Below are 114,800 nucleotides of genomic sequence, written 5' to 3'. Positions count from 1 at the left end.
GACCGAGGTTGCCCGAGCCGACGACGACCACGTCCGGCACGTCCCCGTGGGCGGCCGGGGCCCGGCCGTGCTCGCGGCCGCGGGGGCCGCCGTCCTCGCGGCGCCCCCCCCCGCGCCGCCCGGCCACCGCGCGCGCGAGCGCCGCGGGGGCCGCGCGCAGCGGCACGTCGCGCGGCAGCCCCAGCGGGACGGCCACGGCCGCGACGGTGAGCACCCACGCCCAGTAGTCCAGGCCGAGGAACGCCCAGATGCTCCCGTGCATCGCCAGCACGGCGAGCGCGAACGGGATCCGGGTGACGCGCAGCGCGAGCAGCACGGGCGCGCCGAGCTCGAGGCAGATGGCCCCGCCGGCGAGCAGCTGCGGCAGCAACGGCTGGTCGGCGACCAGGTGGGTGAACCCGTCGCCGAACGGGGACGTGCCCCAGCGCAGCACCCACGCCATGTTGTCGCCGAGGACCCAGTCGATGCCGCTGTGCCGCATCTTCTGCGCGCCGGTGAGGAAGTACACGGTGGCGACGACGGCCAGGGCGGCGCGCGGCGGCCAGCCCCACGCGACCCGCTCGTCCCGCGCGTCCACGTCCCTGCCGGGCACCCGGGCGAGCAGCAGGACGGCGCCCACCGTGACTGTCAGGACGTCGTTGTGCATGACCTTGCCCGAGCTGCCCCACAGCCCCGCCAGGACCGTGTAGGCCACCCACGCGAGCGCGAAGCCGGCGCGCGGGCTGCGACGGGCCACGACGAGCGTCACGCCGGCCAGGCCCGCGACCTGCAGCGCCACGAGCAGCCACGGCGGCACCGGCGCGGGGAACCAGCCGACCAGGCTGGCACGGAACGTCAGGACCTCGGGCCGTTCGGCCACGAGCGTCCAGTCGCGGGTCGCGAGCCGCAGCCCGATGACGAGCGCGACGAGGGTGTGCACCTCCAGGAGGCGGAACGCCGGGCCCGGGGCGACCAGCCGGTCGTCGACGCGCGCGAGCAGCCCCCGACGGCGCGTGACCGCGGGCGCCGCCGCGCTCACGGGTCCACCTCGACGAGCAGCGTGCGGGACGTCTCGCGTCGTTCACCGGTGTCCGGGTCCAGCTCGAGCACGACCCGCTCGAACCGCGCGTCCGCGACGCCTCCGGGGTCGATGCCCGCGGCCTGCAGCCAGGCCCGGACCATCGCCCGCTGCTCGCCCGGTGCGGCGTCGCGCACGCGCGGGTACTGCCGCCCGGTCGTGACGACCACCGGGTTGCGCGGGTCCAGGCGCACGGGCGTCCGTGTGCCGTCGGGTGCGACCGCGACCAGCTCGACCGACGCCGCGGTACCCGTGCGCACGTCGCTGAACAGCCGGTACGCGGTCAGCGGCCACAGCTCGAGCTGGACGGCCGCGACGAGCAGCAGGAGGCCGACGGCGGACCAGGTCACGCGCCGCGCCCGGCGGCGCTCGCGCGTCTCGTCGTCCGCGGGTTCCCCCGTCGACCGCAGGCCCGCCTGACCACCGTCGTCGACCACACGTCCCTCGACCTTCTCGCGCCCCGGATGTCCAGGTCGTCAGGTTACGGGCGGGCACCGCGCCCGGGGGCGGGTTCGCGTCCTGGACCCGCGCGACGCGAGAATGACGCCCATGGACGTCGTCGTCGTCGGTTCCGGCCCCAACGGTCTCGCTGCTGCGGTCACGATGGCGCGCGCCGGGCTGTCCGTCACCGTGCTGGAGGCGCAGCCCACCGTCGGCGGCGGCGCACGCACGCTGGACCTCGGCCTGGCCGACGGCGTGGTGCACGACGTCTGCTCGGCGGTCCACCCGATGGCGTGGGCCTCGCCGTTCTTCCAGGCGTTCGGGCTCGAGCGCCGCGTCGAGCTGCTGGTCCCCGAGGTCTCGTTCGCCCAGCCGCTGCCGGACGGCCGCGCCGGGATCGCGTGGCACGACCTGGACCGGACGGTCGAGGGGCTCGACGAGGACGGGCCCGCGTGGCGCTCGCTCGTCGGTGCGCTGTCGCGGCACACCGACGACGTCGTGCGCGTGGCCCTCGGCGACAAGCGCAGCATCCCGGCGGGCCTGCTGCCCGGCGGCCTCGTCGGGGCGGCCCGGTTCGGCCTGGGCGTCGCCGAGCAGGGCACGCCCGCGTGGGGCGCGCGGTTCCGCGGCGACGTGGCCCCCGCGCTGCTGACCGGGGTCGCGGCGCACGCCATCTCGCGCCTGCCGAGCCTCGCCGGGGCGGGCACGGCCCTGCTCCTGGCGTCGCTGGCGCACGCGGGCCAGGGCTGGCCGATCCCCCGCGGCGGCTCGGGTGCGATCGTCGCGGCCCTGGTCGCGGACCTGCGCGCGCACGGCGGGACGGTCGTCACCGACCACCCCGTGCGCTCGCGCGCCGACCTCCCGGCCGCGCGGTGCTACCTGTTCGACACCACGCCCCGCGGCCTCGTGGACGTGCTGGGCGACGAGCTGCCCGCCCGCCGGCGCGCGGCGCTCGAGCGGTACCGGCACGGCGACGCCGCGTCGAAGGTCGACTTCGTCCTGTCGGCGCCCGTGCCGTGGGAGCACCCCGACGTCGCACGCGCCGGCACCGTGCACGTGGGCGGGACGCGCGCCGAGATGGCGCGCGCCGAGGCGGACGTCCACGCGGGCCGGCACGCCGAGCTGCCGATGTGCCTGGTCAGCGACCCGTCGGTCGTCGACGACGGCCGCCGCAGCGGTGACCTGCGTCCCCTGTGGTCCTACGCCCACGTCCCGGCGGGCTCGGACGTCGACACGACCGAGGCCGTCACGCGGCACATCGAGCGGTACGCCCCGGGGTTCCGGGACGTCGTCGTGGCGTCCCGGTGCGTGCCCGCGTCGCAGATGTCGCACCACAACGCCAACTACGTCGGGGGCGACATCTCCGCCGGCGCCGTGGACCTGCCGCAGATGTTCGCGCGGCCCACGCCGACGCTCGACCCGTACGCCGCCGGCGTCGACGGCGTGTACCTGTGCTCGGCCGCGACGCCGCCGGGGCCCGGCGTGCACGGGCTCGGCGGGTGGTTCGCCGCGAGCCGCGCGCTGCGCCGCGAGTTCGGGATCCGCGTCCGGTCGGTGTTCGCCGCCTGACTGGCCCGCGACGCCTCAGACGTCGTCGCCGGTCCCGTCCGTCTGGGTGTCGTCGAGGTCGCGCGTCAGCTCGTCGACCACCAGCAGGTCGTTGCGGACCTTGCCGGTGCGGAAGCCCGCGCGCCCGACCATGTGCGCGGCCACCGGTGCCGTGAGCATCTGGAAGATCGCCACGAGCACGAGCGCCCACACCGCACCGCCCTCGCGCAGGCGCAGCGCGAGCCCGACCAGCACGAGGATCAGGCCCAGCACCTGCGGCTTGGTGCCGGCGTGCATGCGGGCCAGCAGGTCGGGGAAGCGCAGGGCGCCGACGCCCGCGGCGAACGCGAAGAACGCACCGCCCAGCAGGCAGATGATCGACACGGCGTCCGCGGCCGTCTCCCACATCGTGGCGGTCATCGTGCCTCCTCGTCGGCGGGGCCGCCGTGGTGCTCGTCGTCCGGCTCGTCCTCGACGGTGTCGCGCGAGCTCGACGGGACGTCGCGCTCCGCGTCGGCGACGGCCTGCTCCTCGGCCTCGACCACGCGGCGACGACGGCGGCGCGTCTCCTCCTCCTCCTGCTCGAGGCGACGCTTCTCGGCCTCCTCGGCGGCGACCTCCTCACGCGTGCGGACGCGCCCCTCGCCCTCGGGCTCGACGGCCGCGAACCGCGCGACCGTCACCGACCCCACGAAGCCGACGAGCGACAGCACGACGAGCAGGGGCACGACGTCGGCACGCCGGAAGTACGCCGCGTACAGGGCGACCGCGGCGATCATCGTCGTGACGACGATGTCGAGCGCGACGGTCCGGTCGAGGATCGACGGGCCCTTCTCGGCCCGCACGATCGCGAAGGCCGCACCGAGGGTCAGCAGCACCCCGCCGACCACGACGACGACGTCGAACGGGCTCATCGCGACGCCACCTCCCGGTCACGGCGGCTGCGGGGCAGGCCCGCGTCCGCCAGCTCCTCGTCGGACGCGAGCGCCCGCAGGATCCGCGCCTCCTGGTCGAGCACGCTCTGGCGCGCCTTCTCGACGCCGCCGCTGGTCTCGACGTCCAGGACGTGCACGTACAGGCGTCCGGTGAGCCGGTGCGCCTCGACGATGATCGACCCGGGCACGAGGGACACGAGCTCGGCCGTCATCGTCAGGTACAGGTCGGAGTGGCTGCGCAGCTGCACGCAGATCACCGCGCCCCGCGGCGTGTACCGGGGCCGCAGCGCCACCAGGCTGACCTCGAACGACGCGCGCACGAGGTCGACCGCGAACCGCCCGAGCAGCACGAGCAGGCCCACCGGGTGGACGCGGCCGTGGAAGTCGACGGGCGTCATGCGCAGGCCGACCGTCACGAGCATGCCCAGCAGGGCGCCGTTGACGATGTTGCCCCACGTGACGTCGCCCCACAGCAGCACCCACACGACGGTGAGCCAGGCGATCGTCGCCCACTGGAAGCGCCAGCCGGTGCGGCGCGGGTGCAGGCTCATCCCCCCACCTCCGCGTCGTCGGCCGCACGCTGCGACTCGCCCTCGCCGCGCATGCCGTCGGGCAGCACGGCCTCGATGTACGGCCAGCGCTCCTGCAGCGTCTGCGCGGCGCGTCCCGTGTAGGCGTACAGCGGGCCGGCGAAGACGGTGAGCGCGAGGCTCACGACGACGAGCGCGGCGGTGGGCGCGACCATCCCCATCGGCACCCGGTTGGCGGGCAGCTCCTCCGGCGGGCTCTGCCAGAACGCCTTGTTCCACGCCTTGATCAGCGCGTACAGCGTCAGCAGCGACGTCACGACGGACCCGACGACCAGCGCGTACCCGGTCGGCGTGCCCAGCTGGACGCCCGCCTCCAGCAGCCCGACCTTGCCGAGGAACCCGGAGAACGGCGGGATGCCGCCGAGGTTCATCGCGGGCACGAAGAACAGGACCGCCAGCACGGGCGTCATCTTCGCCAGCCCGCCGAGGCGGTCCAGGGACGTCGTGCCCCCGAAGCGTTCGACGAGGCCGACGACGAGGAACAGCGCGGTCTGCACCGTGATGTGGTGCGCGACGTAGTAGATCGCGGCGCTCCAGCCGTGCACGCTGCCCAGCGCGATGCCGAACATCATGTAGCCGATGTGGCTGACGAGCGTGAACGACAGCAGACGCTTGACGTCGTCCTGCGCGACCGCGCCGAGGATGCCCACGACCATGGTCGCCAGCGCGACCCACATGAGGACGTCGTCGAGCCGCCCGCCCGGGAACAGCAGCGACTGCGTCCGGATGATCGCGTAGACGCCGACCTTGGTGAGCAGGCCCGCGAACACCGCCGTGACGGGCGCGGGCGCCGTCGGGTAGGAGTCCGGCAGCCACGACGACAGCGGGAACACGGCCGCCTTGATGCCGAACGCGAGCAGCAGCATGCACTGCAGCACCAGCCGGACCCCGGGGTCCACCTCCGGCAGCCGGATCGCGAGCTGCGCGAGGTTGACGGTGCCCACGGCCGCGTAGATCGCGGCGATCGCGACGAGGAACAGCACCGAGGACAGGATCGCGACGACGACGTAGATCGTCCCGGCTCGGATCCGCTCGCGCGTCCCCGACAGCGTGATGAGCACGTACGACGCTGCGAGCAGGATCTCGAAGCCCACGTAGATGTTGAACAGGTCGCCCGAGAGGAACGCGTTGGCGACGCCCGCCGACAGCACGAGGTACGTGGGGTGGAAGATCGAGATGGGCGCGAACCGCTCACCGTCCTCGCGGCCCTGCGCCAGCGAGTAGATCAGGACGCACAGGATCACGACCGACGACACCGTGAGCATGAGGGCCGACAGGCGGTCCGCCACCAGGCTGATGCCGACGGGCGCCGCCCAGTCGCCGACCTCGACGACCACGGGTCCGGAGTCCGCGATGACGAGCAGCGCGGCCGACACGACGGCCACGATCGTCAGGGTCGCGAGCGAGACGATGCGCTGCAGGCGCGGGCGGCGGTACAGCGCGAGCGCCAGGCCGGCGGCCGACAGCGGCAGCACCACGGGCAGGGGGACGAGCCAGCCCCAGTCGGTCATCGTCCCTCCTCCCGGGTGGTGTGGTCGGTGCGCGGCGGCGGGCGTTCGGACGGCGCCCCGTCGAACGCCTCGCCCTCGTCGGTCTCGTCGCGCGCGCTGGCGGCCTCCTCGTCGAGCGTCTCGCCGTCGGACTCGGTGTCGGCGTCCTCGAACGCGCGCTCGTCGCGGGCCGCGAGGCGCACGATGCGGCGGTCCTCGACGTCGTCCTGCACCTCGTCGTGGCGGTGCAGCTGCCACGAGCGGTAGGCCATGGCCAGCAGGAACGCCGTCAGCCCGAGCGTGATGACGATGGCCGTGAGGATGAGCGCCTGCGGCAGCGGGTCGCTCATCGGGCGGTCGGACGCGACCCCGATCAGCGGCGGCGCACCGGCCGCGCCGCCGGCGACGAGGATCAGCAGGTTGGTGCCGTTGCTGAGCAGCACGATGCCCAGCAGGATGCGCGTCAGGCTGCGCTCGAGGACCAGGTAGACCCCGACGGTGAACAGCACGCCGATGGTCACGACGAACACGAGGTTGGGGCTCATCACGACGTCCGTCACGGGGTCACCCCCCGACCGGAGCCGCCCAGGTCCGGCGGCACTGCCGCCGGGTCCACGGCACCCGACCGCGTGCGCGCGACCACGACGTGGTCGTACCCGCTGACGGCGTGCTCGGCGACGTCGTCCTCACCGGTCTCGGCACGACGGTCGATCTCGGCCCCCACGCTGCGCAGGATGTCCAGGACGAGCCCGACGACGACGAGGTACACCCCCACGTCGAAGAACAGGCTGGTCACGAGCTTGACGTCCCCCCAGATCGGGAGGTGGAACTCGAAGATCCAGGACTCCAGGACGTTGCCGCCGACGAACAGCGCCACGAGCCCGACACCCGCCGACAGGAACAGCCCGGTGCCCAGGAGCACGCCCGGCTGCACGGGCGCAGCCTCACCCAGCTCGTAGCGGCCGCCGGCGAGGTACCGCACCGCGAGCGCGATGCCCGTCACGAGGCCCGCGGCGAACCCGCCGCCGGGCTGGTTGTGCCCGCTGAACAGCAGGAACGCGGAGTACACGATCATCGTGTGGAAGAGCAGGCGCACGACGACCTCGAACACCACCGACCGGCGCTGCGGCGCGACCGTGCGCCCGGCGCGCAGCCACTCGCGCGCACGCGACCCGACGGCGCGCGGCGTGCCCGCCGACGGCGTCGGGGGCGCCTCGACGTCCGGCTCGGCCCCGCCGGGTGCCGTGCTCGGGCGCCGCAGCGTCGCCATGGGGTCCGGCGTGCCGCCCCACACCGCGCGGTCGGCGGGCGCCTCGCGCTCACGGAAGATCCGGCCGCCGCGCGCCGAGAGGAACACGAGCGACGCGACGCCCGTGGCAGCCACGAGCAGCACCGAGATCTCGCCCATCGTGTCCCACGCGCGGATGTCGACGAGGGTCACGTTGACGATGTTCTTGCCGCCCCCGAACTCGTAGGCCTCGGTCGCGAAGTCGGCCGAGACCGGCGGGTGCACGCGCGCCGACGGTGCGACCAGCGCGACACCCGCCACGACGAGCCCGACGGCGAGCCCCAGCCCGAGCCGCAGCCAGCGCGACCCGGCGAGCGGCCGGTCGGAGAAGTACGGGGGGAGGCGGCGCAGCACGAGCACGAAGACGACGAGCGTGATGGTCTCGACGAGCACCTGCGTGACCGCGAGGTCCGGCGCGCCGTAGAGCAGGAACATGCCGGCGATCGAGTAGCCGCAGATGCCGGCGAGGATGACGGCCTTGAGACGCCGGCGGGCCCGCGCCACGAGGATCGCCGCGACGATCGCCGCGCCCGCGAAGACGGTCTGGGCCGCGTAGTCCCACGGCCGGGTCTCGGTGGGCAGCGACGTGCCGGTGACCAGCGCCGTCCCGACCGCCACGACCCAGGTGAAGAGGATGACGCCGAGGTACAGGGGCAGCGAACCACGCTGCGTGACGGCCGTGACGTCGGCCGCGAGGTCGTCGAGCTTGCGCATCGAGCGGCGGTAGGTGTGGTCGGCCTCGATGAGGTGCGGCACGCGCGCCTGCCACCGCTCGACCTTGTCGCGCACGAGGAACAGCAGGCCGCCGGCGCTCAGGATGCCGACCGTCAGCCACAGCACGAGTCCGAACCCGCCCCACAGCAGCAGGTGCCCGGGCTCCCCCACCGGGTACGTCCCGGCGTACGGCGCGAGCAGGTGCTCGCCGAGGTGCGGCAGCAGCGCGACCGCCAGACCGAGGAACGACAGGATCAGCGCGGGCGCGGTCAGCAGGAACGACGGGCGCATGACGGGGGCCGGCTCGACCGACTCGTCGCCGCCCGCGGCCAGCGACGTCGTCGTCGCGACGCCCTCGGAGTCCTGCGTCTTGGACTGCGGCACGAGCGCGTCCTTGGTCGCGAACGCGCCCCACCAGAACCGCAGCCCGTACGCGACGGTGAGCGCCGACCCGACGACGACCGCCGCGAGGACGATCCAGCCGATCGTGCCGTCCTCGAGGTGGGCGACGCCCTCGAGCCCCGCCTCCTTGGCGACGTACCCCGCGAAGGGCGGCAGCCCGATCATCGACGCGGTCGCGAGCCCGCCCGCGAGCGCGGTCCACGGCAGCGCCCTGCCCACGCCGGACAGGCGCCGCAGGTCGCGCGTGCCGCACGCGACGTCGACCGTGCCGACGACGAGGAACAGAGCCGCCTTGAACATCGCGTGCGCGCCCAGCATCGCGAGGCCGGCCAGCGCCGTGGCCTGCGTGCCGAGGCCCACGAGCAGGATGATGAGGCCGAGCTGGCTGACGGTGCCGAACGCGAGGACGAGCTTGAGGTCGTGCTGGCGCAGGGCCCGGTAGCCGCCGAGCAGCAGCGTCCCGCAGCCCAGGACCACGATCGTCCAGCGCCACACGGGCAGCTCGGAGTAGGCGGGCGCGAAGCGCGCGACCAGGTAGACGCCGGCCTTCACCATGGCCGCGGCGTGCAGGTACGCGCTGACGGGCGTCGGGGCCGCCATGGCCGCGGGCAGCCAGAAGTGGAAGGGGATGAGCGCGGACTTCGTCGCCGCGCCCGCGAGCAGGCACACGACGGCGGCGACGACCGCGGCCGACGCGGCCGGCGGGTCCGCCATGAGCGCGGACATCGAGTACGTGCCCGCGGCGTGCCCCAGGATGACGACGCCGACGAGCATCGCCAGCCCGCCCGCGGTCGTCACGATGATCGCCTGCATGGCGGCGCGGCGGCTCGCCTTGCGGTCCGCGTAGTGCCCGATGAGCAGGTACGACGTGACCGTCGTGAGCTCCCAGAACACGAACATCAGGAGCATGTCGTCGGCCGTGACGAGGCCGAGCATGGACCCCGCGAACGCGGTGAACACGCCGCCGAACCGGCCCAGCCCGGACGCCGTCGGCGAGAAGTACGCGGCGCAGTAGACGAGCACGAGCGCGCCGACACCGCCGACCACGACCGTCATGAGCCACGACAGGGTGTCGAGCCGGAAGCTCAGCTCCAGCCCGAGCGCCGGTACCCACTCGACGACCTCGGTCGGGCCTCGCCCGGCCTGCACCTCACCGGTCCAGGTCAGCGCCCACACGGCCGCCGACGCGGGCGCCGCCGCCAGCGCCCAGAACGCGCGGCGACCCCACCAGCGGAAGAGGACGGGCGCGACGAGGGCTGCTGCGAGGTGGATCGTCAGCAGCAGCAGCACGTCCGGCTCCGTCCGTGTCGGGGGCGGGTGGTCGGTCGGTCGGTGTGTCCGGACCGTCGGGGACGGTCCGCGGGCACGGCTCCGGCTCGCTCACGCGAGGTCAGGACCGCAGCCCGATGATGGGAAGGTGCGACCACGCACGGCGCCCGTCGACCCAGCAGATGGACCCTGGCCGGTGGACGGCGGTTCCGTGCTGGTCGGGAACGTCGTGGTGGGTGCGGGGAACACGTCGATATTACCAACGGTTGACCGTGCTCCCCCGTCTGCGTCCTCGCGCGACGCGGCGTGCGCGACAACGGGGACGACGTGGCGGCTAGGTTGGCGCCGTGAGCGGACTCCAGGTGGGCGCGGTCGTGCTGGCGGCGGTGGCGACGGTCGTCGGCGTGGCCGTGTTCGTGCGCGGCGTCGTCGTCATCGTGCGGACGGTGCGCACCGGACGGCCCCTGCCGGGGCGGTGGACGCCCGTCGGGCCGCGGCTCGCCACGCTCGTGCGCGAGGTGCTGGGCCACGGGCGCTTCCAGCAGCGCCCGGCCGTGCGCGCGGCGCACTGGGTGGTGATGGTCTCGTTCCCCGTGCTGGTCGTCACGCTGCTGACCGGGTACGGGCAGCTCGTCGACCCGCGGTACGGGCTGCCGCTCGTCGGCCACTGGGTGCCGCTGGAGTGGGCGGTCGAGGCGTTCGCGTGGCTCGGCCTGCTCGGCATCGCCTACCTGATCGTGCTGCGGCAGCGTGTGCGGCCGCGCGCGAGCGAGCCGGAGGCCACGCAGCGGCGGTCGCGGTTCTTCGGGTCGAACCAGGTGTGGGCGTACGTCGTCGAGGCGACGGTCCTGCTGGTGGTCGTCGCGGTGCTGGTGCTGCGGGGCCTGGAGTACGCGCTGGGGGTGCAGGACGGCGAGGCGTGGGCCACCGCGCTGCACTTCCCGCTCAGCGCGTGGTTCGGGGCGTCGTGGACGGCCGTGGACCCCGGGACGCTCGCGACGGCCGTGGTCGTCGTCGCGCTGGTGAAGATCCTGGTGTCGATGGCGTGGTTCGTGGTCGTCGGGCTGCTGCCGACGATGGGCGTCGCGTGGCACCGGTTCCTCGCGGTCGTCAACGTGTACGCGCGCCGCGAGCCGGACGGCGCGCCCGCGCTGGGCTCCCTCGTGCCGCTGCGGGACGCAACGGGCGAGCCGCTCGACCTCACGGCCGTCGACGACCTGCCCGAGGACCTGCGCCTGGGCGTCGGCGCGATCGAGGACCTGCCCTGGAAGGGGCTGCTCGACGTCGCGACGTGCACCGAGTGCGGGCGCTGCCAGGACCAGTGCCCCGCGTGGGCGACCGGCAAGCCGCTGAGCCCCAAGCTGCTGACGCTCGCGCTGCGCGACCACGCGGCCGCGACGGCCCCGTACGTGCAGGCGGCACGCGCCGCGGGGGCGTCGGCCGAGGCGCAGGCGGACCCCCACCTGGGCGTCGACCTGGTCGCGTCCGGCGTAATCGACCCCGACGTCCTGTGGGCGTGCACGATGTGCGGCGCGTGCGTGCAGCAGTGCCCGGTCGACATCGAGCACGTCGACACGATCGTCGACATCCGCCGCTACCAGACCCTCATGGAGTCGGCGTTCCCCGCCGAGCTGGGCGGCACGTTCACCAAGATGGAGCGGCGCGGCAACCCGTGGGGCCTGCCCGCGCGCCAGCGCCTCGACTGGGCCAAGGGCCTGGAGTTCGACGTGCCGGTCGTCGGCGTCGACGTCGAGTCCGCGACCGAGGTCGACTGGCTGTTCTGGGTCGGCTGCGCGGGGGCGTTCGAGGACCGCGCCAAGAAGACGACGCGCGCGGTGGCCGAGCTGCTGCACGCCGCGGGCGTCACGTTCGCGGTGCTCGGCGACGGCGAGACCTGCACGGGCGACCCGGCCCGGCGCGCGGGCAACGAGGCGCTGTACCAGATGCTCGCCGCGCAGAACGTCGAGACCCTCAACGAGGTCGGCGCGCAGCGGATCGTCGTCACCTGCGCCCACTGCTTCAACACGATCTCGCGCGAGTACCCCGCGATGGGCGGCCGGTACGAGGTGGTCCACCACACGCAGCTGCTCGACACGCTCGTCGGCGAGGGGCGGCTGCGGTTCGCGCCGGGGGTGGGCGAGGACGCCGACGGGGCCACCGTCACCTACCACGACCCCTGCTACCTGGGCCGCCACAACCAGGTCTACGAGCCCCCGCGCGAGCTGCTGGCCGCGGCCGGCGTCACGCTCGCCGAGATGCCCCGCAACCGCGAGACGTCGTTCTGCTGCGGCGCCGGCGGCGCGCGGGTGTGGATGGAGGAGACGATCGGCGAGCGCATCGGCACGGTCCGCGCGGCCGAGGCCGTCGCGACCGGTGCGAGCGCCATCGCCACCGCGTGCCCGTTCTGCACGGTGATGCTCAGCGACGGGGTCGCGGCGCACGCGCGGGCGTCGGCGGACGCGGCCCAGGCGACGGACGCGAGCGGCGCGGCGGACGGGACGACGCCGGACGACGCCGGCACGCACCCGACACCCGGTGCCGCCGCGACCGGCACGCACGAACCCGCCGCCCCCCACGAGCCCACCCGCCACGAGCCCACCCCCGCGGGCCCCCGCCCGCAGGTGGGCGTCCCGGAGGTGGCGGACATCGCCGTCCTCCTCCGCGACCGCCTGGCCCACCAGGACTGATCCCCCGCCCCCGCCCCCGCCCCCGTCCCGGAAGTGGTCGCACATCCGACCACTTCCGGCCCCTCACCCGGCAGATGTGACCACTTCCGGGCGGGAGGACGCCGTCGCTACCGTGGGGCATGGCTCTGGGGCGCGCTCTGGTCGACTGGCTGCTCGACTCCGACCCCGCGCTGCGGTGGCAGGTCGAGCGTGACCTCGTCGGTGCGCCCGAGGAGGTCTGGCAGGCGACCCGGGCGCGTGTCGCCACCGAGGGGTTCGGTGCGCGGCTGCTCGCGCTGCAGGACGACGACGGCCAGTGGGCGGGCGGCGCGTACTTCCCGCGCGGCTTCGACTTCGAGGGGCCCGAGGCGCAGCCCGGCGCGGGGCAGCCGTGGACGGCGACGACGTGGACCCTCAACACGCTGCGCGGCTGGGGGCTCGACGCAGCCGTGCTCGCGGGGACGGCCGACAAGCTCCAGGCCCACAGCCGCTGGGAGTACAACGACGAGCCCTACTGGGCCGGCGAGGTCGACTGCTGCATCAACGCCTTCACGCTCGCGAACGGCGCGTGGCTCGGCGCGGACGTCACCGCGCTCGCGGCCTGGTTCCCGGAGCACCGGCTGCCCGACGGCGGCTGGAACTGCGAGTGGGTCGAGGGCTCCACGCGCTCGTCGGTGCACTCGACGCTCAACACCGTCAAGGGCCTGCTGTCGTACGGGGCCACGACCGGCTCGGACGCGCTGCGTGCCGCCCGGCACGCCGGTGAGGAGTATCTGCTCGAGCGCCGGCTGCTGCGGCGTGTGACCACGGGCGAACCGCTCGGCCCCTGGGTCACCGTGTTCTCCTACCCGTTCCGCTGGCGGTTCAGCACGCTGAACGCGCTCGACCACTTCCGCGCGGCGGCGCTGCACGACGGCACCGCACCCGACCCGCGTCTCGCCGACGCGGTCGAGACCGTGCGCGCCGCCAAGCAGCCCGACGGCACGTGGCTGCAGCAGCACCGGCTGCCGGGGCGCGCGTGGTTCGAGGTCGACGTGCCGCCGGGCGAGCCGTCCCGGTGGCTGACGTTCCACGCCGCGCGCGTCCTGGCCTGGTGGGACGGCGAGGTCAGCGGAACTCGAACGTGAGAGCGACCGTCGGGTCGATGCTCGTGACGATGGCGGAGTAGAAGGCCCTGGCCTGGTCCTGGAGGATCTCCTCGTTCTCGTCGATGTACTGACCTTGAGCACCCTCGTCGAGGATGTCGTCGATCATCTCGACGGTGTCGATCTGCGGAGTCACCCAGCTCAGGACGCCGTTGTCCTCGACCACCGTCCTGAAGCTCTCGTCGTCGTGCCCGATGAAGATGAACTCGGGCACGGAGATGACGAGCTCGTCCTCGCCGGCCCGGGCGATCCGCACGTCGCCGCCCTCGATCCCCAGCTTGGCGTTGAAGCCGTACTTCACGAACGACGACCGCCCGGTGCCGGGGACGTCCACCCCCAGGAACGACCCCGTCGCGGACTGCTCGGCGATGCCCTCGATCCCCAGGCTCAGGAGCACGACCTGCTCCTCCCGGGTGATCGAGCTGACGATCTCGGCGTCCCGGTCCTGCGACCCGGCGCCGAACAGCGAGAGGTCCGGGAAGGCGCGCATCACCCCGTACGCCAGGAGCGCCCCGACGCAGGCGGCCCCCACGACCCACGCGGCCGTCCTGGGTGAACGCGATGTCTCCATGAGGCTCCCTGAACTCTCCGCGGTCCGAGCGGGGTGTGGCGCCGGGGCGCCCGACAGCGCCCCAGACTCCCGCACGAGCGCGCCGTCGGCACGTCGGAGATCCTCGCCGCGGCCGCGTGGGAGACGTCGAGAACACCGGCGGGGCGCGGTGATACCGCTGCTGATACCATCACTGCATGGCGATGACACTTCGACTCGACACGGCCGAGACCGAGGCCCTGAGGCGCCGCGCGGAGGTCGAGCACCGATCCATGCAGGACGTGGCGCGGCAAGCCGTGCGGGACTACATCGAGCGCACGTCACGGGAGGACCTCATCAACGCCGTCATGGACAGCGAGCTGCCGCGCTACGCCGAGGCACTCGAGCGTCTCGGTAGATGATCTACCTCACTGCCGAGGAGCTGCTGGTCGTCGCACGACGCGTCGTGGGCAACCTGGTGGTGCGTGACATCGGCCTCGTGGAGTCCGCCGCCGCCCGACCGCGCACGCAGATCGCCGGAGCCGACGCGTACCCCGACCTCCTCACCAAGGCGGCCGCACTGCTCCACTCGCTGACTCGCAACCACGCCCTGCTGGACGGGGACGAGCGACTCGCACTCGCGGGCACCATCGTGTTCCTGGGCGTCAACGGCACGCGCCTGGTAGCGACGAACGACGACGCCTACGACCTCATCATGGACGTCGCCGCCGGCCGGGTGGACGACGTCGAGAGCATCCGCGAACGCCTCGCACGCCTGACCGAAGCCTGGTGAGCACCGGCCGACCGCAACCGGAAGGCCAGCGTTAGCATGGACTTCCCTGGCAGACGGAGGAGACGACCATGAACCGTCGAGTCGTCGACAAGAGCGCGGTCAAGCGTTCCGCTGAGCGCTCCACGCGAGTGTCCGCCAAGCTCGAAGGCCGGGTCGTCCCGCGTGAGTTCGTGCGCTCACCCAAGGTCGAGAAGTTCGTCGCCGCGCGCACCCGCCGCGCTTCGTGACGCCGCTCGACCCCGGGTACGGCGAGACACCCCTCGACGGGGACGAGCTGGCCACCCTCCTTCCGCACGCCCGCGAGGTCCTGTCCGACCCGCCGACGAAGGCCGACGTCTATGACCTCGAGCAAGCGGTCCAGACGGCTGTCACCGAGGACCTCGTCGGCGCTGTCCTCGAGGGTGTACCGGTGGCAGCACACGTCGGACTGGACTGCCCACCAGCTGGGGATCGCCCTTCACGCTGAGACCGTCCGGATCCATCCGTTCGCTGACGGCAACGGCCGCTCCACGCGCCTGCTCGCCGATCTCACTCTGCTCGCTGCGCAGGGCGCCGACGAGCCGCCGGCGACCTACGACTGGGACGTCGACAAGCGGCAGTACATCGAGTCGCTACGCCGATACGACCAGCACCGCGACCCGACCGAGCTGGCCACCATCGTGATGAGCCGCCCCATCGGCGAGTAGTCGCCCAGTTCGCCTCACCGGCACGGGCAACGCCAAGCAGGTGGTGCCTTACCTCCTTGTTCCCGGAGACCCGCCTCCCGCGCGCTAGCGTCGAACCGTCGCCGCCGATCGAGGGAGGCCGTCGTGAGCCGCGTGGGTCGACGCCGGAGGTCGGCCGAGGCGGGCCGGCGCCCGGGCTGCGCGCTCCTCGCGGTGCTCGCCGTCGTCGCGCTCGTCGTCACACTGGTCACCGTGCTCCAGCGCGCCCTCGTCTACTTCCCGGACCGGACCGACGTCGGCACGGTCGCGGGCCGTGTGCCCGGCGCACGTGACCTCGTGCTGCGGACGGACGACGGTCTGGAGCTGGCGGCGTGGCTCGTGCCGCCGGCGGGCGAGGACCGGGAGGTCGCGGTCCTCTACCTGCCGGGCAATGGAGGCAACCGGCTGGGCAGGCTCGACGTCGTGCGGGAGATCGCCGCGCGGGGCTTCACGGTGCTGCTGCTGGAGTACCGCGGGTACGGCGGGAACCCCGGCCGGCCCAGCGAGCGAGGCCTGGCCCGTGACGCGCGGGCGGCGGCCGCGGCGCTGCGCGACGAGGGGTTCGACCGGGCCAGGACGCTGTACGTCGCCGAGTCGATCGGCACCGGCGTGGCCGCGCGGCTGGCCACGACGGACCCGCCCGCCGGTCTCCTGCTGCGCTCCCCGTTCACGTCGCTCGTCGACGTCGGGCGCGCTCACTACCCGCTCCTGCCCGTGGGGCTGATCCTGCGCGACCGCTTCGCCAGCGCCGAGCACCTGGACGGCAGCGACGTCCCGGTGCGCGTGCTGCACGGCACCGACGACGACGTCGTGCCGTCGCGGCTCTCGGCGGAGCTCGCGGCGCGCGTGGGCAATCTGCAGGGCGAGGTGGTCGTGCCCGGAGCGGGCCACAACGACGCGGTCTGGTTCGGTCCGCGCCTCGCCGACGAGGTGGTCGAGCTCGCGCAGGCGGTCGTCGGCTAGCGGCCGCGCCCGCCGCGAGCGCGGTACTCGACCGCCGAGCGCGGCACTCGTTCGTACCGCGCTCGACGGTCGAGTACCGCGCTCGGCGGGGGTGGGGTGGCGGTGGTGGGTGGCGGGGGTGGCGTGGGGTGGGCGGGTCAGGGGGACGGTGTGACGTCGTAGGACGTCAGGCGGGCGCGCTTGGTGGGGAGGTCGACCTCCTGGCCGAGGGTGAAACCCGCCCGCTCCAGGACGCGCAGCACGGCCGCGTTGCGGGCGTCGGGCTCGCCGACGATCCGCGTCGCGCCCGTGCGGTCCGCGAGCACCTGCGCCATCTCCCGCACGAAGCGCGGCGCGTAGCCCGCGACGGGCCGCGGGGGCCGGGCACCGATGAGCACGTGCGCGCCGAGGTCGCCGGGCTGGACGTCGTACACCTCCCCCACGGGGTCGAGCGCGGGCTCGTACGCCTGCACGAGGGCGACCGGCGTGCCGTCGATGCGCACGATCAGCGCGTGGTGGTGCGTCATGGCGTCGACCACCGCGTAGGTCTCCCGCAGCTCGTCGACGCCCAGGCCGCCCAGCCCCCAGAACGCCGTGCCGCGCGCCGTGCACCAGGCGTGCAGCGTCGGCAGGTCGGCGTCGAGGTCGAGCACCGCGGTGGTCAGCACGCCGAGGCCGTCGACGGACCGCTCGTCGAGCACGGACCCGCCGGGGAGCCCGGCCCACGCCGCGGTCAGGCCCACCGCGCCCGTCACGACGCTCACTCCCCCACTCCCACCGGCTCGGGCGTCAGCAGCGCCCAATCGGTCACGACCTCGACCGTCCCCGCGTCCGCCCACGTCGCGTGCTGGTCCGCGAAGTGCGGGCTGCGCGGATCGCCGCTCGTGCCGAACGGCACGCCCCACCGGCTGCGCGACCTGTCCGCGAGGTCCCACACCCAGCGGGCCACCGACCCGCGGAACGCGCGGTCGGTCACGCCCGGGACGGTCCCGGTGCAGCGCACGGTGTCCTGGTCGCCACCCAGCGGCAGCGCGGGGACCGTCGGGACGTCGGCGCCCGGGACGTCGGCCAGCACGTGCGCGGGCAGCACCGTGTGCCGGGCCCCCCACGTGCCGCCGTCGGCGCGGGCCGCGACGTCCTCCAGCGCGGCGCGCACGTGCGCTGGCCCGTCGATGCCCAGGTCGGTGCGGTCGAGCAACGCCGTGAGCGCCGCGCCGACGCGCCCGCGCAGGCTGAACCACGCGTCGAACGCGGGGCCGGCGCGGTGCGGCGCGGCGAGCGCCACCAGCGTCGGCTCCTCGACGATCCGCAGGACGAGCGCCGCACGCAGGTCCGCGAGCAGCGCGGCCTGCGGGGACCCGGCGTCCATGTGCAGGTCCCACGCCAGCAGGCCGTCGCGCACGGCGGCGGCGGGCGCGCTGAGCCCGGCGAGCCCGGCTACGTGGCGCAGCAGCCGCCCGGCACCGGCCCAGTGCGTGTCGCCGTGCAGGTCAGGCAGGTCGTCGACGTCCCACGTCGGGCGCTGCGCGAGCAGCGTCCGCAGGCGCGCGGCGCGGTCGGGCGTGTAGACGCTGCCGTGGTGGCGGTCGGCGGTGGCGGGCCACTCGTTCGCGTCGACCACGGCGTCGGTGACCTCGCGCGGTGCCGTCAGGACGCGCCAGCGGCGCGGGGTGTGCGCGGCGGCCCAGGCGCGCAGCGGCAGGACGCGGTCGTCCGGTGCGCGGTCGGCGACCCGGCCGGCGTCGAACGTGAGCACGACGCCCGCGGTGTCGGCGGCGACGACGCGGTTGACGGGGTCGACCCACCCGGTGAGCGCGGCTGCGACGTCGCCGGCGGTGCGGGCACGCAGCAGCGGCCGCAGGCACGCGAAGCCGAGATCGGCGTCGACGCGCGGCTGCAGGCGCACCGACCGGGCCTCCTCGAGCGTGACCTGCGGCAGCGCGCCGGTCGTGACGTCGTCCTGGTCGACGGGCCGGCCGGTCGCCATGCCGCGCACGACCACGGGCCCGCGCGCGGTCTCCAGCAGGTCCAGCGCCAGCGGCTCACCACCGCGGACGAGCACCTGCGCCGACGTGCGCGTGACGCGCTCGAACCCGTCCGGCCCGAGCGACTGCCACTCGTCGCCCACGCGGCTCAGCAGCTCGCGGTACACCTCGGCGGCGTGCGCGACCGCGTTGGTGATGCCCCACGCGGCACCGCCGGTGTGGCCGAAGTGCGGCAGCCCCGGCACGCCGGGGAACGCGAGCCCGAGCACGTCGTACTCCGGGCACGCGAGGCGGATCTGCTGGTAGGGGCCGGGCAGCTCCAGGACGCGGTGCGGGTCGCCCGCGAGCAGCGGCGCGCCCGACGTCGTCCGGGACCCGTGCAGCGCCCACGCGTTGGACCCGCTGGTCGGGCCGTCGGCGGCGGGGTCGAAGAGGCGCACGAGGTCGAGCGGTTCGACGGCCGCGAGCCCCGGGTGCCCGGAGTACCGCGCGCTGCGGACCAGGTGGTCGTGCCACAGCACGCGCGGGAACGTCGAGAACAGCGCGTGCTGCACGAGGAACACCCCGAGCGGCGCCCACGCGGGCCACGGGTCGTCGGGCGTGGTGCTGCCCAGCACGCGGTCGAGCTCGTCGACCTCCACCGGCCGGGGCGCCGACGCGAGCCCGGCGTTGACACCGGCGGTGTACGCGTCGACCCACGCGCGGTCGTCGTCCCCGAGCGCGGCGTACGCGCGCTGCGCGGTGTCCGGCAGCAGCAGGCGGTGCGCGACGACGTCCCACGCGACCCCGCCGTCGCCGATGTGCTCGGCGAGCCGGCCCTCGGCGCGCCACCGGTCGGTCTGCACCTGCCACGTCCGGTCGCGCGCGGTCACCCAGCCCTGCCCGTACGCCAGCGCGAGCTCGTCGGACGCGCGCACGTGCGGCACGCCCCACGCGTCGCGGAAGAGCTCGAACCGCATGTCAGGCGATCTCCTCGCGCGCGACCGGGTTGGCCAGCGTCCCCGCGTAGATCAACGACGACGACTGGTCGGCCAGGTCGACCATCTGCAGCGTGTTGCGCAGCTGCAGGCGGTTGAGGCACGAGTGCGCGAACCGCGGAGCGCGCAGGTCGACCCCCGACGGCAGGTCCGGGTGGTCGGCGTGGTGCGCGTCGATCGTGTCGGCGACGACGCCCCAGAACCGCTCCTCGGTGAGCACGCCGTCGGTGACGAGGATCGCCGCGAGGTGCCGCAGGACGCCGTCGAGCACGTCGGTGAAGATCGCCAGCGCCTTCTCGTCGTCGTCGACGACCGCGCGGATGCGCTCGACCGCGGCCGGCAGCGGACGGTCCGACAGGACGGCGACCTCCTCGCCGATGTCCTTGAGCAGCGCACCGACGGGCACGTGGTCCTGCCACACGAGCAGCACGTTCTCGCCGTGCGGCATGAACGCCAGGTCGTGCGCGCGCAGGCAGTGCACGAGCGGGCGCAGGTAGACCCGCAGGTAGGCGCGCAGCCAGTCGGTCGGGTCGAGCCCGGAGGCCCGCACGGCGGCCGTGGCGAACGCGTCGCCCGCGGCGTCGCGGTGCAGCAGCGCGGCCATGGTCGTCGCGCGCTGCCCGGGGGCGAGGAACGCGTACGGCTGCTCGCGCCACAGCGCCGCGAGCATCTTGCGGTGCGCGCTGGGGCGCGGCGTGCGGTGGTAGACGTCGCCCGTGTAGCCGATCGACGCGCGCTCGCGCAGCACGCGCACGCCGCAGGCCACGAGCTCGGGGTCGCCGTCGACGAGGTCGGCGACCCAGTCGTTGATGGCGGGGGTCGCCCGCATGTACGCCGGCGACAGGCCCCGCAGGAAGCCCATGTTCTGGATCGCGACGGCCGTCTTCACGTAGTGCCGGTCGGGGCGGTCGACGTTGAGGAACGTGCGGATCGACTGCTGCGCGCGGTAGGTGTCGTCGGACTCGCCGAGCAGGACGAGGTCGCGGCGGGCGACGTCGGGCGCGAAGGTCACCGCGACGCGGTGCTCCCACTGCCACGGGTGCACGGGCAGGTAGCGGTAGTCGGCCGGGTCGAGGCCCAGGCCGCGCAGGTCGTCCGCGAAGCGCTCGCGCGTCGACTCGTCGAGCTCGTGGCGGTACAGCGCGTCCTCGGTGAGGCCCGCGCCCGTGGCGACGTGGCTGACGGCGCGCCGGGCCGCGAGCCACACGAGCCGCACGGGACGCCCCGCCTCGGGGGCGTACGCGTCGTGCTCGCCGACGCCGTAGCCGATGCGGCCGTTGTTGGCGATGAACGACGGGTGCCCCTCGGTCATCGCCTGCTCGACGGTCGCCAGGTCGGCGTGCAGCAGCTCGGCGCTCGTCGGGCCGCCGTGCGCGCGGCGGTACGCGGCGCTCGCGAGGGTCGAGGACAGCTCCTCGAGGTAGAGCGCGAGCAGGTCGTCGGGCACCCGCAGCAGCGGCTGCAGCTCGAGCACCAGGTCGAGCACGTCGAGGGGCGCGGGCCGCCCGTCGACCTCCCGCGTGAGCGTGGTGGCGTCGACCGCCCAGTGCTCGAGCGCGAGGCGCCGGGCGCGGAACCGGTAGACGACGGCGACGCCGTCGGCCGTCTCGAGCGTCAGCACGTAGGCGCGGCGCGGGTCGGCCGGGGACGTCACCGCGGTCCGGTCGACGGCCGGTGCCAGCAGCCGCTCGTGCGCGAGCTCGGCGATCGCCTTGGTGACGAGGTGGCGCTGCGCCGCCTCGAGGTGCTCGGGCGTGAGGTGGTCGGCGGGGTGCGGCGGGCGGTGGGCCGCGGCGGGCCGGTCCGGGGTGGGAGGGTGCGTCGCGGGTGGGGCGACGGGCAGGTCGGTGAGCGTCATCGGGTGTCCTCGTGGGTCGTGGTGGCGCCGAGCCGGCTGGCCGCGAAGCTCTCGCGCGTGCACACGGACAGCGCGGCGCGCTTGCCGGGCAGCTCGATCTCGCGGACCACACGGAACCCGGCGGCGGCGTTCTTGGCGGCGATGGCCGTGTTGCGCACGTCCGGCTCGACGACGACGCGCTGCGCGCGCAGGGTGCCGAAGCAGAAGCGCAGGGTCGCGGCCATGACCGCATCGGTCAGTCCGTGCAGCGGCGCCCGCTGCGGCGGCGCGACGAGCAGGTGCATCCCGACGTCCCCGGTGCGTGCCCGGTAGACGCCTTTGAGCAGGACGCGCGACGGGTCGTACGTCTCGACCATGAACGTGGGGCGTCCGTCGACCCGGCCGATCCACGCGTGCTCGTCGGTGGACCGCGCGAGCCGCTGCTCGTAGGCCAGGACCTCGTCGAGGCCCAGGTCCGTCATCTGCCAGAACGCGGAGGCGGGGTGCGTCAGCCAGTGGTGCAGCACCTGCGCGTCGCGCTCCGGGACGACGCGGTCCAGGCGGACCGGGCCGATGCGCTTCCACGCCTCGTCGCGGACCGTCTGCGCCGACAGCGGCTCGGTCCGCATCGCGCGCCAGTCGGTCACCGGGCGGCCCCGCCCGCGAGCGCGGCGGCCACGGCAGCACCCGCGCCCACGGTGCCGGACGGCGGCGGCGTCCCGGCGGGCACGCCGAAGTCCTGGAACGCGATCCGCTGCTCGCGCGGGTACACCTCGCGCCCGCACACCGCGGCCAGGATCGTCGACGAGCGCCACGCACCGAAGCCGAGGTCCGGGGCGGTGACGCCGTGCGTGTGCTCCTCGCCGTTCTGGACGAACACCCTGCGCCGCCCGCCGTCGACCGAGTAGTCGCGCGCGACGGCCAGGCGCCCGTGCTCGTCGTGGTCGAGGCGGTCGGCGATACCCGCGACGACGTCCGGCACCTGCGCCGCGTAGCCCGTCGCCAGCACGAGGGCCTCGGTGGTGCGCTCGTGCTCGACGCCCAGCTGCGCGTGCCGCAGCCGCAGCGTGTACCGCTCGCCGTCCCACACCGCCCCGCGCACCTCGGTGTCGGTGAGCAGGGTCGTCGGCACGGGCCCGGCGGCACTCATGCGGTAGAGGGTGTCGTAGATGTCGTCGACGAGGGAAGCGCTGATGCCCTTGTAGAGGGTGCGCTGCTCTCGGGACAACCGGTCGCGCAGCGCCGTGGGCAGGCTGTGGAAGTGGTCGGTGTACTCCGGCGACGTCATCTCGAGCGTGAGCTTGGTGTACTCCATCGGGAAGAACCGCGGTGAGCGCGTCACCCAGTCCAGCCGGGGGCCGCCGGGGCCCGTCGCGTCGAGCAGGTCGCGGTAGACCTCCGCCGCGGACTGCCCCGAGCCGACCACCGTCACGGACCCGGCCGCGCGCAGCCGGTCGCGGTGCGGCAGGTACTGCGACGAGTGCACGACCGGGCCGTCGAGCCCCCGCAGGGCCGCCGGGACGACGGGCTGCGTGCCGACGCCGAGCACGACGTGCCGCGTCCGGTAGGACTCGACGCCGTCGGCGGTGCGGGCGTGCACGACGTACAGGTCGTCGTCGTGCGGGTCGACCTCGACGGCCGTGACCGTGCGACCCCAGCGCAGCGACGCGAGCTGCTGCGCGACCCACCGGCAGTACGCGTCGTACTCGGCGCGCAGGGGGTAGAAGCTCTCGCGGATGTAGAAGGGGTAGAGCCGGCCGGTGTGCTTGAGCCAGCTGAGGAACGAGTACGGGCTCGTCGGGTCGGCCATGGTGACGAGGTCGGCCAGGAACGGCACCTGGATGGTCGCGCCGTCGAGCATCATGCCCGGGTGCCAGCGGAACTCGGCGGCGCGGTCGAGGAAGACCGTGTCGAGGTCGAGCGGTGCCGCGAGCGCGGCCAGGCCCAGGTTGAAGGGCCCGATGCCGACCCCGACGACGTCGTGGACGTGCGCGTCGGCGCGTACCGCGGTCACCGGGCCACCGCCACGTCGGGACGCAGCAGGTCGTCGCCCTCGAGCAGCGAGCCCGCCGCCCGCCGGACCAGCTCGAGCACGTGCCGCACGTCGGCGACCGTCGTGTCCGGGTTGAGGAGCGTGAGCTTGAGGCACGGGCGGCCGTCGAGCGTCGTGCGGGCGACGAGTGCGCGGCCCGAGCCGAACAGCACGCGGCGCACCTGGCCGACGAGCGCGTCGGCGCGGGCGTCGTCGAGGCCGTCCGGCTGGTAGCGGAACAGGACGGTCGACAGGTCGGTCGGGGCGAGCAGGCGCAGGTCCGGGTCGGCGTCGACGAGCGTGTGGACGGCCGCCGCGAGGTCGACGGTCGCGTCGACCATCTCCCCGATGCGGTCGGCCCCCAGCGCGCGCAGGGTCGTCCAGAGCTTGAGCGCGTCGAACCGGCGCGTGGTCTGCAGGGAGACGTCGACCTGGTTGGGCTCGTCCTCGCCCGCGGGGTTGAGGTAGTCGTGGTGGTGCGCGACGAGCCGCAGGTCGGCCGCGTGCCGCACGACCAGCGCCGAGGACGACACGGGCTGGAAGAACGCCTTGTGGAAGTCGACAGTCACCGACCGGGCCCGCTCGATGCCGTCGAGCAGGTGCCGGCGGGTGCGGCTGACGAGCAGGCCGCAGCCGTACGCGGCGTCGACGTGCAGCCACACGTCGGCGGCGTCGCACACGTCGGCGACGGCGGCGAGCGGGTCGACGCACCCCCGGTCGGTCGTCCCGGCGGTGGCGACGACGGCCGCGGCGTGCCGGCCGTCGTCCGCGACGTGCCGCATTGCGATCGCCAGGGCGTCGGGGCGCATGCGGCCGCGCTCGTCGACGGGGACGAGGCGGACCGCGTCGGGCGCCAGGCCCAGCAGGTACGCGGACCGCTGCACGGAGAAGTGGCTCGACGCGGTGGCCAGCACGACGAGGTCGCGGAGCCCGACGCCCGGCGCGGTGGCCAGCGCGTGCTCGCGCGCCAGCAGCAGCGCCTGCAGGTTCGACTGCGTGCCGCCCGACGTGAACACGCCGCCGCCCGCGAGGTAGCCGATGCGGGCGGCGGTCCACGCGACGACCCGCCGCTCCATGAGGGTGCCCACGGTCGACTGGTCGTACGTGTCGATGCTCGGGTTGATCGCGGCGAGCACGGCCTCGGCCGCGACGGCCGGCACGGCGACCGGGCAGTTGAGGTGCGCGGTGTAGGCCGGGTCGTGGAACCAGACGGCGTGCTGGGCGAACAGGTCGTCGACCTCGCGCAGCGCCGCGGCCGTCCCGCGGCCGGGGCCGTCGAGGTCGACCGCGTCGACGAGCGCCTGCAGCTGCGCGCGGCTCGCGCCCGAGAACGGCTGGGTGGTGGTGCGGAACCGGGCGGCGACCCGGTCGACGGTGCCGCGCATGGCGTCGACGTAGGCGTCGGCGCTCGCGGCGGACAGCAGCTCGTGCACGCGTGGTTCTCCCCCTGACGGACACGTCCCGCTCGTGCGGGACGCGTGGTGAGGCTCACCTAAGTGAGGCGCGCCTAACCTACGCGAACGGGAGGATTCGTCAAGGGTGGGTCCGCAGGGTGTGCAGCGCCGGCGCCGGGGGCCGCACCGGCACGCAGGCGGTCGGCCAGGACGACAAGCTCGTCCCGCAGGGCGTCCGGGCCCACCACCTCGAAGTCCCAGCCGAGCCCTGCGAGCAGGGCGGCCATGCCGTCGAGGCGCTCGGCCCGCGTCTCCAGCAGGACCCCGTCGGCGTGCTCGCTCAGGCGACCCACGCTGGCGGGCAGCCGCTCGCGCGCCTGCGCGAGGGTGGTCCGCAGCACCACCGTGACCTCGTGCGACCACCGCACCGCCCCGATACCGGCGACCACCTGCGCGCCGGCGTCGAAGTCGGCCGGCACCTCGTACGAGCCGTCGCCCTGCTCGACCGCGCCGACGCGGTCCAGGCGGAACGTCCGCACGTCGTCGCGGCCGTGGTCGTGGCCCGTGACGTACCAGCGGCCGGAGTGCAGGACGACGCCGTACACGTCGAGCTCACGCCGCGACTCCCGCCCGTCCCACGCCGTGTAGGTGATGACGACGGTGCGTCGCTCCTGCGCGGCGGCCGCGAGCGCGAGGAGCGTGTCGGCGCCGGTCGGGGCGGCGGGGCGCGCCGGGGTGGTGAACTGCGCGGTCGCCAGCAGGGTGTCGATCCGGCGGCTCAACGGCCGTGGCAGGACGCGCGACACCTTCGCCAGCGCACTGGCGGTCGCCACGTGGCCGGTGCTCGCGAGTCCGGCACGCTCGGCGAGGGTCAGGCCCAGCACGACGGCGACGGCCTCGTCGTCCGTGAGCATCAGCGGCGGCAGCTTGTGGCCGGGCGCGATGCGGTACCCGCCGTACCTGCCGCGCTGCGCCTCGACGGGGATGCCGAGGTCGGCCAGGTGCTCGGCGTAGCGCCGGACGGTGCGCTCGTCGACGCCCAGCCGGTCCGCGAGGTCACCGACCGTGCGCCGGCGGCCGGTCTGGAGGAGCTCCAGCAGCGCGAGCACGCGGGCGGTCGGGCGGCTCACGGTCGCCCCGCGAGCAGGTGATGCGTTCTCGATACCGGGCGGATTCTGTCCACAATCCAGCCTAGCGTCGGCGCCATGACCACCACCTACGTCCTCGTCCCCGGCTTCTGGCTCGGCGCCGCGGCCTGGCAGCCCGTCGCCGACGCCCTGCGCGCGCAGGGCCACGTCGTCCACGCCGTCGACCTCACCGGCATGGGCGAGCGCGCCGACCTCGCCACCCCGCAGACCGACCTGACCACCCACGTCGACGACGTCGTCCGCCTGCTCGAGGAGCACGACCTGCGCGACGTCGTGCTCGTCGGCCACAGCTACGGCGCGCTCGTGACGACCGGCGCGGCCGACCGCGTGCCCGAGCGCGTCGCGCGGCTGGTGTACGTGGACTCCGGCCCGCTGCCGGACGGCACGTCGCAGGCCGACTTCGGCGGACCCGACGACCGCGCGGCCAACGAGCGCCTGGTCGAGACGCAGGGTGACGGCTGGAGGCTCCCGCCGCCGCCGTGGGCCGCGCTCGCCGCCGACGTGCCCGAGGTCGACGACGCGGCGGTCGCCGCACTGGTCGCCGCCTCGCGGCCGCAGCCCTGGCGCACCGCGACCGAGCCGGTCGCGCTCACCGGCGCCTGGCGGCACCTGCCCCGCACGGCGGTGCTGTGCACCTTCGGCGTCGAGCAGCTGCGGCAGATGGCGCAGCAGGTCCCGCTCTTCGCGGACATGGTCGACGGCGACTGGACGTACGTCGAGCTGCCGACGTGGCACTGGCCGATGGTGAGCCGACCGGCCGAGCTCGCGAAGGTGCTGGGCGCCGAAGGCACACGGCACCTCCGCGAGTGACGCCCCCGCCCCGGACCTCCGCCCTGGTGGAGCCCGTCGTGCAGTGGTCACACATGTGACCACTGCACGACCCCGAGGGTGGAGATATGACCACTTCAGCGGCGAGCGGTCCACCCGCGCGGACCGAGGCCCCTAGAGCAGCTGGCGGTAGTTCGCGTTCGCGAGGTCGAGCAGCTCGTCGCCCCGCCCGGACAGCACGGTGCGGATCGCGTAGAGCGTGAACCCCTTGACCTGCTCGGCGGTGACCTTGGGCGGGATCGACAGCTCGTCCCGCTCGGTCACGACGTCGACGAGCACCGGCCCGTCGTGCGCGAACGCCTCCTCGAGCGCTCCGCGCAGGTCGGCCGACCGCTCCACGCGCAGGCCCCGCACGCCCATCGCCTCGGCCACGGCGGCGAAGCTGGGGTTCTGCAGACCGGTGCCGTAGTTGACGAACCCCGCGGCCTTCATCTCCAGCTCGATGAAGTTCAGCGACGCGTTGTTGAACACGACGATCTTCACCGGGAGCCGGTGCTGCGCCACGGTCAGGAGCTCACCGAGCAGCATCGCGAGGCCGCCGTCGCCCGCGAGCGCGATCACCTGCCGGTCCGGGAACGCGGTCTGCGCGCCGATCGCGTGCGACAGCGCGTTCGCCATCGTGCCGTGCGTGAACGAGCCGATGAGGCGCCGACCGCCACCGGTGTGCAGGTACCGCGCCGCGTAGATCACCGGCGAGCCGACGTCCGGGATGAGCACCGCGTCGTCGGACGCGAGCTCGTCGACGAGCCGCGCCACGTACTGCGGGTGGATCGGGCGGTCGCCGCGCGACTCGGTCGCCAGGTCGTCCAGCTTCGCCCGGGTGCGCGCGTAGTGGTCGCGTGCGTCGTCCAGGTGCCCGCGGTCGCGGTCGCCGTCGAGCAGCGGCAGCAGCGCGCGCACCGTCTCCCCCACGTCGCCCACCAGACCGAGGTCGAGCGGCGTGCGCCGGCCCAGCTGCTCGCCCCGCAGGTCCACCTGCAGCACCCGCGCGTCCTTCGGGTAGAACTGCTGGTACGGGAAGTCGGTGCCGAGCATGAGCAGGGTGTCCGCACCGTCCATCGCCCGGTATCCCGAGGCGAACCCCAGCAGGCCCGTCATGCCGACGTCGAAGGGGTTGTCGTACTCGATGCGGTCCTTGCCGCGCATCGTGTGGACGATCGGCGCGGCGAGCCGGTCCGCGAGCGCGACGACGTCGTCGTGCGCGTCGCCCACGCCGGCGCCCGCCAGGATGGTGATGCGCCGTCCCGCGTTGAGGAGGTCGGCGGCCGCGCGCAGCTCGTTGTCGGACGGCACGACCCGGGGGCGGGTCTGCGGGACGACCACCACGCGCTCGCTCGCCGCGCGCTGCAGGGCGATGTCGCCGGGCAGGACCAGCACGGCGACGCCGCGCTGCTCGATCGCGCTGCGCATCGCGATCTCCAGCATGCGGGGCATCTGGGCGGGGTCGGACACGAGCTCGCGGTAGACGCTGCACTCGCGGAACAGCTCCTGCGGGTGCGTCTCCTGGAAGTAGCCGCTGCCGATCTCGCTGCTCGGGATGTGCGCGGCGATCGCCAGCATGGGCACCCGGCTGCGCGCGGCGTCGTACAGGCCGTTGATCAGGTGCAGGTTGCCCGGGCCCCCGCTGCCCACGCACACGGCGAGCTCCCCCGTCAGCTCGGCGTCCGCGGCGGCGGCCAGGGCGGCGGCCTCCTCGTGGCGGGTCAGGACCCACTCGATGCTGCCGTCACGTCGCAGCGCGTCGGTGAAGCCGTTGAGGGAGTCGCCGGGCACTCCGTAGACGCGCTTCACGCCGTTGGCGCGCAAGGTGGCGACGATGGTCTGGGCGATCGTGGCGGGCACGGGGTCTCCTTCGCCGAGGGGGGATCTTCATTTCAACACCGCCCGCGGCAGCACCTGCTCCGCCCGGACGGCGATGTGACGAACCAGACCGTCGCGCGGGTCACATCGCCGACGCGGCCGGACGACCCAGGGTGGTTCTTCTCGTCACGGCGCCGGCGCGGCTCAGCGCCCCACCGGCAGCCAGTCGAGGACGCGCTGGACGTGCTCGTCCCAGTACGCCCAGTCGTGCCCGCCCGGGTGCACGTGCGCGTCCACCGCGACACCCCGGGACGCCGCCCGCTCGACGAACGCGTGCTGCGCGTCGACCAGCTCGTCCTGCGCGCCGCACGTCGCGTACAACGCGGGCAGCGCCGCCGGGTCGGCCCGGTCCAGCAGCGCCAGCAGGTCGTCGTCCGTGCCCGCCGGGTCCGCGCCGTCCCACACGTGGGGCGTCAGCTCGTCCCGCAGGTACCGGGCACGGTCCCCGCCGACGACCAGCGCCCCGGACAGGCTGGCCGCCGCCGCGAACCGCCACGGCTGGCGCAGCGCCCACTTGAACGCCCCGTAGCCGCCCATCGACAGGCCCGCGACGAACGTGTCCTCGCGCCGGTCGGACACGCGGAAGAAGTGCTGCACCGCCCGCGGCAGCTCCTCGGACAGGAAGGTCCAGTACGCGCTGCCGTGCGCCTCGTCCGCGTAGAACGACCGGCCCGCGCGCGGCATCACCACCGCGATGCCCCGCTCGGCGACGTACCGCTCGATCGACGTGCGCCGCAGCCAGATCGTCTCGTCGTCGCTCAGCCCGTGCAGCAGGTAGAGCACGGGCGGCGGGCCGGCGGTCTCCACCCCGCCCATGCCGATCTGGCCCCGGGCCGACTCGGGCAGCAGCACGGTCACGGCCGTGCTCACGCCGAGCGCCTCGGAGAAGAAGTGACAGGTCAGCAGCGCCATCGCCGGTGGTCCTTCCGCGGGGGTCCGTCCCCCCGACGGTAGCCCGATCGCCTCCCCGGGGCCCCACCCCGCACTCCCCCACCCCGCGAGCCCCCACCCCGCGAGCGCGGCACTCCACCGCCGAGCGCGGTACTCGTTTCCGCCGCGTTCGGCGGCCGAGTACCGCGCTCGACGGTGGGGGGTCAGCGGCGGGGTCAGGCGCGGGGGCCGCGCAGCGAGATCTGGATCGAGCCGCCGCCGGTCAGGTCGACGCGCGTGCAGTCGGCCATCGGGTCCTCGATGACGACGGGGGGCCACTGGTGCTGCTCCCCGACGGCCTCGGCGGCGATGCGCTCCGCCGTGCCCAGGTCGACGCAGGCGTCCGCGATCTGCGAGCGCAGCGTGTCACGCAGCTCGAACACCCACGCGTCCATGTCTACGCTGTCGATGTCCACGGCCGAGTGCGGCGTGACGGCGAGCGTCCGCGGCACCGCGACGTACGACCCGGCCGTCGACTCCGGGGTCGGCTCGACGGCCGCCGGGTCGCCGGCGCCCGGCTCGGGTGCGGCGGCCTCGTCGTAGGCCAGGGCGACGCTCGCGCAGGCCTCCTCCTGCTGGCCCTCCAGACGCTCGTCGGTCCGCACCGTCCAGTCGTCGAGACCCAGCCGGTCCAGCTCCGCCGACGCCCAGGCGAGCGCGCCCGCCTCGTCGAGGCACGTCGCACGGGCTCCGTCGACCCAGTCCTGCATGCTCGAGTCGAGCTCGCGCAGCGCGAGCGCCCGGGGGTCCGTGTCGACGACCGTCGCGCCCTGCGGCATCTCGCCGCGGGGTGCGACGTACAGCAGGGTCGGGTCGCCCTCGATGCGGAACGCCACCGGGTCGTCGATGGCGGGCAGCCCGCTGAGCTCCTGGTAGCGCGCGCAGTCCGCGAGCGCGTCACCGGTGATCCACGGCCCGCCCGAGGTCTCCGCCTCCGGCGCGCCCCACCGCGCCATGCAGGTCACGCCCTCGTGCCCACCGCCGCCGGTGTACCAGAGCTCGCGGAACCCCGCGTAGGCGGCCCCTCCGCCGACGAGCGCCGTCGCCAGCACACCGGCCAGGATGCCGCGCCGGGCCCTTCTGCTCCGTGCTCCGGACCGGTCCGTCGTCGTGGTGTCCGTCGTCATGATCGCCTCCCGCATCGCGTCGTCGGACGCCGGGAGCGCCGAGCCGCGCGCGGCCGGGTCCGCCGCCCGCAGGCGTCGCATCAGGTCGTCGTTCATCTCGCCTCCTGGGGTCCGGGACGGGCGTCGGCCCATCCACTCCTGACGTGTCCGGGTCCGCCGTCGCGTTGCACGACGGGCGGCGGTGCGTGGTCCTCGAGGGCCGCGAGCTGCGCCAGCAGGCGACGGCGGGCCCGGTGCAACCGCACGCGGACGGTGGCACGCGGGACGCCCAGCACGAGCGCGATCTCGTCGCGCGCGAGCTCCTCCCAGGCGACCAGGCGCAGCAGCTCGCGGTCGTCGGGCGGCAGGGCGTCCATCGCGCGCAGCAGCGTCGGGTCGGCGGGCTCGTGCGGCGGGACGACCTCGACGACCTGCTCACGCAGCCGGTCCGCGAGCGCGAGCCGTCGACGCTCGCCGCGGTAGTGGTTCGCCAGGACGCGACGCGCGACGCCGAACAGCCACGGACGTGCGGCGTCGTCGGGCGGCACGTCGTCGAGCCGGCGCCACGCGACGACGAACGTCTCCGCGACGACGTCGGCGGCATCGGACGGGTCGGCGACGCGGCGCACCGCGTACGCCAGCAGCGCGCCGTGCGTGCGGTCGAACAGGTCGGTGAACCGCGCGCGGCGTGCGGCGGCGGCGGCGTCCGTCGGGTGTGGCGGGCTCACGGGCCTCCCTCCGTGGGCAAGGGCTCTGTCACCACCCACGTGTCCGGCAGGGGCGAGGGCGTTACCGCCGACCGGCAAGGTGCGTCAGACGCCGAGCGTGCGGGTGATCCGGGCGGCCTCGCCCACGGTGACGACGGTGATGCCGTGCCGTGCCGCCGCCTCCTCCAGCGGCTGCATCGTGAGCCAGTGCGCGAGGCCGTCGGCGGCGAACGTCATCCGGCCGGAGGGCGCCGTCACGACGTACCGGTGTCGACCGCGCCGGACGTGGGTCGCGGCGATCTCGACGCTCTCGCCACGCCGGACCAGCAGGCCCTCGTGGCTCGCGCCCAGCCGGCCGGCGAACAGCACGAGACCGTCCGGCTCCTCGAGCAGCTCGACCAGCGACCAGCCCCGGGACCAGGGCGCGCGCCGCACCCGGGCGACGACGAGCCCGGCGGCCAGCGCGACGGCCGCCGCCAGCACGAGCCACGCGGGGTACGCGGCACCGGCGGGCTCTTGTGTGCCGGCGAACCCCTGCAGCGCCACGAGCACGAGCCCGACCACGCCGAGGACACCGAGGGCCGTGGGCACCGCGGCGGCGACCCGCGCCCCTCCCTCGGGCAGGAGCACGGCAGGCGTGGGAGTGACGGCGACGTCGTCGACCGGTCTGCTGGGCACGCCCGCAACCTAGCCCCCGCCCCCCACCCCCCGCACCACCCACCCCCCGCCCACCCGTCGGGCGCAGTACTCCACCGCCGAGCGCGGTACTCGTATCCCCCGCGCTCGCTGGCGGAGTACCGCGCTCGACGGGTGGGGGGTGGTCGTAGGGGGCCGCTGGAAGAGATAGGGACCCTGCGCAGTTGAGCCGTCAACAGTTGTCGCGGACAGCGCCGGGCGCGGCAGGTCGCGCCCGGTACCCGCGCGACGCCGGCAGGACGAGGACTCTCGAAGGAGCCGAGCACCATGGACGCAGACCGGATCGAGTTCGGCATCGACAGCTTCGGGGACCGTCCCCGCGACGACCGCGGGGAGGTCGTCTCGCACGCGCAGGCGATCCGCGCGACCGTGGCCGAGGCGGTCCTCGCCGACCAGGTCGGCATCGACGTGGTGGCCCTCGGGGAGCACCACCGCCCGGAGTACGCGATCTCCACCCCCGAGACCGTGCTCGCGGGCATCGCCACCGCGACCGAGCGCATCCGGCTCGCGTCGGGCGTCACGGTGCTGTCCTCGGACGACCCGGTGCGCGTCTTCCAGCGCTTCGCCACGGTCGACGCGCTGTCGAACGGCCGGGCCGAGGTGATCCTCGGCCGGGGGTCGTTCACCGAGTCGTTCCCGCTGTTCGGGTACGACCTGAAGGACTACGAGGTGCTCTTCGAGGAGAAGATCGACCTGTTCCACCGGCTCCTCGACGAGACCCCGGTGACGTGGCAGGGCACCACGCGCGCCGCCCTGCACGACGCCGACGTCTACCCCAAGACCGAGTCCGGGCGCCTGAGCACGTGGGTGGGCGTCGGCGGGACGCCGCAGTCCGTGCTGCGTACCGCCCAGTACGGGTTCCGGCTCATGCTCGCCGTCATCGGCGGCGCACCCGACCGGTTCGCCCCGTACGTGGACCTGTACCGGCGGGCGCACCAGCAGCTCGGCACGACCCCCGAGCCGGTCGGCGTGCACTCCCCCGGCTTCGTCGCCGCCACCGACGAGGAGGCGCGCGAGCTGTTCTACCCGGGGTACCGGGAGACGCGTGACCGGATCGGCGCGCTGCGCGGCTGGCCGCCGCTCCAGCAGCGCGAGTTCGACGCCGAGGTGGCGCACGGCTCGCTGTACGTCGGCTCGGTGGAGACCGTCGCGGCGAAGATCGCCCACGCGATCCGCGTCCTCGACGTCGGCCGGTTCGACATGATCTACTCCGCCGCCGGCACGGTCTCGGCGTCCGCGCGGCTGCGGTCGGTCGAGCTGTACGGCACGCAGGTGATCCCACGCGTCCGTGAGCTGCTCGCCGAGCAGCCCGTCGCCGTGGGTGAGGCCCGGTGACCGCGACCACGGTCGGGATCCTCGGTGCGGGCAAGCTCGGGACGGTCGTGGCGCGCCTGGCCGTCGCCGCCGGCTACCGCGTGCTCGTCGCCGGCTCGGGCGATCCCGCGCGGATCGCGCTGACCACCGAGGTGCTGACCCCCGGCGCGACCGCCGCGTGGCCGGCCGAGGTCGCGCAGGCCGCGGACGTCGTGGTCCTCGCCCTCCCTCTCGGCAGGCTGCGCGAGCTCCCGGTGGACGCGCTGCGCGGCACGCTCGTCGTGGACGCCATGAACCACTGGTGGGAGGTCGACGGACCGCGCGACACGGTGGTCCCGGCCGGCCTCTCGTCGAGCGAGCTGGTGCAGCGGTCGCTGCCGGGCGCGCGCGTCGTCAAGGCCCTCAACCACATGGGCTACCACGACCTCGAGGACGAGGCGCGGCCCGCGGGACGTCCCGGCCGCAAGGCGATCGCGGTCGCCGGTGACGCGCCGGACGACGTCGCGGCGGTCGCGGAGCTGGTCGACGCCCTCGGGTTCGACCCGGTGGTGATCGGTGACCTCGCGACGGGCGCCCGGCTCGAGCCCGGGACCCCCGCGTTCGGCGCCGACGTCGAGGCCGCCGAGCTCTGCACGCTCACCGCCGACCCCGCGCCCGCCGCGCTCCCCGACCGACCCTGAACCGCCCCCTCGAAGGGACAGACAGATGGACCGAGAGCTCCAGGACAGCACCGGCGCCCCTGTGACGGTCGCGCTCGAGCGCGCCGAACCGGTCAGCGCCTACACCGTGAGCGTGGCCGGGGAACGCGTCGGCAGGGCCGAGTTCCTCGACGTCCCCGACGCCCGCGAGCGCGTCTTCTTCCACACCGAGGTCGACCCCCGGTTCGGGGGCCGCGGCCTCGCCGGTCTGCTGCTGCGCGAGGCCCTGGCGGACAGCCTGCGCGAGGGCCTGACGGTCGTGCCCGTCTGCCCGCTCTTCGCGCGCCACCTGGCGACGCACGGCGACGAGTACGTCGCCGAGGGCGGGGCGTTCCGCCGGCCGTCGCGTGCCGATCTCGCCCTCGTCAGGCGGGCCGCGCAGGGCGCGTGAGTGCGGCGAGCGGCCTCGGGGCCCCGGACGCCGACGTTGCCGGGTCGCTACTCGCCGCCGCCGAAGAAGCCGCCGTCGAGGACCCGGCTGTAGCGCAGCCGCAGCGCGCGCTCGGTGCTCGCGGCGATGGTGGCGACCACGAGCGCGATGTTCACCGTCTCCGGCAGGCGGACGGGGCCGGCCCACGGGCCGCCGACGACCTGCGCCACGGGCGGGATCGCGGTGAGCTGCTCGACGATCTGCGGGACGCCGAGCGCGAGTGCGACGAGCAGCACGCTCGCCGACGCGAGCGCCAGCGAGCGGCTCAGCGCCGGGTGCTTCCGGTCCAGGCGGGCGCGCCACCCCTCGGCCGAGGCGGGGTCGGGCACGAGCTGCCGGGCCGACCCGTCGGGGCCGACGTGGTCGATGCGTCGCAGCCCGTACCCGCTGGCCGCGACCTCGATCGTGCCGTCCGGCACCGGGAACACCGCAGGGAGCGTGGAGGTGGCGTGGTGCAGGCCGTCGACGTAGAGCTCGGCTCGCACCTCGCCGTCGTCGTCGCCGCCGTGCCGGAGGTCGACGGACCAGGTGCGCGGTGCGCCGCCCTCGTCCGTCAGGTGCAGGTGGAACAGGGAGCGGGTGAGCAGCTGCCAGGGGCGGTAGGGCGTCAGCGCGTGCCCGTCGCCGGGCTGCACGGTGCCAGTTCTGCGTGACATGGGTCCTCCTCGTCGTCCTCCGGTTCGGGTGTGCGGGTGCCGCCGCGGCCACGAGGGCCGCGCGGCGACATCGCTGCGAGGTCTCGATCCGGGGTCGCATGGCGTCAGACCCCCACGACGTGGGTGAGCGCGAGCCAGAGCCCCACCGTGGTCACGGTCGTCCACAGCACGATCGCCACGGCCTGCCAGAGCAGGACCCAACGGCGAGGGCTCCCGCCGGCGACGAGGATCGCCGCGGTGAACTGCGTCGGGATCGCGAGCGGACCGAGGATGCTCGCCCCGGGGACGCCGAAGCGGTTGAGCCACGTGAGGACGCGCCGGCGCCCCTTCGACAGCGGCTGGGCGGGCTCCGGTTCCCCGAACCCGTCGGCCGCCTGGATGTCCGGGGTGGCCGGGCCGCCGACGGTCGCCTTCACGCGCGACCGGTGGACGACGGCCGTGCGGGCCCGTGCGGTGAACGCCACCACGAGGGCCACGGACAGGAAGTTGCCGGTGGCTGCGGCGACGCCAGCGACGGCGGGGTGCAGGCCGCCGACGAGCCCGACCATCGCGGCGAGCTCGCCCTCGACGAACGGGACGGCGCCGGCGAGCACGACGATGAAGGGCTGGAAGATCTCGGGCACCTGGGCCACGAGCTCCTGGAACCTGACGATGAGCTCCTGCAACGGGGTCATGATGTCGTCTCCTTGCGAGTCGTGGATCGAGCGGTTCTCGATCACGACCCGAGGGGACACCGTGTTCCCGGAACAGGGTCAAGGGGCGTCTGGCGACCCCGTCCCGTCGGCGTCGTCGCGCGCCGCCAGGAGCTCCTGCGCGATCCGGTGCCCGAGGAGCGCGGCGCGCGTCAGCACGTCACGCTGCGCCGGGTTGTACAGCGCCGTCACGGCCTCGACGAACGTCTCCTGCGCGACGCGCCCGCTCGTCGCCAGGTGTCCCGCAGGGTCGCTGAGCCACGGGTAGTCGACGAGGTTGCGCGCGATGCCCTGCGCGATCTGCTGGGCGAGGCGCTGGCGCGTCGCCTCGTCCGCGTCGGGGGGCAGCGCGTCGAGCTCCTTGCCGTCGTCGCCGGCATCGGCGTCCTCCTGGACCATGTCCCGCAGGTCGGCCATCGCGCTCTCGTCGTAGAGCTTGGAGTAGATGTGGATGATCGACCGGTCGACCTCCGTGAGGTGCTCCGCGACGGACGCGAACCCCGCGGGCACGTCGGGCGGGGCGTGGTTGCTCAGGATCGCGGCGATCTCGGCGCGCGCCTGCTGCAGCTGCGCGATGCGCGCGGCGAGGTCGGCGTCCACCTCCCGCAGCCGGTCCGCCGTGCCGGCGCTGTCGGCCACGCGGTCGACCTCGGAGAGCGGCACGCCCAGCTCGGCGAGGCGCCGGATCCGCAGCAGGCGCACCAGGTGCGGCACGCCGTACTTCTTGTAGCCGTTGTAGCGGCGGTCGGGCTCGTCGAGCAGCCCGAGCCGGTGGTAGTGCCGGACGGTGTTGACGGTCGTCCCCGCCAGGTCGGCGAGCTCGCTCGTGCTCCAGGCCATGGCTGCTCCTCGTCTCCCCGGGGGCGCCGGAGGATGACCCCGGGTCGGCTGCGGCAGGGCCCCCTCGACGCAGCCTGTCATCCACCGCTCGACACGCCCGGACCGGACACACCGGTCGCTTGACGCGCGTCACCCGAACGGCTGAGGTGGACGCCGCCCCGCCCCGCTGACCTGCACAGGAGTTCCCATCGTGCCCCCGTCCGAGTGTCACCACCCCGTCCCCGGTCAGGCGCGCGCGACCGTCCGGGACGCCCGGTGAAGGGCGCGCACCACGCCCTGTGCGGGGCGGCGGCGTGGGTGGCGGTGGCGTCCACGGCCCCGTACACGCTCGGCTGGTACCCGGTGTCGTCGCTCGGGATCGTCACGGGCGCCGTGGTGTGCGCGGGCGCGGCGCTGGCGCCGGACGCCGACCACCACGACGCGACCATCGCGCACTCCCTGCCGCCGGTCTCGCAGTGGGTCTGCGACCTCGTCGGGCGCCTCGCGGGCGGGCACCGCAACGGCACGCACTCGCTGCTCGGCATCGCGGTGCTCACCGCCACGGCGTGGGCGGCCGGGCAGGTGACCGTGGCCACGGACGCGCTCGGGGACCTGGCGGTCGGGGCCGGGGTCATGTCGCTGCTGCTCGTGGCGTTCGCCGCGCGCGCCCTGCGCCTCGCGCGGCGGCGGCTCGACGCGTGGGCCCTGGCGCTCGCGCTGGCCGGGTTCATCACCGTCGCCGCCCCCACGGAGTGGGACTGGCTGCCCGTGGCCGTCGGGCTGGGCGCGGCCGTGCACGTCGCAGGGGACATGCTGACGGGCGGCGGCGTGCCGCTGCTGTGGCCGTGGGAGCCGCGGCCCCCGCGCTGGTGGCGCCGGACGCCGGTGCTGAACGACCTGTGGAGCAGCGGCGGCAACTTCGCGGTCCCCCTGCTGGGGACCACGGGGTCGTGGCGCGAGCGGCTGCTGGTCGTCCCGCTGACCGCCTACGCGGCGTACGGGACGGGCGCCGCCCTCGTCGTCGGCTCCCTGACCGCCCTGGGCCACGACCCGGACCGCGTCATGGAGCAACTGTGGGACACGGCGACCGCCCTGGTGGCCACGGCAACGGTGGTCGCCACGGTCGCCCTGCCCGGCTGACGCGCCCGCCGAACGCGCGCTTCTGCCGTTGATCAGCCGCGAGAAGCGGCACAACCGCGCGTTCGGCGGCCCGTCCCTAGAGGAAGAGGCAGAACGGGTGGCCGTCGGGGGTGAAGAGGACCCGGACGTCGGCCTGGGGCTGGTGGTCGGCGAGGCGGGCGCCGCAGTCCAGTGCCCACGCGACCGCCGCGTCGAGGTCGCCGTCGGGGACGTGCACGTCGATGTGCTGCGTGGCGACCTGCTCACCGGGAGACGCCGGCCACACGGGCGGCCGGTACGCGCGCTCGTGCTCGAGGTTGATCCGCAGCCCCGGCCCGTCACCCTCCGGCGCCACCTGCGCCCACCCGCCCTCGGCGGGCTCGTCGGGTCCGGGCGGGTCGTCCGCCGTGACGCGGTAGCCCAGCAGCCGCGCCCAGAACCTCGCGGCCTCGCGGGGGGTCGGCGAGCCGACGGTCACCGAGGTGGCCGCCAGCCGCGGCCGTTCGACGTGTCCCATCCCCGGACCGTCCCACACCCCCACCCTCCCCGCGAGAGAGCGATCCGGCACAGCGCCCTCCCCCGGCCCCGCCGCTCGCGTCAGCCGGCCCCCGCCACCCGCCGCAGCAGCCCCAGCAGCACCCGCTGCTCGTCGGCGTCGAGCACCTCGAGCCGCGCGCGCACGCCCTCGTGGCGCTGCACCGAGAGCCGGTCCAGCAGGTCGTGGCCCTCCTCGGTGAGCTCGACGAGGGTCGCGCGGCGGTCGCGCGGGTCGGGGACGCGCCGGATCCACCCGTCGGCCTCGGCGTGGTCGACCTTGGACGTCACGGACCGGGGCGCGACGTCGAGGGCCCCGGCGAGCTCCCCCAGCCGCTGCGGGCGGCCGAGCCGGTCGAGCGTCCGCAGCAGCCGCAGCTGACCCGGTGTGATGTCGTGGCCGAGCCGCTCGGCGGCGTCGCGGCGGACGGCGCGCAGCACGTCGTGCAGGAGCTCGAGCAGCTCCTCCGGGGGCTGAGGGCTGCGGACGGGTTCGCGCCGCTCGCGCTCCGGGGCGTCATGACGCACCGTGGAGGGCCGGGGGTCGGTCCGCGCAGCGTCGCGCGCCGGCTGCCCGTCGGTCGCGTCGTCCGTCTGCACGGCTCCGAGGCTACCGGGGAATATCTCGGAGGTGAATGTTGCTCATCGTGAGGTAACCTCAGCATATTGCGCGGCTCGACCCGCGCCCTCCGACCCCCTGGAGGTCCCCCTTGACCCACCCCGGACCCGTTCCCGGAGGTCGCGGGATGCGCGGCTTCAGCCAGGACCGCGACGTCGCCCGCCAGCGCCTCGCTCCCGGCACCCTGCGCCGCATCCTCGCCTTCGCCCACCCCTACCGCTCCCAGCTCGCGGTGTTCCTCGTCCTCATCGCGCTCGGCGCCGCCGCCGGTGCGCTCACCCCGTGGCTGTTCCAGCGGCTCATCGACGACGGCATCGCCGCGGGCGACACCCGCACGGTCGTCACCATCGCCGTCATCGTCGCCGCGCTGGCGGTCGTCTCCGCCGGGCTCGGCGTCGCCGAGCGCTGGGTGTCCGCGCGCATCGGCGAGGGCCTCATCCACGACCTGCGCACCGCCGTGTTCGACCACGTGCAGCGCATGCCGCTCGCGTTCTTCAGCCGCGCCAAGACCGGCGCACTCGTCCAGCGCCTCAACGGCGACGTGCTGGGCGCGCAGCAGGCGTTCACCGCGACGCTCTCCAACGTCGTCAGCAACTCGCTGACCATCGTCTTCGTGCTCGCCGCGATGCTCTCGATGTCGTGGCAGCTCACGCTGCTCTCGCTGATCCTGGTCCCCGTCTTCGTGCTGCCCGCCCGGTGGTTCGGGCGCAGGATCGCCGGCATCACGCGCGAGTCCTACGAGCTCGGCGCCGAGGCGTCGCAGACCATGACCGAGCGGTTCAACGTCGCCGGCGCGCACCTCGTCAAGGTCTTCGGCGACCCGGCCCGCGAGTCCGCCGCCTACGCCGAGCAGACCGCGCGCGTCCGGGACATCGGCGTCAAGCGCGCCCTGTACTCGACGTGGTTCCGCATCGGCCTGACCACCGTCGCCGCGATCGCCACGGCCGTCGTCTACGGCGTCGGCGGCCTGCTCGCGATCCGTGGCGAGCTCACGGTCGGTGTCGTCGTCGCGCTCGCCGCGTACCTCGGCCGCCTCTACGGGCCGCTGACGGCCATGTCGAACGTGCAGGTCGACATCATGACGGCGCTCGTGTCGTTCGAGCGCGTCCTCGAGGTCCTCGACCTGGAGCCGACCGTCGCCGAGAAGCCCGACGCGTCGGACCTGCGCGCGGCCGTGGCCAAGAACGGCGCGACCCTCGAGCTCGACCACGTCGGGTTCCGCTACCCGTCGGCCGGCGAGGTGTCGCTGGCGTCCCTGGAGTCGGTGGCGACCCTGAGCCGCGACCCCGTGGCCGACACCCTGCGCGACGTCACGTTCAGCGTGCCCGCCGGGTCGATGGTCGCGCTCGTCGGGCCCTCCGGGGCGGGCAAGACGACGATCTCCCAGCTCGTCACGCGCATGTACGACCCGACGCGCGGCGCCGTGCGCATCGCGGGGCAGGACCTGCGGGACGTGACCGCGTCGTCCCTGCGGGACACCGTGGGCATCGTCAGCCAGGAGGCGCACCTCTTCCACGACACCATCGCGGGCAACCTGCGCTTCGCGCGCCCCGACGCGACCGACGACGACATCGAGCGCGCCCTGCGCGGCGCGCACGTGTGGGACCTGGTCGCGTCGCTCCCGGACGGCATCGACACCGTCGTCGGGGACCGCGGCTACCGCCTGTCCGGCGGCGAGCGCCAGCGCCTCGCGATCGCGCGGCTGCTGCTCAAGGCGCCCGACGTCGTCGTGCTCGACGAGGCCACGGCCCACCTGGACTCCGAGTCGGAGGCGGCCGTGCAGGCCGCGCTCGACGAGGCGCTCGTCGGGCGGACGTCGCTGGTCATCGCGCACCGGCTGTCGACCGTGCGCCAGGCGGACCTCATCGTGGTCGTCGAGGACGGGCGCGTCGCCGACACCGGCACGCACACCGAGCTGCTCGCGCGCGGCGGGCTGTACGCGGACCTGTACCGCACGCAGTTCGCGCCCGCGGCCGCGGCCGTCTGACGCCCGCGCGCGACCGCCGCGCGCGTCGTCAGGCCCGGACGTACCGTCGATGGATGGGGGCGACGAGGATCAGGGTGGGCACCGCTGCGTGCCTGCTGGGTGCGGTGACGCTGGTGGCCGGTGCGTGCAGCACGGGCACACCGCAGGACGCGGCGTCGACGAGCCCGCCCAGCGGCAGCAACGCCACCGCGAGCGGCACGGCCGGCGCCGCGAGCCCGTCGCTGGAGACCCTGCAGCAGGACGTGCTGCCGCAGTTCGAGGAGCGGTCGTTCGACGAGCCGGAGGTCGACCTGCCGGTCGGCTACAACCTGTTCCTGCCGGAGGACTTCGACTCCGGTCAGCAGTACCCGATGGTCCTGTTCGTGTCCGACTCGACGCGCGTCGGCGACGCCGTGCCCGCGCCCTCGACGCAGTACGGCGCGCTCATCTGGGCCAGCCCGCAGATGCAGGCCGACCACCCGGCGATCGTGGTCGTGCCGCAGTACCCCGACCTCGTCGTCGCCGACCTCGAGGGCCGCGGCACGACCGACTACGTCGACCTCACGGCGCGGCTCGTCCGGTCCGTGCAGGAGGCGTACCAGGTCGACAAGGAGCGCACGTACGCGACCGGCCAGGGCCTCGGGGCCGCGACGGTCATGCTGCTGGCCGCCCAGCAGCCCGACCTGTTCGCGGCCGAGCTGCTGGTCGGCGGCGAGACCGGCACGCCGGACCTCGCCGGGCTCGACGACGAGACGTTCGTGTCCGTCGCGACCGGTGACGACGCCGGCGCCCAGGACGACATCCGGTCCGTGCTCGACGAGCAGGACGTCACCTACGGGACGGCGTCGTGGGACGCGGCGTGGGCGCAGGACCGCCTGGCCCAGGCCGCGACGGAGCTGCTCGCGTCGGACGACGACGCGTACCTCGTGACGATCGACGGCACCCCGACCCCGACCGCCACGGCCGGCGTCGACGCCCGGCCCGCGTTCCAGCAGGTCTACGAGATCGGCCCGCTGCGCGACTGGCTGCTCGACCAGGACGACTGACGTCGACCCTCAGTGGACGAGCTTGAGGCCCACGACGCAGGCGACGATCCCGAGGATGAGCAGGATCTTGACGAGGCTCGCGGTCTCGGCGCCCGTCACCATCGCGAAGGCGACGGTCACGGACGCGCCGATGCCGACCCACACGGCGTAGGACGTGCCGGTGGGCAGCTCGCGCATCGCGTACGCGAGGCCGCCCATCGAGACGAGCAGCGCGAGGCCGAAGACGACGGTCGGGACGAGCCGGGTGAACCCCTCGGACCGGCCCAGGGCGGTGGCCCAGACGGCCTCGAACAGCCCCGAGACGACGAGCACGAGCCAGGCGACGGACGTGGTGGACACGGATGACCTCCGACGGCTGCCGTCTTGTCGCTCTCCGGGTACGGCGCCCCTCGTCCGGGGGCCCACGCTGACGTCGGGCCCGCGACCATGCTCGCACGTGGGCGCGGGCCCGGGGCGGATGGTGAGCGGTCTCACCGCCGTGCCGGGCCGGGGCGGGAGGCCCGGGCGCACGAGTCCCCTCCCACCGTGCGCCCGGGCCTGCCCGCCGCGGGTCAGCAGCCCCCGCCGGCCCCCTCGGACGCGTCGGCGCCCTCGGCGCCCGCGTCGTCGGTCTCGTACCCCCGGATCGCGTCGACCTTCGCGGCCGACGCCGACGCGGGGTCGAACTCCTGGTCCAGCCACTCGCGCACGAGCGTCTTGGCGAGCTCGAGCCCGATGACGCGCTGTCCGAGGCACAGCACCTGCGCGTCGTTCGACAGCACCGAGCGCTGGACGGAGAACGTGTCGTGCGCGGTCACGGCGCGCACGCCGGGGACCTTGTTGGCGGCGATCGCCATGCCCAGCCCCGTGCCGCACACGAGCAGCGCGCGGTCGGCGCCGCCCGCGGCGACCCGGCGCGCAGCCGCGACGGCGACGTGCGGGTAGGCGGTGTCGTCACCGGCGTGCACGCCGACGTCCTCGACGACCTCGACCCTCGGGTCGGCGCGCAGCAGGTCCGCCAGCGCGTCCTTGTACGTCAGGCCGGCCTCGTCGGCACCGACCACGATCCTCGACACGCTCACGGCGTCTCCTTCTCCTCGGGTACGACGGTGGACCGGACGGCCGCGACGATCGCCGCGAACGACACCGCCCCGGGGTCCGGGGTGCCCACGCTCCGCTCGGCGAGCGGACGCGCACGCCCCAGGCGGGGGCGCAGGGACGCGGTGTCCTGCGCCGCCGTGCGCGCCGCCTCCAGCGCGGCGTCCCACGCGGCAGCGAGCGGCTCACCGGCGGCCGCCGCCTGCTCGAGCGCCGCGGCGAACGGCTCGGCGGCGTCGACCATCGTCTTGTCCCCCGGCTGCGCGCCGCCCAGCGCGACGACGGCGGCGACGCCCGCACGCACGGCCGCGGCCGTGCGTGTCGACGGGTCGGCGACGGGCCGCGCGGCCAGCGCGTGCGCGACGGCACCGATGCCGGCACCCCACAGCACGCCGGACGTGCCGCCCGCGCGGGCGGCCCACGCCCGGCCCGCCTCCCGCAGGCACGCGACCGCGCCGTGGCCCGCGTTCGCGGCGGCGGCGGCCGCGTCGGCGGCGGCACCGGCCCCGCGCAGCATGCCGCGGCCGTGGTCGCCGTCCCCGGCGACGGCGTCGAGCCGGCCCAGCTCGGTCTCAAGGTCCGTCAGGACCGTGCGCACGGCGCCCAGCGCCGCGACGACACCGGCAGCCTCGGACGTGTCGGTCGCGTCGACGACGCGGACGGCGCCGCCGGCCGCGGACGCGTCGGACGACGTCGAGCCCGACACCTCGGAACCCGCAGCTCCGGGCGTCGAGGCCCCGGTGCGCGTGCCCGCGTCCTGGGACCGCGGTGCGTCGGCCACGGCCCCGACCTGCCCCCGCCGGTACGCCGGCGTGTGCGCCGGTGCGCACCACCACCGCTCGAGGTCGTCGTCGAGCCACACGAGGGTCAGCGAGCACCCCGACATGTCGAGGCTCGTGACGAGCTCGCCGACGTCGGGCTGCACGGCCTGCAGGCCGGCGTCGTCGAGCAGCGGGCGCACGGCGCGCCAGAGCACGAACAGCTCCTCGTACTTGGTGCGGCCCAGGCCGTTGAGCACGACGCCGACGCGCGGTCCGGCGTCCGCGGGCCGCTCGGCGAGCAGCCGCTCGACCAGCAGCGTCGCGAGCTCGCTCGCGGTGCACGCGGGCACCTCGCCGATGCCCGGCTCGCCGTGGATGCCCACGCCCAGGCCGACCGTGCCCTCGGGGACGGTGAACAGCGGCGCGTCCGCACCGGGCAGCGTGCAGCCGTCGAACGCGACGCCCAGCGTGCGCGTGCGGTCGTTGGCGTGACGTGCCGCGGCGACGACGTCGTCGAACGACAGGCCCTCGGCCGCGGCGGCGCCCGCGACCTTGAAGACGACGTGGTCGCCGGCGATGCCGCGACGCCGGTGCGCCTCGTCGGCCGGGGCCGACGCGACGTCGTCGGTGACGACGAGGAACTCCGCGGGGATGCCGCGCTCGCGCAGCTCGTCGCGCGCGAGCGTGAAGTTCATGACGTCGCCCGCGTAGTTGCCGGTGAGCAGCAGCACGCCCGCGTCGCCCGCGGCCGCGGCGCCGACCGACACGGCGTCCGCGGTGGACGGCGACGTGAAGACGTTGCCGACGACCGCGCCGTGCGCGTACCCGGGCCCGACCAGGCCGCAGAACGCCGGGTAGTGGCCGGACCCGCCGCCCACGACGACCGCGACCTGCGACGCGGGGGCCGGCACGGCCCGCACGACGCCGCCGGGCACGCGTCGCACCTGGTCGGCGTACAGGTCGACGAACCCGTCGAGCGCGTCGTCGACGAACCGGGCCGGGTCGTCGGCCAGGGGGCTCACCACGTCCGCTCCTGCGCGAGGGTCGTCGCGACGACCGAGTCGTCGGCGGCGTCGAGGCCGGCGGCGGAGACCGCGCGGTACAGCTGCTCGGCGGCCGCCGCGACGGGCGTCGCGACCTTGAGCTGCCGCGTCAGGTCGCCGACGATGCCCATGTCCTTGCCGATGACGTCGAGCCGCGAGCGCAGCGGCGGGGTCTCGCCGCGCAGCTGCTGCGCGATGCGCGGACCGCGGTCGGCGAACATGAACGACGCGGCCGCACCCTGCGACAGGACCTCGATGCACGCGTCGAGGTCGAGGCCCAGGCGGTGCGCGAGCGCGAGCGCCTCGGACGCGGCGGCGGTGTGGATGCCGCACAGCAGCTGGTTGACGGTCTTGAGCTGCTGACCTGCGCCGATCCCGCCCACGACCGTGAGGGAGGACGACATCGCGTCGAGCACCGGCCGGGCCGCGGCCAGGGCCGCGTCGTCCGCGCCGACCATGATGAGCAGGTCGCCGTTGCCGGCGCGCACGGGCCCACCGGACACGGGCGCGTCGACCGTGAGGACGCCGCGCGCGGCGAGCGCCGCGGCGACCGAGACGACCGCGGACTCCCCCACCGTCGACGTCACGACGACGACGGCGCCGGCCGGCAGCGAGTCCGCGACGCCGCCCTCGCCGAGCACCAGCGCGTCCAGCTGGGCGCCGTCACGCACCCCGACGACGACCACGTCGGTGCCCGAGCAGGCCTCCGCGACCGTCGCCGCGCCGGTGGCGCCCGCCTCCACGGCGAGCGCGACACGCTCGGGGGCGATGTCGAACGCGACCACGTCGAAGGTCCGCGCCAGCGCGGTCGCCATGGGCAGGCCCATGGCACCGAGGCCGAGGACCGCGACGCGGGCGCTCATCGCGCACCTGCCGCGGCACGCAGCACGGACTCGCGCGCCTCGCCCGTGGCGACGGCGAGCATGCGGCGGATGTACCGCGCGTTGCGCGCCGAGACCGACAGCCCGTCGCCGCCGTAGTGCTCGACGCAGAACGGGCCGGTGAACCCGACGTCGACGGCCGTGCGGATGGCCTTGCGGTAGCTGACCGAGCCCATCTCCATGGGGGCCGGGAGCGCCGTGTAGGTGCCGGCCGCGCGGTCCTCGTCGCGGAAGTAGTTCTTGACGTGCCAGTAGTTCGACACCGGCAGGCACGCCTCGACGGCGGCCTGGAAGTCCTCGATCGGCCGGTGCAGGCGGATGAGGTTGCCGAGGTCGGGGTTGAGGCCGACGTTCGGGTCCCCGATGTCCTGCACCAGGCGGACCGCGGACTGCGCCGTGCCCAGCAGCGTGTCCTCGTACATCTCGAGCGAGAGCTGCACCCCGACCTCGGCCGCGTGCCGCCCCAGCTCGCGCAGCCGCGTCACCGCGAGCGCCCAGGTCTCGGCGTCGGTCGAGTCGGCCGGGCCCTCCTCGGTCCAGAACCAGAACGCCTCGCGCTGCGCGGGCAGCAGCGGGCGGTGCAGCCCGACGCTGACGATCTTCGTGCCCAGCGCGGCGGCCGCGTCGATCGTCCGGTGCGAGTAGGCCAGGTTCTCGTCGCCCGTCGCGGGGTCGATCACCGAGCGGCGGATCGCGGACAGCGCGATCGGGTCCAGCCCCACGGTCGCCAGCGCCTCGCGCAGCTCCTCGACGCGGGCGGGCGACAGGTCACCCGGCTGCACCCACGAGTCGGTGAGGTCGACCTCGGTGAACCCCTCGTACGCGACCTCCGCCAGGTGGTCGACCCAGGTGTCCGCCGGGGCGTCCTGGGACGCGGGGAAGGGGAGCATCGCGGCGGCGATCGGCCACTGCTCGCTCGTGGGACGCGTGCCGTCCGTGCTCATGCGGGTGTCCTCGTCGTCGAAAACTTTTCGGCTCTCGCCGCTGCGCGGATCACGCTAGTTTTCGACGCCACGAGTGTCAACGCCTGTTCACAGGCCTGGAACGCCCTGCACCACGCCGTCCACGGACCTTGAGTTTTTCGGTGACGTGGGGCTACGTTCACGACGAACCCGGAAAGGACCCCGATGCCTGCTCCCGCGCGTCGCCCGACGCTCACGGCCGTCGCCGAGCGCGCCGGCGTGTCGATCGCCACGGCGTCGAAGGTCCTCAACCGCCACGACGTCGCCCCCGCCACGCGCGAGCGCGTCGAGGCGGCCGTCGCCGACCTCGGCTACCGCCCGCCCGGCGTCCGGCAGGTCGAGCTGCGCCGCACCGTCGAGTTCCTCGTCGACAAGCTCGACAGCCCGTACGCCATGGAGGTGCTGCGCGGCGTCACGCTCGCGGCGGAGGAGGCGGACGTCGACGTCACCGTCTCGCGCCTGCGACGCGGCGGCGGCGACCGTCCCGAGGCGGCGTCCACGTGGACCCGGCGCCTGGTCGCGGCGCGACGCACCGGCGCGATCGTCGTGACCGGCCAGGTCACCGGCACGACGTACGCGAGCATCGCCCGCGCGCGCCTGCCCGTGGTCGTCGTCGACCCGCTGCACCTCACGACGCCCGAGCTGGTGTCGATCGGTGCGACCAACTGGACCGGCGGCCGCACCGCGACCGAGCACCTGCTCGACCTCGGTCACACGCGCATCGCGATGATCGGCGGCCCCGAGGCATCGATGAGCGCGGTCGCGCGCGTCGACGGCTACCGCTCGGCGTGCCAGCGCGCGGGCGTGCCCGTCGACGCCGCGCTCGTCCGGCACGTCGCGTTCGACCACGACGCCGCGCTGCAGGCCGCCGACGCCCTGCTCCGGCTCGACGACCCGCCGACCGCGGTCATCGCCAGCAGCGACGCGCAGGCCCTCGGCGTCCTCGAGGCCGCGCGCCTGCTCGGCCTCACCGTGCCGCGGGACCTGTCGGTCGTCGGGTACGACGACACGTACGTGGCGGCGTGGGCCAACCCGCCGCTGACGAGCGTCCACCAGCCGCTGCACGACATCGGGCGCGTCGCGCTGCGGACGGTCGTGGCGATGGCCGACGGGCGCGTGCCCGACTCCCACCACATCGAGCTCGCGACGTCGCTCGTCGTGCGCTGCTCGACCGCGGCGCCGGCGCGCTGACCGGGCCCGCCTGCAGCCCTCAGGCGAGGAGGCCCAGGTGGAGGCCCGCGAGCGCGAGCGCGGCCACCGTCTCGCCGTCGCGGATCTCGCCCCGGCGGACCATCGCGAACGCGTCCCGCAGCGGGACGGCCCGGACCGCCGTGATGCCCTCGGCCGCCTGCTCGTGGGCGGTCGCACCCGCGTCGGCGACGGGCGACAGGCCGCGGGCGACGAACACGTGCTCGACCGCGCGCGCGACCCCGTTGAGGGCGTCGAGGGTGCCGACGTGCGTCCAGTCGCGCGCGGCGAGGCCGGTCTCCTCCGCGAGCTCGCGCCGCGCCGCGACCAGCGGCTCCTGACCGTCGGTGCCGCCCGCGGGCACCTCGACCGACGCCGGGCCGGTCGTGTAGCGGTCGGTCGTGACGAGCACGACCTCGTCGTCGTCGGTGAGGGCGACGACGAACACGGACGGCCGCAGCTCGACGACGCCGTACAGCGCGGGCCGGCCGTCCGGCGCGACCGCGTCGTCCTCCCGCACCGTGATCCAGGGGTTCTCGTACACGACGCGCGAGGTCACGGTCCGCCAGCTCATGGCGGCGAACCTACCCCTGCACGCCCCCCTCCCCGGGCGCACCACGGCGCACACCCGAAGGTCACGGCGTCACCCGGACGCGCCCCGGCGCAGCCGTTCGACGTGCGGGACCGGCGGCCTGGCACCAGACTCGCCAACCAGGTGGGCCACGGTGGCCTGCACCGACGCACGACGAAGGAGCGACATGGGCATCGGTACCGGCATCGCACTCCTGGTGATCGGGGCGATCCTCTCGTTCGGCATCTCCGACCGGCTCGAGGGCATCGACCTGACGGTCATCGGCTACATCTGCATGGGCGCCGGCGTGCTCGCGCTGATCCTGGCGATCGCGCTCAACTCCCAGCGCACCAACACCACGCACCGCCAGGTCGTCGAGCACCGTGAGGAGCCCCCGCTCCCGCCGACGGTCTGAGGACCCCCGCCCCGAGGCTCGACCGACGCCCCGCACCGGACCACCGGGCGGGGCGTCGTCGCGTCCGCAGCCACCGGCGCGCGTCCGCACGGCGGGCACGGGCGGCGCATGTCGGACGCAACGGACACAATGGGCGCCCCGCGTGCAGCAGCACCGCGCGCGGTGCCAGGGGTGACGACGAAGGGGGACGCATGGACCACGACGAGGCACGCGAGGCCAAGGCGCACGCCGTGGCGGTGGCACGCACGCTCGCGGGGGGCGCGGTGCACTCCGCCTCGGCGGAGGTCAGCGTCGCGCCGCTGGCCGTGGGGCTCGCGCCGTGCCCGGACGGCAGCTACGGGATCGCGCTGCGCTACCGCCTCGGGCTGCCGGGCGTGCGCTCGCTCGCCCACCAGGTCGCCGCCGAGATCGGCGAGGTCGGCAAGGTCGTCGACCTGCGCCGCACCGGGCGGATCCGCGCCCTCGCCGGGGCCGGGCACCGGTCGGGCGTCGGTACCGACGGGCCGACCGTCCCCGGTCCGCGCCCGCCCGTCGTCACGGCCCAGGCACTGGGCGAGACGGGCCGCGTGCGCCCGCTGCGCCCCGGCGTCTCCATCGCGCACGTCGACGTCACCGCGGGCACGCTCGGTGCGTTCGTGCAGGTGGGGGGCGTCGTTCACGCGCTCTCGAACTACCACGTCCTCGCGGGCTCGCCCGTCGCGCGTCCGGGCGACCTCATCCTGCAGCCGGGCCCGGCCGACGGCGGGCGCGCACCCGCGGACCGGGTCGGCACGCTGGCCGCGGCCGTGCCGCTCGCCGCCGGCACGACCGCCACGGTCGACGCGGCGATCGCCCTGCTCGACGACGCGGACGTGGACGCGACGTACCCGGTGGGCCGCATCACGACGACGGCCCGCGCGCTCGGCGGTGAGCTCGTCGCCAAGATCGGGCGGACGACAGCCGTGACGAGCGGGCGCGTCACCGCGATCGAGCTGGACGACGTCGTCGTCGGCTACGGCGAGGAGCTGGGCGACCTGCGGTTCGACGACCAGATCGAGATCGAGGGCACGGGCACCGCGGCGTTCTCCCGCGGCGGCGACTCCGGCTCGCTCGTCTACCGCGAGGACGGGGTCGCGCTGGGACTGCTCTTTGCCGGGTCGGAGATCGGGGGGGACAATGGACGCGGGCTGACCTACGTCAACCCCATCGATGCCGTCCTCGGGGCGCTCGACGCGACGCTGCTCGCCTGACGCGAGCACCGCCCCGCGCACCCGGGAGACGCGGGAGGTGCGCAGTGGCCGATCTGGACGAGGCACGCAGAGCCAAGGACGAGCTGAAGACCGCCCTCGCGGGGCGCCCCGGGGTGACGGCCATCGGGATCGCTCCTGATGCCGACGGCTACGGCGTGCTCGTCCGCGTCCAGGACGACGCGGTACGCGCGCGGGGCGCGGACGTCCCGAGGACCGTGCGGGGCGTGAACGTCCACGTCCGCCGTTCTGGTCCCATCACCGCCCAGGGCTGAGGAGGCAGGGCTGACGAGGCCAGGGCTGACGGCCCAGGTCTGACGGGGCGACCCTGCCCCAGCGGGCCCCGGAACGGCGGACGCGCCCGCACCCCGGAGGGTGCGAGCGCGTCGCCGTCGTCAGCCGCCGGACGTCAGCGGATGATGCAGGGCTGGCCGTTGAGCGTCGCGTCCGTCACCTGCTTCGGCGTCCCCGAGCCGATGAAGCCGAACGTCACGGCGTTGTGGTGGCCGATCGTGGAGTTCCACGCCGCGTTCTTCGCGGTGACGGTCGAGCCGGACTGCGTCGTCACGCTGCTCCACGACTGCTGGACGGACTCGCCGTTGGCGAACTTCCACTTCACCTCCCAGCCGTTCACGGGCTCCATCGTCGCGTTGAACACGGTGACGTTGCCCTGGAACCCGCCCTGCCACGAGCTGGTCGTGTCGACCTCGAGCTCGCAGACCGAGTCGTCGGGCACGTCCGGCGTGGGGGTCACCGACGGGGTCGGCGACGGCGTGGACGACGGGGTGACCGACGGCGTCGGCGTGACCGACGGGGTCGGCGTGGGGGTCGCGGTGCGCGTCGGGGTCGGCGTGGGAGTCGGCGTCGCGGTGCGGGTCGGGGTCGGCGTGGGCGTCGGCGTCACACCGCCACCACCACCGAAGTCGACGTCCACGCAGTTGTAGAACGACTCCGGGCTGTCCGTGCGCTCCCAGATGTTGAACAGGACGTGCTTGCCGCTCTTGTTCGAGGGCAGCTTCACGTTCCACCAGTACTCGGGCCCGGCGACGCCGCCCTCGCGCAGCGGCGGGTTGAGGACGCGGTCGAACGGCGCGGCCTCGAGGTCGTCCCAGCCGATGGCCTCGTTCTGGTTCCAGCCGTCCTTGGTGATCCACGTCGTGAAGTACCCGGGGTGACGCGCGACCGCGGCGTACTGGAAGGTCATCGTCTGACCCGGGGTGACGCGCGTGGTCGGCCAGGCGGACGACGGCGTGTTGAAGGCGGCGAACTTCGAGTCCGGGCCGCAGAGCTGGCCGTCGGCGATGGTCTCGTGGCGGCCGTTGATGGTGCCGAGCAGGTCGCCGAACCAGTTGTAGAAGCCGTAGCTGTTGTCGGCGAACGCGTTCTTGCAGGCCGCGTTGGTCGGCCGCATGTTGCCGGCCTCGCCCGCGGCCTGGCCGCCCGCGAGCCCGTCCTGGTAGCAGACCCACGTGCGCGTCGGGGGGTTGGTGAGCCCGCCGTGCGCCTGGGCGGCGGTGGGGATGGCGACGAGAGCGGTCGCGACGACCGCGGTGGCGGCGAGGCCGGCGAGGGTGCGACGGGTCGAGCGGTGTCGGGGCATGTGGGGGGTTCCCTCTCGCACGAGCGGCGGTCGTTGCCGCAGGGGGCGGGCACTGCTGGTGCAGTCTCGCGCCCAGCGTGCGGACCGCCGTGCGGTCGGACAAGGCTCCGAAACGTTTCCAGCACGTGCGATACCCCCTCCGCGGGGCGTGCCTGGGCACCACGCGGACGAGTGATCTCACCGACCTCTCACGAACGGCACTCGGCGGATCGGGGGTCGAGGCCCGATGATGGGCAGCGTGACGCGCAGGGGCTCGACCGCCAAGGGTGCGCACCGAGGTGGTCTCTCGGCTGCGGACCTCGGTGGCGTGCGCGGACTCGCCGTCGCCGCACACCGTTTCGACGCCTGCCGGGACGTCGAGGAGGTCGTCGCGGCGGCCGCGCAGGCCGCGGTCGACGTCCTCGGTGCGGACGCCTGCGCGGTGGCCCGGATCACCCAGGAGACCTGCCGGGTCGTGCACCTCGAGCCGCCCAGCAACGACCCCCGCTGGCACCAGTTCCTCAGCACCACGTACCGCGCCGACGAGCGCCCCGCGCTGCGCGCGCTGCTGCGCAACCGCGAGAGCTGGCTCGCGCACGCGTTCGACGCGCAGGGCCGCTCGGTGCACCCGGGCGACACGTCGGCCGGCGACCGGGTCGAGGTGGAGCTGCTGCGCGAGGTCGGCGCCGCGTCGGCGCTCACGTCGCCCGTCGTCGTCAACGACGTCGTGTGGGGCCAGATCTCGGTGGTGCGCGACTTCGACGTGCCGCTGTTCCACACCGACGACGTTGCGACCGCCGAGGTGCTCGCGGCGCTCGCCGCCGGCGCGATCGCGCGCGTGGACCTCGAGCAGCAGATGCGGCACATCATCGCCGACGACCCGCTCACCGGGCTGGCGAACCGGCGCACCGCCGACCAGGCCGCGGAGGTCGCGCTCGCGTCCGGACGCGAGACCTGCGTCGTCATGTGCGACGTGGACGGCCTCAAGCGCGTGAACGACGAGCTCGGGCACGACGCGGGCGACGACCTGCTGCGTGCCGTCGCGGACGTCCTGCGCCGCGCGGCCGACGCGATCGCGGGGGCGACGGCGGCACGCATCGGCGGCGACGAGTTCTGCCTCGTGACGGTCGACCAGCCGCGGGAGGTCGTCGCGACGACCATGGCGACGACGGTCGCGAAGTTCCCGCTGCCGCACGGCGCCGCCATCTCCTACGGCATCGCGTCGACCGCCGTCATGGGGTCCGTCGAGGCACGCCACCTGTTCCGCCGCGCCGACCAGGCGCAGTACCAGGCCAAGCGTCGCCGGGCCCGCGCCCGCGCCCGCACGACCCCGCCCATCTCCGACCCCGTGCAGGCCGTCGAGCGGCTCACCGCCAGCGGTGCGGTGGCCATCGGCGCCGCTGCGCCCGCGGTCGTGCCGCGGCTGTGCGCGTTCGCCGCGGCCGCGACCGAGACGCTCGGCGGCGACTCGTGGGCGGTGCGCGAGCGCATGCCCGGGTCGGACACGTTCACGACCGTCGCGCGCGGCGGCAGCTCCGCCGACTCCTCCGAGACCCGGCTGATCACGCTCGACCGGGACGAGTGGGTCGTCGAGATCGCCGTCGCCGCGGCCGCGTCGACGGGACGCCAGGTGCAGACCGCGCTGCGCGCGCTCGTCGCGATCGCGATCCTGGACGTCGGGGCGCCCTGAGCACTGGGCGCCGGCGTCAGCCGTGCAGCGGCAGGACGAGCGTCGCGTCCGCGCCCTCGACGACGCGCACCGGCACGCCCCAGTCCTGCGCCGCCAGGTGGCAGGCCGGGTGCTCGATGGCGGGGTCGGCGTCGCAGCTCGCGGCGCGCGCGGTCACGTGCAGGACGCCCTCGCCCACGCTCGGGTCGAGCCGCAGCGTGCGCGTGAGCGCGACGTCGTCGCCGGCGCCGTCGAGCAGCAGCCCCGGCGGGGTGGCCGAGACCTGCAGGGACGTCGACGGGCCCCACCGGTCGTCGAGCTTCTGCCCGGCCGCCGGGTGGAACACGACCTCGAGCGCGACGTCGGTCCCGATCTCGGTGACGGGCCGCTGCGTGCGGTGCGCGCCGCCGTCGACCTGGGTGCCGGCGCCCGCGGGCAGCGCGATCCGCGTGAGCCGGTGCGCGGCGGACTCGACGACCAGGACGTGGTCCGGGTCGCCCGCGGGGAGCACGAGCCCGCTGGGCTCGGCGAGGTCCGTCGCGAGCGTCGAGACCGTGCCGCCGTCCTGCCCCGGGACCCAGCGCCGCAGCGCGCCGTTGTAGGTGTCGGCGACCAGCACCGACCCGTCGGGCAGCGCCGCGACGCCCAGCGGGTGCTGGAACAGGGCCTGCTCCGCGGCGCCGTCGCGGTGGCCGAAGTCGAACAGCCCGGTCCCGGCGACGCTGTGCACGTGCGCGTCGGCCGGGTCGAGCCGACGCAGCGCGGACGTCTCGGCGTCGGCCAGCCAGACCTGCCCGGCGGCGTCGACCGACAGCCCCGACGGCTGCGCGAACCACGACTGCTCCGGCCCACCGTCCACGAGGCCCTCGTTCATGGTCCCCGCGAGGTGGGTGACCGAGCCCTGCTCGGCGTCGAACGTCCACAGCGTGTGGTTGCCCGCCATGGCGACGACGAACGCGGCGAGCTGCGGCGACCACACGACGTCCCAGGGCGAGGACAGCTTGACCTGCCGCGCCGGCCACCGGTCGCCGACGCCGCCCTCGACCGGGTGCGCGGTGCCGCCGTCGAGCGGCGTGACGTTGTCGACCGCACCGACCATGTACTGCTCACCGGTCCCGGCGACCGTCGTGACGTGCCCGTCGGCCAGGCGCACGCCACGCAGCGCGTGGTTGACGGTGTCGGCCACGAGCACGTCGTAGCCCAGCCGCTCCCGCAGCTCGTCCGGCACGAGGCACAGGCCGTTGGGCTCGCTGAACCGGGCGACGTCCGGGCCCCCGTCGACCAGCCCGCGCTCGCCCGACCCGATGCGCCGCACGAGCGTCTCGCCGTCGGCCGCGACCTCGGTGAGCGCGTGGTGACCGGCGTCGGCGACGAGGAACGACCCGCCCGGCAGCTCGACGGCCTTGGCGGGGAACCGCAGGGTCGTCGGCTGCGGCGTCGGGGCGACGTACGGGCCGTCGCCACGGTGCAGCGTGCCCTTGGCCTCGTGCTCGGCGACGAGCTCGTTCACCAGCGTCTCGACCGCGTGCGCGTGCCCCTCGCCCGCCATCTGCGCGACGACGTACCCCTCGGGGTCGATGACGACGAGCGTCGGCCAGGCGCGCGCGGTGAACGCCTGCCACGTCACCAGGTCCGGGTCATCGAGCACCGGGTGGTGCACCTCGTACCGCTCGACGGCGGCCGCGAGCGCGACCGGGTCCGCCTCGTGGACGAACTTGGGCGAGTGCACGCCGACGATGACCAGGACGTCGCGGTGCCGCTCCTCGATCTCCCGCAGCTCGTCCAGGACGTGCAGGCAGTTGATGCAGCAGAAGGTCCAGAAGTCCAGGACGACGACCTTGCCGCGCAGGTCGGCGAGGGTCACGTCCTTGCCGCCGGTGTTGAGCCAGCCGCGTCCCACCAGCTCGGACGCGCGGACACGGGGCAGTCGCGGTGCGGAGGTCGACGTCACGCGCGACATTCTCCCCGACGTGCTCGCGTGCCCACGTCGCACCGCACGAATGTGGTCACATCTCACGGCCCGCCGCGCGGACGTGGTCGCACATGTGACCACTTCCCGTGGCGGACGTGCCCGCGGCGGACGCGAGGGGGGCAGACGTGCGACGGCCGGGCGCAGCCGGAGGGGTGGCTGTGCCCGGCCGTCAGGGCCGTGCTACCCGTGGGTCGTGCCCCCGCGGGGTGGTGCTGCCGTCGGTGCGAACCGACGGGTCAGGGGGTGCGTCAGGCCGTCGCGCAGGTGGCCGTCAGCGTGCCGGGCGTGCCCGAGGCGATGAAGCCGGCCGTGGTGGAGGCACCGGCCGCGAGCGACCCGTTCCACGCGGCGTTCGTCAGCGTTCCTCCGCTGTACGAGCCGCTCCACGCCTGCGTGATGGTCGCGCCACCGATGGTGACCTTCCAGCCGCTGATGGCCGACGAGCCGGCCGTCACGGTGACCTCACCCTGCCAGCCGTTGCCCCACGAGCTCGAGGCCTTCACCGTCGCGGTGCAGGCACCGTTGCCCGGCTGGGGGCCCGGGGTGGTCGGCGCGGGCGTCGTGGGCGCCGGCGTCGTGGGTGCGGGGGTGGTCGGCGCAGGCGTCGTGGGCGCCGGCGTCGTGGGCGCGGGCGTCGTCGGGGCCGGCGTGGGAGTGCTCGCCGTGCCACCGATGTTGATGTCCGAGCAGATGTAGTACGGCTGGTCGAGGTGGCTGGCCTGCCAGATGGTGAACAGGACGGCGCGGCCCGAGCGGCCCGCGAGGTTCAGGTCGGTCTCGTACAGGCCCGTCGTGCCGTAGCGGCCGGTCTCCTTGACGAGGTCGAGGTCGTCCCACCCGAGCGCCTCGGTGGTCGGGTCGAAGCCGGCCTTCGAGACGTAGATCCGCATGTAGTCCGCACCGTGCTTGGCGCCGTCGGTGAGCGTCAGCTTGAACGAGGTCGGGACCGTCTTCATGATCCACGGGCCGGGGGTGTCGAGCGACGCGTACAGGCCGTTCTGCGTCTTGCCGCCGGAGCAGAGCTGACCGTTGGGGATCACGGCCTCGTGGCGGCCGCCGACACCCTCACGGAACAGGCCGTTCCAGTTCCACATCGTGTTGGGGTTGGCCTGGAAGGCCTGCCAGCACATGGGGTCGCGCTGCGCCATCGCAGGGTCCATGTGCGTGCCGCCCTCGCGGTCCCAGCAGCCGTAGTTGCGGGACGGCGGGTCGGTGACGGACCCGTGGGCGGACGCCGACGTGGCGACGAGGCCGGTGGCCGCGAGCGCAAGCGGTATGGCGAGGGCGAGCCTGGCGAGGCGGCCCAGCCGGCTGCTGGTGCGGATGGACATGCATGTCTCCTGGGGGTCGGTGACGAACGGCTACCGTCCGCGGACGCCCGCCGGTCGCATCGATGCGACCGACCGGCGACGGTGAGCGCGAGGGCTCGACCACCGTGCGGCCTGCACTGCCCCGACGCGAGGGTGCTAACCGTTTCAGCAGGACCTGGGTCCCGGGCTCAGCGCCGGTCGAGCACGTGGATGCGCGGGTGGTGCCCCTTGGCGAACACCCGCGTCGCGGACCGCGGCAGCCACAGGTCCGACGCGTCACGCACGACGCGCTCCATGACCTTGACCTCGTGCGTCAGCACGACGAGCCGGGCTCCCGGTGCGCTCACGGCGTGCGCCGCGCGCAGCAGGCCGGCGTGCAGCCGCGGCGCGTCGGCGTGCGAGCCGTGCAGCGTGCCCCACGGCGGGTCGGCGAGCACCACGTCGGCGGGTCCGCCCAGCGGGCCGAGGACGGCCGCGGCCAGCGCGTCCGCGTCGGTGGCGTCGGCGCGCAGCAGGACCGGTCGGGGCGGGCGCGCGAGCAGCCGGGCGGCCTCGAGGTTGGCGCGGGCGGCGTCGAGCGCGGTGGCGTCCAGGTCGACGCCCACGGCCCCGGCGGCCGGCCCCGCGAGCAGCCGCTCGACGAGCAGCGTGCCGGACCCGGCCATGAGGTTGAGCACCCGGTCCTCGGCGCGCACGCCCGCCAGGCGTGCGACGGCCGCGGCGATCGTCGCGTTGGCCGCACCGGGGAAGTCGGCGACGCGCCACGTGCGCGCGGACAGGGGCCGCGGGCCGACGCGCACGAGCACGTCCCAGCCGGGGTCGACCTCGGCCGTGCGCCCGCCCGGGCGTCCCGCCGTTCCCGCTCGTCCGGCGGCGGGCCGCGCACCGCGCCGCACGCGGACGACCAGGTCGCCCTCGTCCGGGTCGTGCTGCAGGCCCGTCGCCTCGTGCAGCATGCCCGCGAGCCGGGTGAACACCGCGGAGTCGGCACCGGCGGCCTCGAAACGGAACGTCGAGGAGCCCGCGACGCGCAGCGACGCGTACACCGCGTCGACGATCCGGCCCATGTGCTCGGGGCTGGTGAACGACTTGGGCCGCGGGACGTCGAGGTGCACCACGACCCACGCGGCCACGGCCGTCCGCAGCCCGGTGACGGCGGCGAGCGGGCCCGGCAGCGTCAGCGCGAGGGCGTCGTCGCGGCCGGGGACGTCGCGCACGCCCCGGACGCCGGGCAGCACGTCGGCGACCTCGTCGGCGAGGACGTCGCGCAGCCCGGGCAGGTACGTCAGCTCGACCGGCGTCGAGGCGGGCGGCCGGGGCGCTGCCGGGCGGCCGGCGGTGCGGGGTCCGGAGGTGCGGCGGTCGGTCTGCCGGTCGCGCCACGCGCGGCTCGCGGCGGCGGGCCGGTCACCACCGCGGGTGGGACCGGGGCGCCCGCCGCGCCGCGTGGTCAGGCCGCCACCGGCACGCGTGCGCCGACGGCGCGCAGCACGAACGCCTCGGTCTGCGCGATCGCGTGCTCGCGCTCCTCCCCGCCCTCGGGCAGGCCGCGCCCCGTGAGGCAGGCGTTGACCAGCGGGACGGTCGTGGCGAGGTCCTGGTCCGGGAACGCACCCGAGGCGATGCCGGCGTCGAGGATGCGGCGCAGGATCTGCTCGACCACGCCGACGTGCTCGCGGACGCGCTGCTGGGCGCCGCGCGAGAGCACCGACCGCAGCTCCGGGCCGGGGGCGACGTGGTAGACCCGCGTCAGCGAGGCCTGGGCGCGGACGTAGGCGCGCAGCTGCTCGACCGGGTCGTCGATGTCGTCGAGCGAGGCCTGCAGCCCGGCGGCGTACTGCTCGGTCTCGTGGGTGATGAACCCGAGGAGCAGCGACTCCTTGTCCGGGAAGTGGTTGTAGACGGCGGTGCGCCCGACGCCCGCGGCGGCGGCGATGTCCGCGAGCGTGATGACGTCGAAGCCCCGCTCGTTCATCAGCGTGGACAGGGCGTCGAACAGACGACGACGTGTCTGCTCGCGGTGCTCGTGCAGCGACGCCCCGATGATCTTCGGCATGCTGACATCATCGCACGCAATGTCAGGAAACTCGCGGCCCCCCATGACCCCGTCATGAGAAATGTGACATTCATCACGGCGGTTCGTCGCTTTCGCCTACAATGCCTTCAACGTCACCTTGCACGCCCTCAGACGGAAGCACCGAACGCATGAGCCGACACGCCCACCCCGCGCACGCGGGGGGCCTCCAGGGCCCCGCGCGCGTCGGCACCGTGCCCGCGCCCATCCCCGCCGCGCGCCCCGGTGACTGGCACGCGACGGAGCCGAGCGACCGGCCCACGGCGCTCGTGCGCGCGGCCCACGAGCGCTTCGTCACGTCCGGGGGCGACCCCGACCGCCAGGTCCGGCCGATCGTGGCCGACTCCTGGCGCCGCAGCCGGCGCGTCGGCGTGGACCCCGAGCTGCCCACTCCTCCGGTCGACATCGGCGGCTCCGACCTGGCGGAGCTGCGCAGCTCGCACCCGCTGTCCGGCGCCGTGCCGATCGTGCGGCGCCTGCTCGTCGAGCCCCAGGCGGGCTGGGTCGCGGCGCTCAGCGACGAGGCCGGCCGGCTGCTGTGGGTCGACGGCGACCACGACCTGCGACGCCCTCTCGACGACGTCGGCTTCGTCGAGGGCGCCGCGTGGCGCGAGGACGCCGTGGGCACCAACGCGCTCGGCACGGCCCTCGCCACGCGCCGCCCGCTCCAGGTGATGGGCGCCGAGCACTGGGCCCGGGTCGTGCACCCGTGGAACTGCGCCGCCGTCCCCGTCCACGACCCGCAGGGGCGCATGCTCGGCGTCCTCGACGTCACGGGCCGTGACGACGCCGCGTCCTGGATGGCACTCGCCCTGGTCCGCGCCACCGTCGCCGCGATCGAGGCGACCCTCACGTCCACCTCCGCCACCGCACCCGGCGCGCGGCTCGCGGTGCTCGGCGCGCACGGCGGCACGCTCCACCTGCCGACGGGCCGGCGGCGCCTGACGTGCCGCCACGCCGAGATCCTGCTGCTGCTCGCCGAGCACCCGGCCGGACTGCGCGGCGACGAGCTCGCGGTGCTGCTGTCCGAGTCCGAGCTGTCGGAGGTCACCGTGCGCGCGGAGATCTCCCGCCTGCGCCGGCTGGTCGGCCCGCTGCTGTCCGAGTCCCGCCCGTACCGGCTGACCGCCCCGCTGGAGACCGACGTCGACGTCGTGCGCGGGTCGCTCGCGGTCGGGGACGTCGCGGGTGCGCTGAGCGCCTACGCCGGCTCGGTGCTGCCGCGCTCCGCCGCACCCGGCGTCGCCCGCCTGCGCGAGACGGTGCAGGACGAGGTGCGGGCCGCGGCGCTCGCGTCCGGCGACCCCGACCTCGTCGCGCGCTGGACGGCGAGCGAGCAGGGGGCCGACGACTGGCAGGCGTGGCAGACCCTCGCGCGCGTCGCCCCCATCGGGTCGGCCGCCCACCTGCGCGCCCACACCCGGCTCGCGCAGCTCGACCGCGCGCTGCGCTGACCCCCGCACGCCGCGGCGACGGATTTCGTCGCGCCCCGGGCGTGGCGGGCCGCTCGCGGCGTCGTCGAAGCGGTTGGCGCGGACGTCGGCGCGCGCGCCCGGGAAGCGGCGCTGACCGGCGCGGGGGCACCGCGCGACCCTTCGGAGGACCCGGCCGTGACGGATCCCGTCGTGCAACGGTCGTGCAACGGTCCGCGCACTACCGTGAGTGCCGGTGGCATCGACGGCGACGCCTCTCGTGGGAGTCCGTCGCCCTGGTGCCCGGTCGGGCGGCGCGCGGGAGGGGGCGCGTCGCCCGGCCATCACCTGTGCACGGCACCCACGCGGCCCGGTTCCCGGGCCCGGACGTGGCCGCTAGCGTGGCGCCGTGGACACCGACGAGCAGCCCGAGCCCACCGCCGCCGCACGCCCGCCCGTGATCGAGCCGGACGGCAAGGACTGGACCTGGGTCGTCGAGGCCCGCTGCCCGCAGTGCGGTTTCGCCGCGTCGGACGTCGACCCCCACGGCATCGGTGGCACGGTGCGCGACCTCGTCCCGCGGTGGGTCGCGGTGCTGCACCGCGCCGACGCGCGCGAGCGCCCCGAGCCCCACGTGTGGTCGCCGCTGGAGTACGGCGCCCACGTGCGCGACGTCATGCGCGTGTTCGACGAGCGCGTCCGGCTCATGGTCGAGCAGGACGACCCCCTGTTCGCCAACTGGGACCAGGACGCCACGGCCGTCGCGGAGCGGTACGACCTGCAGGACCCCGCTGTCGTCGCCGACGAGCTCGTCCGCGCGGCCGACCTCACGGCCGACCGCTTCGACGCCGTCGCCCCGGACGCGTGGGAGCGCACGGGACGGCGCAGCAACGGCTCGCTGTTCACGGTCCGCACGCTCGGGCAGTACTTCCTGCACGACGTCGTCCACCACCTGCACGACGTGCGCGCCTGACCTCCCGCCGGCGCCGCCACGTCCAGCCCGCGGACGCTCCCCGGCGCGCCGGGGGCGACGCGCCGCGCCGGGCCGCCGCGATGTCCGGTTGCGAAACACAACCGCAGCAATGACTGTGTACGTTCCCGCCATGACCGGACCGTCGGCGGCCCCCGCCGTCCTCGACGGCAGCCACGTGCTCGCCGTTCCGCGCGGTACCCCCCTGCTCCCGCTGGCACGCGCCTGGTTCCCTGCGGCCGACTGGTCGCGCGAGCCGGCGACGGCTGCGCAGGCGGCGGCCGCGCGGCCCATGACCGGTGCCCGGTTCCGCGGCATCGCCGTCGCTCCCCCGGACCCGGCGGGCGTGCTCAGCCTCGACGGGGCCGTGGAGGTCGCGGGGCCGTACCCCGTCGACGCGGCCGGCGCCCGCTCGCTCGCGCTGCCACCGCAGGACAGCGACCTCTACGGCCTGCCCGCCGCGCCCGTCGCCGGGGCGACGCTGGCGCCCGACCTCGTCACCGGGTGGGCGACCGCCGTCGCGCGGCGCACCGGCGGCGGGATCCTGCCCGCCGCACGGGACCGCGCGATCGTCCCCGACCCTGCGGCGGCCGTCGACCTCACGCTCTGGTCGGCCGTGCCGCTGAGCCCCGTCGACGCCCTCCCGCTCGTGCGTCCCGCGCTGTCCGGCAGCCGGCTCGCGCCACCCCCGTCGCCCGCCGGCGGCGCACCCGAGGGGTTCACGCTCGTCGCCAGGTACGAGTACGACGGCGAGGTCGAGGTCCGCTGCTCCCGCTCGCGCGAGGTGCCGGTCGTGCTCTCGACGCTGGACTGGCGCGAGCACGGGCCCTGGGGCTACCAGGTGACGTGGCGCCCGCCGGACCCGCTCGAGCTCGACGTGCCGCACCCCTCCCAGCTGCACGTCATCGCACGTCAGCGCGTCACGCCGAGCATCGCGCGCGTCGTGGCGACGCTGTGGCGGACGGTCGGCGGGACGGTCGTCGACGCCGGCGGGTTCGTCGTGCCGCACGAGGAGATCGACGCGCGGGCGCGGGCGCGCTGAGACCTCTGCGCCCCCGTCAGGCGAACGGCTCGGACCCCGCCGGCACCAGGTCGACCTCGACGCGCGGGGTCGCACCGCCGCCCTCCGTGAAGATGACCCCGCGCAGCGGCGGCACGTCGTGGTAGTCCCGGCCCCAGCCGAGCACGACGTACCGGTCGTCGACGAGCTGGTCGTTGGTGGGGTCCGCCTCGAGCCACCCGTGCCCGGGCAGCCACACCGACACCCAGGCGTGCGACGCGTCGGCGCCGCGCAGCTTGGGGCGACCGGGGCGCGGCCGGGTCTCGATGTACCCCGACGCGTAGCGCGCGGGCACGCCGTGCACGCGCAGCGCCGCGATCATGAGGTGCGCGAAGTCCTGGCAGACGCCCGCGCCCTGCGCGAGCAGCTGCGCCTGCGTCGTGGACACCGTGGTGGACCCCGACCGGTACGTCAGCTCGGTGCGGATGCGGTGCAGCAGGTCGGTGACGACGTCGGCGAGCGGGCGCTCGTCGGCGAACGACGGCGCGGCCCAGTCGCGGACCTCGTCGACGAACGTGACGTGCGCGGAGGGCAGCACGGCCTCCCGCAGCGCGACGACACCGGCGGCGTCGGTGTGCAGGACCCCGAGGTCCGCCCCCGTGACGCCGCGCGCGACGGCCCGCCAGCCCGTGTCCGGCAGGTCCGCGCGCGCGGGGGCCGCACGGCTGACCTCGAGCGTCGAGCGCGCCGTCACGACGAGCCGCGTGTGCGGGCGCGTGACACCGAAGTACGTCGTCGTGTTGCCGAACCAGTCGACGTGCCGGCCCGTGTCGGCGGGCTCCGGGTCGATCGTCAGGGACGTCGCCAGCAGGCGCTGGTCGGGCAGGTCCCGCGGGGTCAGCGTCGTGCGGCCGTAGGAGTCGGTGACCGGCTGCGCGTACTCGTAGGTGGTGCGGTGCACCAGGTCGTAGGCCCGGCCGCTCACAGCGCGCCCCCCTCGCTCGGCTCGCCGTAGGTCGAGCCCCACAGGTCGTCCAGGGCCCGGCTCGGCGTGGGCCGCACGAAGTGCACGCGCTCGATCTCGTCCGACGCCTCACGCAGCCGCCACAGGATCGACTCGAGCGCGTCGGCGAGCCGCACGCGTCGCCCGTCGTCGGACACCTCGTTGCCGACGACGACCGTGTCGAGCTCGGCGACGAGCTCGGCGACGCCCTGCAGCAGGTGGTCGCGCTGCGCGGCGGACCGCGGCGCGGGCACCGACTCCAGGTCCGCGTGCAGGCGGTCCAGCGTGAACGCGAGCGAGCGCGGGTTGGTGCGGTCGTGCACCAGCAGGTCGAGCACGCGTGCGACGTCGGTGCGGGACTGGTGGCGACGGCGGTAGGTGATCGCCGACTCGCTGGCCAGCAGGACGGACTCCAGCAGCAGCTCCTCGACGTCGGCGGGCCGGTGCTCGACCAGCGCGGCCCGGAGCACGGCCACCAGGCGCTGCGCGCGCTCGAGCCGACGGCCCGCGTCGAGCAGGTGCCAGCCCACGTCACGCGTGAGGCCCTCGGCCGCGATGCCGGAGATCGCGAGCAGGCTCTCCAGCACGCGGTCCAGCGTGGGCCGCAGGCCCGCGGTCACCGAGCCCGGCGGCACGGGCCCGACGTCGAGCACGTCGCCGGCCTGCTGACGGACGCGGACCCGCGCGCGCTCGTCGCGCAGGGTCCGCTCGATGCGCGCGAGCGGGCCGAACGTGTCGGTCGAGAGCTGGTCCCGCACGGTCGCGGCCGCCGCGGCGAGCCGTCGCACGGCCCGGGCGACCGACCCCGGCGTGCGCTGGTCGAGCAGCAGGTCGCGCAGCGCGGGCACCCGCGGGCCGATGTGCTCGGTGTCCGGGTGGACCGAGACGGGCTCACCGCCGTCGGGCAGCGCCGCGGGGGTCAGCGCCTCGAGCAGCACCGCGAGCGCCTGCCCGCCCGCGCTGTCCGGCGTGCGGTGGTAGTCGTCCCAGCGGTCGGCGACGGCCCGCAGCACCCGGACCCCGTCCTCGGCGCGCTCGGCGTACCGGCCCATCCAGTAGAGGTTCTCGGCGGCGCGCGGCGAGATGCCGTAGGCGCCCGCGCGACCGACGCCCGCGTCGGCGTCCTCGCGCAGCGCACCCACGGGCGCGGTCGGCTGGGACGCGAGCACCCACACGTCCTTGGCGAGCGCGCCGACGGCCGACGACGACACGACGTGGTCGTCGGCGACGCGCGCCAGACCACCGGACATCACCGTGTACGAGCCGGCGTGCGCGACCGCGAACGCGCGCATGACGGCCGCGCGCGGTCCGGCGTCCGCGGGCTCGACGTCCGGGCCCACGAGCTCCTGCCCGACCCACCGCCACGGCTCGGCCGTGATCCGCGCCGCGAGCTGCTCGCGCTCGGCCGTCGTCAGCCGCCACCCGAGCACCGTGGTGGTGCTCGGCCCGTGCACGACCGGCTTGACCACGAGCCGGTCCAGCCGCGCCAGGACGTGCCGCAGCGCGCGCTCCTCGCCGCACCACCACGTGGGCGCCGACGGGAGGGTGAGGTCCTGGTCGAGGACCGCCCGCGCCAGGCGCGGCAGGTAGCCGAGCAGCGCCGGGTTCTCCAGCACGGACGTCCCCAGGGGGTTGACGACGCTCACGGTGCCCTGGCGGACGGCGTGCACGAGCCCGGGAACCCCGAGCCGCGAGCCGGCGCGCAGGTCGAGCGGGTCGCACCACTCGCCGTCGACGCGCCGCAGGACGACGTCGACGGGCTCGAGCCCGTCGATGCCCTGCAGGTACAGGCGCCCGGCGCGCACCACGAGGTCGCTGCCCTCGACCAGCGGCAGCCCCAGCATCGACGCGAGGTAGGCCTGGTCGAACGCGGTCTCGCTCGCCGGTCCCGGCGACAGCAGGACGGCGCGCGGTTCGTCGCCCGCGGTGGGCGGCGCGACCTCGCGCAGCGCCTTGCGCAGCGCGTGGAAGAACGGCCCGAGCCGCGCGATGGACGCCTGGCGGTACACCGGCGCCAGGACCTGCGCGGTCACGCGCCGGTCCTCCATCGCGTAGCCCGCACCGGACGGCGCCTGCGTACGGTCCGCGACGACGCACCAGCCGCCCGACGCGTCGCGGACCAGGTCCGTCGCGGTGAGGACGAGCTCGCGCCCTCCCGGGAGGCGCAGCCCGTCGACGGCCCGCAGGAACCCGGGGTGGGCGAGCACGGTCGACGGCGGCAGGATGCGGTCGTCGAGCAGGCGCCGCGGCCCGTACAGGTCGTGCAGGACCGCGTCGAGCAGCTCGGCGCGCTGCACGAGCGCGGCCTCGAGCCGCGCCCACTCGGGCTCGTCGACCACCACGGGCAGCGGGTCGAGACGCCAGTGCCGGTCGCCGTCGACCGCCTCGGCGCCGTACGTGACGCCGTGCCCGGCGAGCAGCTGCTCGGCCTGGCGCGCGGCGCGGGTCAGGTCCGCGTCGGTGGGGGCGGCGCCCGGCGGCAGCCAGGTCCAGTCCGGCCGGTGCGCGATCGTCCCGTCGCCCAGCGGGCGCGGTGACGAGAGCAGGTCGGTCATCCCGGCAGTCTGACGCACGGCGCGCAGGTGCGGCGCACGTGCCCGGGGTGTCGGGGGCCCGGCGAGCCCGACGCGCCCGGACGTCCGGGTGTGCAGCGCACGTCATCACCGCCAGGGACTTCAGTCCCCTGCCGGTGGGACCGACGTAGGGGCCGGGGGCAGTCCGTCGACCGCACCCCAGCACTGGAGCCCTCGTGCGCCCGTCTCCTCATCGCACCCGCCGGTCCGCCCCGGCAGCCTCGCCCGCCCCACGCCTCCTCGGCGTGCTGCTCGCGGCGGTCCTGCTGCTCGTGGGGCTGACGCCCGCGCATGCCGCCGCCGACGGCGACGGCAGCTCGTTCGACAGCCCTCTCGCGCTTCCCCTGACGTCGCTCGACGGCCAGTTCACGACCACCAACGTCGGCCGGCCCGAGTACGCGTCGTCCTCGGTGGCGCAGCTCTACGCGCGCGCCACCTGGTACGAGTTCACCGCGACGGCGGACGCGCAGATCTCGATCACCCTGAACGCGGCGTTCGACAACGCGCTCGAGATGTGGACGGCGGCCGGCGTCCGGATCGCGGCGGACGACGACGGCGCCGGCTACCCCAACGCCCGCGTCGTCGTGAACGTCGTGGCGGGCACGACGTACCGCTTCGCGTACGCGAGCCTCCACACCGGGGCGGGCCCGGGTCCCGGGACCGTCACGATCAGGCCGACGGCGCTCCCCGTGGCCCCGGGCAGCATCACGGTGACCCCGGGTGACCGGTCGGCGTCGGTGACCTGGTCGGCTCCCGCCTCGGTCGTCGTGTCCTACACGCTCACGTGCTCGAGCGGCGACGTCACCTGGACATGCGGCACGCCGTCGGGGTCGGCGACCTCCGCGACGCTCACCGGGCTCGTCAACGGCGAGCCGGTCACGGTCGAGCTCACGGCGCACAACTCGAACGGCACCAGCGCACCGGTCGAGGCGTCGCCCGTGACCCCGCGGGCCACGACCACGGTCATGGTCACGATCGTCCCCGCGGTCGTCGTCAGCGGGGCGCCGTACGCGGTCGTGGCGTCCGTGGAGCGGTCCGACAGCGCGCCCGCGACGGGCGACGTGACGTTCGACGTCGGCGGCGCCACCTCCTCGGTCGCGCTGGTGGACGGCGAGGCGACCCTCACGGACGTCGTCTCGCTCGCCGGGACGGTCCCTGTCACGGTGACGTACGCGGCCACGGCCGACCAGACCGGCGGGTCGGCCACGACGGAGGTCGCCGTCGGCAGGGCCACGCAGACGGTCACGCTCGACGCCGTCGGCCCCCTGACGTACGGCGACGCGCCCGTCACGCTCACCGCGACGGCCACCTCCGGCGGCCCGGTGACGTTCGACGCGACCGGTGCGTGCACCGTGGTGGGCGCGACGCTGCAGGTCGACGCCGCGGGCGACTGCGCGGTCACGGCCTCGCAGGCCGGGACGACCGAGCACCTGCCGGCCGTGGCCTCGACCACCGTCACGGTGGGGCAGCTCGGCCAGACGCTGACGCTCGCCGTCCCCGGCCTGGTCCACGGCCAGACGGCGGACGTCGTCGCGTCGTCCTCCGCGGGCCTGCCCGTGACCCTCACGGCCGCGGGCGCCTGCACCGTCACCGACGGCCAGGTCACGGCGACCGACGTCGGCACCTGCACCGTCACCGCGACGCAGGACGGCAACGCCGACGTCCAGCCCGCGCCGCCCGTGAGCGTCGAGGTCGACGTCGAGCGCCGCGCGCAGACCGTCACGATCGACCCGATCGGTGACCTGCTCTTCGCGGTCGAGCCGGTGCGGGTCGTCGCGTCGTCGTCGCTCGGCCTGCCCGTGACGCTCACGGCCACGGGTGCGTGCGTCGTCGTCGGCGACGAGCTGCGCACGGTCGCGTCGGGCGACTGCACGATCACCGCGACGCAGGCCGGTGACGCGCACACCCTGCCCGCCGACGCCACCACCACGATCCGCGTGGTGGGCACCGGCACCTCCGCCACCGTGCGGCTCGACGCCGAGCTCGGCGATCTCGCGGCCGGCGCACCGTTCACGGTGCGCGCGTCGGGCGTGCTGCCCGGCTCCGACGTGGTGGTGACGGTCCACTCGACGCCGCGCGAGCTCGCTCGCACGGCCGTCGGGGCCGACGGCACCGCCCTGGTCACCGGCGTCCTGCCGGCCGACCTGGACGCCGGTGAGCACCGCCTCGTGGTGGACGCCGTCGGTCTCGACGGCGTCGCCGTCGCGGCCGAGGTCCGCTTCACGATCGCCGCGGACGGCGTGCTCGTGCGGATCGGCGACAGCGTGCTCACGCGGGTGCCCGCCGCGGCTGCCGCACCGGCCGCCGCGCCCGCGGCCACGGCGCGCGCCGTGACGGGCGCGGACGGCCCCCTCGCCGTCGGTGCCCTGGCCGGGCTGTGGCTCCTGCTCGGCGCCGCGCTCGTCGTGTGGCGTCGCCGCGCGACGGCCTGAGCGTCGAAGAGACGGCGGGAGCCGGGCCCGGGGCCCGGCACCCGCCGGCGCGCGTCCGCCCAGCACCACCCTGGCGCCGTAGCCGTACAGCGCGGGGGTGACCTCGAGCACCAGGTCGCCCGGGTCGGCCACGGCGAACGCGAGGTAGAACGTGAACGTCGAGCCCGACGGGATGCTGACGTCGGGTCCCGTCAGCGCGATGCCCTGGTCGGGGTCCCACACGGCCACGCCCGGCTGGCCGGCCGAGGTCGCCCGGATCTGGAGCGTGTTGGGCCGGAACGGCTGGTCCGTGCGGTTCGTCACGACGACCTGCATCTTGACGGCGATCCCCTCGTCCACGCCCGTCGCGTTGGCGCTGGGCTCGTAGCGCTGCGGGGGGTTCACGGCGACCTCGAGCCCGTCGCCGTAGGTGTGCGGGTTGCCGAACCCGACGATGCTGCCCGGCTGCTCGCGGGTGCCCTCGCTCGACCGGGTCGAGGTCTGCGCACCGGCCTCGGCGGAGGGGACGGTCGGGACCATGATGCGGAAGGCGACGACCGCCGCGACGACGGCGACGACGGCGAGCAGCGCGCCGGCGAGCGTCACGGCACGGCTGCGCCGCTCGGGCTCGACGACGGGCGTGTCGTCGACCAGCTCGCGTGACGAGATCCCCGAGACGCCGAAGCCGGCCGTCGGGACGCCGGACCGTGGGGTGGGCACGGAGCGCAGGGCGGGTGAGGTCCCTCGTCGGGCATCGGGGCGTTCGGTGGTCACGCGTGGTCTCCCTGGGATCGGCGGCCGGCACGCACCGGTCCCCCGGCGCCCGCCATGACGGACCCCTGCCGGGGTGGGCGCGGGCATGGCTGCGCGATCACCGGACGGAGGGGGCCGGGACGCTTCCGCGTGCGTCGTCGGCGGACCGAAAGTAGCGTCCGTTTTGTCCGATACCTTGCGCTTAAACGGTTCGTTCGGGCGGATTCACATCAGGCTCTCACCGTGTGACGCGCGACCGTGACAAGCGTTCGCCACCGCCGCAAGGACGGCTTGCGCGGCGTGGCGCAGGCCCCGGTCCGTCGGCCCGTCGGTCAAGGTAGGGCGGTGCTGGACACGACTGCGACCGACGGCGAGGGACCTGCGCACGCGCACACCCACGCGCACACCGACCTCCCGCCGTCGTCCGCACGGCGCGCCCGCGCCCTCCTCGCGGCCGTGCTCGTACCGACCGCCCTCCTCACCGCCCTGGGCGCGTGGTGGCTGTGGCCGGACGACGCCGCGCGCCCACCGCAGTTCGCGACCGACGGCCCCGGGGTGTCCTACGTCCGGGCCGAGGTCGTCGACGTCCACCCCGGCCCGACCGACGCGGACCAGGCCACCGTCCGGCTGGCGGGCGGCGAGGAGGTCGGGCTGCAGGTGCCGGGTGAGTACGTGCCCGAGCTGGCCCCGGGCGTCACCGTGCGCGCCGCCCGCATGGAGGTCGCCGCGATCGCGTTCGACCCGACCGCCGACCCCGACCTCATGACGACCCAGCACGTCTTCGTCGACTTCGTCCGCGGACCGCCGCTCGCGCTGCTCGGGGCGTCGTTCGTCCTGCTCGTGGTCCTCGTCGCACGGTGGCGGGGGCTGGCCGCGCTCGTCGGCATGGCCGTCGGCCTCGGGGTCGTCGCGGTGTTCACGCTGCCCGCGCTGCTGCAGGGCCGGCCCGCGGTGCCGGTCGCCCTCGTCACGGCCGTGGCCGTCATGTTCGCCGTCCTGTACCTCGCGCACGGGGTGTCCGTGCGCACGTCGACGGCGCTCGCCGGCACGCTCGTCGGGCTCGTCGCGACCGCGGGGATCGCCGCCTGGGCGGGCGGCGCCGCGCACCTGACGGGCCTGTCGGGCGAGTACGCGCTGGACCTCATGTCGGTGGCCCCCGACGTGCGGCTGCGGTCCGTGCTGGTGTGCGGCATGGTGCTGGCCGGCCTCGGCGTGCTCAACGACGTGACGATCACGCAGGCGTCCGCCGTGTGGGAGCTGCACGCCGCCCGCCCGGGCCGGTCCTGGCGCTCGCTGTACTCCCAGGGCATGCGGATCGGCCGCGACCACATCGCCTCCACCGTCTACACGATCGTCTTCGCGTACGTCGGGGCGGCCCTGCCCCTCGTGCTGCTCGTGAGCCTCTCCGACCGGGACCTGCTGGGCCTGCTGACCAGCGGCGAGATCGCGGAGGAGGTCGCGCGCACGCTCGTCGGGTCGATCGGCCTGGTGCTCGCGATCCCGGTGACGACCGCGCTGGCCGCGACGTTCGTGCGGCTCAGCGCCGTGGTCCCGGCGGCCGGCGGCCGGGAACCGGTGCCCGCAGCCGACGGCTATAGTCGTCGGGACAACTGAAGACGCCACCGATCTGCGGCGGGAGAGCCCGCCGGAGCGGGCGCCGAAGGAGCAACCTCCCCGGGAATCTCTCAGGCATCCGAACCGCCGCAGCGAGGCAACTCTGGAAAGCGGCCCCCGACGGGGTCCACCGACGGTGCAAGCGGGCGCGTCCCGCGAAAGCTCTCAGGTCCCATGACAGAGCGGGGAACACCGCCCGCTCGCGCGACCCTTCGCGCTGTCCTCCAGGAGCCTGCCCGTGGCCGTCGTCACCGCCTCACGCCCGCCCGCGCCCGTCGTGCGCGACGTCCCCTTGCCGGCCGTCCCGGAGCCGCGCGCCACGCCGGCCCGGCCGCGCCGCCGCCTCGGCCTGGTCGCGATCGTCGTGTCCGCGGCCGCGATGGGCACCGCCGGCCTCTTCGGCCGCATGGCGGCACCCGCCGGCGCGGTCGTCGGTGAGGCGCTGACGCTGGGCCGCATGCTCGTCGGCGCGCTCGGGATGCTCGTCGTGCTGGCCGCCACCCGGCACCTGGGGCGGCTGCGCCGCACGCGCATCACGCCGTCGGTCGTGCTCGGCGGCGTCCTGCTGGGCCTGTCCCTGGCGACCTACCTGTCGTCGACCGTGCTCATCGACCTCACGCTCGCCGTCGTGCTGCACTACCTCGGGCCCGTGGTCGCGACGGTCCTCGCGGCGGCCGTGCTCAAGGAGCGGGTCGGTGCCACCGACGTCGTGTCGCTCGTCGCGGCGTTCGCCGGCATGCTGCTCGCCGCGGGCCTGGTCGGCGGTCCGTCGCGGCCGGTGTCCGACGGGCACGCGCTGGGCGTCGGGCTGGGCATCGCGTCGGGCGTCCTCTACGGCGGCGCGCTGCTGTGCTACCGCTACCGCACGGACATGCCGTCGGACGTGCGCAGCTTCTGGAACTTCGTGTTCGGGGCCGTCGGCACGGGCGCCATGGTCGCCGTCACCCGCCCCGACGTGTCCGGCATGACCGCGACGCACTGGGCGTGGGCCGCGGCGTTCTTCGTCGTGTGCGGCGTGCTCGCGCTCAGTCTGCTGGTGGTCGCGGGCAAGCACCTGCGCGCCGTCGAGCTCTCGTCGCTGTCGTACCTCGAGGTCGTCGTCGCGGTCCTCGTGGGCGCCGCCGTCTTCGGCGAGACGGTCTCGGCACCCGCCGCGGCCGGCGTCCTGCTCGTCGTCGCGGCCGCGGTCCTCCCCCTGCTGCCGCGCCCGCTGCCCCGCCCGAGAGTCGGGCGGGAACGGCGGGCGCAGCGGGCGCGGGCGGCCGTCGCGGCCGGCGGGGCCACGCGCGTCGCGGTGCCTCAGGCGGTCGTGAACACCAGCGGGTCGTAGCCGACCAGCGACGGCGTGAGCGTCAGCGTGACGTCCTGCGGGTCCAGCACGACGAACGCGAGGTCGAAGGCCACGACGCCCGAGCGGTCCAGCGGCTGAGCGGGACCGGTGAGGTCGACGCCCGTCCCGGGGTCGAGGATCTGCATGGCCTCCTCACCGCCGGACACGACGCTCACGCCGACGGTGTCGGGGACGAACTCGCCGCTCGTCCCGTTGATGATGTTGACGCGCACCCGCACGGGCTCGCCCTCGCCCTCGACGCCATCGGCGTACGCCGACGGTGCGAACACCGCCGGCTTCTTGACCTCGACGACCAGGCCGTTGGCGTACGTGAAGGACTGGCCGAACGCGGTCTGCGTGCCCGCGTAGGTCGCGATCTCGGCGGGCGTCGCGGAGCCTCCCGCGCTGGCGGTGGACGTGCAGCCCGCGGCGACGAGCAGGGCGGCGGCGGCCGCGGACACGACGATCGTGCGGCGGCGGGTGGCGGTCGAGCGGGTCACGGGTGCTCCTCGGGTCGGCGCACCGGACGCAGCCGGCACCGACACGCGAACCCGCGCACGGACGCCACGCGATGCGTGACGCGACCACGACCCGGCGCGGCGGTGCGGGGGGCACGACACGAACTCACGTCGTTCTCCCCCTGGGCCGCGGCCAACGTAGCATCGGCGCCGCGTGCGCCGTGGGCCCTTCGGCTCACCGCCAGCACGCCCCTGACCTGCGTCGACACGTATGCACCACCCCCAGGAACCCTCGTCGGTGGGCCGCGCGGGTGACGGCCGGTGTGGTCGTCGTCACAGGATGTTCTCGCGATCTTCCGCATGGTGGGACGACTGGCCGGCCCCCGTCCAGGGCGGCGGCCCCCCACCTGCGGCCGCGAGCAGGTCCGTCCGCATGGGGTACGCCCAGCGCAGGTAGCCCACGGGCAGCCCTGTGCGCCCTGACACGCGCTCGTGGGTGACGTGGACGCCGGTCACCAACAGCTCCCCGACCGTCGCGCTGACCGCGAGCGCACGACGCCGCCGACGCTCCTCGACCCGCTCCTGCGCCGACCGGGTCGCCGGCCTGCCACCGGTGCGCCGCTGTCTCCAGTGCACGGGTCGCTCAGCCCGCCTGCCGCGCGCGATCCGCGGCGTGCTCACGGACGCCATGGACGTCGAGGTGCAGCTGCTCCTGCAGCGCCTCCGACGTGGGGAACCGCCGCTGCAGGCGCAGGAGGTGCAGGAGGCGTACCTCGATCACCTCTCCGTACAGGTCCCCGGAGAAGTCGAGCAGGTGCGCCTCCAGGAGGCGCACGCCGTGCCGGCCGTAGTACGTCGGGCGGCGCCCGATCGAGACGGCGGCCACATACCGGCCGCTCACCCCCTCGCGGACGACCCGCACCGTCCCCGACCACACGCTGTCGGGGACGTCCAGGCCGGGGACGGCAAGGTTCGCCGTGGGGAAACCCAGCAGACGGCCGCGCTGGTCCCCCCGCGCGACGACGCCTCGCACCACCGGCGGGGACGGCCACGCCGCCGGGGCGACACCGCGCGGCACGCGCACGGTCGTCGCGCTCATGCGACGTGCCGCTGCAGCGCGCGGAAGGTGCTCGCGTGGTAGACCAGCGGCTCGACGTCGGGCGAGACGGTGCTGTGCCGCACGTCGAGCAGGACGATGCCGTGGTCACCTGCCGGCACCACCTCGCGCAGCGAGCAGTCGAACCAGGCCGAGGCCTCGTGGACGAACAGGGCGCCGTCCGGCGTCGTGGTCGTCTCCAGCCCCGCGAAGCGGTCGCGGGACCTCGACGCGAGCTGGCGGGCCGCACCGTTGTGCCCGGCGCCCAGCACGGAGATGCCCAGCCGCGCCGCCCCCTGGAGGCGGGGCCACGTGGTCGACGTCCACTGCACGCAGAACGCGACGAGGGGCGGGTCGAGCGAGACGGTGACGAAGCTGCTCGCGGCCATCCCGACGGGCGCACCGTCGATCGTGGCGCACACCGCCACGACGCCGCTGGGGAAGCTGCCGAACGTCCTGCGCAGCACCGCCGGATCGACGGGTTCGCCGGGCTGCGCCGGCGGCGGCACCGAGACGTCGGCTGTGGTCGTGGGCACGGTCATGACGGCTCCTTGCGAAGGTGTGCGGTGGTGAGCAGGACGTGACCCCAGACCTGCACCCAGGCCTCAGCCTCGGGCAGCTCGGCGGCGGTCGCGTCGCGGGCGTACAGACCGGGCGCCGGGCAGGTGGCACCGAGTTCGACGAGAACCGGCTTGAGCAGCAGGTCGGGGGCCATCGCGTGGGCCGGTCCGGCGCCCAGCATGAGCGGCACGGCGGTGACGCCGCGCAGGCCGTCCCCTGTGGCGAACTGGTCGAGGAAGCACTTGAGCAGACCGGTGTAGCTGGCCTTGTACGTGGGGCTGGCGACCACCACGAGGTCGGCACCGGCGACCGCCTTGACGGCGGCCTCGACGCCCGCGTCGCCCCAGCCGAGGACCCCCGGCCCCAGGTCGACGACGTCGACGACGACGTCCGACGGGGAGCCGGTCAGCCGCCGCACGAGGGCGTGGGCGGCGCCGGCGGTCCGGGAGGCCGGCTTCGGGTTGCCGACGACGATCGCGACGGTCACGGGTCCTCCTGAGCGGGCGTCGGACGGGCTGACGTCGTCCATCGTGGGCGCAGCCTGTTTCCGCCGCGGCCTGCCGCTGTTACCCGACCATTGCGCCGATGCGTCAGGACGACGACAGCGCCGTGAGGCTCCCGCGTGCGGTGGTCGCCATGACCACGTCGGACCGGTAGTGCACCCAGCTCAGCGACCACGGCACCCCGTCGACGTCGCACAGCAGCTGCTCGCGGAGCAGCACCGGGTCCCCTGGCTCCAGTCCCAGCACACGCGCCGTCGCGACGTCCGCCGCGGCGGCCTCGAGCACGGTGTCGCTGGAGCCGAGCTCACGCCCGAACAGGAGGCGGAACGCGGCCCGGGCGTCGGGGATCGAGGCACGGGTGTCGACGTCCCGGACCGCCGCGCTCAGGCGCTCCAGCCCGAGCTCCACCGGGTGGTAGCCGACGCGCACGTACAGCGGCCTCCCGGCGGCTCGCACCTCCTGCTCGATGAGGATCACGGTCTCGTCGTCGCGTCGCAGCCGCTCTCGGACGTACGCCGTGGACGCGACCACCCGGTGCTCCAGCTCGTGGATCGTCACGGCGCCGGAGGGGGCACCCCGCAGCTCACTGGGCAGGCACTGGATGAGCTCGACACCGGTGGGGCGGTGGTCGTGCCGGCGGGGGATCACGTGTCGGCTCCGGTGGTGGGTCGGGGCAAGGGGCGCATCGGTCCTCCGAGGTAGGAACGGGTGGCCGGCACACGGCTGCCGCCCTGCTCGTGAGCGGGGCGGCAGCCGGGTGCCGTGGGGGCGCAGGACGTCAGGAGCCCGGCTCGACGATGCTGAAGTCGATGACGTTGTCGGTGCGGTGGGCGAACCCCTTCAGTCCCTCACGGAAGACCATGAGCGGCTGCACCTTCGCCATCTGGATCTGCGCGCGACCCTCCTGCCACACCAGCTCCGCCCGGTTCCAGTGCACCGCCGCTTCGGGCGACAGCGCGTCCCCGGCGGCGACACCGGCCGCGACGGCCTCGTAGAACCGCGGGTCCTCCCAGCTGGTGGAGTTGCGCTCCTCGTTGTCCTCGGGGAAGGCGAGCAGCAAGCTGTAGGGCGGGGACTCGTAGGACACCGACATGTCGCGGTAGAGCCGCATCTGGAATGTCTTGGTGAGGGCCTGCTCCTGGAACGCGGCCGGCGGCAGCACCTCGATGTCGACGTCGAACCCCGCGTCGCCCGCGAACGACTGGATCTGCACCGCGATGGCCTCCATGTCGGGGACGGCGTTGCTGACGGTGATCGTGTACGGCACCGGGGTCGGGACCCCGGCCTGCTCGAGCAACCCGAGCGAGCGCTGCGGGTCGTACTCCTGCTCGAGCAGACCGTCCGCCACGTGGTGGGGCGCCTCGGGGTTCAGCAGGCCCACCACCGGGTTCGCCCGGCCCCCGTAGACCTGCTCGATGATCTGCTCGTACGGGATGGCGTAGAAGACGGCCTGGCGCACCAGCGGGTCGTCGAAGGGCGGCGTCCGGGTCTGCATGAAGGCCCAGGCGAAGTTGTTCGTGTCGACCGAGAACGTCTGCAGGCCCTCGGTCCCGGTCATCGCGGCCACGTCCGCGGCGCGCAGCTGGACCGCCACGTCGACGTCCCCGGCCCGCAGCAGCTGCGCACGGTTCGCCGCGTCGGGCACCACACGCTGGATGATGCGCTTGATGGCCGGCTCCCCCAGCGGGTACTCCGGGTTCGCCTCGAACGAGATCTGCTGACCGTCCTGGTAGTCGGTCATGACGTAGGGCCCGAAGCCGAAGTTGCCGTTCGTGTTCGACCACTCGACCGCGTACGGGTCCGCCGCCGTGGCGTGCTCCTCGAGCAGCTCCTTGTCGTATATCTCACCGGAGATCTTCGAGATGACCGCCAGCAGGGGGAAGCCGTGACCGGCCTCCGCCACCGTCCACGACACCGTGTGGTCGTCGATCTTGCGCAGCTGGGTCGCCGGGTCGGTGATCGCCGGCAGCGAGATCGCCGGCGCGATGCTCGTCGAGTTCCACTTGCGCTCATAGCTGTACAGGACGTCGTCGGCGTCGAACGGGTTGCCGGCCTGGCTCAGGACACCCTCCCGCAGGTGGAAGGTGTAGGTCAGCCCGTCCTCGCTGACGTCGTAGGACTCCGCGAGCACGCCCTCGAAGTCGTACAGGTCCTGGGTCAGGGCGTTCGGGTCGTCCTCCGCCTGGACATAGGGGTTGCGGATCAGCGTCGCCCCCGTGAGCAGCGTGTACTCGAACGCCTCGTACCCGCCGGGCTTGCTGTCGAACGCGAGGCCGCCGGGCACGGCCGCGACGGCCTCGACCAGGACGTCCCCGGTGGACGACGGGCTGCCGGCGCTGCCGCCGGACCCGTCGGAGCCGGCGCACGCGACCAGGAGCAGGGGCAGGACGCCCAGCAGGACGACCGTCCCGCTGCGGTACGCGGCCGGTCCGGAGGGTGGTCTGCGATCAGGTCGGGAGGGCAGGGGCATGGGGGACTCCTCGGGGTCGGAGCGGGTATCGGCCACCGCGGGAGGCGGGGGCGTCGGGGTGGCCGAGCACGAGGCGTCGGCCGGGGGAGGGTCAGCGGCGCCTGCGGCGCAGGACCTCGCTCGCGGCCAGGGCGAACGCGCCGACCGCGAGGGCCAGGGCTGCGGCCGGGAAGGTCGCGGACCACCACCGGCCGGCGACGGCGTCGGGCGCGCCGCGGCTCAGCATCGCTCCCCACTCCGGCGTCGGTGGCGGCATCCCCACGCCGACGAAGCCGAGGGCAGCCGTGACGATGATGGAGACCGCGAACACGACGGACGTGTTCTCCCACGCGGCGCTCACCGAGTTCGGCATGACGTGCCGGAACGTCAGCCGCGCCTCACCGACGCCCGCGATCCGGGCGGCGTCGAGGTACGCCTCGGCTCGCACGCGCAGCACCTCGGTGCGGATCAGGCGAATCTGGATCGGCGAGAGGATCACCGCCAGGCAGACCACGATGGTGGGTGCGGTGGCCCCGAAGAAGCTGATGACCACGAGGCCCAGGACGATGGCCGGGACGGCGTCGGCCAGGTCGACGAGGCGGCTCAGACCACGCGCCGCCAGCCCGAGTGGCCCCCGACGGGACTCGTTCATGCCGATCAGGATGCCGACCAGCGCCCCGATCAACGTGGCGAGCACGGTGACGAGTCCCGCGATCAGGAGGTTCAGGCGCGTGGCGGCCACGACGCGGGAGAACACGTCCAGGCCGGCGGAGTCCGTGCCGAACCAGTGGTCGCCACCCGGGGGGACCGATGCCGACGCGACCACACGCGTCGGGTCGTAGGGCAGCAGGAACGGCCCGACGACCGCGACCAGCGCGATCACGACGAACGGCACGACCTTCCACCAGCCCGTCCGGTCGGTGCGGTCGCGCGCGGGGGCCCCGACGGCGGGAACGGTGACGGTCGACGCGCTCATGACTCCTCCACCCGGACTCCGGGACGCCGCCGGGGGTCCACCAGCATGTTGACGATGTCGACGACGAGGAAGACGACCAGGGACATCGCGGCGACGACCAGCAGGAACCCCTGCAAGGCGATGAAGTCGCCCGAGTTCACGGCGTCCACCGCGTACTGGCCCATGCCGTTGAACCCGAAGAGGCCCTCCATCACCACGGCGCCGCCAACCAGGTAGCCGAACAGCGTGCCGGTCATCGTGATCACCGGCGGTGCCGCACGGCGGTACACGCTGAGCACCACCGCGGCGCGGGACGCCCCGGAGGCGACTCGGAACCGGGTCACGGGGTCGTCGATCGCGTCCTCGAGCCCGGCCACCCACAGCTTGATGAGCAGCGCTGACTGCGCGAGGACCATCACGCCGACGGGGAGCACGAGGTGGGACACGATCGACCCTGCCGCCTCGACGTTGCCGGCCAGCACGGCGTCCAGCAGCGGGAACCCGGTCACGCGCGGCGGCGGCAGGATCTGGATGTCGAGGCGTCCGACGGGCGCCGGAGCCCACCCGAGGGCCGCGTAGAAGACGATCAGCCCGGCGACCGCCAGGACGTACTCCGGGATCGCCCCGGCGGCCCGGGCGTAGGCACGGACCGTCGCGGACACCGGGTTGCGCGGGTGGAGCACCACGACGTAGGCGACGAGGCAGCTGACGAGCGCCGAGATCGCCAGGGCGCACATCGCCAGCTCGAGGGTGCCGGGCAGGCGCTGCGCGAACTCCGCGACCACCTCACGTCCCGTCATGAGCGACTGCCCCAGGTCCAGCTGCACGAGGTTCACCACGTAGCCCACCAGCTGCTCCGGCAGGCTCCCGGCCAGACCGAGGTCCGCCTGCAGGGCCGCGTACGCCTGGGGCGTGTAGTTCTGACCCAGCAGCACCAGCACCGGGTCCCCCGGCATGGCACGCACCAGGATGAACGTGAGGACCACGAAGACCAGCAGGTGCGCGGGCAGCATCGCCACGCGCGTGGCCCACCAGCGCTGACGGACCACCCAGGCCCTCACGGCAGCACCGCGGTGCCGGCCCCGACGGGGCGGCGGGTCTCGTGGGCCCGGACCAGGCCCCGCGTGTACTCGTGCCGGGGGTCCGTCAGCACGTCCGCGGAGCCGCCCCGCTCGACGATCTGCCCGCGGTGCATCACCGCGAGCTCGTCGCAGACGAACCCCGTCGCCGGCAGGCCGTGCGACACGAACACGAGCCCTGCCCCGCGCTCGAGGCACGCCCGCTTGAGCAGGTTGAGGATCGCGCCCTGGACGGAGACGTCGAGCGCGGAGACGACCTCGTCGCAGACGAGGATCTTCGGCTCGACGACCAGGGCACGGGCGATCGCGAACCGCTGGCGCTGACCTCCGGAGACGTACCGGGGGTAGCGCTCGGCCATCGCCGGCGGCAGGCCGAGCGACTCGATCGTCTCGAGGGCCCGTGCGCGCGCGGTGGTCCGCGGCAGTCCGAACAGGTGCAGCAAGGGCTGCATCACCGAGTCCAGCAGGGTGCGCCGCGGGTCGAAGGACGACGTGGTGTCCTGCGCGATGTACTGGACGGTTCGGCGGACCTCGGCGCGCTGCCCGCGGAACCGCAGGAGGACGTCGAGGCGCTGACCGTCGAGGTACACCGCCCCCTCGCTCGGCACTTCCAGCCCGACGAGCATCCTGCCCAGCGTGGACTTGCCGGACCCGGACTCACCGACCAGACCGATCCGGCTGACGTCGGTCACGGTCAGGTCGACCTCGCTGACGGCCGCGTGCCGGTGGGCGCGGGAGCCGAAGAACTTGGTGACCTTGTCGGCCGTCAGGGTCACGGACGCTCTCATGCCGCACCCCGAGCGAGCTCCGCGCCGTCGTCGAGCTCGCCCCCCGCGGCCACGGCGAGCCGGCTCTCGGCCATCACCGCGTCCAGGGTCGGGAGGTAGTCGCGTCCCACGTCGGCGAGCGTCGGGATGCACCGCAGCAGGCCCCGCGTGTAGGGGTGGCGTGCCCGTGATGCGAGGTCCGCCGACGCCGCCTGCTCCACCAGGTCTCCCTGGTACATGACGAAGGTCCGGTCGGAGTAGTCCAGGCAGAGGTGGATGTCGTGGCTGACGATGAGCAGCGACGTCTGGGTGGTGCTGGTGAGCTCCAGCAGCAGGTCCATGGTGGCGCGCGCCAACGACGCGTCCAGCGCGCTCGTCGGCTCGTCGGCGATCAGCAGCCGGGGCTGCCCGCACAGCGCGAGCGCCATCATGACGCGCTGGCGCATGCCCCCGGACAGCTCGTACGGCCGGGCCCGCATCACGCGATCCGTGTCCGTCAGACCCACACGTCGCAGCCAGCCACGAGCGCGCGCGTCGTCGTCCGAGCGGGACGTCCGCCCGTCCGCCCGCAGGACGGCGAGCAGCTGGCTGCCCACCGACCACACCGGGTCGAGCGACGTCATCGCGTCCTGGAAGACCATCGCCATGCCGGGCGTGCGCCGCGGGAGGCGGCCCGGTCGACGGTCGGAGATGGAGCGGCCGGCGAACTCCATGGCGGTCGTGGTGACGTGCGCCTCGGGGGGCAGGAAGCCGGCGACGGCCATCGCCAGGGTCGTCTTGCCGGACCCGGACTCGCCGACCAGGGCGATGCGCTCGCCCCGCCCGATGTCGAAGGAGACGTCGCGCACCGCGGTCGCACCGCTGGGTCCGCCGTACCGCACGGTCAGGTCCTGCACCCGCAGGAGGTCCGCGCCCGGTGCGGGCTCCTCCGCACGCAGCCGGGGTCGTTGCGCCGGGGAGCCGGCCGGGCTTCGATCGCGAAGCGTCGTGCTGAACATGGCACCACCTCATGGATGTCGCGGACGAGATCGGGTCTGGAACGGGGGCGGCGCGCGCGACTCCGGAGCGGAGCCCACGGCGTCGTGACGGTGGAGGCGATCCCGGTGTCGGCCGGCGATCCTCGTGCTGATCAGGGCCTGCACCAGGGGTGCGGGGCTTCGTCCTGTCGTGGCGCAACACTGCGCGAACCGTGTTACGAACCGGTGGCTCTGCTTGTGACGTCCAGATTGCGCCGACGGGCCACCGGGCGGGCGTGCGAGGTCGAGCCGATCGCGACCATGTCGCCCCGGAAGTGGGTGAAGCTCAGGTCGCGCACCCGTCCCGCGGAGTCGTGCAGCACCAGCTCCCGGAGCAGCACCGGTGAGCGCTCCGGCACCGTGAGGTGCGCCGCCAGGACGGCGTCGGCCGCGACAGCCTCGACCGACGCCTTCCACTCCCCCGCGGGGCAGCCGAAGATGCTCCGGAACGACGCGGCGAAGCACAACAGCTGCTCGTGCAGCGCGGCCACGCGCGCGAGCACCACCTCGGGCGGGTCGTGCAGCGGCAGGTAGGCGATGCGGTGGTACGCGGGCGTGCCCCCGAACAGCCCGACGTGCTCCATGACGAGGACGTCGCGCCCCGTCTCCAGCTCGGTCTCCACCTCGGGGTCCGGGGTGGAGACGCGGCTGCCGAGGTCGTGCACCACGACCTGCGGGTAACGGCCCGGCACGGTGACGTCGCTCGGCAGCAGCTCACCGATCGGGATCCGCATGAACGGGTGGCGGACCTGCGTCCCCGTCTTGGTGCGCCGCTCCAGCAGACCCTCACGGGTCAGGTGCTGCAGCGCCGAGCGGACCGAGTTGCGGCTCGCGCCCAGCTCGTCCACCAGCCGCTGCTCGTCGAACGCCCGCCCGTCGATCAGCCGCCCCGACCTGATGGCGGACCGGAGCTGCTCGTAGGCGCGGCGCGGCGACGTGTGCCGGTCGGCGACCGTCCGTCGTCGTGCGCGGCTGTGGACGAGACGTTCGCGCTCGAGCTCTTCGAAGCTGCGTGGTGGCACGGCGACCTCCCAGGATGCGTCGGTGCAGGTTCGCCCGGTCCCCGAGCGAGGTGCATCCCCATCGACGCGACGGTCCCGGAGCGGGTCCCACCCGCTCCCGCACACCCGGCCTCAGAAGGCCAGGAGGTTGTCCCGGAAGTGCGCGTAGTCGTACCCCGAGCGGATCAGGCCCTTGCGCCGCAGGACCGGCGCGAGGCCGTCCGCGATCTCGGCCACGTTCTTCCTGGTGACGGGGGACGCGATGAGGAAGCCGTCACCACCGGCGTGCTCCATCGCCTCGGCCATCTGGCCGGCCACCGTCTCAGTGGTGCCGCACAGCTCGATCGACTCGATGGTCCGGTGGTTGGCCGCGATCTCCCGCAGTGTCTTCCCGGACCTCGCGAAGTCCGCCATCGTGGACTGGTGGCCGTTGTTCTCGCTCAGGTCCGGCAGGGGTGCGTCAAGGTCGAACTTCGAGAAGTCCATGCTGGTGAAGTACGACATCGCGGCAAGGTTGCCCTCGATGTTCGCCGCCTGCGCCGCGCGCATCCGGTCGCGCTTCTCCTGCGCCTCCGCGTCGGTGTCGGCCAGGATGGGCGCGACGAGGAACAGCACCTTGACGTCCGACGGCTTGCGACCCACGGCCAGCAGGCGCTCGCTGATGTCGTCCCGGTAGGCCTTCATCGCGTCCACCCCGACCACGGCCGAGATGATGGTGTCGGCGTGCGTGGCCCCGAGGTTGCGGCCCGCGGGTGACCCGCCTGCCTGGCAGATCACGGGACGCCCCTGGGGGCCGGGCGGAGTGTTGAGGGGGCCGCGCGTCCGGTAGAAGCGCCCCTCGAAGTCGACGTGGTGGATCTTCGTGTGATCGGCGAACACGCCGGTCGACTCGTCCATCTGCAGCGCACCGGTCTCCCAGCTGCCCCACAGCGCGTCGACCGCCTGCATCCACTCGTCGGCCATCTCGTACCGCAGGTCGTGCTCCACGTGCTTCTCGAGGCCGTAGTTCTGCGCGGCGGCGTGCGGGCTGGCCGTGACCAGGTTGATGCCGATGCGCCCGTCCGTCAGGTGGTCGAGGGTCTGGTAGAGCCGCGCCGCGAGGAACGGCGGGTAGAAGGTGGTCGCGGCCGTGGCGACGATGCCGATACGTGACGTGGCCTGCGCGACCAGGGGCATCAGCGGCATGGGGTCGAACCGCACGGCCTGCCCGCCCCGCACCGAGCTCTCGAACGAGCCCCGGAAGACGTCGGGCAGCACCGAGGAGTCCTCGAACATCAGGTAGTCGAATCCGGCCCGCTCGAGCGAGGTCGCGGTGTCGACGAACAGGTCGGGTCGACCGACGTCCGACCGGACGTTGCCCGACCACGGCTGGTTCCAGCCGTACACGCCGAAACCGGTGGTGAGAAACCAACCCATGTGGAACATGTCTGCGATCTCCTTGGAGGTGGGGGCGGGGCGTCACGGGGGCGCCACCAGGGCGTCAGAAGGCGAGGAGGTTCTCGCGGAACGTGGCGTGCTCGTAGCCGTCACGGATCAGCCCGCGCCGGCGCAGGACGGGCGCGAGTCCGTCCGCGACCTCGGAGATGCCGCGCCGCGTCACGGGTGAGGCGATCAAGAAGCCGTCCCCGCCGGCGTGGTCCATGGCCTCGGCCATCTGGTCGGCGACGGTGTCCGGGCTGCCCACCAGCGGGATCGACTCGGCCACCCGCCGCGTCAGGGCCACCTCGCGCAACGTCTTGCCGGCGCCGGCCTTCTGGTAGTCGGCCACGGTGCTCTGATGGCCGTTGGTCCTCGACGCGACGTCGGGGAACGGCTCGTCCGGGTCGAAGCGGGAGAAGTCGATGCCACTGACGTACGACAGGCCGGCCAGGGCGTTCTCCAGGCTCGCGGCCATGGCCGCGGTCTTGCGCTCCGCGCGGTCCTGCGCCGCCCGGTCGGTGTCGCCGAGCACCGGGTCCACCAGGAACAGCACCTTGGCGTCCTCCGGCCGGCGGCCGTGCGCGACGAGACGGCGGGAGATGTCCTCCCGAAACTCCCTCATCGCCTCCACCCCGACGACGGCCGAGACGATGGTGTCGGCGTGCGCGGCCGCAAGGTCCCGCCCCGCCGGGGACCCGCCGGCCTGGCACAGGACCGGGCGCCGCTGCGGCCCCGGGATCGTGTTGAGCGGCCCCCGGGAGGAGTGCCAGCGTCCCTGCTGGTGGACCGCGTGCACCTTCGTGTGGTCGGCGAAGACGCCCGTGCTCTCGTCGAGCACGACGGCGTCGGGCTCCCACGACTCCCACAGCGCCGTGACCGTGCGCGTCCACTCGTCCGCCATCTCGTACCGCAGGTCGTGCTCGACGTGCTGCTCGAGGCCGTAGTTCTGCGCGGCCGCGTGAGGACTGGCGGTGACGAGGTTCAGCCCGACCCGACCACCGGTCAGGTGGTCGAGCGACTGGTAGAGCCGCGCAGCCAGGAAGGGTGGGTAGAACGTCGTCGCGGCCGTGGCGATGATGCCGATGTGCCGCGTCCGGCGGGTCAGGTGCGGCACCAGCGGCAGCGGGTCGAACCGTACGGTGGCGACCTTCAGCGAGTGCCGGAAGCTGCCCTCGTAGATGTCGGGGAGCACCGAGGAGTCCTCGAGCATCATGTAGTCGAAGCCCGCTCGCTCGAGCGCGGCGGCCATGTCCGCGAAGAGCCCCGGGTTGCCGACGTCCTGGGCGACGTTCCCCGCCCACGGGGTGTTCCAGCCGTACACACCGAAGCCGGTGCCGAGGAACCAACCGAGGTGGAACATCAGTGCCTCCTGTCGTGGGGTCGTGGCCAAGTGCACCCTGCGGACGTGACATCGCCGCGACGGCGACGTTCCACCGGTATTGCGCGGGTGCGGCGGGGGGCCTGTCGCGCGCTCACCCGGCGAGCAGGTTCTCGCGCAGCGTCGGGTAGTCGTACCCGTCGCGGATCAGGCCGCGACGGCGCAGCTCAGGGGCCAGGCCGTCGGCGATCATCGTGACGTTGCGACGCGTGATGGGCGCCTGCACCATGAACCCGTCTGCGCCGGACGCCGCCGCCGCCTCGGCCATGGCGTCGGCGATGCTCGCGGGAGTCCCGGTGAACTCGACGGCACCGGTGCTGCGACGTGCGGCGATCTCGCGGAGCGTCATCCCCTCGGTGTCCCTGAGGTGCAGCCCGACGACGCTCTGCGCGGCGTTCGTCTCGACGGGCGGCAGCGGCGCGTCCAGGTCGAACCGCGCGAAGTCGATCCCGCTCGCGAAGGACAACGACGCCAGCGCGACCTCCGGGTGGGCGGCGGCGTACGCCTGCTTGCGCCGCAGTGCGGTGCGCGCCTCGTCGTCGGTGTCCCCGAACGTGAAACCGGCCAGGAACAGGACCTTGACGTCGTCCGGGTCGCGCCCGGCTGCCGCCGCACGTGCCGCGAGGTCGGCCTTGTACTCGGTCATCTCCGCGACGTCCCGTGCCTGCGCGACCACCGTGTCGGCGTACCGCGCAGCCAGGTCGCGCCCGGCCGGGGAGCCGCCGGCCTGGCAGACCACCGGGTGGTGCTGGGGCCCGGGTGGCGTGTTGAGCGGTCCGCGGGTGCGGTGGTGGGTGCCGACGTAGTCCGCGTAGTGCACCTTCTGCGGGTCCGCGAACGTGCCGGTCGTCTCGTCGAGCGTCAGCGCGCCCGGCTCCCAGGTGTCCCACAGCGCCCGGACCGCCTCCAGCCAGTCGGCGGCGATCTCGTAGCGCAGGTCGTGGTCGAGCTGCGCGGGCTGCCCATAGTTCTGGGCCGTGCGGTCGTTGTGCGAGGTCACGACGTTCAGGCCGATCCGTCCTCTGCTCAGGTGGTCCAGCGTGGCCAGCAGCCGCGCCGCGAGGTACGGCGGGTAGAACGACGTGGTGATCGTGGCGATCAGGCCGATGCGCTCGGTCTCCTGCGCAATCAACGAGACCAGCGGCAGCGGGTCGTGCTTCGGGGCCGCGGCGGCGTGGGCGAGCGACCACTCCATGCTGGAGCCGTAGGCGTCCGGGACGAACGAGCCGTCCTCGAACATCAGGTAGTCGAACCCGGCGCGCTCCAGGGACCGCGCGGCGTCGACGTACAGGTCGGGTGTCACCCATTCGGTGCCGGGGCGGCCGGCCCAGGGCTGACCCCACGCCTGGACGGCATAGCTGAGGAACCAGGCCATGTGCATGTGGTGCTCCTTCTCTGGGTGACGACGAGGGGCGGACGAGGAGGGCAGGGGGGGCGGGGGTTCCGCGGAACGGCCATCGCGACGGCCAGGCACCCGACCATCGCGACGACCATGACGGCGAAGACCGCGGTGAACCCGATCTCGTCGGGGCGGCTCGCCCCGACGGGCGTCGCGGTCGCGAGCACGACCGCCGCGACCTGGGTCCCCAGCGCGCCGCCCGCCGTGCGCGCGACCGTGGTGATCGCGGTGGCGACCCCGGTGCGGTCCACGGGTGCCGCCCGCACGGTGAGGTTGGGCAGCGCGGAGAAGGCCAGGGCGGCGCCGATCCCGTTGAGAGCGTTCGCGCCGACCACGGCCCAGATCTCACGGTGGCCGAAGGCGAGGGCCGCGTAAGCGGTCGCGCACAGCAGGGCCCCCACGATGAGCGGGGCGCGGGCGCCGGCGCGTCCGCCGAGCCAGCCCGAGACGGGGCTGAACGCCAGCATGGCCAGGCTGGACGGCAGCACGTAGAGGCCGACGTGCATGACGTCGACGCCGAAGCCGAAGCCGCTGTCGGCGGGCAGCAGCAGCAGCTGCGGGACGACCAGGAAGCTCTGGATCAGCGCGAACCCGACCAACATCGAGCAGAGGTTCGTCGTCCACATGCCGCGCGCCCGGAGCAGCCGGACGTCGACCAGGGGCCACGTCGCACGGGCCTCGACCCTCGCCCACGCCAGCATCGTCACCACCCCGAGGACGGCGATCGTCCCGACCACCGCGACCGGCCAGACCCCGAGGGTGCTGAGCACGAGCATCGACGCCAGCAGGCCCGCGCCCAGGAGGACCGCGGAGGGCCACGACAGACCCCCGACGCCGCGCTGCGGGCTCTCGGGGACGAGGCCGACGATGAGCAGCAGGGAACCCGCCATCAGCACACCGGGCAGCCCGAACACCCACGCCGGTCCCAGCAGGCGCTCGACCGGCCCGGCCGTGACCACGCCGATGGAGCCGCCGGCACCCAGCACCGAGCTCAGCACGCCGATGCCCAGCGCCACCCGGGACGGTGGGAGGTGGTCGCGGAGCAGTCCGTAGGCGAGCGGGAAGAGGGCGCCACCGGTGCCCTGCAGCGCACGTCCCAGGAGCATCGTGGCGAGGTCGCCCGCCACGGCGCACGCCACCGTGCCGACGACCTGGACGACGACGACGATCAGCATCCACCGCCGCTTGCCGTGCAGGTCACCGAGCCGTCCGAGGACGGGGGTCGTCACCGTGGCGCTGAGCAGGAACGCGGTGAAGATCCACATCGTGCCCGCCTGGTCGACGCCCAGGCGCTCGCCGAAGGTGCCGAGCAGCGGTGACACCGCCGACTGCATGATCGAGAACGGCAGCACGCAGACCGCAAGCGCCGGCAGCAGCGCCCTCGTGGTCACCTCACCCGGCCGGGGCCTCACAGCGCCCCCCGTGCGCGACGCCGGCGCTCCCCGCCCAGGTGCACGACCAGGGCCGCCGTCGCGAGCGCCACCATGGTGGCGCCCAGCGCTGCCGGCCGTGCCCCGAGCAGCCCGACCACCGGCGCCGCGAGCCCGCCGACGAGGAACTGCCCGGCTCCGATGAGCGCCGCTGCCGTGCCCGCGCGCTGCTGCGGCACCCCGTGCATGCCGATCGCCACGAGGTTGGGCATGAGGAAGCCGTGGAAGAACACGATCACGACCAGACCGACCAGGATCGGCCCGACCGGCACCGACGTGGACAGGGCCACCGTGAGCGCACCGGCGACGGCGAGCTGGCACGTCAGGCTGAGCGCCACGACCCGCCCGGGCCGCAGCCGCCGCAGCAGGCGCGCGTTCAGCTGGGCCGCACCGACCAGCACGACCGCGTTCGCCACGAACAGCAGGCTGTAGGCCTGCGGACTCAGGCCGTAGCCCTCCTGCAGCACGAACGGGGCACCGGCGACGAGGACCAGGCCGACCGCGCTGCCCAGCGCGAACGTGATGACGCACGTCAGGAAGCCGCGGTCCCTCAGCAGCTCCACGACGACCTGCCGACCGGGTGGCCCGAGCGTGCGTCCTCCTGCCGGCGCTGCCCGGACGTGCGCGGGCGAGGTCTCCGGCCAGCTGCGGTGCACCACGACGAGCGCGGCCGCGCCCACGGCGGCCACCAGCACAAAGATGGCCCGCCACGAGAACGCCTCGAGCAGCACGGCCGCCAGGAGGGGCCCGAGCGCGGGGGCGACCGGCATGATCGCCGCGAGGTGCGACAGGAACCTCGCGAGCGTGACGCCGTCGTACAGGTCCCGCGCCGCGGCCTTGGTGATGACGAGCGCCGTGGCGGCGGCCAGCCCTTGCAGCAGACGCGCCACCACCAGCGTCCCGATGCCGGGTGCCAGCGCACACATCGTCGTGGTGACGACGAAGGCCGCCAGCCCCGTCAGCAGGACCGGCCGGCGGCCGAACCGGTCGCTCAGCGACCCCGCGAACAGGTGCCCGACGGCGAGCCCCACGACCAGCGCGGACAGCGTCAGCTGGACCGCCGTAGGCCCCGCGTCGAGGTCGACGGCGATGGCCGGCAGCGCGGGTCCGTAGGCGTCGAGGGACAGCGGCCCGAGCCATGTCACCAGGCCCAGCACGAGCAGCGCTCTCACGGGACCGACGCCTCCTGGCGGTCCGGCGGCGCGGACGCGCGGGCGCCGGTCGCGTGCTGCGGCAGTGACGGTCTCGACCACGACACCCCATCGGCGAGGGCGCGGCTCCGGGACGTCCGCGCTGTCCGACGAGCGTGCAGGGGGCGTATTTCGTGCCCGCGCGGCGCGCATGACGGGCGCATTGCGCTGCCCGCCGCGCAACGCCGTGGCGCAGTGCCCGGCGGGGGGCCGTGCCCGGGGTCAGCCGGTCAGCCCGTCGCCACCTCGACGAGGTCCACGAGCTGCGCCACGTCGCGGTCCCCGTCGAGGACCGCCGGCAGGGCCGCCGCCTCGGCACGGAGGTCGGCCGCGCCGACGACCGCGGACCACGGACCGCCGACGAGGCGGTCGGTCAGCAGCGCGACGACGAGGTCCTGGCGCAGGCGCGGGGCGGCGTCGCGCGGTGACGTCGCGGTGGCTGACCCGTCGAGGCTCCCGGAGCGTTCGACGGGCTCCCCCACGTCGTCGAGGTAGCGCACCGTCGCCGTCACGAACGGCTCGAAGGACGTTCCCTCGCGCAGCGCGACCTCGTAGAGCGCCGTGGTGGCGTGACCGGCGAAGACCTCGCCGCCGTCGACGGCGTCGTTGCGGAAGTCGCCGTCGGCGACCGCCCGGTTCTCGTAGCCCAGCAGCCGGTAGCCGGCGACCTGGGCCGGGTCGAACTCCACCTGCGCCTTCGCGTCCCGCGCGGCGACGACGAGCGACCCGGTGAGCCCGGTGCCGAACACGCGCTCGACCTCGGCCGCGGTGTCGATGTAGACGTGCCAGCCGTCGCCCTGGTCGGCGAGCTGCTCGAGCAGGTGGTCGTCGTAGGTCGTGATGCCGACGCCGACCGAGACGAGGTTGATCCCGGCCTTCGCCTCGGTGCTGATGCGCGACAGGATCCCGTCGGGGTCGGTCTCGCCGACGTTCGCGACGCCGTCGCTGATGAGGACGACCCGCGTCATCCGGCCCTCGGTGCGCATGTCCATGGCCACGTCGTAGCCGAGCGCGAGACCGGCCGCGGCGTTGGTCGACGCCTGCGGCGCGAGCGCGTCGATCGCCGCCAGGATCCCCCGGCGCTCGGACACCGGCGTCGGGTCGAGCACCACCTCGGCCTCGTCGGAGTAGCAGACCATGGCCACCCGGTCGCTCGGCCGCAGCGCCGAGACCAGCGTGCGCAGCGCGGCCTGCGTCGTCACCATCTTGCCGGCCTCGTCCATCGACCCCGAGCAGTCGACGACGAGCACGAGGTCGGCGTCGTCGCGGGACACGCTCGACGCGGGCGCGCCGGCGATGCCCACGCGGACGAGCCGGTGGCCGGGCCGGAAGGGCAGCCCGACGGCGTCGATGCTCACCCCGAGCCCGTCCCGCGGGGCGGTGTAGTCCTGCTCGAAGTAGTTGACGAACTCCTCGGTGCGGACCTCCCGCGGGTCGATCGCCGTCCCCTGGGCGACGGCGTCCCGGAACCGCGTGTAGGAGCCGGTGTCGATGTCGAGCGCGAACGTGGACAGGGCGTCGTGAGCAGGGTCCGTCATCGCCGACGTGGCGGCCGAGCCCGTCGGGACGGGGTCCGGCCCGGGCAGCTCCCAGCCCTCCGGGCCGGGCTCGACGGCCCCCGTCGCGTCCGAGTAGCCGTCGCCCGCCGAGCAGCCGAGCAGCGCGACGGCCGCCACGAGGGCGGCTCCGGCCAGTCGTGCGAGCCTGCCGTGGTTCGTCCTCATCGCTGTCCCCGTCTCCGTGGTCGTGGCGTGGGGCCAGACGCTAGGGCGGGGGCGGGCTGCCCCGGACGGGAGTTGCGGGCTCGTGACCCGAACGATGGGCTTCCGTGTCCGCGACCCCCGCCGCGTGGCCGGACCGTGACCTCACCTTGTGCGGATCGAGATGCGGCCGCGCGGGTCGGGGGGCGGCTCGTGGTGACGCGGGCGCCGCGCTCGGCTACGGCGGCTGGGCACAGGGCCCGGGACGAAGACCCGGGACGAGCACCGGGACGATGGGAGCGGGTGACGAGAATCGAACTCGCGCTATCAGCTTGGGAAGCTGAAGTTCTGCCACTGAACTACACCCGCGCGGCGCCCTTACGGACGCTGCGGCAACGATCCTACCCGGTACCCGGTGTGGTCCTTCAACCCGGGCCGCGTCGCGATCGGGTCGCGCCTGGTCCCGGCGCCCGGCGGGTGGCAGGGTCGGACAGGTGACCGCGTCGATGCGCCCGTTCCACGCCTCCGACCTGCCCGGCATGTACCGCGTGTGCCTCCTGACGGGTGCCGCGGGCGAGGACGCGACGGCCCTCTACCGCGATCCGGAGCTGCTGGGGCACGTCTACTGCGGGCCGTACCCGACCGCGGACCCGGGCCTGTCGTTCGTGGTCGTCGACGGGCGGGGCATCGCCGGGTACGTCGTGGCCACGGCCGACACCGTGGCGTTCGCCGCCTGGTGCGAGCGCGCGTGGTGGCCGGTGCTGCGCGCCCGCTACCCGCTGCTCGCCGACCCGCGCGACGGCACCGAGGACCACGTGCTGCGCGCCCACGTGCACGAGCCGGGCACGCCGTCGGTGCCGGCGTCGGCACCGGCACACCTGCACATCGACCTGCTGCCGCGGGCTCAGAGCCACGGCTGGGGCCGTCGGCTCGTCGCGACGCTGGCGGACGCGCTGCGGGACCGGGGCGTGCCGGGCGTGCACCTGGACGTCGACCCGCGCAACGCACGGGCTGTCGCGTTCTACGAGCACATCGGCTTCGTCCGCGACGAGACGTACGACGCGGGGTACCGGATGGTGCTCGACCTGCGGTGAGACGCGGACCTCTCCGCTTATTGATATCGCCTCTCAGTACCTGTTAGGTTCGCGTCGCCCATCCCGGACGACCCGAGAGGACCGGGCGCGCCCGCGCCCTCCCCACCATGACCACTGCGAGCCACACCCTCCGCCACCGCTCGATCCCCGCCCTCGCGCTCGTCCTGGCGACGGCGCTGCTGACCGCCTGCGCCGGCACCCCCGGCGCCGGTGACGCCGCCCCGCCACCGACCCCGGAGGCCGGCACTCCCGCCGCGCAGGAGCGCGCCACGGCCGTCACCCGCCTCGCCGTCACCTACGACGGCGGCATCCAGGTCCTCGACGCCGACACCCTCGAGGTCGTCGCCGACCTGCCGGCCGAGGGCTACCTGCGCCTGAACCCGGTCGGCGACGGCCGCCACGTCGCCGTCACCACCGCGGGCGGCTTCCGCCTGCTCGACGCCGGCACGTGGGGCGAGGCCCACGGCGACCACGCGCACCACTTCACGGTCGACCCGCTGCTCACCGACGTCACCTACCCGGCCGCCAAGCCGGGGCACGTCGTCGTGCACGACGGCCGCACGGCCTTCTTCGACGACGGCACCGGCGACGTGACGGTCGTCGACGCCCCGCACGTGGCGGACGGCCCGACGGACGCGGCGCGCACCTACACGACCCCGTCGGCGCACCACGGCGTCGCGGTCGAGCTGCACGACGGCTCGCTCGTGGTGTCCGAGGGGACCGAGGACGCGCGCACCGGCGTCCGGGCGCTCGACGCCGATAACGCCGAGATCGCCACCACCGACGCCTGCCCGGGCGTCCACGGCGAGTCCGTCGCCGCCGACGACGTCGTCGCGATCGGCTGTGAGGACGGTGTCGTGCTCTACCGCGACGGCGCGTTCACCAAGGTCCAGAGCCCCGACGCGTACGGCCGCATCGGCAACCAGGCGGGCAGCGAGGCGTCCGCGGTCGTGCTCGGCGACTACAAGAGCGACCCGGACGCCGACCTCGAGCGCCCCACGCGCGTCTCGCTCGTCGACACCCGCACCGCGACCCTGCGGCTCGTCGACCTGCCCGCGTCGTACACATTCCGCTCGCTGGCCCGCGGCGACGACGGCGAGGCGCTCGTGCTGGGGACCGACGGCGCGCTGCACGTCGTCGACCCTGAGACCGGCGCGCTCGTCCGCTCGATGCCCGTCATCGGTGGGTGGCAGGAGCCCGACGCGTGGCAGACCCCTCGCCCGGCGGTCGAGGTCCACGCCGGCACCGCGTACGTGACCGACCCCGCCACGCGCAGCATCCACGCCGTCGACGTCGCCACCGGCGAGGTCTTCCGCACCGCGACCCTCGACGTCGTCCCCGACGAGCTGGCCGTCGCGACGGGCGAGGCAGCCGAGGCCGCCCACGCCCACTGACCCGACAGGCCCACCAGCCGGGCTGGATTGCTCTCTCACCGGGGGGGGGGAGCAATCCAGCCCCTCCAGGCCCGCCCCCAAGGGCGTGAGAGAGCGATCCAGCCCACCCCAGCCCAAGGGGCGTGAGAGAGCAATCCAGTCCACCCCGAGGCCCCCCGAAGGGGCGTGAGAGAGCAATCCAGTCCACCCCGGAGCGTGAGAGAGCGATCCGGTCCGGGTCGTGCTCGTGCGCCGGCGGCGCGAGGTGCGTGCGGCAGGGCAGGATCTGCGCGTGAGCCCGACCGAGCCCGCAGCACCCTCCGCCGCCGCCCCCTCTGCCGCCACGCCGTCAGCGCCCGTCGACGCCGCGCCCGTCGACCCCGACGCGCCGCACGGCCACGTCGCCGTGCGGTCGGGTCGGGCGACGCGGGTGGCGCTCGTGGCCGTCGTCGGCCTGGCCGCCGTGGCCGCCGCGCTCGGCATGGTCCTGACGTGGCCGGGTGCCGGCGGTCCGGTGACCGGCCTGGTGGACGCGGGCGTCACGTACGTCGGCGCGCAGGTGGTCGACTCCCGGATGCAGTCGTGCGACGGCACGATCGAGGACGTCCTGCAGGACGGGACCGTGCCGCAGAGCGTCGACTGCCTCCAGGTCACCGCGCGCACGTCGGGCGGCCGCGAGGTCGCGGTCTACGCGACCGGCGGCACCACGGCGTCCGACGTCCCGCCCGGCGCCCGCGTGCTGCTCGAGCACTACCCCGCCGCGACCGGCGACCCCGAGGTGTGGGCGTGGCACGACGTCGACCGGACCCTGCCGCTCGGCACCTTCGCGCTCGCGTTCGCGCTGGTCACGACCCTCGTCGCGGGGCTGCGCGGCCTGCGCGCGCTCGTCGGGCTGGCGCTGGCGTTCCTCGTCCTCGGCGCCTACGTCCTGCCTGCGCTCGTCGCCGGGCAGGACGGGCTCGCGGTCGCGCTGGCCGGGTCGACCGCGATCGTCGTGGTCGTCCTGTACCTGGCGCACGGGGTCTCGTTGCGGACCACGACGGCCCTCGTCGGGACCCTGCTGGGCCTGGCCATGGTGACCGGGCTCGGACTGCTCGGGGCGCACGCCGCGCGGCTGCAGCCCGTGACGTCGGAGGACACGTTCGCGCTCGCACGGGCGCTGGGCGCCGACGGCGTCGGCGTGCTGCGCGGCGTGTTCCTGTGCGGGGTCGTCCTCGCGGGCATCGGTGTGCTCAACGACGTGACCATCACGCAGGCGTCGGCCGTGTGGGAGCTCCGCGCGGCGGACCCGTCGGCGTCCTGGCAGACCCTGACCGCGCGCGGCATGCGCATCGGCCGCGACCACATCGCCTCGACGGTGTACACGATCGCGTTCGCGTACGCGGGGGCGTCGCTGCCGCTGCTCCTGCTGCTCGAGCTCTACCAGCAGCCGCTGCTCATCACGCTGACGAGCGGGGCGTTCGCCGAGGAGATCGTCCGGACGCTCGCGGGGGCGACGGGCCTGGTCCTGGCGATCCCCCTGACGACGGTGGTCGCGGCGGTCGCGGCCGTCGGCATGCCGCCGCACCGCTCGCGCGGCGGCCACGCCCACTGAGCACGACCGGATCGCACTCTCGCGCCCGGGGGGCGGTGGGCGGACGGCTCGGGCAGGTGCGGGTGTCAGGCCGTGACGGAGAGCCGGAAGCTGCCCGAGCGCTCCTCGCCGGGCTCGAGCACGAACACGCCCGTGCCGGGCACGCCCTGGTCGTGCAGCGTGAACCCGTCGTTGACGTTGGTGGCGGGCTCGAGCGCGAAGTAGCAGCGGCGACGCGGCGCGTACAGGACGAGGTGCCGGTAGACCGGGTCGACGGTGAGGTCGACGGTGACGCCCTCGTCGGCGTACTCGACGCGCACCGGCTCCGTCGGGTCGAGCGCCGTGAGCACGTCGTCGACGAAGCCCGAGCCCAGCGGGCGACGGGACCGGAAGTCGGCGCGCGGCGGCACGGGGCCGGCGGGGCCGTCGGGGATGGCGCCCGAGAGCCGGTACCCGGCCTCGGCGGGCACGTGCAGCAGCGGCCCGGCGGTCGGCGGGTACTCGCGGACCGGCGCGCCGACCGGCAGCAGCGCGCGGCTGAGGTACGGGTGGTGGCCGAAGCCGGCGGGGAACGGCTCGACGTCGGTGTTGCGCACCGACGTCGTGACGACCAGGCCGTCGCCGTCGAGCGCGTAGCGGACCGTGGCCCCGAACTGCCACGGGAAGTTGATGCCGATCTGCTCGACCGTGTCGACGGCGAGCGTCACCGCCGTGCCGCTGCGCTCGACGACCTCCCAGTGCGCGTAGCGCACGGCACCGTGGATCGCGGTGCCGTCGGCGGCGTTGCGCTGCAGCTGCCACCGCCGCCCGGCGAACGGCAGCACACCGCCGCGGATGCGGTTGGACCACGGCACCATCGGGAAGCTCGCGCACTTCTCGGGGTCCCCCGACGACGCCCGACGGGTCGGGCGCAGCAGGTCGCGCCACACCCCGTCCGCCGTGCGGATGCGCCCCGCGCCGAGCGCGGCCCCCGTGCCGGGCAGCACGTCGACCTCCCAGCGGTCGTTGCGCAGCGTGACGGCACCCGGAGGCGCCGCCACGGCCGTGGTGACCGGGGCGGGCGCGGGCTCGGTGATCTGTGCGGTGATCGTCATCGGCGGCAGCCCCCTGCTGTCGGCGCCGGGCGCCCAGCGGCCCCGGTCAGAGCGTGACCTCGACGCGGACGGTGCTGCCCGCGGGGGCGTACGGGACGTGGTTGCCCTCGACCGGCGAGCCGTCGACGACCAGCGTGCCGCGCGAGCCGCGGGCACCGGAGTTGGTCACCGTGATCTCGTACGTCGCACCGCGGGCGACGCGCGTGACCGTGAACGACGGGACGTCCGGGCCGATCTGCGGGTCGACGACGAGGCCGTCGTAGTCGGGCCGGACACCCAGCAGGTACTGCGAGACCGCCACGAAGTTCCACGCCGCGGTACCGGTGAGCCACGAGTTCTTGGCCTCGCCGGCGCGCGACGCCTGCTTGCCGGCGATCATCTGCGCGTACACGTACGGCTCGAGCTTGTGGACGTCGCTGATCTCCTCGCGGTACGCCGGGGTGATCCGCTTGTAGTAGTCGAACGCCTTGTCGCCGCGGCCGACGACCGTCTCGGCGATGATCACCCACGGGTTGTTGTGGCAGAAGATGCCACCGTTCTCCTTGTACCCCGGGGGGTACGTCGAGACCTCGCCGAGCTCGATCTGGTACGTCGTGTACGCCGGGTACTGCAGCACCAGGCCGTGCGGCGTGCCGAGCATCTCGTCGACCGCGTCGAGCGCCTGGATCGCGGGCGCCTCGACGTCGTCGGGACCGTCGCCCACGCCGATGCCGGCCATGACCGCGAAGCCCTGGGGCTCGATCCAGATCTTGCCCTCGGGCTTGGCGTCGGTGCCGACGGGGTTGCCGTAGAAGTCGTACGCGCGCAGGAACCAGCGGCCGTCCCACGCGTGCTCGAGCACGGCCTCGCGGACCTCGTCGACGACCTTGCGGGCCTGCGACGCGACCTCGGTGAGGCCACGACGCTCCGCGAGCTCGGCGTACTGCTCGCCGTAGAGGACGAACTGCGCGGCGATGAACACGGACTCGGCGTGGCCGCCGGCCTTGTTCTCGGTGGTCTGGAACGACTCGCCCGGCTCGGTGGAGAAGCAGTTGAGGTTGAGGCAGTCGTTCCAGTCGGCGCGGCCGATGAGCGGCAGGCCGTGCGGGCCGCGGTTGTTGACCGTGAAGTCGAACGAGCGCGTCAGGTGCTCGAACAGCGGGACCTCGGTGCCGGCCGCGTTGTCGAACGGCACGGGCTCGTCGAGGATCGAGAAGTCGCCGGTCTCCTTGACGTAGCCGGCGACACCGGCGATGAGCCACAGCGGGTCGTCGTTGAAGCCGGACCCGATGTCGTTGTTCCCGCGCTTCGTCAGCGGCTGGTACTGGTGGTACGCCGACCCGTCCTCGAACTGCGTGGACGCGATGTCGATGATCCGCTCGCGCGCGCGCTCGGGGACCAGGTGCACGAAGCCCAGCAGGTCCTGGTTCGAGTCGCGGAAGCCCATGCCGCGGCCGATGCCGGTCTCGAAGTACGACGCCGAGCGCGACATGTTGAACGTGACCATGCACTGGTACTGGTTCCAGATGTTGACCATCCGGTCGAGCTTCTCGTCGCCCGAGCGCACCGAGTACGTCGAGAGCAGCTCGGTCCAGTACGTCTGCAGCGCCTCGACCGCGGCGTCGGCCTGCTCGGCCGTCGCGAAGCGGCCCAGCAGCGCGTGCGCCTTCTCCTTGTTGACGAGCTGGTGGGCGTCGTCGGCCCACTTCTCGTCCTGCGCGTTCTCCAGGTAGCCCAGGACGTACACGAGGTCGCGCGTCTCGCCCGGGGCGAGGGTCACGCGCACCGAGTGGGAGCCGATCGGGTACCAGCCCGACGCGACCGAGTCGCTCGACACCCCGGCGCGCGGCACGGCCGCCTCGCCCAGGGAGTTGTACGCGCCGACGAACGTGTCGCGGTCGGTGTCGAAGCCGTCCGCGCGGGTGTTCACACCGAACACCGCGTAGTGGTCACGGCGCTCGCGGTACTCGGTCTTGTGGAAGATCGCCGACCCGTGCGGGCCGTCCTGCTCGACCTCGACCTCGCCGATCGAGAGGTTGCGCTGGTAGTTCGTCTGGTCGTCCTGCGCGTTCCAGAGGCAGAACTCGACGAACGAGAAGAGGGTGACCGTCTTCTCGGCGTCGGAGGTGTTGGTGACGGCGACGCGCTGCACCTCGGCGTCCTCGCCCAGCGGCACGAAGAACGTCGTCGCGACCCGCAGGCCGCCGCGCTCCCCCGTGATGCGGGAGTAGCCGAGCCCGTGCCGCGCCTCGAAGTGGTCGAGGTCCGCCTTGACCGGCAGCCACGACGGGGTCCACACGTCGCCGCCGTCGTTCACGTACAGGTAGCGGCCGCCGGTGTCGGCGGGGATGTTGTTGTAGCGGTACCGCGTCAGGCGCCGCATCTTGGCGTCGCGGTAGAACGAGTACCCACCGGCCTGGTGCGAGAGCAGCGAGAAGAACCGCTCCGACCCGAGGTAGTTGATCCACGGGTAGGGGGTGTGGGGCGTCGTGACGACGTACTCGCGCGCCTCGTCGTCGAAGTGGCCGAACCGCATGGCATGCCTCTCGTGCCTCGTCGCACGGCCGAGGACCGCGGCGCCACCGGGAGGTGCACGCCAGGTGTCAGCGACCCTGCTCAGGTACCTGGTCGTCCTACGGAACTACATCGCGGGCAGCCCCGCGCGCGCTCGACGTCGAAGCGCCTCGCCGCACGGGCGAGAGCGCTCCCACACGTGAAGCGGGCACAGCATAACCCGAAGGCCGATCCGGCCGGAACGGCCCGTGACCTTTCACCGCACCGATCCACCGGTACGTCCCCGGCCGTCCAGGGAGCCCGGTACCCGCCGTCCGTGTGAGCCGCGCGCACCCGACGCGCCCGTGCGGGTCGGTTCGGACCGGTTCGGCACTACGGTGTCACCGTGCTGCTCTCCGACCGCGACATCCGTGCCGAGCTCGAGACGGGCAGGGTCGCGCTCGACCCCTACGAGCCCGCGATGGTCCAGCCGTCGAGCGTCGACGTGCGCCTCGACCGGTACTTCCGGCTGTTCGACAACCACAAGTACCCGTTCATCGACCCGGCTGCCGAGCAGCCCGACCTCACGCGTCTCGTCGAGGTCGACGGCAGCGAGCCGTTCGTCCTGCACCCCGGCGAGTTCGTCCTCGGCTCGACGTACGAGCAGGTCACGCTGCCCGACGACGTCGCCGCGCGCCTCGAGGGCAAGTCGTCCCTCGGGCGTCTGGGGCTCCTGACCCACTCGACCGCGGGGTTCATCGACCCCGGCTTCACCGGGCACGTCACGCTCGAGCTCTCGAACGTCGCGACCCTGCCGATCCTGCTGTGGCCCGGCATGAAGATCGGTCAGCTCTGCTTCTTCCGGCTGACGTCGCCCACGGAGAACCCGTACGGGTCGGCGGCCTACGGCTCGCGCTACCAGGGGCAGCGCGGACCGACGGCCTCCCGGTCCTGGCAGGGGTTCCACCGGACGGAGGTCTGATGACCGCGTACCCGCCGCTCGTCGTGACCGACCCGACCCTGGCCGAGCGTCACCTGCTCGCGCTGCCCGCCGGCGTCGAGCCCGAGGAGATCGAGGTCCTCGCCGCCAGCAGGTTCCGCAACGCCCGCTGGGAGGACGCGCGCCCCGCGGAGGCACCGGCCCGCACGGGCGTGCTGCCGGCCGTGACCGCGGCGTTCGGCATGCGCTCGGTCGCCCGCCAGAGCGCGCGGCCGTCCCGCGTCCTGCGGCTCGCGCGCCTGTCGTCGCTCACCGGGCCCTACGCGATCGGCGCGCACGACGCGATCGGCCTCGGCCTGCCCGCGACGACCGTCATGGTGTGGGTGCTCGACGCGCCGCGCGAGCGGGGTGAGCGCCCCTGGCCCGGCGGCGACCGGGACGGCTTCAAGCGCGCGTTCCCCGACGGCCTGCCGATCCGCGAGGAGGAGCGCGTGCTGCAGTGGCTCGTCGCCGCCGCGCGACGCCTCGGCGGGTCGGTGCGCACGCAGACGGGCGTCGTACTGACGCCGGACCCGGACGCGGCCACGGACCTGACCGTGCTCACCGACCGCTGGCTCGAGCCGGAGCACGTGCTCGCGGTTGTGCAGGGCGTGCAGCCGCGCGCGTACCTGTCGGTCGCGACGCCCGGCTCGTGGTCCGGGCCGACGGTCCTGGCCGGACGCGGGTCGCAGGGACAGGTGGGCGGGGCGCCGGAGTCCGGCGGCTCGGGCCTGCGGGCGGCGCTCGAGGAGCACGGCATCGCGGACGCCGACGACCGCCGCCGGCTCATGGCCGAGGCCGATGCGTACGACCAGCTGATGCTCGCCGACCCGCCTCCGGCCGAGGCGTTCGGCGTCCTCGTCGACCTCGGCGTCGACGGCATGCTCGCGGTCGAGGTCGCCGCGTGCGAGCAGCTGCCGCCGCTCATGGAGAACCTGCCCTGGACCAAGGACGGCGTGGTGGCCTACCGCGTGCGGTGGGAGCCGTTCGAGATCGAGCAGATCGAGCGCGAGAAGCCGTCGTTCGAGCACCGCGTCGCGCGCAGCCGCTCGGCACCGCTCATCGCGACGGTGACCAGGGCGCTGCAGGCGGTGACGGGCGGCGAGGTCGCCGACGAGGCCGACTTCCTGGTGGACCCGTCCGACCTCTGACCCCGGTGCCGGCGGGCCCTGCGGCCCTCGCCCCGCGTGAGTGGTCGCATCTGCGCGGCGGGCACCGGGAAGTGGTCACCTGGGCGACCACTTCCCGGTGCCGGCGCCGCGGGTGTCAGCCCAGCAGGTCCGGGTAGCGGACCGCGTCGTCGCCCGTGCGGCCCAGGACGTGCTCGGCGAGGAAGGCCTCGACCGTGCCGTACCAGACCTTGGCGTGCTGCGGCTGCAGGATCCAGTGGTTCTCGTCCGGGTAGTAGAGGAACCGGTGCGGGCTGCGGCCGTGCTCGTCGGCGGGCAGGCCGGAGGACGACAGCAGCTCGTACCACAGGCGCAGGCCCTCGCCGATGGGCACGCGGTAGTCCTTGTCGCCGTGGACGACCAGCATCGGCGTGACGATGTCGCCGACGAACCGGTGCGGCGAGTTCTCCATCGCCATCTCGGGCGTCATCTCGCGCTGCCAGTAGTACGCCGCGTCCGTCGTGGGGCCGAACTGGTCGAGGGCCCACAGGCTCGCGTGCGTGACGATCGCGCGGAAGCGGTCGGTGTGCCCCGCGACCCAGTTGGCCATGTACCCGCCGAACGACCCGCCCATCGCGGCCGTGCGCTCGGGGTCGAGGTCGTCGCGCTCGAGCGCGGCGTCGGTCGCGGCGAGCAGGTCCGTGTACGGCGCCGCACCCCAGGATCCCCAGCCGCGCTGCACGAAGTCCTGGCCGTAGCCGGTCGACAGCGCGGGGTCCGGCAGCAGCACGGCGTAGCCGCGCGCGACCATCAGCCACGGGTTCCACCGCCACGACCACGCGTTCCACGAGCCGAGCGGTCCGCCGTGGATCCACAGCAGCAGCGGCGCCTTCGCGTCGGGGCCGGCGCCGTCGGGCAGGGCGAGCCAGGAGCGCACCCGCGTGCCGTCGGCGGCCGTCGTCACGACCTCCTCCAGGCGTCCCGGGAGCGGGACGTCGGCGGCGGGCGACAGCAGCGCCTCCGCCGCGACGGGCGCGCCCGCGAGCGCGGCCGCGAGGTCGATCCGCACGGGGTGCGCGGGCGCCTCGTAGGACGTGCGCAGCGCGTAGGCGGTCCGGCCGTCGGGGCTCACGCGCACGTCGGAGAACGCCGCGTCGTCGCTGGTCACGCGCGTCACGGTGTCGGAGCTCAGTTCCACGTGGAACACCGGCGCACGGCCGTCGTCGTCGGCGACCACCAGGAGCGCGTCGGACGAGGGCAGCCAGACCGGGCTCGACGGCCAGCGGTCCCAGCCGGCGGCGAGGCGGCGGGGCTCACCGCCCGCGAACGGCACGACCCACAGCTCGACGGCCGGTGCGCGGTGGGGCGTCGAGAGCGTCTCGCGGGCGTAGGCGACCCACTGCCCGTCGGGCGACACGACGGGGTGCCCGATGTCCCCGGCCTCGTCCTCGACGAGCACGCGACGCTCGCGCGTCGCGACGTCGACGGCCACCAGGTGGGTGCGCAGCTCGCCGCGCGCTCCCCCGCGGTTCCACGGTGTGACGACCGTGCGACCGTCGGGGCTGAGCGCGGGCGACTGCTCCAGCAGCTCGATGCGCGCGTCCGGGGTGACGTCCCGCAGGTCGAGCCGGGGGTCGCTCTCGCCGGCGCGCGGCGCGGCGACGTCGCTGCCGACCGTCGCGACCAGCGCGTGCGGCGAGCCGGGGCCGAGGTCGTGGTCCCAGTAGCGCACCGGGTAGCCCGTGTGCAGGATCGCGGCCACCTTGGCCTCCTTGCGCTCCTGGTGACGGCGGTCGTCGTCGGCCGGGTCGCTCGCCGACGGCAGCACGTCGGACACGACGAGGACCGTGGGCGCGTCCGTCGCGACCTGCACGCCGCCGACGCCGGCGCGACGGTCGGCGACCACGCGGGCCTCGGCGCCGTCGGCGGGCAGCAGCCACAGCGCGGCCGTGGGCTCGGCGTCGGGGTCCTGCGCGTCGGGGTCCGGGCGCGCACTGGTGAAGAGCAGGTCGCCGGCGGGGGTGAACGCCGCGGACGACTCGCTCTTGGCCGAGCGCGTCAGGCGTCGCGCAGGGCGCTCACCGGCGGGGTCGACCTCCCACAGCGCCGTGACGTACCCGGTGCGCTTGCGGTCGAGGGTCTGGACGCCCGTGACGAGGCGTGTGCCGTCGGGCGAGAGCACGAGGCCGGACAGGCGCGGCAGCGCGACGTACGCGTCGAGGTCGTGGAAGGGCGTGGCGGCCGGGAGGTCGCCGTCGGGGGGTGTCGTCATGCCCCCGTCCTATCACCCTCAGCCGACGGGTGTCGGCGTCACCGCCTCGGCGTCGCAGGTGCACCACTGCGCGTCGGGCACCTGGGCGCGCACGGAGTCGACGTGCTCGCCGCAGCCGGCCCAGGTGGTCAGGCCGCACGTCGGGCAGGGGGTGGGGTAGCACATGGGGGTCCTCCGGGGGGTCACGATCACCCTAACCGCGCCGCAGCGGCGCGGGGTGCACCCGGTGAGTCACGGCCGCCGACGTGGTCGGTACCTCACGTCGGCACGAGCAACCGGAGGACCACATGACCGCCCGCATCAGCCCCTACCTGAACTTCCGCACCGAGGCCCGCGCCGCGATGGAGTTCTACGGCGAGGTCTTCGGCGCCGAGCCGACGTTCAGCACGTTCGACGAGTACGGCATGGCGCAGGACCCCGCGGACGCGGGCAAGATCATGCACTCCCAGCTCGAGCTGCCCGCGGGCGGTGGCCTCCTCATGGCGTCGGACGCACCCGCGGGGATGCCGGTCCCGGACGAGACCTCGGCATCGGTCGCGCTGTTCGGCGGGCCGCAGGACGCCGAGGCGCTGCGCGCGGTGTTCGCGCGCCTCTCGGAGGGCGGAACCCCCGGGGTGCCGATGGAGGTCGCGCCGTGGGGCGACGAGTTCGGGATGTGCACCGACCGGTTCGGTGTCGGCTGGATGGTCAACGTCGCCGGGCCGGGCCGGGGGTGAGCGGCTCACCTCGGGTGAACCCGGAGGAAACCGCCCGACTGCTATAGCGCACCTACGATGCCATGTAGTAGACCTACTACATGGACACCGTCGAGAGTGCCGCCGTGCACGTCGCAGGGCTGCGCATGGCGTACGGCGAGCGCACCGTCCTCGACGGCGTCGACTTCGACGTCGCACCGGGCGAGGTCGTCGCGCTCCTGGGGCCCAACGGCGCCGGCAAGACCACCACCGTCGAGATCGTCGAGGGGTTCCGCCGGCGCGACGCCGGTGACGTCACCGTGCTCGGCACCGACCCCGAGGACGGTGACGACGCCTGGCGCGCACGCATCGGCGTCGTCCTGCAGTCGTGGCGCGACCACCGGCGGTGGCGGGTCCGCGAGCTGCTCGGCCACCTCGCCGACAGCTACCGGCCCTACGCGACCGACGGGGCCGCCCGGCCGCGCGACGTCGACGACCTGCTCGCGCGCGTCGGGCTCACCGACGCGGCCGACCAGCGCATGTCGACCCTCTCCGGTGGTCAGCGCCGCCGCCTCGACGTCGCCGTCGGGCTCGTCGGCCGACCCGACCTCCTGATCCTCGACGAGCCCACCGCCGGTCTCGACCCCGCCGCGCGCCGCGAGTTCCACGAGCTCGTCCACGAGGTCGTGGACCGTGACGGCACCGTCGCCCTGCTCACCACGCACGACCTGGCGGAGGCCGAGACGGTCGCCGACCGCATCCTGCTGCTCGCCGGCGGCCGCATCGTCGCCGCGGGCAGCCCGGCCGCGGTCGCGCGGGAGGTCGCCGGACCGTCCGAGGTGCGCTGGAGCGCCGGCGGGGCCCGGCACGTGCACAGCACGCACGACCCCGTCGCCTTCACGCGCGAGCTCCTCGCGACCGGCGGCGTGGAGGACCTCGAGGTGGTCCGCGCCAGCCTCGAGGACGCGTACCTCGACATCGTCCGCCGGCACGAGACCGACGCCGCGCACCGGGACCTGGCGGTCACGCGATGAGCACGCCCGCACGCCCTGCGACGCCCGCCCGCACCGCGCCGTCGCCCCGCGCCTGGGCCGTGCGCCTCGGCCTGCGCCGCGGCGTCACGGAGTTCCGGCACATGCTGCGCAACCCCGAGGACGTGGGATGGAACGTCGTGATCGGGATCGGGATCCTGGTGTACCTCGTCACGCAGCGCGGCACGACCGTCCCCGGCAGCGGCGGCCTGACGCTCCCCGACGTGGCGCTGCCCGGCATCCTGGCCGCCACCATCCTGTTCGGCATGGTCATGGGCCCCGCCTTCGCCCTGGCCACCGAGGTCGAGGAGGGCACCGTGCTCCGCATGCGCACCACTCCCCGGGGCACGACGACGTACACGGTCGGCGTCGTCGTCAGCCAGGCGCTGGGCGCCCTGCCCATGCTGGTGATCCTGCTGGTGCCGTGGCCGTTCCTGCTCGGCGACCCGATGCACCAGGGACCGGGCGGATGGGTCGCCGTCGTGGGCTGGCTGCTCCTCGGCACGCTGGCGACGCTGCCGATCGGCATCGTGGGCGGCGCCCTCGCGGCGCGCCCGACACGCGTCATGCTCTTCGTCATGACTCCCGTCGTCGCCCTGGCGTTCCTCTCCGGCGTCTTCGGTGCCCAGACCGTGCCGCCCTGGGCGTCCGGCGCCGTCCAGGCGTTCCCGCTGTACTGGCTCGCCCACGGGCTGCGCTCGACGACGTTGCCGGCGGGCGCGGAGGCGCTCGAGCTCGGCGGCGCGTGGCACCCGGGGATCGCCGCCCTCGTGCTCGTCGCGTGGGCCGTCGTCGGGCTCGTCGCCGCGCCGGTCGTGCTGCGCCGGTCGACCGCCCGGCAGACCGCGAGCGCGCTCGCGGACCGCCTCCAGACGCTGGTGCGGGGCTGAGGGTGGCCGAGGAGGCACGTCGACGTCCGCCGGGCGGGGAGTCCGTCCACAACCGGATCGCGGTGCTGCGTGCCGAGCGCGGCGTGAGCCGCCGCGAGCTCGCGGACGCTCTCGGGGTGCACTACCAGACGGTCGGGTACCTCGAGCGGGGCGAGTACAGCCCGTCCCTGCACCTGGCGCTGCGGATCGCCGCGTTCTTCGACGTGCCCGTCGAGGTCGCGTTCTCCCTGGACCCGTTCCCGCGCATCGGCGCGTGAGTCGAGGCGGGAGCGCCGGGTTGGGCGCGAGGCTGGGCGGCCACCTCGGATACTCCTCCTTGACCGGCTGCAGTGTCTCGCAGGGGTGAGAATCTTCACATCTTTGTTACAAATCGACCATCTGCGACCATCGCGCACCCCTCGGCTTGACGCTTCGGCGCCCGCAGGTCAAGAAAAGGTCACGAAGGGTCTTGGCAAGAGCCTGCTCGAAGGAGCAGGATGTCGCCCGTCTCCTGCGGGGCTGGGCGGCCACGCCAACGACGACGCACCACCCCTCCACCCGTAGCGCCGCATGCCGGTCGACGACCCGGACGTGCGGCGGCCCGAGCCCCCTGGAGGAGCCCGGGCCGCCGGTCACCCGCGCGTCAGCGCGTCACGAGCGCCGTCAGGACGCCTTCTGCAGCGTGCCGTGCTCGTGGCCACGGCCGTGGCCGTGCCCTTTGCCCGGCTTCCACGGGCCGTGGTGGTGCCCCTGGTCGCCGGGACCCGACACGCCGTTGATCGCCGACGTGTCCGTCGCGAGGCTCGCGGTCGCGAAGGCCACGGCCGGCGCCATGATGCCGATCGCCTCCCGGCTCACGTTCGCCAGGTCGTCACCGACCGTGTGGTAGTTCGGGTCGTGGCGGATCCCCGCCGTGCCGCCGAAGAGCGCGACCTCCTCCTCGGTCTTGATGTCGTCCGCACCGGTGAACAGGCCGGACGCCGGGACCCCGTTGAGGATGAACGCCTGGTAGTCCGAGCGGCCCGAGAACTCCGTGTCGACCCACGGCTGACCCGTGCGGTCGAACCACCCCGTGAGGACGGCCTCCGTCTGCGCCGAACCCTCGGGGACCTCGACGGGCGCCTCGTACGTGGACTGGTCGGCGTCGTACACGCCGATGATGTAGTTCGGCGAACCCACCATGTCGAAGTTGAGGTACGTGGCGATGCGGTCGAGCTCACCCTCCTGACCCGCGAGCTCGTCGACGTACGCCGTCGAGCCCAGGAGCCCCAGCTCCTCGGCGCCCCACCAGGCGAACCGGACGGTGTTGTTCAGCTTCTTCTGCTTCGCGAGCTGCACGGCGACCTCCAGCAGGACGGCCGAGCCGCTGCCGTTGTCGTTGAGCCCCGGGCCCTCCTCGACGCCGTCGAGGTGCGCCCCGAGCATGACGACGTTGTCGTCGCGGCCCGCGCGCGTCTCGGCGACGACGTTGAAGGTCTCGCGCTCCTCGGTGTGGAACCGGGTGTCCAGGGTGAGCTCCACGCCCGCGGCCACGGCCTCGACGACGGCCAGCCCGTCGGCCTGGCCCATGCCGGCGACGGGCACGCTCACGAGGCCCTCCGCACCGAGGGTGCCGAAGAGCATCTCCTCGACGTTGTTGTAGACGACGACGCCCACGGCGCCGGCGGCCTCGGCGGCCACGGCCTTGTCCGCGAACGCGCACTCCCCGCGGCTGACGACGGCGATCGTGCCGGTCACCTCGACGCCCGCCCACGAGTCGGCCGTGCAGCCGGTGGTGTCGGTCGGCGTCGAGCCCGGCGCCGTGACGCCGCCCTCGGGCGAGCTCGGTGCGTACTGCATCTGGTCGACCTCGTACGTCTCGCCGGTGCCGAGGGCCAGGCTCGCGGCGTCGACGACCTCCAGGCCGAACGTGAACGGGTCGCGCGTGGTCGTGTACCCGGCGCGCTGCAGGGTGCGCTCGACGTACCGGGCGCTCGCCTCGTAGCCCTCGGTGAGGGCGGCCCGGTTGCCGTCGTGCCGGTCCGCGATGCGCTGGAGCTCCTCCAGGTGCCGCCACACACCGCGCGTCGTGACCTGGCGGGCGAAGCGCTCGGCGTCGATCGTGTGCCCCGGCCCGTGGCCGGGTCCCGGCTTGCCGCCCGGCCCGTGGGCCGTGGCGGGCGGTGCGAGCAGGGCGCTCGTCCCGAGCACGAGCACGGCGAGCGCCCCGGCGAGCGTGGTGGTGCGTCGAGCTGTCACTGTGGTGTCCCTTCGTCGCGGGACCCGCGGCTGGTCGGCCGTGGGGCGACGCCGCCCGCGGGATGCCGGACGACGCCACGCCCCACGGTGAACGATCACGCCCGAGAAGTCACGACATCCCACGACTTACCCGGCCGGTGTCCCCCGATCGTGGACGCACCACCGCCGCGGGGCACCGCTCGTCGGGCGGTCCCGCCCCCGGCTTCCTACAGTGGCGGTACACGTCCAGGCCCGGGGGGACCATGCCAGACGACCGGTACCGCGCACTCGTCCTCGAGGACGACCCCGACGCGGCGGAGCTCCTGCGGATCGCGCTCGAGCGCGAGGGGATGGTCGTCGCCGTCGCGGCCACGGCGGAAGGCGCGCTGGCTGCCCTGAGCCGCAGCACCTTCGACGTGCTCGTGACCGACATCCAGCTGCCCGGGCGCTCGGGGCTGGACATCCTGCCCGAGGTGCGCCGGCTCGACCCGGCGATCACCGTCATGGTCGTCACGGCCTACCCGACCTTCGACCACGCCGTCGAGGCGCTGCGGGAGGCCGCGGACGAGTTCCTCGTCAAGCCCGTGCCGTCCACGGAGGTCGTGCGGCGGGCCACCGAGCTCGCGCAGGCCGCCCGCGAGCGCCGGGCCGGCCACCGGCAGCGCATCCTCGCCGTGGGGGCCCACCCGGACGACGTCGAGATCGGCGTCGGGGCCACCCTGGCCGCGCACAGCGCAGCCGGTGACGACCTGGTGATCCTCACGCTGTCGGGCGGGGCCGTGGGCGGCAGCACGACCGTCCGCCAGGCGGAGGCCGCGGCGGCCGCGGCGGTCGTGGGCGCCCGCCTGGTCCACCTCGACTTCCCCGACACCCGCCTGGTCCCCGCCGAGGGCATCATCACCGCGATCGAGCGCGTCATCGCCGAGGTCCAGCCCGACCGCATCTACACGCACGGCGCGCACGACCGCCACCAGGACCACCGCGCGGTGCACGAGGCCGTGGAGATCGCGGCGCGCCAGGTGCCGAACGTGTGGTGCTTCCAGAGCCCGTCGTCCACCGTCGCCTTCGCTCCCACCCGGTTCGTCGACGTCGAGGGGTTCGTCGACACCAAGCTCCAGATGCTCGCGGCCTACGAGTCGCAGTCCCACCGCGACTACATGCGACCCGACATGGTCCGCGCGACGACGCGCTACTGGGCACGGTTCAGCAGGGCCGACGACGTCGAGCCGCTCGAGACCGTCCGCGCCACCGAGACGGTCGCGTCGCACGTGCGCGGCGCCCCGGCCGTCGAGTGGACGCAGACCGCCGGGGACGGCCCGGGCGAGTGACGGGCGCCGCGCGCCGCACGTGGCCGGCGTGGTCGGACACCGACGAGACGGACCCCATGACGCGCGCCCTGCTCGAGCGCGTCGCGGTCGGCTGGCTCGCGCCCGACGCGGTCGCGCTGCGGCAGGCACCGGCGACGGTCTCCATCCTGGTCTCCCTGGTCGTCGTCGAGTCCACCGTCACGCCCGAGCGTCCGGGGCTGCTGGCCGCCGCGGCCGTCCTCGTCGGGCTCGCCCAGCTCGCGGGCGTCTTCGTGCCGTGGAAGTACCTGCGGCCCGTCTGGCGCGCCACCTTGCCGCTCACGCAGATGGCCGCGATCGGTCTCCTGGACATCGGCACGGGCCTGCAGATGGCGGAGTTCGACATCCTGCTCATCCTGCCGATGGGCATGCTCGCGCTGCGGCCCGAGCGCTGGGGCCCGGCGCTCGCGCTCGCGATGTGCACGGTCGTGCTGCTGGCCCCCGCGGTCGTCGACGTCGACCGCAGGCAGCCGCTGCTGCACGCGGTCGTCACGCTCCTCGTCGTCGTCCCGACCGTGGTCGGTGCCTACGGCATCGTGCAGGCCTCGCGGGTGCAGGCGCGCGAGCTCCAGCGCGCCCGGGACGCGCTCGACGTGCGCGCCGAGCAGCTGCGGGCGTCGCGCGACACGCTGAGCAGCATCATCGAGGCCGCCACGGAGCAGGCCATCGTCGCGACGGACCTCGACGGCGTCGTCGTGTCGGCCAACTCGGGTGCCGAGCGCATCCTCGGACGGGCGGCGGACGAGCTCGTCGGTCACGAGGTCGGTGACCTCGTGGCCGACCCGGGCCCGGCCGCCCCGCAGGACCACGCGGGGGTCCCGCTCGGCCGGCTCGTCGGGAGCGCGGCCGACGGCGGGACGCACGTCGAGGAGTGGCGCGTCGTCCTGGCCGACGGCACCACCCGCTACCTCGAGCTCGTCGCCACCCTGCGGCCCGCGCTCGACGGGACGGGCCCCGCGCTGCCCGCCGGCTACCTGTTCGTCGGCACCGACGTCACCCCCCGGCGCGAGGAGCAGCGGCAGCAGGACGAGTTCATCGGGCTGGTCAGCCACGAGCTGCGCACGCCGCTCGCGTCGATCCTGGGGTACCTCGAGCTGATCCGGTCCGGCGAGCACGTGCTCGACGACGAGCAGAGCCGGTACCTCGACGTCGTCGAGCGCAACGCGAACCGGCTGCGCTCGCTGGTCGACGAGCTGCTCGCGAGCGCCCAGGTGGTCGTCGGTGCGCCCCTGGCGGCGCAGGAGGTCGACGTGGGTGAGGTCGTCCGCGCCGCCGTGACCAGCCAGGCTCCCGTCTCGCGCGCCGCGGGCGTGCGGGTCGACGTCGACGCCGACGGGCCCGTGCCGCTGCTGTCGGACCCGCAGCGGCTGACGCAGATCGTGGACAACCTGGTGAGCAACGCCGTCAAGCACAGCCTCGCAGGTGACCGGGTGGTGGTGGAGGTGCACGCCGGCGCCTCCCCGGAGGGGGCACGCACGGCCCGCATCCGCGTGGTGGACCAGGGCGCCGGCATCGCGCCCGACGAGCTCTCGCGCCTCACCGAGCGGTTCTACCGCACGCGCGAGACGAAGCGACGTCGCGTGCGCGGGGTCGGCCTGGGGCTCTCGCTGGTCCAGGCGATCGTCGCCGAGCACGGCGGCACGCTCACGATCGACAGCGAGCTGGGCAGCGGCACGCAGGTCGAGGTGGTGCTGCCCGACCTCGAGGAGCAGGCGACCGGCGAGCCCTGAGCGGGCGCAGGCCCTCAGCCCGGCGTGGGGTTCCACACGGCGGCCAGGGCCGCCCAGTCCTCGTCCGTCAGCAGGCTCGTCGGCGTCACGTTGACGTCGGTCACGCCGTTGGTCGCGGCCTGCTCGACCGCCTCCGCCATCAGCTCGGGGGAGATGGCGTCCGGCGGGTCGACCGAGCCCGGCGCCCACATCCCCACCGAGATGGTGAAGCGCGACATGTCGTAGCCCTCGCCCGCGAGCGCGGCGGTCAGGCGGCCGACGTCGGTGGCCGGCAGCACACCGAACAGGTACGCCCACACGACGAGCCGGTCGGCCGCACGCAGCAGGACGTCGTAGTCCTGCCCGACGCCCGGTGAGCCCCGCCCCGGGTCGTCCCAGTCGACCTGCACCTCCATCGCGAGCTCGATCTGCGCGCCCCGCCCCCCGTCCACCGCGTCCAGCGCGGAGCGCATGCGCGTCAGCAGCCCCGCCAGCACCTCGGTGCGCCACGCCCCCACGGCCGCGTCGCTGTCGTCCGGGAGCCCGTCGGCGGTGCGGGGCCAGTCGATCGCCCCGGTCATCTCCCGGAACAGCTCGAGGTCGTCGTCGCCGAAGGAGTAGCGGTCGAGGAACAGCTCGGTGATCGCGATCTGGCTCGGCTCGTAGCGCGCGCCCAGCGCGGCCACGTACTGCACCAGCCGGTCGCCGACGGCCCCCCGCGCCAGCTGCGTCGCGGACGCCGTGGAGGTCGCCGACGTGCCGTCCGGGGCCACCCCCGCGATCGACGGGTCCTGCGTGATCCACACCGGGACGAACGCGTCGACGATGAGCCCGATCTGCCGCTGCTCGCCGTCGGCCGTCAGCCGCAGCGCCCGCGCGGCCCGCGCGAGGTGGTCGCTCCCCGGCTCGGCCGCCGCGTCGGGGTACGCGTCCCAGTCGAACGCCGTGAACTCGACGCGACCGGCGTTGAGCTCGACGCCCGTGGCCCCGACCTCGTCGAGGTGTCCGTCGAGGGCCGCCCAGTCGGTCGCCGGGTCCGTCACGATGCCGAAGTCCACGCTGACCGAGCGCAGCGACTGAGGAGGCGACGACGACCGCAGCGGGGGCGGCACGTCCTGCCAGGGCCGTGCGACGACGACCGCGACCACGACCACGGCGAGGAGCGAGCCCAGCAGGATCACGACCCAGGACCTTGCTCCTCGACGAGGCCGCTCACCGACACCGTCCCGCTGCGCTCCAGCTTGTTCCACTTGTTCTCCGCTCTCCCGATCTCGAGCCGCGCGGCGTCGAGCACGACGAACGTCATGAGCGCCGAGTACGCGGGCCACAGGCCGACGGTCCACAGGTAGCGCAGGTCGCGCGGCGACCGGTCCATGAGCACGGCGACGACCAGCAGGACGAACGACAGGGGCAGGCCGACCAGCAGCAGCCACTGCCACAGGGACGACGGCAGCCAGCTCGTGCCCTGGACGAGCACCAGCACGACCAGCACCACCGCGCCCAGCACCTGCAGGAAGGGCGCGACCACCTGCGCCAGCGTGTTGTAGAGCAGGTACACGCCGAACGGGCCGTAGCGCGGGTTGCCGATCATCGTGCGGTGCAGCGCCGTCGCCTGCAGCAGCCCGCGGGCCCACCGCACCCGCTGCCGCCACAGACCGCGCACGCTCGACGGCGACTCGGCGAACACGAGCGCGTCGGGCGCGAACGTCACGCCGTACCCCGCGCGGTGCACGCGCCACGTCAGCTCGAGGTCCTCGCCCAGGGTGTCCGTGCGGACCGGTCCGACGACCTCGAGCACGTCGCGCCGGAAGGCCCCCACGTTGCCCGACACGACGGGCATGCACCCCAGCACGTCGAGGGCGCGCCGCATCAGGCCGGTGCCGACGTGGCTGATGAGCGACAGCAGGCGCGTCAGGACCCGGTCGAGGTTCACGGGCCGGTCGTTGCCGCACACGGCCCCGACGCGCTCGCTGCGGAAGCCGCGGAGCAGCCGGGTCAGGGTGTCGGGCCGGAACAGGCCGTCGGCGTCCACCAGCACGAGCACGTCACCCCGCGCCGCCGCGATCCCGGTGTTGAGCGCGGCGCCCTTGCCCGCGTTCTCCTGGTGGATCGCGTGCACCCGGGGATCGGCCGCGGCCAGCTCGCGCATCCGCGCGTACGTGCCGTCGGACGACCCGTCGTCGACGCACACGACCTCGAGGCGCGGGTGGTCGCTGCGCAGGATCGACTCGACGCAGTTGCCGATGAGCAGCGCCTCCTCGTACGCCGGGACGACGACGCTGACCGACGGCGGCTCGGTGAAGAGCGGGCCGCAGCCGGCGGGCCCGGGCGTCGCGCGCCGCTGCCGGACCTCGAAGACGACGGCCGCGGGGACGAAGGCCAGGCGGATGAGCCCCACGACCAGCAGCGACGCGCCGACGACGACCACGAGCGACGTCAGCAGCGCGACGAGCACCGACATCGCGTCAGGCCGGCCAGTCGTCGAGGAGCGCGTCGAGGATCTCCGGCGCGGAGGCCGACACGGCGCCGAACCGGGCGTTGACCTCGAGCACCACGGGCACGCCGTCGGCGAGGCGGCGCACGTCCATGTCGACCGGCCCGACGAGGTCCAGGGCCTCCACCGTGCGCAGCGCGAGGGCGGCGACGTCCGGGGCGGCCCCCTCGGGCAGGCGCTCGACGGCCGTGGCGTTGCCGACCAGGCCCTGCTCGAGGGCCGCCTTCTGCAGCACGACGACGACGGTCCGCCCCGTGTCGGGCGACCGGTAGACCTGCGGGCTGTACTCCACCGCGGGGGCGAACACCTGCACCACCCAGGCTGCGTCGACCTGCTCCCACACGGGGTCGTCCGGCCGGTCGACCACGTGGACGCCGCGACCACCGCGGGCGACGCGGGGCTTGACGACGACCGGACCGCCGGCCCACGCGAGCGCGTCCGCCGCGGACGCGAACGCGTCGGCCGGGGCGAACGCCGGGACCGCGACGTCCGCGCGCGCGAGCGTCCACATCGTCAGGAGCTTGTCCCCCGCGACCGCCGCCGCCGAGGCCGTCGACCCGACGAGCGTGCTGCCGAGCCCCGCGGCACGCCCGAGGACCGCGATGCGCGGCAGCTCCTCGGACACGGTCGGGATCACCAGGTTCGGTCCCACGCGCGCGATCAGGTCGAGCATCGCGGGCTCGTAGCGCGGGTCACCGGCGGCCGGGACCGCCTCGACCGTCTCGAACCCCGTGACGGGCACCGGGTTCAGGTCCGCCCCGACGGCCCGCAGGTCGCCGTCGGTGCGTCCGACGAGCTGCGCGCCCAGCGCGCGTCCGGCGGGACCGGCAGCACCGGTCACCATGATCGTGCGCCGTCCCCCTGCGCTCATCATCGGATCATGGCACGCGCCGCCCGAGGCCGCAGGCGGGCAGCCCGCGCCCCGGGCCGCCGCGCCCGGGTGCGCTCCCGCCGGACGACGGGCAGAGTGGAGAGCGAGCCCGACGACCGGCGAGGTGCGCGATGCGGGGCAGCGGTCACCACGAACCCTGGGGCGACGAGTCACGTCGCCGGCAGCTGGGTCGCGTCGTCCTCGGCCTGGCCGTGGTGCTCGTCGTCGCGGCCGTCGTGGTGCTCCTCGTGCAGCTGGTCGGCTGAGCCGTGGACGAGGACCGGACGCGCCGGATCGCCCGGCTGCTGGTCTGGTCGGGCCTCGCCATCTGCCTCGCGGCCCTCGTGGGGCTCGTCTACGCCGTCCACCCGCTGCTGACCTGAGGCCGCCGCGCGGGCCGCCGCTCAGGGGGTCGCGTCGTCCGTGGGCGCGCCCGGGGTCGCGGTCGCGGCGACCTCGGGTGCGACCGGGACGTCGACGAGGCGGAAGTCGTCGTCGAACGCGACGCCCGTCCCGGCCTGGAACACCACGCTGTCCACGTCGAGCCGCGGGTACACGAACGAGTACGTCCGGGTCTGGCCGCCGTCGATCCAGTGGCCGGCGTCGAGGTCCGACGCGGTGAACCACTCGCCGTCGGGCCACGTCTCGTCCACCGCGACGCGGTAGTCCAGCGGGAACAGCCGGGACGCGCCCTGCAGGACCGTGCCGCGGGCGGTGATGTCGTGCGGCGTGACGGTGTCGCCGGCGCGGTGGGACGAGAACCCGCGCAGGAAGCCGACGGCCCAGCCCAGGCCGTCCTCGTCGTCCGCGGCGTGCACGGTCAGGTCGACGACCACGTGGCCGTGCACGCGGCGGGCCGACGCGTCGACCTCCCACACGCGGGCGTACGTCTCGACGCGCAGCGGCGTCCCCGCGGGGCCGACGTGCGCGCCGAAGGGCGGCAGCTCCCCCTCCGTCGTGACGTCGGTGCGCGTGACGACCTTGGACGTGAGCGAGACCGTGACGCGACGGTTGAGCGCCCGCCCCTCGTCGGACGTGTTGGCCGCGACCGGCTCGGACTCCCCGCGCCCGTCGACCCGCATGCGGTGCCCCGCACCGCCGGCCTGCGCCGCGAGCGCGTCCGCGACCGCCTGCGCGCGTCGTCGTGACAGGTCGCGGTTGTACGCGTCGTCGGCCTGGTCGTCGGTGTGGCCGACGACGTCGACCGTGCCCGGCTCCCGCTCGCCGAGGCGCTGCGCGACCAGCGCGACGGCCTGGGCGGACTCCGGCGTCAGGTCGGCCGAGTCGAACGCGAACAGCACGTCGGACCCGAGCGTGACCTCGACCCGCTCGGTGGACTCGACGGTCCGCACGGCCCCGTGGAGCTCGGCGCTCGTCGACTCCAGCGGGAACGTCGGCGCGCTGACGACGGCGTCGAGGTCGAGCTCCTCGGGCGGCTCGACCTCCTCGACGTCGGGGGTGGCCGACGGGCTCGCGGAGGCCAGGGCGGACGCCGTCGCGGCGGCGTCCGCGGGCGCCCCCC

At 74.5% G+C, this 114,800-nt stretch carries 104 protein-coding genes, 1 tRNA gene and 2 riboswitches; of the genes, 38 read left to right on the top strand and 67 right to left on the bottom strand.

Annotation, left to right across the window (positions count from 1 at the left end; genetic code table 11):
* A partial coding sequence (locus H9657_RS12165; RefSeq protein ID WP_191783672.1) for a hypothetical protein occupies positions 1-1,018 on the bottom strand: 1,018 nt, incomplete at its 3' end.
* Positions 1,015-1,494 carry a hypothetical protein gene (locus H9657_RS12160; protein ID WP_191783671.1) on the bottom strand — a complete coding sequence of 160 codons (480 nt, stop codon included), beginning with the start codon at positions 1,492-1,494 and terminating at the stop codon, positions 1,015-1,017. The genes H9657_RS12160 and H9657_RS12165, both read right to left, overlap by 4 nt.
* Before the next feature lie 112 nt (positions 1,495-1,606).
* Here H9657_RS12160 and H9657_RS12155 point away from each other — a divergent pair, with 112 nt between their 5' ends.
* Positions 1,607-3,067, top strand: a complete 1,461-nt coding sequence (locus H9657_RS12155) for a phytoene desaturase family protein (RefSeq protein WP_191783670.1) — start codon at positions 1,607-1,609, stop codon at positions 3,065-3,067.
* Positions 3,068-3,082: 15 nt separating this feature from the next.
* Here H9657_RS12155 and mnhG read toward each other — a convergent pair whose 3' ends face one another.
* The 6 genes from mnhG to H9657_RS12125 are packed head-to-tail and all read right to left on the bottom strand — an operon-like array spanning position 3,083 to position 9,755.
* Positions 3,083-3,466 (bottom strand): monovalent cation/H(+) antiporter subunit G, encoded by a 384-nt coding sequence (gene mnhG, locus H9657_RS12150; protein ID WP_191783669.1) that lies wholly within the window; start codon positions 3,464-3,466, stop codon positions 3,083-3,085.
* Positions 3,463-3,960: a monovalent cation/H+ antiporter complex subunit F gene (locus tag H9657_RS12145; protein WP_191783668.1), complete on the bottom strand. Its 498-nt coding sequence runs from the start codon at positions 3,958-3,960 to the stop codon at positions 3,463-3,465. The genes mnhG and H9657_RS12145 overlap by 4 nt, the downstream gene beginning before the upstream one ends.
* The gene (locus H9657_RS12140; RefSeq protein WP_191783667.1) at positions 3,957-4,532 is read right to left on the bottom strand and encodes a Na+/H+ antiporter subunit E; all 576 of its coding nucleotides are present in this window, start codon (positions 4,530-4,532) and stop codon (positions 3,957-3,959) included. Before H9657_RS12140 ends, H9657_RS12145 begins: the two co-directional genes overlap by 4 nt.
* Positions 4,529-6,082 carry a Na+/H+ antiporter subunit D gene (locus tag H9657_RS12135; RefSeq protein ID WP_191783666.1) on the bottom strand — a complete coding sequence of 518 codons (1,554 nt, stop codon included), beginning with the start codon at positions 6,080-6,082 and terminating at the stop codon, positions 4,529-4,531. Before H9657_RS12135 ends, H9657_RS12140 begins: the two co-directional genes overlap by 4 nt.
* Positions 6,079-6,606 carry a Na(+)/H(+) antiporter subunit C gene (locus H9657_RS12130; protein WP_191783689.1) on the bottom strand — a complete coding sequence of 176 codons (528 nt, stop codon included), beginning with the start codon at positions 6,604-6,606 and terminating at the stop codon, positions 6,079-6,081. Before H9657_RS12130 ends, H9657_RS12135 begins: the two co-directional genes overlap by 4 nt.
* A gap of 11 nt (positions 6,607-6,617) precedes the next feature.
* A complete protein-coding gene (locus H9657_RS12125) occupies positions 6,618-9,755 on the bottom strand; it encodes a Na+/H+ antiporter subunit A (RefSeq protein WP_318241464.1) in 3,138 nt (1,045 codons plus the stop codon).
* Between the two features lie 326 nt (positions 9,756-10,081).
* On the opposite strand from H9657_RS12125, the gene H9657_RS12120 reads away from it, so the two are divergent.
* Entirely contained in the window at positions 10,082-12,421 is a 2,340-nt protein-coding gene (locus tag H9657_RS12120) for a (Fe-S)-binding protein (RefSeq protein WP_191783665.1), read from the top strand.
* A gap of 119 nt (positions 12,422-12,540) precedes the next feature.
* Positions 12,541-13,527 carry a squalene cyclase gene (locus tag H9657_RS12115; RefSeq protein WP_191783664.1) on the top strand — a complete coding sequence of 329 codons (987 nt, stop codon included), beginning with the start codon at positions 12,541-12,543 and terminating at the stop codon, positions 13,525-13,527.
* On the opposite strand, the gene H9657_RS12110 is transcribed toward H9657_RS12115, so the two are convergent.
* Positions 13,508-14,116, bottom strand: coding sequence for a type I phosphoribosyltransferase (locus H9657_RS12110; protein WP_191783663.1), 609 nt, complete (start codon positions 14,114-14,116; stop codon positions 13,508-13,510). The genes H9657_RS12115 and H9657_RS12110 overlap by 20 nt on opposite strands.
* Positions 14,117-14,292: 176 nt before the next feature.
* Between H9657_RS12110 and H9657_RS12105 the strand changes: the two genes are divergently transcribed.
* From H9657_RS12105 to H9657_RS12085, 5 genes are all read left to right on the top strand, one after another.
* Positions 14,293-14,496 carry a ribbon-helix-helix protein, CopG family gene (locus tag H9657_RS12105; protein WP_191783662.1) on the top strand — a complete coding sequence of 68 codons (204 nt, stop codon included), beginning with the start codon at positions 14,293-14,295 and terminating at the stop codon, positions 14,494-14,496.
* Positions 14,493-14,867 carry a type II toxin-antitoxin system death-on-curing family toxin gene (locus tag H9657_RS12100; RefSeq protein ID WP_191783661.1) on the top strand — a complete coding sequence of 125 codons (375 nt, stop codon included), beginning with the start codon at positions 14,493-14,495 and terminating at the stop codon, positions 14,865-14,867. Before H9657_RS12105 ends, H9657_RS12100 begins: the two co-directional genes overlap by 4 nt.
* A 68-nt stretch (positions 14,868-14,935) precedes the next feature.
* Positions 14,936-15,094, top strand: a complete 159-nt coding sequence (locus H9657_RS12095; protein ID WP_191783660.1) for a hypothetical protein — start codon at positions 14,936-14,938, stop codon at positions 15,092-15,094.
* A gap of 111 nt (positions 15,095-15,205) precedes the next feature.
* Positions 15,206-15,553 (top strand): Fic family protein, encoded by a 348-nt coding sequence (locus H9657_RS12090; RefSeq protein ID WP_191783659.1) that lies wholly within the window; start codon positions 15,206-15,208, stop codon positions 15,551-15,553.
* Between the two features lie 123 nt (positions 15,554-15,676).
* Entirely contained in the window at positions 15,677-16,534 is an 858-nt protein-coding gene (locus tag H9657_RS12085; protein ID WP_318241463.1) for an alpha/beta hydrolase, read from the top strand.
* 137 nt (positions 16,535-16,671) lie between these two features.
* Here the strand turns inward: H9657_RS12085 and H9657_RS12080 are convergent, their stop codons facing one another.
* From H9657_RS12080 to H9657_RS12050, 7 genes are all read right to left on the bottom strand, one after another.
* Complete coding sequence (locus H9657_RS12080; protein WP_191783658.1) at positions 16,672-17,277, bottom strand: GNAT family N-acetyltransferase; 606 nt, start codon at positions 17,275-17,277, stop codon at positions 16,672-16,674.
* A complete protein-coding gene (locus tag H9657_RS12075; RefSeq protein ID WP_191783657.1) occupies positions 17,274-19,457 on the bottom strand; it encodes a penicillin acylase family protein in 2,184 nt (727 codons plus the stop codon). The genes H9657_RS12080 and H9657_RS12075 overlap by 4 nt, the downstream gene beginning before the upstream one ends.
* Before the next feature lies 1 nt (position 19,458).
* Positions 19,459-21,333, bottom strand: a complete 1,875-nt coding sequence (locus tag H9657_RS12070; RefSeq protein ID WP_191783656.1) for an IucA/IucC family protein — start codon at positions 21,331-21,333, stop codon at positions 19,459-19,461.
* Complete coding sequence (locus tag H9657_RS19710) at positions 21,330-21,959, bottom strand: GNAT family N-acetyltransferase (RefSeq protein ID WP_191783655.1); 630 nt, start codon at positions 21,957-21,959, stop codon at positions 21,330-21,332. Before H9657_RS19710 ends, H9657_RS12070 begins: the two co-directional genes overlap by 4 nt.
* Complete coding sequence (locus H9657_RS12060) at positions 21,956-23,326, bottom strand: lysine N(6)-hydroxylase/L-ornithine N(5)-oxygenase family protein (RefSeq protein ID WP_191783654.1); 1,371 nt, start codon at positions 23,324-23,326, stop codon at positions 21,956-21,958. Before H9657_RS12060 ends, H9657_RS19710 begins: the two co-directional genes overlap by 4 nt.
* A complete protein-coding gene (locus H9657_RS12055) occupies positions 23,323-24,777 on the bottom strand; it encodes a pyridoxal phosphate-dependent decarboxylase family protein (protein ID WP_191783653.1) in 1,455 nt (484 codons plus the stop codon). Before H9657_RS12055 ends, H9657_RS12060 begins: the two co-directional genes overlap by 4 nt.
* Positions 24,778-24,851: 74 nt before the next feature.
* Complete coding sequence (locus H9657_RS12050) at positions 24,852-25,868, bottom strand: helix-turn-helix transcriptional regulator (protein WP_191783652.1); 1,017 nt, start codon at positions 25,866-25,868, stop codon at positions 24,852-24,854.
* 75 nt (positions 25,869-25,943) lie between these two features.
* On the opposite strand from H9657_RS12050, the gene H9657_RS12045 reads away from it, so the two are divergent.
* On the top strand, positions 25,944-26,696 hold the full coding sequence (locus H9657_RS12045; protein WP_191783651.1) for an alpha/beta fold hydrolase: 753 nt from the start codon (positions 25,944-25,946) through the stop codon (positions 26,694-26,696).
* A 132-nt stretch (positions 26,697-26,828) separates the two neighbouring features.
* Here the strand turns inward: H9657_RS12045 and poxB are convergent, their stop codons facing one another.
* From poxB to H9657_RS12020, 5 genes are all read right to left on the bottom strand, one after another.
* Complete coding sequence (gene poxB, locus H9657_RS12040) at positions 26,829-28,556, bottom strand: ubiquinone-dependent pyruvate dehydrogenase (protein WP_318241462.1); 1,728 nt, start codon at positions 28,554-28,556, stop codon at positions 26,829-26,831.
* Positions 28,557-28,718: 162 nt separating this feature from the next.
* Positions 28,719-29,486, bottom strand: coding sequence for an alpha/beta hydrolase (locus H9657_RS12035; RefSeq protein WP_191783650.1), 768 nt, complete (start codon positions 29,484-29,486; stop codon positions 28,719-28,721).
* A 194-nt stretch (positions 29,487-29,680) separates the two neighbouring features.
* On the bottom strand, positions 29,681-30,727 hold the full coding sequence (locus tag H9657_RS12030) for a hypothetical protein (RefSeq protein WP_191783649.1): 1,047 nt from the start codon (positions 30,725-30,727) through the stop codon (positions 29,681-29,683).
* Positions 30,724-31,338, bottom strand: coding sequence for an RNA polymerase sigma factor (locus H9657_RS12025; protein ID WP_191783648.1), 615 nt, complete (start codon positions 31,336-31,338; stop codon positions 30,724-30,726). The genes H9657_RS12030 and H9657_RS12025 overlap by 4 nt, the downstream gene beginning before the upstream one ends.
* A gap of 84 nt (positions 31,339-31,422) precedes the next feature.
* Positions 31,423-31,995, bottom strand: a complete 573-nt coding sequence (locus H9657_RS12020) for a hypothetical protein (protein ID WP_191783647.1) — start codon at positions 31,993-31,995, stop codon at positions 31,423-31,425.
* A 285-nt stretch (positions 31,996-32,280) separates the two neighbouring features.
* Here H9657_RS12020 and H9657_RS12015 point away from each other — a divergent pair, with 285 nt between their 5' ends.
* Genes H9657_RS12015 through H9657_RS12005 form a run of 3 tightly spaced genes read left to right on the top strand, consistent with a single transcriptional unit; the run spans position 32,281 to position 34,416 of the window.
* On the top strand, positions 32,281-33,348 hold the full coding sequence (locus H9657_RS12015; RefSeq protein ID WP_191783646.1) for an LLM class flavin-dependent oxidoreductase: 1,068 nt from the start codon (positions 32,281-32,283) through the stop codon (positions 33,346-33,348).
* A complete protein-coding gene (locus H9657_RS12010; protein ID WP_191783645.1) occupies positions 33,345-34,007 on the top strand; it encodes an NADPH-dependent F420 reductase in 663 nt (220 codons plus the stop codon). The genes H9657_RS12015 and H9657_RS12010 overlap by 4 nt, the downstream gene beginning before the upstream one ends.
* Positions 34,008-34,032: 25 nt before the next feature.
* Positions 34,033-34,416 (top strand): N-acetyltransferase, encoded by a 384-nt coding sequence (locus H9657_RS12005; protein WP_191783644.1) that lies wholly within the window; start codon positions 34,033-34,035, stop codon positions 34,414-34,416.
* A 47-nt stretch (positions 34,417-34,463) separates the two neighbouring features.
* Here the strand turns inward: H9657_RS12005 and H9657_RS12000 are convergent, their stop codons facing one another.
* The 3 genes from H9657_RS12000 to H9657_RS11990 all read right to left on the bottom strand — a co-directional run bounded on the left by H9657_RS12000 (position 34,464) and on the right by H9657_RS11990 (position 36,643).
* Positions 34,464-35,111 carry a hypothetical protein gene (locus H9657_RS12000; protein ID WP_191783643.1) on the bottom strand — a complete coding sequence of 216 codons (648 nt, stop codon included), beginning with the start codon at positions 35,109-35,111 and terminating at the stop codon, positions 34,464-34,466.
* A 104-nt stretch (positions 35,112-35,215) separates the two neighbouring features.
* Complete coding sequence (locus H9657_RS11995) at positions 35,216-35,785, bottom strand: small multidrug efflux protein (RefSeq protein ID WP_191783642.1); 570 nt, start codon at positions 35,783-35,785, stop codon at positions 35,216-35,218.
* A gap of 78 nt (positions 35,786-35,863) precedes the next feature.
* Positions 35,864-36,643 (bottom strand): MerR family transcriptional regulator, encoded by a 780-nt coding sequence (locus H9657_RS11990; protein ID WP_191783641.1) that lies wholly within the window; start codon positions 36,641-36,643, stop codon positions 35,864-35,866.
* A gap of 255 nt (positions 36,644-36,898) precedes the next feature.
* Here H9657_RS11990 and H9657_RS11985 point away from each other — a divergent pair, with 255 nt between their 5' ends.
* A complete protein-coding gene (locus tag H9657_RS11985) occupies positions 36,899-37,762 on the top strand; it encodes a metal-dependent hydrolase (protein ID WP_191783640.1) in 864 nt (287 codons plus the stop codon).
* Positions 37,763-37,838: 76 nt separating this feature from the next.
* On the opposite strand, the gene H9657_RS11980 is transcribed toward H9657_RS11985, so the two are convergent.
* Both H9657_RS11980 and H9657_RS11975 read right to left on the bottom strand, forming a co-directional pair.
* On the bottom strand, positions 37,839-38,258 hold the full coding sequence (locus H9657_RS11980) for a VOC family protein (RefSeq protein ID WP_191783639.1): 420 nt from the start codon (positions 38,256-38,258) through the stop codon (positions 37,839-37,841).
* 80 nt (positions 38,259-38,338) lie between these two features.
* A complete protein-coding gene (locus tag H9657_RS11975; protein ID WP_191783638.1) occupies positions 38,339-38,875 on the bottom strand; it encodes a MarR family winged helix-turn-helix transcriptional regulator in 537 nt (178 codons plus the stop codon).
* A gap of 146 nt (positions 38,876-39,021) precedes the next feature.
* Here H9657_RS11975 and H9657_RS11970 point away from each other — a divergent pair, with 146 nt between their 5' ends.
* Positions 39,022-40,881, top strand: coding sequence for an ABC transporter ATP-binding protein (locus tag H9657_RS11970; protein WP_191783637.1), 1,860 nt, complete (start codon positions 39,022-39,024; stop codon positions 40,879-40,881).
* A 53-nt stretch (positions 40,882-40,934) separates the two neighbouring features.
* Complete coding sequence (locus H9657_RS11965) at positions 40,935-41,906, top strand: carboxylesterase family protein (RefSeq protein ID WP_225215172.1); 972 nt, start codon at positions 40,935-40,937, stop codon at positions 41,904-41,906.
* A 9-nt stretch (positions 41,907-41,915) separates the two neighbouring features.
* Here H9657_RS11965 and H9657_RS11960 read toward each other — a convergent pair whose 3' ends face one another.
* The 5 genes from H9657_RS11960 to H9657_RS11940 all read right to left on the bottom strand — a co-directional run bounded on the left by H9657_RS11960 (position 41,916) and on the right by H9657_RS11940 (position 46,612).
* Complete coding sequence (locus tag H9657_RS11960) at positions 41,916-42,245, bottom strand: DMT family transporter (protein ID WP_191783635.1); 330 nt, start codon at positions 42,243-42,245, stop codon at positions 41,916-41,918.
* Positions 42,246-42,257: 12 nt separating this feature from the next.
* A riboswitch (guanidine-III (ykkC-III) riboswitch) is annotated at positions 42,258-42,329 on the bottom strand.
* Between the two features lie 128 nt (positions 42,330-42,457).
* Positions 42,458-42,967: a ribose-5-phosphate isomerase gene (locus H9657_RS11955; RefSeq protein ID WP_191783634.1), complete on the bottom strand. Its 510-nt coding sequence runs from the start codon at positions 42,965-42,967 to the stop codon at positions 42,458-42,460.
* On the bottom strand, positions 42,964-44,769 hold the full coding sequence (locus tag H9657_RS11950; protein ID WP_318241461.1) for a dihydroxyacetone kinase family protein: 1,806 nt from the start codon (positions 44,767-44,769) through the stop codon (positions 42,964-42,966). Before H9657_RS11950 ends, H9657_RS11955 begins: the two co-directional genes overlap by 4 nt.
* Positions 44,763-45,650, bottom strand: coding sequence for an NAD(P)-dependent oxidoreductase (locus tag H9657_RS11945; RefSeq protein WP_191783633.1), 888 nt, complete (start codon positions 45,648-45,650; stop codon positions 44,763-44,765). The genes H9657_RS11950 and H9657_RS11945 overlap by 7 nt, the downstream gene beginning before the upstream one ends.
* A complete protein-coding gene (locus H9657_RS11940; protein WP_191783632.1) occupies positions 45,647-46,612 on the bottom strand; it encodes a sugar phosphate isomerase/epimerase family protein in 966 nt (321 codons plus the stop codon). Before H9657_RS11940 ends, H9657_RS11945 begins: the two co-directional genes overlap by 4 nt.
* A 183-nt stretch (positions 46,613-46,795) precedes the next feature.
* On the opposite strand from H9657_RS11940, the gene H9657_RS11935 reads away from it, so the two are divergent.
* Positions 46,796-47,821, top strand: a complete 1,026-nt coding sequence (locus tag H9657_RS11935) for a LacI family DNA-binding transcriptional regulator (RefSeq protein ID WP_191783631.1) — start codon at positions 46,796-46,798, stop codon at positions 47,819-47,821.
* Between the two features lie 19 nt (positions 47,822-47,840).
* On the opposite strand, the gene H9657_RS11930 is transcribed toward H9657_RS11935, so the two are convergent.
* On the bottom strand, positions 47,841-48,392 hold the full coding sequence (locus H9657_RS11930; RefSeq protein ID WP_191783630.1) for an NUDIX domain-containing protein: 552 nt from the start codon (positions 48,390-48,392) through the stop codon (positions 47,841-47,843).
* Positions 48,393-48,576: 184 nt separating this feature from the next.
* On the opposite strand from H9657_RS11930, the gene H9657_RS11925 reads away from it, so the two are divergent.
* The 3 genes from H9657_RS11925 to H9657_RS11915 all read left to right on the top strand — a co-directional run bounded on the left by H9657_RS11925 (position 48,577) and on the right by H9657_RS11915 (position 50,305).
* Positions 48,577-48,804 (top strand): DUF6458 family protein, encoded by a 228-nt coding sequence (locus H9657_RS11925; RefSeq protein WP_191783629.1) that lies wholly within the window; start codon positions 48,577-48,579, stop codon positions 48,802-48,804.
* Between the two features lie 191 nt (positions 48,805-48,995).
* Positions 48,996-50,033: a chymotrypsin family serine protease gene (locus H9657_RS11920; protein ID WP_191783628.1), complete on the top strand. Its 1,038-nt coding sequence runs from the start codon at positions 48,996-48,998 to the stop codon at positions 50,031-50,033.
* A gap of 44 nt (positions 50,034-50,077) precedes the next feature.
* Complete coding sequence (locus H9657_RS11915) at positions 50,078-50,305, top strand: hypothetical protein (protein ID WP_191783627.1); 228 nt, start codon at positions 50,078-50,080, stop codon at positions 50,303-50,305.
* Between the two features lie 134 nt (positions 50,306-50,439).
* Here the strand turns inward: H9657_RS11915 and H9657_RS11910 are convergent, their stop codons facing one another.
* Positions 50,440-51,630 (bottom strand): lytic polysaccharide monooxygenase, encoded by a 1,191-nt coding sequence (locus tag H9657_RS11910; RefSeq protein ID WP_191783626.1) that lies wholly within the window; start codon positions 51,628-51,630, stop codon positions 50,440-50,442.
* Between the two features lie 229 nt (positions 51,631-51,859).
* Between H9657_RS11910 and H9657_RS11905 the strand changes: the two genes are divergently transcribed.
* On the top strand, positions 51,860-53,299 hold the full coding sequence (locus H9657_RS11905) for a GGDEF domain-containing protein (protein ID WP_225215215.1): 1,440 nt from the start codon (positions 51,860-51,862) through the stop codon (positions 53,297-53,299).
* A gap of 16 nt (positions 53,300-53,315) precedes the next feature.
* Here the strand turns inward: H9657_RS11905 and H9657_RS11900 are convergent, their stop codons facing one another.
* The 4 genes from H9657_RS11900 to H9657_RS11885 form a co-directional block, all read right to left on the bottom strand.
* The gene (locus H9657_RS11900; RefSeq protein ID WP_191783624.1) at positions 53,316-55,238 is read right to left on the bottom strand and encodes an NHL domain-containing thioredoxin family protein; all 1,923 of its coding nucleotides are present in this window, start codon (positions 55,236-55,238) and stop codon (positions 53,316-53,318) included.
* Between the two features lie 260 nt (positions 55,239-55,498).
* Positions 55,499-56,581, bottom strand: a complete 1,083-nt coding sequence (locus H9657_RS11895; protein WP_191783623.1) for a lytic polysaccharide monooxygenase — start codon at positions 56,579-56,581, stop codon at positions 55,499-55,501.
* Positions 56,582-56,748: 167 nt separating this feature from the next.
* Complete coding sequence (locus H9657_RS11890) at positions 56,749-57,798, bottom strand: class I SAM-dependent methyltransferase (protein WP_318241460.1); 1,050 nt, start codon at positions 57,796-57,798, stop codon at positions 56,749-56,751.
* Positions 57,799-58,010: 212 nt separating this feature from the next.
* Positions 58,011-58,616, bottom strand: coding sequence for a TetR/AcrR family transcriptional regulator (locus tag H9657_RS11885; protein ID WP_191783622.1), 606 nt, complete (start codon positions 58,614-58,616; stop codon positions 58,011-58,013).
* Between the two features lie 149 nt (positions 58,617-58,765).
* Between H9657_RS11885 and H9657_RS11880 the strand changes: the two genes are divergently transcribed.
* From H9657_RS11880 to H9657_RS11870, 3 genes are all read left to right on the top strand, one after another.
* Positions 58,766-60,088 (top strand): GAF domain-containing protein, encoded by a 1,323-nt coding sequence (locus H9657_RS11880; protein WP_191783621.1) that lies wholly within the window; start codon positions 58,766-58,768, stop codon positions 60,086-60,088.
* A gap of 367 nt (positions 60,089-60,455) precedes the next feature.
* Positions 60,456-61,019, top strand: coding sequence for a DinB family protein (locus H9657_RS11875; protein ID WP_191783620.1), 564 nt, complete (start codon positions 60,456-60,458; stop codon positions 61,017-61,019).
* Between the two features lie 130 nt (positions 61,020-61,149).
* Positions 61,150-62,058 (top strand): hypothetical protein, encoded by a 909-nt coding sequence (locus H9657_RS11870; protein WP_191783619.1) that lies wholly within the window; start codon positions 61,150-61,152, stop codon positions 62,056-62,058.
* Positions 62,059-62,074: 16 nt separating this feature from the next.
* On the opposite strand, the gene H9657_RS11865 is transcribed toward H9657_RS11870, so the two are convergent.
* Complete coding sequence (locus tag H9657_RS11865; protein WP_191783618.1) at positions 62,075-63,001, bottom strand: transglutaminase family protein; 927 nt, start codon at positions 62,999-63,001, stop codon at positions 62,075-62,077.
* The gene (locus tag H9657_RS11860; RefSeq protein WP_191783617.1) at positions 62,998-65,574 is read right to left on the bottom strand and encodes a circularly permuted type 2 ATP-grasp protein; all 2,577 of its coding nucleotides are present in this window, start codon (positions 65,572-65,574) and stop codon (positions 62,998-63,000) included. Before H9657_RS11860 ends, H9657_RS11865 begins: the two co-directional genes overlap by 4 nt.
* A 263-nt stretch (positions 65,575-65,837) precedes the next feature.
* Here H9657_RS11860 and H9657_RS11855 point away from each other — a divergent pair, with 263 nt between their 5' ends.
* From H9657_RS11855 to H9657_RS11845, 3 genes are all read left to right on the top strand, one after another.
* Complete coding sequence (locus H9657_RS11855; RefSeq protein ID WP_191783616.1) at positions 65,838-68,024, top strand: fibronectin type III domain-containing protein; 2,187 nt, start codon at positions 65,838-65,840, stop codon at positions 68,022-68,024.
* Between the two features lie 1,077 nt (positions 68,025-69,101).
* On the top strand, positions 69,102-70,370 hold the full coding sequence (locus H9657_RS11850) for a YibE/F family protein (protein WP_318241459.1): 1,269 nt from the start codon (positions 69,102-69,104) through the stop codon (positions 70,368-70,370).
* A 9-nt stretch (positions 70,371-70,379) separates the two neighbouring features.
* Positions 70,380-70,467, top strand: a riboswitch (glycine riboswitch).
* Positions 70,468-70,608: 141 nt separating this feature from the next.
* On the top strand, positions 70,609-71,700 hold the full coding sequence (locus H9657_RS11845) for an EamA family transporter (RefSeq protein WP_318241458.1): 1,092 nt from the start codon (positions 70,609-70,611) through the stop codon (positions 71,698-71,700).
* Here the strand turns inward: H9657_RS11845 and H9657_RS11840 are convergent.
* The 19 genes from H9657_RS11840 to H9657_RS11750 form a co-directional block, all read right to left on the bottom strand.
* Positions 71,670-72,200 (bottom strand): hypothetical protein, encoded by a 531-nt coding sequence (locus tag H9657_RS11840; RefSeq protein WP_191783615.1) that lies wholly within the window; start codon positions 72,198-72,200, stop codon positions 71,670-71,672. The genes H9657_RS11845 and H9657_RS11840 overlap by 31 nt on opposite strands.
* 291 nt (positions 72,201-72,491) lie before the next feature.
* Positions 72,492-72,674, bottom strand: coding sequence for a hypothetical protein (locus H9657_RS19165; RefSeq protein ID WP_225215171.1), 183 nt, complete (start codon positions 72,672-72,674; stop codon positions 72,492-72,494).
* A gap of 127 nt (positions 72,675-72,801) precedes the next feature.
* A complete protein-coding gene (locus H9657_RS11830) occupies positions 72,802-73,257 on the bottom strand; it encodes a riboflavin kinase (RefSeq protein ID WP_191783613.1) in 456 nt (151 codons plus the stop codon).
* Positions 73,254-73,796, bottom strand: coding sequence for a flavin reductase family protein (locus H9657_RS11825; protein ID WP_191783612.1), 543 nt, complete (start codon positions 73,794-73,796; stop codon positions 73,254-73,256). The genes H9657_RS11830 and H9657_RS11825 overlap by 4 nt, the downstream gene beginning before the upstream one ends.
* Positions 73,793-74,302 (bottom strand): NADPH-dependent FMN reductase, encoded by a 510-nt coding sequence (locus tag H9657_RS11820; protein ID WP_191783611.1) that lies wholly within the window; start codon positions 74,300-74,302, stop codon positions 73,793-73,795. Before H9657_RS11820 ends, H9657_RS11825 begins: the two co-directional genes overlap by 4 nt.
* Before the next feature lie 103 nt (positions 74,303-74,405).
* Entirely contained in the window at positions 74,406-74,966 is a 561-nt protein-coding gene (locus tag H9657_RS11815; RefSeq protein WP_191783610.1) for a UTRA domain-containing protein, read from the bottom strand.
* A 130-nt stretch (positions 74,967-75,096) separates the two neighbouring features.
* A complete protein-coding gene (locus tag H9657_RS11810) occupies positions 75,097-76,788 on the bottom strand; it encodes an ABC transporter substrate-binding protein (protein WP_191783609.1) in 1,692 nt (563 codons plus the stop codon).
* A 91-nt stretch (positions 76,789-76,879) separates the two neighbouring features.
* Entirely contained in the window at positions 76,880-77,743 is an 864-nt protein-coding gene (locus H9657_RS11805; protein WP_191783608.1) for an ABC transporter permease, read from the bottom strand.
* Entirely contained in the window at positions 77,740-78,783 is a 1,044-nt protein-coding gene (locus tag H9657_RS11800; protein WP_318241457.1) for an ABC transporter permease, read from the bottom strand. Before H9657_RS11800 ends, H9657_RS11805 begins: the two co-directional genes overlap by 4 nt.
* Positions 78,780-79,589, bottom strand: coding sequence for an ABC transporter ATP-binding protein (locus H9657_RS11795; RefSeq protein ID WP_191783607.1), 810 nt, complete (start codon positions 79,587-79,589; stop codon positions 78,780-78,782). Before H9657_RS11795 ends, H9657_RS11800 begins: the two co-directional genes overlap by 4 nt.
* Positions 79,586-80,566 (bottom strand): ABC transporter ATP-binding protein, encoded by a 981-nt coding sequence (locus H9657_RS11790; protein WP_191783606.1) that lies wholly within the window; start codon positions 80,564-80,566, stop codon positions 79,586-79,588. Before H9657_RS11790 ends, H9657_RS11795 begins: the two co-directional genes overlap by 4 nt.
* A gap of 194 nt (positions 80,567-80,760) precedes the next feature.
* Complete coding sequence (locus H9657_RS11785; RefSeq protein ID WP_191783605.1) at positions 80,761-81,606, bottom strand: GntR family transcriptional regulator; 846 nt, start codon at positions 81,604-81,606, stop codon at positions 80,761-80,763.
* Positions 81,607-81,717: 111 nt separating this feature from the next.
* The gene (locus H9657_RS11780; RefSeq protein WP_225215169.1) at positions 81,718-83,001 is read right to left on the bottom strand and encodes an NtaA/DmoA family FMN-dependent monooxygenase; all 1,284 of its coding nucleotides are present in this window, start codon (positions 82,999-83,001) and stop codon (positions 81,718-81,720) included.
* 64 nt (positions 83,002-83,065) lie between these two features.
* A complete protein-coding gene (locus H9657_RS11775; RefSeq protein ID WP_191783603.1) occupies positions 83,066-84,364 on the bottom strand; it encodes an NtaA/DmoA family FMN-dependent monooxygenase in 1,299 nt (432 codons plus the stop codon).
* Positions 84,365-84,476: 112 nt separating this feature from the next.
* The gene (locus H9657_RS11770; protein ID WP_191783602.1) at positions 84,477-85,763 is read right to left on the bottom strand and encodes an NtaA/DmoA family FMN-dependent monooxygenase; all 1,287 of its coding nucleotides are present in this window, start codon (positions 85,761-85,763) and stop codon (positions 84,477-84,479) included.
* Positions 85,682-87,172, bottom strand: a complete 1,491-nt coding sequence (locus H9657_RS11765; protein ID WP_191783601.1) for an MFS transporter — start codon at positions 87,170-87,172, stop codon at positions 85,682-85,684. The genes H9657_RS11770 and H9657_RS11765 overlap by 82 nt, the downstream gene beginning before the upstream one ends.
* A gap of 17 nt (positions 87,173-87,189) precedes the next feature.
* Positions 87,190-88,383 carry a multidrug effflux MFS transporter gene (locus tag H9657_RS11760; protein WP_191783600.1) on the bottom strand — a complete coding sequence of 398 codons (1,194 nt, stop codon included), beginning with the start codon at positions 88,381-88,383 and terminating at the stop codon, positions 87,190-87,192.
* A gap of 248 nt (positions 88,384-88,631) precedes the next feature.
* Entirely contained in the window at positions 88,632-90,125 is a 1,494-nt protein-coding gene (locus H9657_RS11755) for a vWA domain-containing protein (protein ID WP_191783599.1), read from the bottom strand.
* 274 nt (positions 90,126-90,399) lie between these two features.
* A tRNA-Gly gene (locus H9657_RS11750) sits at positions 90,400-90,470 on the bottom strand.
* 125 nt (positions 90,471-90,595) lie between these two features.
* Between H9657_RS11750 and H9657_RS11745 the strand changes: the two genes are divergently transcribed.
* From H9657_RS11745 to H9657_RS11735, 3 genes are all read left to right on the top strand, one after another.
* Positions 90,596-91,195: a GNAT family N-acetyltransferase gene (locus tag H9657_RS11745; RefSeq protein ID WP_318241456.1), complete on the top strand. Its 600-nt coding sequence runs from the start codon at positions 90,596-90,598 to the stop codon at positions 91,193-91,195.
* 107 nt (positions 91,196-91,302) lie between these two features.
* Complete coding sequence (gene aztD, locus H9657_RS11740; protein WP_191783598.1) at positions 91,303-92,589, top strand: zinc metallochaperone AztD; 1,287 nt, start codon at positions 91,303-91,305, stop codon at positions 92,587-92,589.
* 271 nt (positions 92,590-92,860) lie between these two features.
* Entirely contained in the window at positions 92,861-94,162 is a 1,302-nt protein-coding gene (locus H9657_RS11735; RefSeq protein WP_191783597.1) for a YibE/F family protein, read from the top strand.
* 65 nt (positions 94,163-94,227) lie between these two features.
* Here the strand turns inward: H9657_RS11735 and H9657_RS11730 are convergent, their stop codons facing one another.
* A complete protein-coding gene (locus H9657_RS11730; protein ID WP_191783596.1) occupies positions 94,228-95,235 on the bottom strand; it encodes an aldose epimerase family protein in 1,008 nt (335 codons plus the stop codon).
* Between the two features lie 46 nt (positions 95,236-95,281).
* Positions 95,282-97,750 (bottom strand): GH36-type glycosyl hydrolase domain-containing protein, encoded by a 2,469-nt coding sequence (locus H9657_RS11725; RefSeq protein WP_191783595.1) that lies wholly within the window; start codon positions 97,748-97,750, stop codon positions 95,282-95,284.
* Positions 97,751-98,113: 363 nt separating this feature from the next.
* On the opposite strand from H9657_RS11725, the gene dcd reads away from it, so the two are divergent.
* Positions 98,114-98,689, top strand: a complete 576-nt coding sequence (gene dcd, locus H9657_RS11720; RefSeq protein WP_191783593.1) for a dCTP deaminase — start codon at positions 98,114-98,116, stop codon at positions 98,687-98,689.
* Positions 98,689-99,837 (top strand): hypothetical protein, encoded by a 1,149-nt coding sequence (locus tag H9657_RS11715; RefSeq protein ID WP_191783591.1) that lies wholly within the window; start codon positions 98,689-98,691, stop codon positions 99,835-99,837. The genes dcd and H9657_RS11715 overlap by 1 nt, the downstream gene beginning before the upstream one ends.
* Positions 99,838-99,952: 115 nt before the next feature.
* Here H9657_RS11715 and H9657_RS11710 read toward each other — a convergent pair whose 3' ends face one another.
* Together H9657_RS11710 and H9657_RS11705 are read right to left on the bottom strand one after the other, a co-directional pair.
* Positions 99,953-102,067 (bottom strand): alpha/beta fold hydrolase, encoded by a 2,115-nt coding sequence (locus H9657_RS11710; protein ID WP_191783589.1) that lies wholly within the window; start codon positions 102,065-102,067, stop codon positions 99,953-99,955.
* Positions 102,068-102,085: 18 nt separating this feature from the next.
* Positions 102,086-102,232: a hypothetical protein gene (locus tag H9657_RS11705; RefSeq protein WP_191783587.1), complete on the bottom strand. Its 147-nt coding sequence runs from the start codon at positions 102,230-102,232 to the stop codon at positions 102,086-102,088.
* Positions 102,233-102,354: 122 nt separating this feature from the next.
* Between H9657_RS11705 and H9657_RS11700 the strand changes: the two genes are divergently transcribed.
* From H9657_RS11700 to H9657_RS11685, 4 genes are all read left to right on the top strand, one after another.
* Entirely contained in the window at positions 102,355-102,783 is a 429-nt protein-coding gene (locus H9657_RS11700) for a VOC family protein (protein WP_191783585.1), read from the top strand.
* Positions 102,784-102,863: 80 nt separating this feature from the next.
* Positions 102,864-103,775, top strand: coding sequence for an ABC transporter ATP-binding protein (locus H9657_RS11695; protein ID WP_191783583.1), 912 nt, complete (start codon positions 102,864-102,866; stop codon positions 103,773-103,775).
* Positions 103,772-104,662, top strand: coding sequence for an ABC transporter permease (locus H9657_RS11690; protein WP_191783581.1), 891 nt, complete (start codon positions 103,772-103,774; stop codon positions 104,660-104,662). The genes H9657_RS11695 and H9657_RS11690 overlap by 4 nt, the downstream gene beginning before the upstream one ends.
* 2 nt (positions 104,663-104,664) lie before the next feature.
* Positions 104,665-104,919, top strand: a complete 255-nt coding sequence (locus H9657_RS11685; protein WP_191783579.1) for a helix-turn-helix transcriptional regulator — start codon at positions 104,665-104,667, stop codon at positions 104,917-104,919.
* Between the two features lie 385 nt (positions 104,920-105,304).
* Here the strand turns inward: H9657_RS11685 and H9657_RS11680 are convergent, their stop codons facing one another.
* A complete protein-coding gene (locus H9657_RS11680) occupies positions 105,305-106,879 on the bottom strand; it encodes a M20/M25/M40 family metallo-hydrolase (protein WP_191783577.1) in 1,575 nt (524 codons plus the stop codon).
* 242 nt (positions 106,880-107,121) lie between these two features.
* Between H9657_RS11680 and H9657_RS11675 the strand changes: the two genes are divergently transcribed.
* Together H9657_RS11675 and H9657_RS11670 are read left to right on the top strand one after the other, a co-directional pair.
* The gene (locus H9657_RS11675; protein ID WP_191783574.1) at positions 107,122-108,186 is read left to right on the top strand and encodes a PIG-L family deacetylase; all 1,065 of its coding nucleotides are present in this window, start codon (positions 107,122-107,124) and stop codon (positions 108,184-108,186) included.
* A 56-nt stretch (positions 108,187-108,242) separates the two neighbouring features.
* Positions 108,243-109,934, top strand: a complete 1,692-nt coding sequence (locus H9657_RS11670) for a sensor histidine kinase (RefSeq protein WP_191783572.1) — start codon at positions 108,243-108,245, stop codon at positions 109,932-109,934.
* A 14-nt stretch (positions 109,935-109,948) separates the two neighbouring features.
* Here the strand turns inward: H9657_RS11670 and H9657_RS11665 are convergent, their stop codons facing one another.
* The 3 genes from H9657_RS11665 to H9657_RS11655 are packed head-to-tail and all read right to left on the bottom strand — an operon-like array spanning position 109,949 to position 113,278.
* The gene (locus tag H9657_RS11665; RefSeq protein WP_318241455.1) at positions 109,949-111,094 is read right to left on the bottom strand and encodes a hypothetical protein; all 1,146 of its coding nucleotides are present in this window, start codon (positions 111,092-111,094) and stop codon (positions 109,949-109,951) included.
* Positions 111,091-112,374, bottom strand: coding sequence for a glycosyltransferase (locus tag H9657_RS11660; RefSeq protein ID WP_191783570.1), 1,284 nt, complete (start codon positions 112,372-112,374; stop codon positions 111,091-111,093). Before H9657_RS11660 ends, H9657_RS11665 begins: the two co-directional genes overlap by 4 nt.
* Before the next feature lie 4 nt (positions 112,375-112,378).
* A complete protein-coding gene (locus H9657_RS11655) occupies positions 112,379-113,278 on the bottom strand; it encodes an ATP-grasp domain-containing protein (RefSeq protein ID WP_225215168.1) in 900 nt (299 codons plus the stop codon).
* A 131-nt stretch (positions 113,279-113,409) separates the two neighbouring features.
* Between H9657_RS11655 and H9657_RS19410 the strand changes: the two genes are divergently transcribed.
* On the top strand, positions 113,410-113,544 hold the full coding sequence (locus H9657_RS19410) for a hypothetical protein (protein ID WP_263598907.1): 135 nt from the start codon (positions 113,410-113,412) through the stop codon (positions 113,542-113,544).
* Positions 113,545-113,682: 138 nt separating this feature from the next.
* On the opposite strand, the gene H9657_RS11650 is transcribed toward H9657_RS19410, so the two are convergent.
* A partial coding sequence (locus H9657_RS11650; RefSeq protein WP_225215167.1) for an OmpA family protein occupies positions 113,683-114,800 on the bottom strand: 1,118 nt, incomplete at its 5' end.

Origin of the sequence: Cellulomonas avistercoris (assembly GCF_014836445.1) — a bacterium.
GTDB lineage: Bacteria > Actinomycetota > Actinomycetes > Actinomycetales > Cellulomonadaceae > Cellulomonas > Cellulomonas avistercoris.
This window is presented reverse-complemented; position numbering and strand designations above follow the sequence as displayed.

Coding starts and splice junctions, on each gene's coding strand:
- H9657_RS12155 (WP_191783670.1), top strand. CDS start 1,607: ATGGACGTCGTCGTCGTCGGTTCCGGCCCCAACGGTCTCGCTGCTGCG.
- mnhG (WP_191783669.1), bottom strand. CDS start 3,466: ATGACCGCCACGATGTGGGAGACGGCCGCGGACGCCGTGTCGATCATC.
- H9657_RS12145 (WP_191783668.1), bottom strand. CDS start 3,960: ATGAGCCCGTTCGACGTCGTCGTCGTGGTCGGCGGGGTGCTGCTGACC.
- H9657_RS12140 (WP_191783667.1), bottom strand. CDS start 4,532: ATGAGCCTGCACCCGCGCCGCACCGGCTGGCGCTTCCAGTGGGCGACG.
- H9657_RS12135 (WP_191783666.1), bottom strand. CDS start 6,082: ATGACCGACTGGGGCTGGCTCGTCCCCCTGCCCGTGGTGCTGCCGCTG.
- H9657_RS12130 (WP_191783689.1), bottom strand. CDS start 6,606: ATGAGCCCCAACCTCGTGTTCGTCGTGACCATCGGCGTGCTGTTCACC.
- H9657_RS12115 (WP_191783664.1), top strand. CDS start 12,541: ATGGCTCTGGGGCGCGCTCTGGTCGACTGGCTGCTCGACTCCGACCCC.
- H9657_RS12110 (WP_191783663.1), bottom strand. CDS start 14,116: ATGGAGACATCGCGTTCACCCAGGACGGCCGCGTGGGTCGTGGGGGCC.
- H9657_RS12105 (WP_191783662.1), top strand. CDS start 14,293: ATGGCGATGACACTTCGACTCGACACGGCCGAGACCGAGGCCCTGAGG.
- H9657_RS12100 (WP_191783661.1), top strand. CDS start 14,493: ATGATCTACCTCACTGCCGAGGAGCTGCTGGTCGTCGCACGACGCGTC.
- H9657_RS12095 (WP_191783660.1), top strand. CDS start 14,936: ATGAACCGTCGAGTCGTCGACAAGAGCGCGGTCAAGCGTTCCGCTGAG.
- H9657_RS12090 (WP_191783659.1), top strand. CDS start 15,206: ATGACCTCGAGCAAGCGGTCCAGACGGCTGTCACCGAGGACCTCGTCG.
- H9657_RS12075 (WP_191783657.1), bottom strand. CDS start 19,457: ATGCGGTTCGAGCTCTTCCGCGACGCGTGGGGCGTGCCGCACGTGCGC.
- H9657_RS12070 (WP_191783656.1), bottom strand. CDS start 21,333: ATGACGCTCACCGACCTGCCCGTCGCCCCACCCGCGACGCACCCTCCC.
- H9657_RS12045 (WP_191783651.1), top strand. CDS start 25,944: ATGACCACCACCTACGTCCTCGTCCCCGGCTTCTGGCTCGGCGCCGCG.
- H9657_RS12035 (WP_191783650.1), bottom strand. CDS start 29,486: ATGGCGCTGCTGACCTGTCACTTCTTCTCCGAGGCGCTCGGCGTGAGC.
- H9657_RS12030 (WP_191783649.1), bottom strand. CDS start 30,727: ATGAACGACGACCTGATGCGACGCCTGCGGGCGGCGGACCCGGCCGCG.
- H9657_RS12015 (WP_191783646.1), top strand. CDS start 32,281: ATGGACGCAGACCGGATCGAGTTCGGCATCGACAGCTTCGGGGACCGT.
- H9657_RS12005 (WP_191783644.1), top strand. CDS start 34,033: ATGGACCGAGAGCTCCAGGACAGCACCGGCGCCCCTGTGACGGTCGCG.
- H9657_RS12000 (WP_191783643.1), bottom strand. CDS start 35,111: ATGTCACGCAGAACTGGCACCGTGCAGCCCGGCGACGGGCACGCGCTG.
- H9657_RS11995 (WP_191783642.1), bottom strand. CDS start 35,785: ATGACCCCGTTGCAGGAGCTCATCGTCAGGTTCCAGGAGCTCGTGGCC.
- H9657_RS11990 (WP_191783641.1), bottom strand. CDS start 36,643: ATGGCCTGGAGCACGAGCGAGCTCGCCGACCTGGCGGGGACGACCGTC.
- H9657_RS11980 (WP_191783639.1), bottom strand. CDS start 38,258: ATGGGACACGTCGAACGGCCGCGGCTGGCGGCCACCTCGGTGACCGTC.
- H9657_RS11970 (WP_191783637.1), top strand. CDS start 39,022: ATGCGCGGCTTCAGCCAGGACCGCGACGTCGCCCGCCAGCGCCTCGCT.
- H9657_RS11965 (WP_225215172.1), top strand. CDS start 40,935: ATGGGGGCGACGAGGATCAGGGTGGGCACCGCTGCGTGCCTGCTGGGT.
- H9657_RS11945 (WP_191783633.1), bottom strand. CDS start 45,650: ATGAGCGCCCGCGTCGCGGTCCTCGGCCTCGGTGCCATGGGCCTGCCC.
- H9657_RS11940 (WP_191783632.1), bottom strand. CDS start 46,612: ATGAGCACGGACGGCACGCGTCCCACGAGCGAGCAGTGGCCGATCGCC.
- H9657_RS11935 (WP_191783631.1), top strand. CDS start 46,796: ATGCCTGCTCCCGCGCGTCGCCCGACGCTCACGGCCGTCGCCGAGCGC.
- H9657_RS11930 (WP_191783630.1), bottom strand. CDS start 48,392: ATGAGCTGGCGGACCGTGACCTCGCGCGTCGTGTACGAGAACCCCTGG.
- H9657_RS11925 (WP_191783629.1), top strand. CDS start 48,577: ATGGGCATCGGTACCGGCATCGCACTCCTGGTGATCGGGGCGATCCTC.
- H9657_RS11920 (WP_191783628.1), top strand. CDS start 48,996: ATGGACCACGACGAGGCACGCGAGGCCAAGGCGCACGCCGTGGCGGTG.
- H9657_RS11910 (WP_191783626.1), bottom strand. CDS start 51,630: ATGCCCCGACACCGCTCGACCCGTCGCACCCTCGCCGGCCTCGCCGCC.
- H9657_RS11905 (WP_225215215.1), top strand. CDS start 51,860: ATGGGCAGCGTGACGCGCAGGGGCTCGACCGCCAAGGGTGCGCACCGA.
- H9657_RS11900 (WP_191783624.1), bottom strand. CDS start 55,238: ATGTCGCGCGTGACGTCGACCTCCGCACCGCGACTGCCCCGTGTCCGC.
- H9657_RS11895 (WP_191783623.1), bottom strand. CDS start 56,581: ATGTCCATCCGCACCAGCAGCCGGCTGGGCCGCCTCGCCAGGCTCGCC.
- H9657_RS11885 (WP_191783622.1), bottom strand. CDS start 58,616: ATGCCGAAGATCATCGGGGCGTCGCTGCACGAGCACCGCGAGCAGACA.
- H9657_RS11880 (WP_191783621.1), top strand. CDS start 58,766: ATGAGCCGACACGCCCACCCCGCGCACGCGGGGGGCCTCCAGGGCCCC.
- H9657_RS11870 (WP_191783619.1), top strand. CDS start 61,150: ATGACCGGACCGTCGGCGGCCCCCGCCGTCCTCGACGGCAGCCACGTG.
- H9657_RS11860 (WP_191783617.1), bottom strand. CDS start 65,574: ATGACCGACCTGCTCTCGTCACCGCGCCCGCTGGGCGACGGGACGATC.
- H9657_RS11830 (WP_191783613.1), bottom strand. CDS start 73,257: ATGAGCGCGACGACCGTGCGCGTGCCGCGCGGTGTCGCCCCGGCGGCG.
- H9657_RS11825 (WP_191783612.1), bottom strand. CDS start 73,796: ATGACCGTGCCCACGACCACAGCCGACGTCTCGGTGCCGCCGCCGGCG.
- H9657_RS11810 (WP_191783609.1), bottom strand. CDS start 76,788: ATGCCCCTGCCCTCCCGACCTGATCGCAGACCACCCTCCGGACCGGCC.
- H9657_RS11805 (WP_191783608.1), bottom strand. CDS start 77,743: ATGAGCGCGTCGACCGTCACCGTTCCCGCCGTCGGGGCCCCCGCGCGC.
- H9657_RS11795 (WP_191783607.1), bottom strand. CDS start 79,589: ATGAGAGCGTCCGTGACCCTGACGGCCGACAAGGTCACCAAGTTCTTC.
- H9657_RS11790 (WP_191783606.1), bottom strand. CDS start 80,566: ATGTTCAGCACGACGCTTCGCGATCGAAGCCCGGCCGGCTCCCCGGCG.
- H9657_RS11780 (WP_225215169.1), bottom strand. CDS start 83,001: ATGGGTTGGTTTCTCACCACCGGTTTCGGCGTGTACGGCTGGAACCAG.
- H9657_RS11775 (WP_191783603.1), bottom strand. CDS start 84,364: ATGTTCCACCTCGGTTGGTTCCTCGGCACCGGCTTCGGTGTGTACGGC.
- H9657_RS11770 (WP_191783602.1), bottom strand. CDS start 85,763: ATGCACATGGCCTGGTTCCTCAGCTATGCCGTCCAGGCGTGGGGTCAG.
- H9657_RS11755 (WP_191783599.1), bottom strand. CDS start 90,125: ATGAGGACGAACCACGGCAGGCTCGCACGACTGGCCGGAGCCGCCCTC.
- aztD (WP_191783598.1), top strand. CDS start 91,303: ATGACCACTGCGAGCCACACCCTCCGCCACCGCTCGATCCCCGCCCTC.
- H9657_RS11730 (WP_191783596.1), bottom strand. CDS start 95,235: ATGACGATCACCGCACAGATCACCGAGCCCGCGCCCGCCCCGGTCACC.
- H9657_RS11725 (WP_191783595.1), bottom strand. CDS start 97,750: ATGCGGTTCGGCCACTTCGACGACGAGGCGCGCGAGTACGTCGTCACG.
- H9657_RS11715 (WP_191783591.1), top strand. CDS start 98,689: ATGACCGCGTACCCGCCGCTCGTCGTGACCGACCCGACCCTGGCCGAG.
- H9657_RS11710 (WP_191783589.1), bottom strand. CDS start 102,067: ATGACGACACCCCCCGACGGCGACCTCCCGGCCGCCACGCCCTTCCAC.
- H9657_RS11705 (WP_191783587.1), bottom strand. CDS start 102,232: ATGTGCTACCCCACCCCCTGCCCGACGTGCGGCCTGACCACCTGGGCC.
- H9657_RS11700 (WP_191783585.1), top strand. CDS start 102,355: ATGACCGCCCGCATCAGCCCCTACCTGAACTTCCGCACCGAGGCCCGC.
- H9657_RS11695 (WP_191783583.1), top strand. CDS start 102,864: ATGGACACCGTCGAGAGTGCCGCCGTGCACGTCGCAGGGCTGCGCATG.
- H9657_RS11690 (WP_191783581.1), top strand. CDS start 103,772: ATGAGCACGCCCGCACGCCCTGCGACGCCCGCCCGCACCGCGCCGTCG.
- H9657_RS11675 (WP_191783574.1), top strand. CDS start 107,122: ATGCCAGACGACCGGTACCGCGCACTCGTCCTCGAGGACGACCCCGAC.
- H9657_RS11670 (WP_191783572.1), top strand. CDS start 108,243: ATGACGCGCGCCCTGCTCGAGCGCGTCGCGGTCGGCTGGCTCGCGCCC.
- H9657_RS11660 (WP_191783570.1), bottom strand. CDS start 112,374: ATGTCGGTGCTCGTCGCGCTGCTGACGTCGCTCGTGGTCGTCGTCGGC.
- H9657_RS11655 (WP_225215168.1), bottom strand. CDS start 113,278: ATGAGCGCAGGGGGACGGCGCACGATCATGGTGACCGGTGCTGCCGGT.
- H9657_RS19410 (WP_263598907.1), top strand. CDS start 113,410: ATGCGGGGCAGCGGTCACCACGAACCCTGGGGCGACGAGTCACGTCGC.